This window comes from Anabaena sp. 90, from assembly GCF_000312705.1.
GTDB classification, from domain to species: domain Bacteria; phylum Cyanobacteriota; class Cyanobacteriia; order Cyanobacteriales; family Nostocaceae; genus Dolichospermum; species Dolichospermum lemmermannii.
Genome location: NC_019427.1, coordinates 2,643,943 through 2,759,285 on the forward strand (window position 1 = coordinate 2,643,943; position 115,343 = coordinate 2,759,285).

Sequence of the window (115,343 nt, forward strand, 5' to 3'; positions counted from 1 at the left end):
AACAAGCCAAAACTCAACATCCGCACCGAGTCCTTAAAATCAGATGACCCACAGGGAACACCACCAGCAATGGTATTATTACCCGAATTTCTCCGGCGGATGCGAGAAATGAGTGCTATGATGCAGCAACAAAACGCTGAATTTCCCGAAGAACATATTTTACTAGTAAATACTGCTCACCCGTTAATTCAAAACTTGGTTAATCTCAGTCAAGGCAGTATTATTCAAGGTGATGGTGAATCCCCATCCAGTCAATTAGTTAATATGATGTGTCAGCACGTTTATGATTTGGCACTTATATCTCAAAAAGGCTTTGATGCAGACGGGATGAAATCCTTTGTAGAACGTTCCAATGACGTACTGACCAAGCTAACAGAACAAGCCAGCAAATAAACAACTAGATAACCGACTTCTGCGAGAAGTCGGTTGTAACACTTGATTTTTTTTAGAGATTTTCTTGATGGTTAATATAAGAACGAAGCACAGTATTAATCATTGATTGATAGCCTTTTCCCTGGTGTTTAAACCATTCCAAAACATCACTATCTAAGCGAATGGAAATAGCTTTTTTAGTGATAGGTTTCACCATTTTAGCTGTTTTCCAAAAGTTATCGTCTAATTCGGGAATATCGGCGGTATCAATGGCAGAATCTGGGATATTTTGGATTTCTTCAAGACGTTTCGGCGAGATATTCATAGTATTGTCTCCTTTCTTTAGGGGTAGCTTTTCGGGCTGAAATCAGACGAATTTTGCCGTTTCTTTCGGTATGGGCGACAGTGACAACAACAATTCCTTGTATTGCACCAATAGTAATTTCTCTAATTTCTTCATCATAGTCAAATCGTTCATCAATTGACGTAAAAACGATTCCCTGAAAAATTTCTTGTGCTTCCTCAAATCTAAGTCCATGTTTTTTCTGATTTTGTTGATTTTTATGTTCGTCCCATTCAAATTCCATTAGACCTGTAGATACATTTTGTATATACACTATGGTAGCATTAGTGATAAATGGTAAAGATTAAGATTTTCTAAAAGGTTTGATAATACTTGCCATAATTCCCTAGATACTAGATGATTATTCTTTTTCCCGAACTTGTTGGGATATAATGGAAAGGTTGTCTTTAAATAACACTCTAGGAGATACTTATTATGTCCCGTCGTTGTCAACTAACTGGTAAAAAAGCCAATAACGCTTGTTCCGTTTCCCACTCCAACCGTCACACCAACCGTCTACAACACGTTAATCTGCAAAACAAGCGGGTTTGGTGGGCTGCTGGTAACCGTTGGGTGAAATTGAAACTTTCCACCAAAGCTATCAAAACCTTAGAATTCAAAGGTTTAGACGCAATGGCAAAAGAAGCAGGAATCAACCTCAACCATTACTAAATAGCAGGGAATAGGGAACAGGGAACAGGAAACAGGGGAAGGAAAAGTTTTTTGATTATACTTCTTTTCTTTCTTCTTTCTAACTCCTGACTCCTGACTCCTGACTCCTTTCATTAAACACTTTTTAACTTAATTACACCCCGATCAAAAACGCGATTATTAGTACCAATAGCACTCACTTCCATTCTATCTGCATACACATCATAGGCCGCAAAACTCAAATCACTGGTTGAATATTCTGTCCATTGAGAACGGCCAACCGGACGATTACCGGCACCAGCGCCACAGATTAAATAGGTAGTTCCATTAATAGCGCGAGTTCGTTCATAATTATGTTCATGACCATTGATATAAAGCTGAACATTGTATTTTTTAAACAAAGGAGTAAAGGTTTTAATAAAACTTTTATTATTCCCATAATGACCAGATGAATAAATAGGATGATGACCAAAAACAACTTTCCAAGGGGCTTTACTCAGACTTAATTCTTGATCTAACCAAATTAATTGATTTTTCCAATCAGCATTACCATTAGTGTCTAAAGCAAAAAACTGAACTTTATTTTGACTAAATGTGTAATAACGTCCCTGCATATTAAAACCAGGATATTTAACTTGGGGAACACCATTATCAGTGCGAATATCATGATTACCTAAACAAGCATGAAACTTGACACCATTTTTTAGTAAAGCTTGATAGGGACGTTCAAAAACTTCATTTATTTTCTCAATTTCCCCATTATTATAGATATTATCACCAGCTAAAATCACCAAATTATAAGGATTTTGCTGATGATAAAAATTCATAGCATTAGCTACAGCATATTGTCCTTTTGTGCCAGTTCCCGTATCAGCAACGGAGACAAAACGCAATAATAAATCTTTTTTGACTGGTTTAGCGGCTATTGCTGATTCTATGAGAGAATTTGTATTTAATAATTTCCCACCCAAAAATCCAGATCCTATGGTGCTGATTCCACTTAAAAACAAAAATTGACGGCGGTTAATATTCATAATTCATTAAATGTCACAATAATTGATTATAGTCAAAATATGTTTTCTCTGTTTTTGATTTACTAATTTGGGTAAAAGTTCCATGTCAGGAGAAAAACGTAGAAAATCAAGAAATGAACCCGCAGCTATACTTTATCAAAAAAATCAACCAATTTGGAAAACGACAATTATCCAAGTTTTGCGGGGAACAATTGGTGTTTTAGAAACTACAGTAGTGAAACTGGAGACAGAAACACCCGCTGATACTCAGAAAAAAACTAATTTTTTATCGCGTTGGGATGGATTTTTAAGGACATTCCGCTTATTTTTACCATCAAATATATCTAACAATGTATCAGATACGGTGCTGACAGGAATTTTTGCTGTAATTTTTGTGGTGACAATAGGGATAAGTACATTTACATTTATTCCTAAATCTGCTGAAGTTGCAACTGTTCCCCCAGTAGAGGAAGTTATCCCCCCAAAATCAGTTATAGAACCGGAAGTAATACCAACCCCAGTTGTCGAACCGGAAGTAATACCAACTCCAGTTGTCGAACCGGAAGCAATACCAACTCCAGTTATAGAACCGGAAGCAATACCAACTCCAGTTATAGAAACTGAACCAACTCCAATTCCAGTTGTTGAATTAACACCTGAACAAGCTTTACTAGCAGCAATTGAAAATCAGTTTTCAGAAATTAGCGTTTCTGTTAAGAATACCAAAGACAAAAATATTATTTCTCAACTCATAAAACCTCTTCAAGCTAATTTCCGTACTAGTGATTTAACTGTGAAAATTAGTGATATTTGGTATAACCTGGAAAAATCCCAACAGGATAAACTAGCTGCGGAAATATTACAACGTTCTCAAGAACTGAATTTTATCCATTTAGAAGTTGTTGATTTTCAAGAGAAAATAATTGCCCGGAGTCCAGTGGTGGGTAATGAAATGATAATTTTTAACCGCTGAAATTTGATAGATGTTTGTTTTATTAAGAAATGTTAATATCACAAAACATTTCATCTTGATTTCATACTGCCATGAAAAGCTATAATTACAGTTAAACACATAACTGGGTGAAAGTATTTGCAATAGTTAGGTTTGATGACTTTTACTATTAAATCTTCATATTCTCAAAGAAAAACAAGTTATGAAAAGCAAAAATTTAATTTATGGTTTGATTGGGTTAGTAAGTAGTAGTGCTGTGAGTGGATTATTACTCGTCAGTAACACACAAGCACAAAGTCCCAATTCTGAACACAGTTCTCATCATTCATCTAAACAAGCTAATCCCCCCAAAAAAGGGATGATGATGCAAACAGATCAGCATTTTATCGAAATGATGATTCCACACCATCAGCAAGCAGTAGAAATGGCTGATATCGCATTCACTCGCGCACAACATCCAGAAATTAAGAACCTCGCGGTTGCTATTAAAAAAGATCAAACCAGCGAAATTGAACAACTGCGAACCTGGTATAAGAAATGGTACGGTAAAGAAGTACCTGTAATGGCTATGACTGATCAAGGAATGATGGCAAATCATGGAAATATGGGACAACAGATGAACCCAGACATGATGAAAATGCCGATGAATTGCAAAATGCAGTGCATGAATATGGATTTAGAAACATTAAAAAATGCACCAGATTTTGACCAAGAATTTATCCGTCAAATGATTCCTCATCATCGGATGGCTGTACAAATGTCGCAGATGATTGCTAAAAAAACTACCAAACCACAAATCCGTAATTTAGCCAAGTCTATCATTAAAAGTCAAACAGCGGAAATTAGGCAGATGGAACAATGGTATCAAAATTGGTATAAGTCCCAGCCTCTGTAAAACATTGTGAAAACCGGACTCGAAAATTTTAGGGTGTTTTCGACTCGATAATTGAGGTAAATTTGATAAAGTTTCATATCTGATTCACCCTAATAATTAGTATTATTAAATATACCTTTTATATATGCGGTTATTATTAGTTGAAGATGAACATGATTTAGGAACTAGTATTCATCATGCTCTTACCCAGCGTGATTATATAGTAGATTGGGTTGAAGATGGACAAACGGCTTGGGATTATCTGAATACAGTACCACAAAGGTATGAAATTGCAATTTTAGATTGGATGTTACCCAAGTTATCAGGATTGGAATTATGTCAAAGATTAAGAGGGCAAAAAAATCAATTACCAATTATGCTATTAACAGCTAGAGATAGCATGAATGATCGGGTTACGGGTTTAGATGCGGGTGCTGATGATTATCTTGTTAAACCTTTTGGGATGGCAGAATTATTGGCACGGGTAAGGGCATTACAAAGAAGATTACCAAATTTCCAACCACCGCAATTACAAATAGGTTCATTAATGTTAGATTATAGTAATTTTTCAGTTGTGAATTTAGGATTAGAACCTTCTTTACCAATTATCCTTACAGCCAAAGAATTTCAACTACTAGAATATTTAATGCAGCATCCTCAACAAATCCTAACTCATGAACAAATTCGCGCTAGATTGTGGGATTTTGAAAGTGATACAGTGAGTAATGTTGTGGCTGCACAAGTGAGATTACTAAGACGCAAATTATTAGAATGTGGTTTTCCTAAAGCTATTGAAACTATGCGAGGTTTTGGTTATCGTTTTTGTGGATAATGGATGGTGTGTTACCAGGGTTGAGATCCCCGACTTCTGACATTAATTGATAATTTATTAACAAGATAAAAAAAGAAGTCGGGGATCTTATATTTACAAAATATCAAATTAGATGAATAATAATTCAATCTTTAATAATTCTCGGTTAAAATTAGCCTTTACCTATGCTGGTGTGATGGGTGCAACTTTATTAATATGTGGTTATGTTGCTCATATTGTGATGATTCAAGCTTTTACTCGCACTGTTGATCGAGAGTTAGAAGTTTTTGGCAAGGTATTTGAGGATAAATTAAAGACAGAGTTAAAAGTTCCTGGAGAATTATCTATTACAACTCAGAAATCTTTGCCAGGAATTTGTTTTAAACAAAAATCTTGTTTACCAATTAAATCAGAATCAGAGTTACTGGGTTTATTATCAGAAGGATATTATCTCCGGTTTTTAACACTATCAGGAGAAGTAATTGCAGCTATTGGTAATAATCCCGATGAGTTTCCTCCTAATCTACAAATTCATCATTCTTACGATATTCAAAATCGCAATGGTGAACTATATCATTTACATTTAATGCCCTTAAAAATCAAAGGGAATCAATTGTGGGGATACTTACAAGTAGGGCGATCTATACAACGATTAAATGACTATATGAATAGTCTACATTGGTTATTAGGATTGGGTGTTCCCTTTTCTATGATCTTAATTGGTGGTGCTGGTTGGTGGTTAGCAGGTTTAGCTATGCGACCAATTGAAAAATCCTATCAACAATTACAAAAATTTACGGCTGACGCAGCCCATGAATTAAGAACTCCGATTACATCTTTACAAACAATTGTCGAAACAAATTCAATTAATCAAGAAACTCAAAAAGCTTTGGAGAGACAAATCAAAAGATTAGTAACTTTAACCCAGGATTTGTTATTATTGTCTAGGGTAGAAAGTGGTTTACAAGAAGCAAAATGGCAGGAAATTTGTTTAAATGATTTAGTGGCAGATGTGGAAGAAGAATTAATGCCAGTAGCCATGAATGCCCAAGTTTTATTATCTAGTAATATTCCGATTGAATCTTATTTCTATATTCAAGGTAATGAAGGTCAAATTTATCGAATGTTGTTGAATTTAGTTAGTAATGCTATTAAATACACTCCTGAATCTGGGGAAGTAAAAATTAATCTGACAACTAATGATCATCAAGGTTTAATTACTATCAAAGATACAGGTATTGGTATTCCTACTTCAGATATTCCCCACATTTTTAATCGCTTTTATCGAGTTCATGCAGATCGTTCTCGTCATACAGGAGGATCTGGATTAGGTTTAGCGATCGCTTTAGCAATTGTCCAAAATCACAAAGGCAAATTAGAAGTACAAAGTGATGTAAATAATGGCAGTACATTTACTGTAATTTTGCCACTCTTTTCCAAAGTAAACAGCTAATTTCAACTAACATAGATGTAATCATGGCAATAGCAGCGGCCATTGCGCCATTCATACCTTTGTTAATAGCAAAAGTGGAAATTATTAATAAAGTTCCTGTTCCCAACCATGTAGATAGATTCACATGACCTGTCCGATTTTCACTGACTAAAAACCCCTGAATTGCATTCTGTAAGGCCACAAATAATGGCACAATTGCACAAATCAAAAGTACAGGTTTAATACTTTTAGCTAAGGTAAGATCATTGCCGATAAAACTTTGGACAATGCGATCGCCGATAGGTGTTACACTCATTAATAATAGTAGGCTGGAACAAGCAGCACCCACACTCATAGCAAAAGTCAGTAATTGCTTATCGCTCACTTGATGACGATATTTAATCACCATTTGCTGTACCATCCGGGTAGAATTGGCAATTACCAGAACTAATCCCCAAGCCGCAGACCAAGCAGCAATAGCAATTGTCGAATCTTCAGCGCGGGCAAGAATGCTAATTAATATCGCCCTTCCGCCCCAAACCACCATCATCGAATTAGCTAGGGGGAGATAGAATTTCCATACCTGTGCTAAATTGCGGGGTAAATTAGGTTGTTCTATTTGTGGTGGTAAAATTGCCCCACTGCGACGGGCAAAAATTGTCACAACGATAGCCTCGACTATCACCCCGCCCATAAGTCCCAAGCCAGCAATTACGCCCCCAGATAGTTGGTAGAAAAACCCGAATGTGAGGATTACGGCTAAAGTCAATAACCTGCAAATACTAGCTTTAGCCACAGCACCGGACTGACCATGATAAATTAATAGTCCTTGAAAATAACGCCGCCAAGCGATCGCAAATGGCCAACCTCCCATTAGTAATAATACTTGACTAACTGTAGCTAACATTGCCGAGGGAATACCCAACAGACTCACACCGACAAAATTAAATATGATCGGTAGTCCCAACAAACTTAATAAAAAAGTTAATCCTCCACCTACCAATAATGTAAATCGCCACAATGCCTTGCGTGAATCTTGAGAACCCGCTAAAGCATTAGCAGCGTGCAAAATCATAATAATTGGACTTTCAAAAAATATCGCCAAAGATTTAGCAATACCTACAGCCGCTAAGTTAATTTGAGCATCAGGAAGATGAGCCAATGTAGTAGTCATCATCGGATCACCACAGGCCATAGTTACATCACTGAGGGATAAAGGCAAAAATTCCCGCCATAAAGTCCCTAAACTAACTGATTGAGATTCTTGTAATTTCACTCTTGACTCCTACCAACAATATCCAATGGTACAGGTAGAAGATTAGTAATTGCTGCGGTGAGATGGGAATGTTGAAGGATGTTGATATTTTGTGCTGTTAACCAATCGGCATTGTAAACTGTTTCCAAATAGCGATCGCCCCGGTCAGGATTAAGTAGTAACATAGTTTGGGGTTTAGTAAATCTTCGGGCATCTGCTAAAGCAGCAGCCACAATTGCACCAGTGGAAGCACCTAAAAGCATACCTTCCTGTTTAGCCAAACCATGACAAACAGAAAACGCCAAACCATCATCCACGCTATAAGCCGCGTCTAACATTTGCGGGTCAAAATTGGGGGGAACGAAAGATAAACCCAGTCCAGTCATCTTATAGGGGTGTCTGGGAGTCCCAAAAATTGCCGATCCTGCCACATCTACACCGATAATTCTTGTTTGGGGATAATACCGTTTAAAATAGCGACTGATACCGCCTAACTGTCCGGCTGTACTGACTCCAATCACTATAGCATCCGGCGCACCGCCAAAAGCAGCTTCAATTTCCCGCGCTGTCCAAATTGCATGGGCATCAGTATTACTAGGATTTTTATGTTGACAGGGATACCAAGCACCAGCAATATTTGCAGCTAATTCCTGGGCTTTTGCCATTCTTGCTACCTGCATTGAACCCTGACTATCAGCCTCACTCAAAGGCACTTCTACCAATTCTGCACCATAAGCAGTAAGCATTCTTCGCATTGTTACAGGGGTTTTGGCATCAATCACAATCATCACCCTGTATCCCTTAGTTGCGCCTACAATTGCTAACCCAATCCCAAAGTTACCAGAACTAGATTCAACAATTGTCCCACCTGAGCGCAATAAACCTTGTTTTTCGGCTTCATTCACCAGATAAGCCGCATTTTTTTCCTTAATACTCCCACCAGGATTACAAGATTCTAGTTTGAGATATAAATGATGATCTTCACAACTTGGGTGAATTCGATTTAATCGGACAATGGGAACTTTACCTAATGCTTCTGTCACCGTGGCAAATAGCGGTGATGCTGGTAAGCTAGTTTTCAGGGTTAGTTCTGGGGAGCAAGTAACCATCATTAATAACCAAATACTGTTCATCTCTAAGGATGCCAACCTTAGATGAAATAGAGATGAAATCAGACACGCCAGGGAATAACGAACCACAGAGGCACAGAGGTCACGGAGAAATGAGGGTTATCTCGTTCCCAGTCTCTGGCTGGGAATGTGGGCTAGAAGGCTCTGCCTTCAATAAGATTAGAGACAGAGCCTCATCAACTGCATTCCTAGTCAGAGTCTAGGAACGAGATATGGTAAAGATTTGAGCTTAAATTGACACCAATGAACATTGCTAAACTCTTACAGATACAGCAGTTTCCGCTCTTATGAGGTACAAAGTTGAATCATGAAACTCTTGTAGTGCGGGCATCTTGCCCGCTAGATATGTACCTCATAACACCGGGAAGTGCTGTAAGTTTAATTTTCTAATGTAGAAATATAAGCTTTAACTAACAAATCAATTCCGGTAATTGCCCCACCCACAACCACAGCATTAGCCCCCAAATCTAAGGCTTTTCTCGCCATTTCTGGTGAAGAAACACCTCCTTCACAAATCACAAAAGTATCAAGATTTTCGATGATTTGGGTGAGTAATTCCCAACCAGGAGGAGAGAAATTTTTAGTTTGGGCAGTATAGCCAAATAGAGTAGTTCCCACAAGATCTGCACCTGCATTCACAGCTAATTGTGCAGCTTCATAGGTATCTACATCTGCCATAACTGGCTGATTTAATTGCTGATGAATCAAATTAATAATATCTGCTAACTTTTCATCACCAGGACGATTTCTAGTAGTAGCATCTATGGCAATAATATCAGCACCTGCTTCAGCTACGGCCACAGCATGATGAAACTGTGGTGTAATATAAACATCAGAACCTGTGATTATTTGTTTCCAAAGTCCGATAATGGGAACTTGGACTTTTTTCCGCACCGCTTCGATATGAATAGGTGTGTCAATTCTCACTGCTACAGCCCCATTATTCACTGCTGCTTGTGCCATTGCGGAAATTACATAAGGATCATGTAATGGGGAGTTTACAGGCGCTTGACAGGAAACGATTAATCCTTTTGGTAAATTAGTCATGTTTGATATTGTCTAAAAGTTGTAATAAAATACTGTCAGTAATGCTTTATTTCTTGAATAATGCTTAGTAATTCAGTTGGACTATAAATAGGCAAACTAGCAGTTTTAAAATCCTTAGGCTCACGCTCTAGCAAAATATCAAGAACAATATTGGTATCAAATACAATTTTCAAAGATACTTCTCCTCTAAATGTTTTTTATAGTCTGCTACATCAACATGATAACCTTTCAATATACCAACTAGCGATCGCGTAATTGGCAAAATTTCATCATTGCTAGTTTGGTGTAACAATTCTCTCTGTTCAACTAATAAATCATGGGTGGCTCGTCTGCTTTGCTCTTCTAATAATATTTTTTCCACAGCTTTCTGTATTAATAGCTGCATATCAGGCATTTCCAAAAGTTGTTTTCCCAATTCATCAGGTAACTCAATTTTAACTTGCATAAAATCCTCCATTAAAACGGCGGTTTAATTCCTAATTCTTCACAGAATAATGTAATTATAGCATCTGTGACCTGACTTTCTTGTTCAATGGCTTCTTTAGGTTCTGGGGGGTATTCTGTATAGTTAAAGTTTACCGATTGTTGATCTAGACTGTGCGATCGCATTCTTTTAATGGCGCGACTCAGAAAGAATTAGTCTTCACCAAAGTACAAATATGCTGGCATAGTGGTATGTCAATTGTATTGTCGTACATGAACATAAGCTCTAAACCTACTATTTAAATTTTATTTCATTGTAAATACCTATTTTGTGTATTATTTATATAATAATCTCATCCTCTCTTGTATATGCCAGTAGAAGCTAAAGTTTATCGAGTTATCATTGCTAGTCCCAGAGATGTTGAAAAAGAAGAAAAAATCATCAGAGAGCAAAGTTATAAATGGAATGCTGCCAATACTACGGGTATGAAAATAATTTTAATAGTTATTGGAGCTAATGATGTTTTTGATACTGAACTGGGAGAAATTATTAAATCCTCTAGCGTTCAAGGTCAATTTCTCAAACAAATTTACAAAGGTAAACAGGATGAGCTAGATGTAGATATTGAAACTGCTCTTCAAGAATACATTGGTAATCGCAACTTAGACCCTGATAAAAAACGTGGGAAAGCTTGGCGTTATCCCATTGGCACTACAATCACGCTTGGTTCTTATGAAAAACGCTATTTCCTAACTGCCTACGGATAGATGAGAAATAATTTAACAGTCAAGTCAAATTCTGATTATATTTCAACTTCGCTAGATAACCTCTGGCAAGAAGTTCGTCTGAAATCCCACGGGACAGATGTAGTAATACCAATTATAGGTTCTGATCTGGCTCGTAGTGGTTTTTCTCGAATGCAGCTATCTAAGCTGATAATAACTTCATTCGTAGTGGCATCAAAAAGAGAATTTATTACCAGAAAACTGACGTTAATGATTTATCCAAAAGATTTAGATTCTATAGATTTTTATGAACTTGAGGACTTTATTAAGTCAATTTGCTTTTGAGCTTTATATGTCCGAGATGCTTGTTCATTAAATTAATATCTATATAAATTATTCCCCCAACCAAAGGGGGAATACTAATGTGAAAGCAGAAGTTTAATTTCTTTGCATAAATTCCCGCAATTCATCAAGACTATTGACAGTTAAAATGCTCCTTTGGATGTTTTTTAACCGTTCTAAATCAGCAACCTGTGATATTTTGGGCATAAATTGTAAACCTTCTTGACTAAATTTTATCTCTAAACTTAGTTCAATAGATGACAGTATAGCTTGTCTTTCACCCCGTTTTTCACCTTCTCTGAAAATCTGTTGATACCAAGGAGACTCTTGTAATATTGCCATATCCCACCTCATAATTTGTTGAACTAAGGCGCTATCTAATACGAAGGTAGCAAAAAAAGCCATAACTGTTTCCAACTGGCTTAATTTTTCATCAGCACGAAGCATTTGCAATGCTTGTCTAACTGTTGATTCTTCTCCACCACCTTTGAGAATTGGTACAAAGGGAAGCAGCGAGGGAATAGGTTGACTCAAAGCTATTTTTACATCAACTTTCCAAAGATTTATCACATGATAGTCTTGTCGCGCTTGTAAGCCAGCAAACTCTGATTCATAGCGTTTGGGAATTTCTGTTTCACTTTCTTTGAGAATGTTAATTAATACAGGGTATGTGGGAAGATCATATTTTTCCTCTGCTAATGCCGCATAAGCCCGCATTCTTTTGGGCATTTCTGGCTTATACCGTAATTGTAACTCATTGAGAACAAGGAATTCGCCGTACTGGGGACTGGTGGCTTTGACTAATACATCACTTTCTCTGCTTATCCATTGAAATTCGGAATTAAGAATTTCTCCGGTGGTAATGTCGGGGATTTGTGTCACCCATTTTACCCAATTTTCGGGACTGAGGCTGATTAATTTTTTAGTGCTGATATCGGCTTTTTTGACCATCAGGGATTACTATAAATTACTGAGTATGGTTTTAAATTTATCAGATAAATTTGCAAGCTGTTATCAATGTTAAACTAATATTTACTGATGAATTTATTTATTGCCTTATTTAAAAATAACGTAAAAAAGCCCAAGTTTTAAACTCAAAATTTCCATTATTAATTACCAACTATGCACAGAATCAGCGCCACACCAGGCGGATTAAATCAGTCTGAAGGTTTATTTTTCCTCGAACAAACTCCCGCCCCTTTCGTGTTGATTACAGCAGCCGATACTGATATTCAAACCCTAGCGGCTGTAGTTCCCAAATTACCTAGTCAATTCCCTGAACTTCGAGTAGCCAACTTATTACAACTACAGCAACAAATAAGTATAGATGCTTATGGTGAGCAAGTTTTAGAATCTGCCCAAATAATTGTGCTTCGTCTCATAGGAGGAAGTTCCTACTGGGCTTATGGTTTAGAAGTAGTCCAGGAAATTGTCCAACGTAATGGCACAACTTTGATTGTGATGCCAGGGGATGACGGATTTGATCCTGATCTTATTTCCAAATCTACAGTTTCTCAAGAAATTGTTCAGAAAATTTGGCAATACTTTCAAGAAGGTGGCATAGAAAATTTCTTCAACGCGTTGCAATTTATCACTGATACAGTCCTATCAACAGCATTTAATCCACCAGCACCCCAATCTGTTCCCCGCGTGGGATTGTATGAGAAGAGTCAGGAGAAGAAAGAAGAAGAAAGAAAGAATCAGCCTAAAGTTGGGATTTTGTTTTATCGCGCTCATTATTTAGCAGGAAATACCAAAGTTATTGATGCTTTGTGTAATGCTTTAATAGAGAAAAATTTACAACCTGTACCTGTTTTTGTTTCTTCATTACGTGAACCTGGTGTCAGCGATAAGTTATGTGAATTGTTTGCAGAAGAAAATAATAATCATGTTAGTTTATTGATGAATACTACCAGCTTTTCCCTAGCAAGTTTAGAAACAGAAACACCACAAACTGAAATTTGGGAAAAATTAAATGTACCTGTTTTACAAGTAATTCTTTCCGCTAGTTCCGTTGAACAATGGGAATCACAATCACAAGGTTTAACACCCCGTGATATGGCGATAAATGTGGCATTACCAGAAGTAGACGGGAGAATTATTAGCCGGGCTGTGTCTTTCAAAACTTTGCAAACTCGGAATCATAAACTAGAAACCGATGTCGTAGTTTATGAACCTGTGAGCGATCGCATTGAATTTGTCGCCCAACTGGCTGCAAACTGGGTACGATTGCGGGTAAAACAGCCCCAAGAACGCCGCATAGCCCTAATTTTAGCAAATTACCCCAACACCAACGGCCGCCTCGCCAACGGCGTAGGATTGGACACTCCTGCCAGTTGTGTAGAAATTCTCAAAGCTTTAAAATTAGCTGGTTATGAACTGGGAAATACTTGTACTGAGCGAAGTCGAAGTATTCCCGAAACCGGAGACGAATTAATTCAAATTCTCACATCCAGCGTTACCAATGATCCAGAAGGAAAAGATTGGAAACCAATCAACCAAAGTTTATCAACAACAGAATATAAAAACTATTTTTCTACCCTACCTATAAACATTCAAAAACAAATTATCGAACGTTGGGGAGAAAATTTTTCCCAATCACCAATCACCAATCACCAATCACCATTTCCCATTTCTGGAATTCAATTTGGTAATGTTTTCGTCGGTATTCAACCATCAAGAGGTTATGATCTCGACCCTAGTTTAAATTATCATGCGCCAGATTTAGAACCAACTCATAATTATTTAGCCTTTTATTATTGGGTACGAGAATCTTTTCATGCTGATGCCATAGTTCATGTCGGCAAACATGGCAACTTAGAATGGCTACCGGGAAAAAGTGTCGCTTTATCTAATACTTGTTATCCAGAAATTGCCTTGGGACCAATGCCCCATTTATATCCATTTATTGTTAATGATCCAGGAGAAGGTTCACAGGCAAAAAGACGCGCCCAAGCCGTAATAATTGATCATTTAACCCCACCAATGACCCGCGCCCAATTATATGGACCATTGCAACAGGTAGAAAACCTAATTGATGAATATTACGAAGCCGAAAGTTTAGATCCTTCCCGTTTACCAACAATACGAGATCGTATTCAAGAATTAGTCATCAAAGAAAACCTATATAAAGACTTAGGAATTACCAACCCCAAAGACATCACCAACTTTGAAACCTTAATCTTAAACTCCCTAGACGGTTACTTGTGCGAACTCAAAGAAGCCCAAATCCGTGACGGCTTACACATATTCGGCCAATGTCCCCAAGGAACACAACTGCGAGACTTAATAGTAGCGATCGCCCGCATCCCCAACCGCCATTATATCGGCATTACCAGAGCGATCGCCAAACAATGGCAAATAGACATAGACCCCCTCACAGACAACCTCTCAACCCCCTTCACCCCACCGATAACCCACTTTGCTCCTTTGCGCCTTTGCGCGAAACTTAAATCCTGTCATATCATCGGCGATGTCATCGAACTCCTAGAAATAGAAGCAGCCCACTTAGTAGAACAAATAATCGAGGGAACAGAAACCCAAAATTGGATAAGCGACAAACTCCTCCCAGCCCTGCGAAAAACCAGCGAAGAAACCACCAACCTATTACGGGGACTTGATGGCAAATACGTCAAGAGCGGTGCTTCTGGCGCACCCACCCGCGGCCGCCCCGAAGTCCTGCCCACAGGTAAAAACTTTTACGCTGTTGATATTCGCGCCATACCCACAGAAACTGCCTGGGATATTGGCAGAAAAGCCGCTGAAACCCTGATTGAAACCTACACCCAAGAACATGGAGAATATCCCAAAACCCTGGGTTTATCCCTGTGGGGGACAGCTACCATGCGGACTGGTGGTGATGATATAGCCGAAGCTTTAGCTTTACTTGGTGTTCAACCCGTTTGGGATGGTGCAGCGCGACGAGTAGTAGATTTTGAAATTTTACCTTTATCCATTGTCGGTCGTCCCCGTGTGGATGTCACCCTGAGAATTTCTGGCTTTTTCCGGGATGCTTTTCCTAATTTAATCACCTTATTTGATCAAGCTGTGAAAGCGGTTTCGGCTTTAGATGAACCAGCAGATCAAAATCCTCTAGCAGATACAGTTCGCAAAGAAACTGAACAATGGACTCAAGAAGGTTTATCTTTAGAAGTAGCAGCCGAGCGATCGCAATATCGCGTTTTTGGTTCAAAACCAGGGGCTTATGGTGCAGGACTCCAAGGACTAATGGCCTCCCAAAACTGGGAAAATGATCAGGACTTAGCCCAAGCTTACACAAATTGGAGTGCTTACGCCTACTCCTCTAGTCAGGAAACAGGGAGCAATAATGTGGAAGCTTTTGAACAACGCTTGAAGCAAATGCAAATTGTCCTGCATAATCAAGACAATCGAGAACATGATTTACTCGATTCCGACGATTATTATCAATTTCAGGGTGGTTTAACCGCAGCGGTGCGTTCTCTTCAAGGTAAAAATCCTGAAACTTATTTTGGTGATAATTCCAACACATCCCAGCCCAAAGTCCGTCAACTTAGTTCAGAAATTGCCAGGGTTTATCGTTCTCGCGTGGTTAATCCTAAATGGATAGCTGGAGTTATGCGTCATGGTTATAAAGGTGCATTTGAAATGGCTGCAACCGTAGATTTTCTCTTCGCTTACGATGCTACCGCCCAATGTGTTGAAGATTATATGTATCAAGGTGTTGTTGAAGCATATTTAGAAGATGCTGCCGTTTGTGAATTTATCCAAGATAAAAATCCTTGGGCATTACGCGATATTGCAGAAAGACTACTAGAAGCAAATCAGCGCGGGTTATGGCAAGATGTAAGTATACAAACTTTAGAAAATCTCCGCAATTTAGTCCATCAGGCGGAAGCAACTATCGAAGAAAAATAATTTAATTTAGGAAACGAACATGGAAAACCTTGCGTATTTACATTTAGCCTTTGCCAATGAAGACATAGAAACCACTGAGTTAATATCTCTCAGTTCTTTATTCAAAAAAGCAGCAGCACCAAATTGGCAACTCTTTTCCAGCAATGCGTGGAAATACATGATTCCCCTGGTTCTGACTTTATCTATTCTTAATAGTGTTAGTAGTGTTTTCGCACTCGAAAGCGAAAATAACGGTGATGTTGTTAAAAATCTAGAACAAAATTCGACATCTCAGGTTGAAACCGAAAATAACGGTGATGTTGTGAAAAATCTAGCACAAAATTCGACATCTCAGGTTGAAAAAAGCAACAAACAATTTATCAGTACAGCCCCTACAACCCTCACTACGCCACATAATATCATTTCTGTAAGCAACAAACGCAAAAACCCCAATTTCTTTGTTAAAGGTGATGAAGGTGCCGATGTCAAAGTTTTACAAGAACGCTTGAAAATCGCTGGTTTCTATTATGGCAATTCCACAGGGATTTTTGGTCCAATTACTCAAGAATCTGTCAAACGATTCCAAAAAGCTTATAACCTCACAGTTGATGGCATTGTTGGTAAATCCACATTAGCGAAATTACCAGCGGTGACTGATGAAAATGACATAACTACTTCCCAAAAATCAGATAATCAAGATACACTTAGTTTAGGCGATCGCGGTGAAGCCGTCAGAATTCTCCAAGAACAATTAATCATAGCCGGATTCTTAAAAAATCAGCCCAATGGTTACTATGGTTCTAACACAGTTGATGCTGTAAATCGCTTTCAAAAACAGCACAAACTAGAAGCTAGTGGTATGGCTGGACAAACCACCCGTTCTAAGTTATATAGTTTAGTTAAAAATTCTGCCAAAAGTGATTTTACCACTTTAGAAATTCAAAGACGACTACATGAAAAAGGTTTCTATAAAGGTCAAATCAACGGCATGATGGCATCTGATACCAAAAAAGCAATTAGTCGCGCTCAAGAATTTTATGGTATCAGCCTTAAAGATGTTAAAAGCGGAAGTTTTTAATCCCGCTTTTTCAATGCAGTTAGATTCCCGCACTACTTGATTCATCTTCCAAAATTGCAGATGTCTATCCGTTCTATAAAACTTACCCAAAATTACCAAAGTCTAGACACATCTGGACAGCGATAACCTTAGTGTTTACTTCCTGCTTCATCACGGTCTTAGAATGGCTTATAAGAGGTTTTTCCGCTCCACAGGCAATCTCGGTAGAACTTACCGTTTCTGACCGTAGTTCCTAAAAGGAACCCTATAATACCAAGTTCCTAGTTATCTAAATAGGCATTAATGCCCTTTGGCACTTAGGACATACAGCATGAATTGTCATTTGACAATCTAATAAATGGAAACCTTCTTTTTGGGCTGTTTTTCCGCCAATCTTTAAAATTGAGTCATTTTTAAACTCAATAGTCGCATTACAGCGGACACAAATTAAGTGATGATGGTGATGGGGATAAGGCTGATTAATTTCATAATGTTTATGCCCTTCACCTAATTCCAACTCCCGCAAAATCCCCATTCTCGCCATCAACTTTAAAGTGCGATAAATAGTTGATAAACTAATTCCTTCACTGTCAGCTTCTAAGCGATGATATAGATCCTCTGCGCTTAAATGCTCACCTTGGGGGAGTTCTTGAAAAATATGCAGAATTGTTTCGCGTTGTGGAGTTAAACGCCAGCCACGGTCGTTTAATTCCGCCTTGAGTGAACCAGTTGTGTAGACAGTCATACTAAATTTTCTCAACAAAGCTCATTAATTGAGAATATAACAAATGTTGGGGTTGATTTGCAACAATCATTGCCTATTGAGAATATTTGCTGATTGTCAGTTGTCAGTAGAAAATATCTTTCTATTGCCTCCTGCCTCCTGCCCCCTGCCTTCTGCCTCCTAACTTAATGACTCTAGATAGTCGCGGACTAGGTTACGGCGCTTGGGTTGGCGGAGTTTTTGCAAAGCCTTGGATTCAATTTGTCTGACTCTTTCCCGTGATAAATCAAGGGCGCGGCCAATTTCTGCTAAAGAGTAAGCATGACCATCGGATAAGCCAAAGCGCATTAAAATCACATCACGTTCCCGACCAGTTAAATCATCTAGAAGACTATGCAAATCTTTATGTAAAGATTCCCGCATTAACATCTCCTCTGGAGTAATCGTATCAGTCTCTAACAATTCTCCTAATTCAGTATCTTTATCCTTCCCTACCTTGGTTTCTAAAGACACAGAACGAGGAACTCTCAATAATACTTCCCGGACTTGGGCAGGTGTCATATCTAACTCAATTCCCAGGTCTTCTAAAGTCGGGGTACGACCTTTTTCTTGGGCAATTTTCCGTTGCGCCTTTTTAATTTTGTTGAGCTTTTCGGTAATATGAACAGGCAGGCGAATAGTCCGGCTAGAAGTAGCGATCGCCCTGGTAATACCTTGACGAATCCACCAGTAAGCATAGGTACTAAAACGATAGCCCTTGGTGGGGTCAAATTTCTCCACGGCTCGTTCTAAACCTAAAGTCCCTTCTTGAACCAAATCCAACAATTCCAAACCCCGATTTTGATACTTTTTAGCGACAGATACCACTAAACGCAAATTCGCCTTAATCATGTGGGATTTGGCTTGCAGTCCTTGAGTTTGAACTTGTTCTAGTTCTTCTACTGTTAAATTAGCAATTTCGGCCCAGCGTCTTTTGCCATTGGCTAGGGTAGGTTTAAGATCAGGTAAACTTATGCCCGCAGTAGTCGCCCACCGTTCTAAAGAAGGGCGGTGTCCTAATTCCGCTTTCAACCGCTCCTGTACCTCCATTAACCGCGAATAGGGGATAATTACAGCATCTCCTTCAGCAGCAGCAGCACTAAGCATTAATCGCATTCGTAAGTATCGCTGTACTTTTTGGGCTTCAGCAACTTCTTCATCTCGTCCCAATAACCGGACTCGGCCAATTTCTTGCAGATAGAGACGCACTAAGTCGGTACTGCGTCTGGTACTTTGCGCGGCTAAAGCTAAATCAGATTCAATCGCAGCCATGTCTAAATCTGGCAAATCATCATCATTATTGATTTCAATCTCCAAAGGTGGACTAGGATTTTGCCCGTCGTGGGCGGCATTTTTATAAAAGGATGTTGCTGGCATGATGTCTCAAATTACTCCAGGTAACAATAGATTATGGTTAGCTAAAATTACGGTTATCTAATCAACTGTTGCTATTCCGTAACTCGTCATCAAATAACACGGTTTGGGTTTCGATGTACAATTCTTTGCAAAACTTTGTACTAGTCCAAGCGCGGAGGAGAGGAGAAAACTTAATTTATCAACTTTTGGACTGTTTTAACTGGATAGTTATTTTCGTCACAGTTTACTAGTTTGAAATAATACATTTTCAATGAGTCGTTTGTTGCTAGTATCCGTGTGATTAAACAAATAGCTATGGAAATCTTTAGCCAGATTTTCAATTATGATTTAACTGGTCAATAATACCATGCTTAGGAATATTAACGGTTATTTTTTTAACTGATTATAAACTCACTTCTAATTATGATGATGTTTATAAACTACATAGTCATATTTACATCACTCAAAAAGTAATTTCCTGACAATTTGACAAATTTTTTCTAGGGATTTTGCGGTAGTCATTTAATTTTAATTGGACACCTTATCCTGTCAGCATTTCTCCCTTATTTACCAGATTTGTTCTGTGGGAAAATTATCAAATTCAGGTTTGATATCTCGGATCATCAGTTTATCTAACGCTTGTCTGGGTGTAACTGCTCCTTCAAGTAGTTGATAAACTTGTTCAGTAATGGGAATAGCAATACCTCGTTGTTGGGCAATTTCCATTAATACCCGACAAGTGTTCACACCTTCGGCTGTACCTGGAAGATTTGCCAGAACTCCAGGCAGCGTTTGTCCATTGGCTAATTGATAACCAACTTGATAATTACGGCTTAAAGGGCTGTTGCAGGTTGCTAATAAGTCCCCTAGACCAGATAAACCATAAAATGTTTCCGTTTTCGCACCTAAAGTATTACCGATTCGTACCATTTCGGTTAACCCACGGGTGACTAGGGCAGCTTTGGCATTTGTGCCTAAGTGTAACCCATCACATACACCAGCGGCGATCGCTATCACATTTTTCAGTGTTCCTCCTAATTCTACGCCCACAGGGTCAGGGTTAGTATAGACACGAAAGCGACTGGAGGAAAATACCAATTGGACTGTTTGGGCAGCTTTGGTATTTTTACTCGCTACTACCGTTGCTGCTGGTAATTCCTGGGCAATTTCCTGGGATAAATTCGGACCCGATAAGACCACAACAGGAGAATTAGGAAAAGCTGCTTGCCAAATTTGCGAAGGTGTGTATGTAGTGTGTGGTTCTAGTCCCTTAGTTGCAGTCACAAAGATTGTCTGTGGAGACAGGGGGCAAGATTGCACCATAGAGGCCACATCTCTGACCCCTTTCATAGAAATAGCCGACAAGACTATTTGAGCATTTTTATTTTCTAATACTTTTTCTAGAGGTTGCGAGTCAGAACGTGACCATAAATGCACCTGATAATCATTAATAGCTGCTAATTTAGCCAAGGCTGCACCCCAAGCCCCCGCACCAAGAATAACGACAGATTTTGAATTTGGTAATTGGTGATTGGTCATTGGTGATTGGTAATTGGTGATTGGTGATTGGTGATTGGGGTAGAACAACTGACCACTGACCACTGACAACGAACAACTGACTATCTGGGATAACGTTTCATTAATTCTCTGACTTGTTCTGCATGATAGGAGCTTCTTGTCAAGGGTGAAGAAACAACTTGTAAAAATCCTAGTTCTTCCCCAAAAGTTTGCCAGGCGGCAAATTGCTCAGGTGTTACAAAATCAGATACTTGTAAGTGTTTTTGACTGGGTTGGAGATATTGCCCAATTGTCAAAATATCACAATCTACTCTTCGTAGGTCTTCCATGACTTGGCAAATTTCTGCATCTGTTTCACCCAAGCCGACCATAATACCAGATTTGGTGTAAGTGCTGGGAGAAATTTGGCGCGAGCGCTGTAATAATTCCATTGTCCGCTCATAATTTCCTTGGGGACGCACACGGCGATATAAGCGGGAGATGGTTTCTGTGTTGTGGTTAATTACTTCTGGTTTAGCTTGGAGAATGATTTCTAAAGCTTGCCAATTACCGCATAAGTCGGGAATTAATACTTCTATTGTTGTATGAGGCGAAACTTCATGAATAGCATTAATACAGTGGACAAATTGAGATGCACCACCATCAGGTAAATCATCTCGGTTAACGGAAGTAATCACGACGTGATTAAGCTGCATTCGCCGCACTGCTTCTGCTAGTCGTGTCGGTTCGGTGGGATCTAATGCTTGGGGTTTCTTTTCAAAATCAATATCACAGTAAGGACAAGCCCTGGTGCAAGCTGGACCCATAATCAAAAATGTGGCAGTACCCGCGTTGAAGCATTCCCCAATATTGGGACAGGAAGCCTCTTCGCAAACGGTATTCAGGGCTAAATCCCGCAAAATTTCTTTAACGTTACCAACACGCTCCCATTGAGGCGCTTTTACTCGCAACCAGTCTGGTTTTACAGTCACAGTCTACTTTTACCATTTTAGTTATACAAATCTTATGGTAGCAAGCAAAGACCTTTGTGGAAAAGAGAAAGTTTGTTATTTTCTGCTGATTGTGGTAATATCTTTTTATAATGCCATTTTTGTGGCGGGATGTGGCGCAGCTTGGTAGCGCACTTCGTTCGGGACGAAGGGGCCGCTGGTTCGAATCCAGTCATCCCGATTTTGAACTTTACAGCACTTACCGGTGTTATGAGGTACATATATAGCGGGCAAGATGCCCGCACTACAAGAGTTTTTAAAGGCAACTCGTTGATTATAAATTAACTATACAATAGTTTATGGCTGCATGAATTATGTTATGCCTACGGCACGCTGCGCGAACGCGCAGAGGTACAAAGGAGCAAAGGCGCAAAGGTTAAGATTTTTATTTTACCTCTTAGGTGTAGAATTTTAGTCAAGTTATTAATAATAGAAATTCTAGAATAAAGCTAAATGTTTGAACAAACTTTTAAAAATATTGATGATGTTCTCTGGAAAGAGGCAGGTTGTACTACAGAATTAGATTACACTGAGCAAACTTCATGGCTACTGTTTTTGAAGTATTTGGATGATTTGGAGCAGGACAGAGAAGACAAAGCCAAATTAGCGGGGGATTCCTATCAGTTTATCATTGATGAAACCCATCGTTGGTCTGTTTGGGCTGCACCTAAAGATCAAAATGGGAAATTAGATCAAAATCATGCGCTGACTGGTGATGATTTGATTGATTATGTCAACCGCAAGTTATTTCCATATTTACAGGGTTTTAAGGAACGAGCTACTAGTCCAGATACGATAGAATATAAGATTGGCGAGATTTTTAGCGAGATTAAAAATAGGTTTCAAAGTGGTTATAGTTTGCGGGATGCTTTGGAATATATTGATGAATTAAGATTTAGATCCCAACAGGAAAAACATGAGTTATCCCATCTCTATGAAGCGAAAATCAAGAATATGGGCAATGCGGGGCGTAATGGTGGGGAATATTATACACCACGTCCTTTAATTCGGGCAATTATTCAGGTTGTTAAGCCGAAAATTGGGGAAAAAATTTATGATGGTGCTTGTGGTTCTGCGGGTTTTTTATGTGAAAGTTACGACTATTTAAGACAGGGTTTCGGCTTCGCTCAACCCAAGGGTAATCTGACAACTAAACAACTGGAAATACTCCAGAAAAATACTTTTACGGGTAAGGAAAAGAAGAGTTTGGCTTATGTCATTGCGATCATGAATTTGATTTTACATGGCATTGATGCGCCGAATATTATTCATACTAATACTTTGACGGAAAATCTTAGTGATGTTCAAGATAAAGATCGTTTTGATGTGATTTTAGCAAATCCGCCATTTGGAGGGAAGGAACGGAAGGAAGTACAGAATAATTTTAATATTAAAACTGGAGAAACAGCGTTTTTATTTTTGCAGCATTTTATCAAAATGTTGAAGGTTGGCGGTAGGGCGGCGGTAGTTATTAAAAATACCTTTCTTTCTAATTCTGATAATGCTTCGCGGGCTTTGCGTCAAGAGCTTTTGAGTAGTTGTAATTTACATTCTATTTTAGATTGTCCTGGGGGGACTTTTATCGGGGCGGGGGTGAAAACTGTTGTTTTATTCTTTGAAAAGGGAGAACCTGTAGATGCTATTCAGACAACACCGATTTTTAATCAAGGGAAGTCTATAAATGAACAAATGGCGACTCGGAAAATTTGGTATTATCAATTAGATCCGGGGCGGAATATGGGGAAAACTAATTCCCTGAATGATGATGATTTACAGGAGTTTGTGGAGTTACAATCCACTTTTTCGGAATCGGAAAAGTCTTGGTTGGTGGATGTTACGGATATTGATCAGGAGAGTTTTGATCTGTCGGTGAAAAATCCGCATAAGGGGGAGGAAGCAGCTTTACGAGAACCCCAGGAAATTTTGGATGAAATTGCAGTTTTGGATGGGGAAAGTGCGGAGATTTTGGCAAGTATTTTACAGTTGACAGTTAACAGTTGATGGACTGTGTTAGGCTTATTTTTGGTGTCTTTTTTTTGTGATGAGGTACTATGAAAAATATCAAAATCATTGTCGAAAAACACGCTGATGGTTATGTTGCTTATCCTTTAGAGGTTGTTTGAAAAGTATTATATGAAACCCATAATCTCCAAAAACCTAACCCCCCTTCCCCCCTTCCCTACAAGGGAATGGGGGTTTTAAAGCCTCTCCCCTGGTAGGGGAGAGGTTTGGAGAGGGGTCTGTTTACACATTAAAAACTTTTAAAACATCCTTTAGGTATTCAGGGGGTTGTAGTGGGTGAGGGTGATACTTATGAAGAGGCTTTAAATGATGTGCGTTCGGCTATTTTATTTCATATTGAAACTTTTGGAGAATCGGTGCTTGAATCTGAATCTTCAATACTAGAGGCTTTTGTGGCAGAGGCAACGGTATAATGACAAAGTTTCCGGTTGATGCTCCTAAAGCAAAAATGATTAAGAGGATGTTTGAAAAGTTTTGAATGTATAGACTGACCCCTCTCCAAACCTCTCCCCTTGCAGGGGAGAGGCTTTAAAACCCCCATTCCCTTGCAGGGAAGGGGGGTAGGGGGGTTAGGTTTTTGGAGATTACGGGTTTGATATAATACTTTTCAAACAACCTCTAAGGTGCTTGAAAGTTTTGGATTTTCAATAGTACGAGAAAAAGAGCATATTTCTATGATTAGACAAAATTCTGATGGCACAAATACTCCTTTAACTTTACCAAATCATAAACTTATTAAAGGTTCTACTCTCAGAAGTATCTGTACTCAATCTGGTATTTCACGGGATGATTTTATTGCTGCTTATGAACAAGATTAGAAATATATTTGCTCTGATTGGGGGATGTTGTGAGTGAGATAAGTTCTCAGGATTATGCTAATTTCTGCTATGAGATTAAACAGCGAATCCGCGATCGCCAATTGGCAGCTTTACGCAGTGTAAATCGGGAATTAGTGCGGCTATATTGGGAAATTGGCGAGTTAATTCATCACAAGCAGGAAACCCTGGGCTGGGGTAAATCTGTGGTGGAAACTCTAGCGCGAGATTTACAAGGTGAGTTTCCAGGACGGAATGGGTTTTCGGCGGCAAATTTATGGTTTATGCGCCAGTTTTACGGTGAATATGTGGATAAGCCAAATCTCCAACCATTGGTTAGAGAAATTAGTTGGACGAAAAATCTGATTATTTTTAGTCGTTGTAAAGATGATTTGGAGCGGGAATTTTATCTCCGGGCTACGGCTCGTTATGGCTGGACAAAGGCGGTACTTCAGCATCAAGTAGATAATAAGAGTTATGAGAAATATTTACTGAATCAAACTAATTTTGATGCCACTGTAACCGATGATATCAAGGCACAGGCGGTACTGGCGGTTAAAGATAACTATACCTTTGATTTTCTGGATTTGGCGGATCAACATTCAGAACGGGATTTAGAGCAGTCTTTGGTGCAGAATTTACGGGGGTTTCTGTCTGAGTTGGGGGGTGCGTTTGCGTTTATTGGTAATCAATATCGGCTGGAGGTGGGTGGTCAGGAATACTTTATTGATCTACTATTATTTCATCGTCGGTTACGCTGTTTGGTGGCAATTGAGTTGAAAATAGGTGATTTTAAGCCGGAACATAAGGGCAAAATGGAATTTTATCTGGAGGCTTTGGATTGTCAAGAAAAGATGGAGGGTGAAAATCCGCCGATAGGAATGATTATTTGTCGTTATAAAAATAAAACGGTGGTGGAATATGCTTTGCGAACGGCTTCCCGTCCGATTGGGGTGGCGACTTATACGATTGTACCGCAGTTGCCTGATGCTTATCGTGAGCAGTTGCCTAGTCCTGAAGAGATTGCTAAACGGTTAAGATTATGGCAGGAGGGTAGTAATGATGAGTAGTGAAGAGATGGAATTGATGGTTGATAGTAGACGGTTGCCAGTGGGGTGGAATATAAAATATTTAGATGAACTTTGTGAAAACCTAGATAGTAAAAGAATACCTATAACAAAATCTTCAAGAAAATCTGGCAATATTCCTTATTATGGTGCTTCGGGTATTGTTGATTACGTTGCCGATTATATCTTTAATGAAGATTTACTTTTAGTGTCTGAAGATGGTGCAAATCTTTTGGCAAGAACCTATCCAATAGCATTCTCAATTACAGGGAAAACGTGGGTAAATAACCACGCTCATGTACTCCGATTTAAAGAAAAAATCACACAAAGTTTCATTGAATATTATTTAAACTCTATATCCCTTGAGTCGTATGTAAGCGGTATGGCTCAACCAAAACTTAATCAAAAATCGCTAAACTCAATAGCGATTCCTATTCCCCCACTTCCAGAACAAAAGAGGATTGTAGCGATCGCAGATGAAGCATTTGAGGGGATTGATAGAGCGATTCGTAACACGGAAAAAAACCTCTCTAATGCCCGCGAATTATTTGAAAGTTATCTAAATTCAAAACTACTGCCTATAGTCTCCAGTAATTTAACACAAACACTTTCATCTGTTACCGATCTAATTGTTGACTGTGAACACAAAACTGCTCCTACTCAAGAAACAGGAATTCCATCAATTCGTACTCCTAATATTGGTAAAGGTTATCTAATTTTTGACAATGTAAATCGTGTTTCAGAAGAAATTTATGAACTTTGGACAAGACGAGCCAAACCAGAACCAGGAGATTTAATTTTGGCAAGAGAAGCACCCGCAGGAAATGTTGGTGTTATTCCTGAAGGATACAAAGTTTGTTTAGGACAAAGAACTGTACTAATACGACCAAATAAAAAGAGTGTAGATTCTCAATATTTAGCTTTCTTATTACTGCATCCACTCATGCAGAAACGACTCTTGGCTAAATCTACAGGGGCAACAGTTCAGCACGTAAATATGAAAGATATTCGTGAACTTGCCATAAATGAATTACCACCAATTCAGACACAAAGAGACTGTATAGAAGATTTAAAACAGTTAGAGTCACAATCCAACCGCCTCGAAAGCATCTACCGCCAAAAAATCGCTGCATTAAAAGAACTGAAACAATCCATCCTACAAAAAGCATTTACAGGAGAACTCACAGCAGATAAAGGGGAAAAATAGAAAAGATGATAAAAATATTTTGTCTGAATCAGGATGCTCAGGATTTAAGGATGTACAGGATGTTTATTGATATAATCAAATAGTATTTATTTCTGACAGAAAACGAGGAAATCAATCCTGAAAATCCTCAAATCCTGGAAATCCTGATATGGCTAACGCCACGCTACGCTATCAGACAAAAAATGTCCTGGCTGTTTATTGATATTATAAAATAGTATTTATTTCTGACAGAAAACGAGGAAATCAATCCTGAAAATCCTCAAATCCTGGAAATCCTGATTCAGAGGGTGTTTGAAAAGTTTTAGGCTGTGATTTTAGGCACTTACAGATCCCCCCTAACCCCCCTTGCTAAGGGGGGAACTAGAGTCAAAGTCCCCCTTTTCAAGGGGGATTTAGGGGGATCTAAAAATATTTGATACACCATGAGGGACTTTTCAAACATCCTCTCAGACAAAAAATGTACAGGATGTTTATTGATATAATCAAATAGTATTTATTTCTGACAGAAAACAAGTAAATCAATCCTGAAAATCCTCAAATCCTGGAAATCCTGATATGGCTAACGCCACGCTACGCTATCAGACAAAAAATGTCCAGGCTGTTTATTGATATTATCAAATAGTATTTATTTCTGACAGAAAACGAGGAAATCAATCCTGAAAATCCTCAAATCCTGGAAATCCTGATTCAGAGGGTGTTTGAAAAGTTTTAGGCTGTGATTTTAGGCAATTACAGATCCCCCCTAACCCCCCTTGCTAAGGGGGGAACTAGAGTCAAAGTCCCCCTTTTCAAGGGGGATTTAGGGGGATCTAAAAATATTTGATACACCATGAGGGACTTTTCAAACATCCTCTCAGACAAAAAATGTACAGGATGTTTATTGATATAATCAAATAGTATTTATTACCGACAGAAAACAAGTAAATCAATCCTGAAAATCCTCAAATCCTGGAAATCCTGATATGGCTAACGCCACGCTACGCTATCAGACAAAAAATGTCCAGGCTGTTTATTGATATTATCAAATAGTATTTATTTCTGACAGAAAACGAGGAAATCAATCCTGAAAATCCTCAAATCCTGGAAATCCTGATTCAGAGGGTGTTTGAAAAGTTTTAGGCTGTGATTTTAGGCAATTACAGATCCCCCCTAACCCCCCTTGCTAAGGGGGGAACTAGAGTCAAAGTCCCCCTTTTCAAGGGGGATTTAGGGGGATCTAAAAATATTTGATACACCATGAGGGACTTTTCAAACATCCTCTCAGACAAAAAATGTACAGGATGTTTATTGATATAATCAAATAGTATTTATTACCGACAGAAAACAAGTAAATCAATCCTGAAAATCCTCAAATCCTGGAAATCCTGATATGGCTAACGCCACGCTACGCTATCAGACAAAAAATGTCCAGGCTGTTTATTGATATTATCAAATAGTATTTATTTCTGACAGAAAACGAGGAAATCAATCCTGAAAATCCTCAAATCCTGGAAATCCTGATTCAGAGGGTGTTTGAAAAGTTTTAGGCTGTGATTTTAGGCAATTACAGATCCCCCCTAACCCCCCTTGCTAAGGGGGGAACTAGAGTCAAAGTCCCCCTTTTCAAGGGGGATTTAGGGGGATCTAAAAATATTTGATACACCATGAGGGACTTTTCAAACATCCTCTCAGACAAAAAATGTACAGGATGTTTATTGATATAATCAAATAGTATTTATTACCGACAGAAAACAAGTAAATCAATCCTGAAAATCCTCAAATCCTGGAAATCCTGATATGGCTAACGCCACGCTACGCTATCAGACAAAAAATGTCCAGGCTGTTTATTGATATTATCAAATAGTATTTATTTCTGACAGAAAACGAGGAAATCAATCCTGAAAATCCTCAAATCCTGGAAATCCTGATTCAGAGGGTGTTTGAAAAGTTTTAGGCTGTGATTTTAGGCACTTACAGATCCCCCCTAACCCCCCTTGCTAAGGGGGGAACTAGAGTCAAAGTCCCCCTTTTCAAGGGGGATTTAGGGGGATCTAAAAATATTTGATACACCATGAGGGACTTTTCAAACATCCTCTCAGACAAAAAATGTACAGGATGTTTATTGATATAATCAAATAGTATTTATTTCTGACAGAAAACAAGTAAATCAATCCTGAAAATCCTCAAATCCTGGAAATCCTGATTCAGACAAAAAATAATGAACGAAGCAGAAACCCGCGCCGAATTAATAGATCCTGCCCTCACAGCCGCAGGTTGGGGAGTTATTGAAAATAGCCGTATTCGCCGCGAAGTCATCGCCCCTGGTCGTTTAATTGGCAACAGTAAACGGGCAAAAGCAGACATCGCCGATTATGTATTAGTTTATCGTGGGGAAAAACTCGCCGTTATTGAAGCCAAAAAACGCGACTTACCCGACACCGAAGGTTTAGGACAGGCGAAAAAATACGCCGAAAAATTACAAACTCGCTTTGCTTACTCTACCAATGATATTGGCATCTACCAAGTAGATATGCACACCGGGAAAGAAAGTTATATAAATCAATATCCCACCCCCCATGAGCTATGGGAAGCCACCTTTAATGAGTTCCCTGAGCGACTTGCCCTGAGCGAAGTCGAAGGGAGTCGAAGGGAAGCAAATACATGGCGCGATCTTTTTGCAGCTATCCCCTTTGAAGATAAAAGCGGTACGTGGGAGGCTCGATATTATCAACATAATGCTATCAAATATGTTTTAGAAGCGATCGCCCAAGGACAAACCCGCATCTTATTAACCATGGCCACAGGTACAGGTAAAACCTTTATCGCCTTCCAACTGGCATGGAAACTGTTTCAAAGTCGCTGGAATCTCAGTCAAAAACCCACACACCGCCCGCGAATCCTGTTTTTAGCAGATCGCAACATTTTAGCCAATCAAGCCTACAATTCCTTTTCCGCCTTTCCTGATGATGCCCTAGTCCGCATAGACCCTGAAGAGATTCGCAAGAAAAAACGAGTCCCCAAAAATGGCAGCGTCTTCTTTACCATTTTCCAAACCTTCATGACCGGAAAAGATCAAGAAGGTAATCCCACTCCCAAATTTAACGACTATCCTCCCAACTTCTTTGATTTTATCATTATTGACGAATGCCATCGAGGAGGAGCAAAAGACGAAAGCACCTGGCGAGGCATATTAGAATACTTCTCACCCGCTGTACAACTGGGACTCACAGCCACCCCCAAACGCGAACACAACGCCGATACCTACGCTTATTTTGGTGATCCAGTTTATATCTACGCCCTCAAAGACGGCATTAACGACGGGTTTTTAACTCCCTTCAAAGTCAGACAAATCGAAACTACCCTAGATGAATATACTTACAGCCTTGATGATGATGTCATCGAAGGTGCAATAGATGCAGAAAAAACCTACATTGAAAGCGACTTTAACCGCATTATTGAAATTCAGGAACGGGAACGCTACCGGGTGCAATTATTCATGACAGAAATCAACCAAAATCAAAAAACTTTGGTATTTTGTGCTAACCAAGATCACGCCCTAGCAGTGCGAGATCTAATCAACCAAATGAAGATTAGTAATAATCCTAATTACTGTGTACGGGTAACAGCCAATGATGGGAAATTAGGAGAACAACACCTGAAAACTTTTCAAGATAATGAAAAAAATATTCCCACTATTTTAACAACTTCTCAAAAACTTTCTACCGGGGTTGATGCTCGCAATGTGCGGAATATTGTCTTAATGCGTCCTATCAATTCCATGATTGAATTTAAACAAATTATCGGTCGGGGAACGCGTTTATATGATGGAAAAGACTATTTTACTATTTATGATTTTGTCAAAGCTTACGAGCATTTTAATGATCCTGAATGGGACGGAGAACCCCAAGAACCTGTGATAGTTACCCACAGAAAAGAACGGGAATTATCTCCATTTGATCAAGATAGAAAAACAGATCAAGATCCAAAAGAAAATATAGAAATCTCAACTCCTAAAACCATTAAAATTAAATTAGCTGATGGGAAAGAGCGGACTATTCAACATCAGATATCTACCAGCTTTTGGAGTCCAGACGGTAAACCCATGAGCGCGGAAGAATTTATAGAACGTCTTTTTGGGGAAATTCCCGAATTATTCAAAAATGAAGCCGAATTAAGAACTATTTGGAGTCGTCCAGATACTCGTAAAGCCCTATTAGCAGGTTTATCAGAAAAGGGTTATGATTCAGAACAATTAACAGAAATTAGTCGGTTAATTAATGCTGAAAAAAGTGATTTATATGATGTATTAGCTTATATTGCTTATGATTCCACACCTATTAGCCGCAAAGAACGAGTTTTAGCCCATAAATCCTTAATTTTCTCTCGATATATTGGTAAACAGCAGGAGTTTCTCGACTTTGTTCTAGATCAATATATTAAAGATGGAGTAGAGGAATTAGATCGGGCTAAATTACCACAACTGTTAGAGTTGAAATATCATACTGTTAGAGATGCTGTGACACAATTAGGAAGCGTTGCTAATATCAGCGAAGTATTTATCGAGTTTCAACAATATTTGTATTCCCAGAACAAAGCAGCTTAATACAGCACTTCCCGGTGTTATGAGGTACTTATCTAGCGGGCAAGATGCCCGCACTACAAGAGTTTCATGATTCAACTTTGTACCTCATAAGAGCGGAAACCGCTGTATTTTAGATCAGTGGTTCTCTTCATTCTATGTGAATTATTTGCTTTCCGATAATCCCAAGGATCAATAAATTTTCGATCACTCCAAATACCAATCCTTTGTTTTTGCGCTTGTGCTTCGGCTTGTTGAATAATATCCCTACTAGGACATTTGCTTAAATAGGGACGATATACTTTAGCTAATCCTTCTTTTAACAAGACTTCCTGTAAAAACGTACCATCTTTTGAACGAACTTCAGCAACTTTTCTCCCATAGCGATCGCTATCTGTAATATTTAACTTTACACGATTATCTGTTTGTTTAATCAGTTCCTCTATCCGTGTTTTCGCTTTCATACCCCAAACAAACTGATTGACATCTTGAGTAATTTTACTCTTCTTTTCTGTCTGAGAATGCGCTATTTCTGGAGCATCAATACAAGCAAACCGCACCGTGAACTTTTTACCATCAGCACTTTTCAATATTAATGTATCACCATCACTTACTCGTTCCACTAGCTCACCTTGAGGAGCAAACAAACTATCACACGCTATTAAGCTAACTGCAATCATAGCTGCACCTAGCCAAACTAATCCTTGTTTCACTAATTTATTCATTAGACATCTCCAAAGACAATTTAGCCTGTTATTGTGTAAAATTGCGCTAAGTGGGTCAACATAATAAAACCAAATTGTGTAAAGAAAAGTAAAATCTCCAAAAACCTCTTCACTCTTGCCTCTTGCCTCTGGTTACTGAGCGAAGTCGAAGTATTGCCTCTTGTCTTTCCACAACGATAATTTTTAACGCCGACCTACTTAGAATTTATTCAACTGTTACCGATTTCGCCAAATTCCTGGGTTGATCTACATCCAAACCCCGCCGCGCCGCAATATGATAAGCTAACAATTGCAACGGAATAACCGTGAGAATTGGAGACAGAATTTCCTCAACTTCAGAAACCGGAATTAAATCATTAAAAATCTCCGCCGCTTCCCCATCTTTAACAGAAGTTATCCCAATTAACCGGGAATCTCTGGCTTTTGCTTCTTGAGCGTTAGAAATTACCTTTTCATATACACTACCAGGAACAGCGATCGCTACTACCGGAACTTTCGCATCTAACAACGCAATTGGTCCATGTTTCATTTCCCCTGCTGGATATCCTTCCGCATGAATATAACTAATTTCCTTTAATTTCAAAGCCCCTTCTAACGCAATGGGAAAATTAATTCCCCTACCAATAAAGATAAAATCTTTGGTTTCTGAAAAATCATGTACTAAATGTTCAATATAACGTTCTTGCGTTTCTAAAATCGCTTCAATTTCCCCTGGTAACTGACGTAAACCTGTAAGAATTTCCTCAAATCTCGAATCACTAATTTCCTGACGACGATAAGCTAAATCTAAAGCCAAAGCATAAAACGCCATTAATTGTGCCACAAAAGTTTTCGTTGCCGCCACACCAATTTCAATTCCCCCATGAGTATTGATAATATTCGCCACCATATTACCTAAACTACTTTCTGGACGATTAGTAATCCCCAAAAGTCGTACTTGATACTTAGCTTCCTTCCCTTGTCGGCGGTCTTTTTCCATAGACAAAGCTGCCAAAGTATCAGCAGTTTCTCCAGATTGAGTTACGCCAATAGTCAAAGTATGAGGCGTTAGCGGTGATGGTGCATACCGAAATTCCGAAGCATATTGTACCTGAGTAGGAATTCCTGCCAATTGTTCTAATAAGTATTTACCTACTAATGCAGCGTGCCAACTTGTACCACAAGCGACAATTTGAATTTGTTCTAAATCTGCATAAAAATCTGCCGGTAAATCTAATTTTACTGGTGATTCCGAACTAGCAGGGAAATAAGCCTCCAAACAATCCCGCACTACTCCCGGTTGTTCATAGATTTCCTTGAGCATAAAATGTTTGAATCCCTGTTTTTCCACCATAATGGGATTCCAGTTCAAAGTGCGGGGATGCTTTTTTAAGCGATGTCCAGCGAAGTTATAGACCTCCACGCCTAAAGGAGTCAAACGAGCAATTTCGCCGTTTTCTAGGGACAATACAGCGCGGGTATAGGGGGCAATCGCCGGGGTATCGGAAGCACAGAAAAACTCACCTTGGCCAAAACCAATGACTAAAGGCGCTTGTTGGCGAACTACAATCAACTCATCGGGGTAGTCAGCAGAAATAGCCGCAATAGCATAAGCCCCCTCTAATTTACTGACAGCTTCCTGCACAGCGTCTAAAAATACTGAAGGGGAAAGAGGATTTTCAGGAGAATGCTTTAAACACTCAGCAATCAAATGGGGAATTACTTCTGTATCTGTTTCTGAACGGAATTCATGTCCTAATGCTTTTAATTGTTCCCGCAATTCTCGATAGTTCTCAATTATCCCATTTTGTACCACTGCTATCCGCAATGCCGTATCTAGATGAGGATGGGCATTGTACTCTTCTGGTTTACCATGAGTTGCCCAGCGCGTGTGACCAATCCCTATTTGGGCAGGATTTTCGATTTGTTCCAGTTTAGAACGCAGGTTGAGTAATTTGCCTTTAGCTCGGACACAATGCACGTCACCTGCTAAAATAGTGGCAATTCCGGCTGAATCGTAACCTCTATATTCTAATTTTTCTAGTCCAGCCAGTAAAATATCTGTCGCTGGCTGAGTGCCTATATATCCAACTATTCCACACATTGCTTAAACCACTCCGGTTTCAGGATGATTAAATTTTAAGTATAGTTGCTGGAATTGGTGATTGGTCATTGACAACTGACAACTGTACGGGCGAAGCATTTGGAAGATAAATTATTGGTAGTTGCGAGACATGCTTCTCCAAATGCTTCGCCCCTACCAACTGACAACTGTACGGGCGAAGCATTTGGAAGATAAATTATTGGTAGTTGCGAGACATGCTTCTCCAAATGCTTCGCCCCTACCAACTGACAACTGTACGGGCGAAGCATTTGGAAGATAAATTATTGGTAGTTGCGAGACATGCTTCTCCAAATGCTTCGCCCCTACCAACTGACAAAAAATGCTGAGGAATGAGGGAAGAATCTTGATGTTTCTCCCGTTTTCACTCCTCAGCACTAAAGTACCAAGAATTTAGAAATGAAATTCTTAGTAAGCCAAGCCCATGCTGCGAGTTGTTTCAGCGCCTAGATAAACGCGAATACTCAAGAAATCGGTGGGGCAAGCAGTTTCACAACGCTTACAACCTACACAGTCTTCGGTGCGGGGAGAAGCAGCCACTTGAGCAGCTTTACAGCCATCCCAAGGAACCATTTCTAGCACGTCCGTAGGGCAAGCGCGGACGCATTGTGTACAGCCAATGCAGGTGTCGTAGATTTTAACGGTATGAGACATTTAAAAAACTGCTCCTTGCGGGTGTTCTTCTGGAGTGAAAGAATCATAATCAAGGCATAGTTTACCCCAGGGCTTGATAGCTTGTAAGCAAAAGGCTACATAACTTTAAACAATGTAATAGACACTTTAGATAATTTATCTACTAAGATCGCTGTTATCTAGCTGTAATCAGGAACATCGCCATCAAGTGTTTACCCAACTCACTCTCTTCCCCAGATGGCGAATTGTAAAGATGTGTAAATTAATAGTCGTTTTTTAGAGGTTATCTATCATACCCATTATCTATAATCTATAGATTGATTAATCCTGGTCGAGTTATGATGAATCCCCAACAATATTAAAGGTTATAAAATAATTAATTATGAGTGAAGCTTTATTGAGTGTTGAAAATCTCCGTGTGGCTTATCCGCGACGGAGTGGAGAGGTAGAAAGCTGGGCGATTGATGGTGTATCTTTTATTCTCAAGCCTGGCGAAAGAATGGGATTGGTGGGAGAGTCCGGTTGTGGTAAATCCACTATTGGAAAAGCGATAATGCGTTTATTGCCTGCCTCTAGTCGCGTTGAAGGAATAGTAAATTTTCAAGGAAAACCTGTATTAGATTTAACACCAATTAAGATGCAAAAGTTTCGAGGTGAAGAGGTAGCTTTGATTTTTCAAGACCCCAGGACGCGCCTTGATCCATTGATGACAATTGGGAATCACTGTATTGAAACTCTACAAGCCCATTTACCGGAATTATCGAAACAGCAAGCGAAGGAAAAGGCTTTAGCGACTTTGGCAAAGGTGAAAATTCCCGCTAGTCGTTGGAGTCAGTACCCCCATGAGTTTAGCGGGGGAATGCGTCAACGGGTAGCTATTGCTTTAGCTTTACTTTTAAGTCCTAAGTTAATTGTGGCTGATGAACCAACGACTAGTTTAGATGTGACTGTTTCTGCTCAGATTCTCCAAGAACTAACGCGACTGTGTGCAGAGGAAAATATGGGATTATTATTAATTTCCCATGATTTAGCAATGGTGGGGGAATATTGCGATCGCATTGGGGTAATGTATCAGGGTAAAATGGTGGAAATGGGAAAAACGGAAACTGTATTTGCTCATCCACAACATGAATATACTCAATCTTTATTAAAAGCCGCTTTACATATTCAAAAGGAAGAGGGAACACTTCGACAAGCTCAGTGCATCGCAGGGAAAAGAGAACAGGGAACAGAAAAGGCAAATCCCATTTTAAAAATTACAGAACTCAAGCAACATTATACCATAGAACCGAATTTTATTGAACGGATATTTAAAGGAGAAGGACAAACGGTTAAAGCTGTAGATGGGGTTAATTTAGAATTGTATGCTGGGGAAATTTTAGGATTAGTTGGAGAGTCTGGTTGTGGGAAAAGTACACTTTCGAGAACTATCTTACAATTAATTAGTCCGACATCGGGAACAGTCGAATTTTTAGGACAGGAATTAACCAGTTTATCTCGGCAAGAAATCCGTTCTTCTCGGAGACAAATCCAAATGATATTTCAAGATCCTCATGCTTGTTTAAATCCAGCGATGACGGTAGGACAAAGTATAGCAGATCCTTTATTAATTCATAATATGGATATTGTTGTAAAAGCTAAAGAACAGGTTTTATGGATGTTGGAAAAAGTGGGTTTAACCCCAGCAGAACTCTATTATCACCGTTATCCCGCCGATTTATCTGGAGGACAACAACAACGGGTAGCTATAGCCAGGGCTTTAATTACTCGGCCAAAACTGGTAATATGTGATGAACCAGTGAGTATGTTAGATGCCAGTGTGCAAACACAAATTCTCGATTTGATGTTACAACTAAAAGATGAATTTAAATTAACCTATTTGTTCATTACCCATGATTTGTGGTTAGCGCGGTTTTTGTGCGATCGCATTGCCGTAATGAATGGTGGTAAAATAGTTGAATTAGGACAGACTAAGCAAATTTTTGCTCATCCTCAACATCCCTACACCCAAACCCTCTTAGCTGCTGCACCTTTATTAGCAAAAGCTTAATAACAACTAACAACTGTACGGGCGAAGCATTTGGAGAACTATTTTTGGCAATGACCGATAATTTATCTTCCAAATGTTTCGCCCCTACTAACAACTGACAACTGTACGGGCGAAGCATTTGGAGAACTATTTTTGGCAATGACTGATAATTTATCTTCCAAATGCTTCGCCCCTACTGACAACTGTACGGGCGAAGCATTTGGAGAACTATTTTTGGCAATGACTGATAATTTATCTTCCAAATGCTTCGCCCCTACTGACAACTGTACGGGCGAAGCATTTGGAGAACTATTTTTGGCAATGACCGATAATTTATCTTCCAAATGCTTCGCCCCTACTGACAACTGTACGGGCGAAGCATTTGGAGAACTATTTTTGGCAATGACCGATAATTTATCTTCCAAATGCTTCGCCCCTACTGACAACTGACAAAAATAATTAATGTCTAAAAATTTGCCTTCTAATTCTTATCAAAGAAATAGCTATTCCTCAGATAAATGGCAAGAGAGAATAGGACAAATAGCATATCGCTTTAATCATCAATATCAAAATCAGAAATTTGCAGTTCCCGACGAAGTAGAAGCAATGCCAATATTTCGAGAATGGATTAATGGCAGATTAAGTGAGAGAATAGTTTCACCATTTTGGGAAATTGCTCAACCTCAAAAAAACGAACATTGTTTAGATATTGGTTGCGGTGTCAGTTTTTTAATCTATCCTTGGAGAGATTGGCAAGCATTCTTTTATGGGCAAGAAATTAGTAATATAGCCAAAGACACCCTTAACTCCCGTGGTTCACAGTTAAACTCAAAATTATTCAAAGGTGTAGAATTAGGACCGGCTCACCATTTAAACTATGATCAAAGTCAATTTGATTTAGTCATTGCTACAGGATTTAGTTGCTATTTTCCTCTAGAATATTGGCAAGCTGTCTTGGTGGAAGTCAAACGAGTATTGAAACCAGGGGGACATTTTGTATTTGATATTCTTAATTCAGAACAGCCTTTAGCTGAAGATTGGGCTGTACTAGAAACCTATTTAGGTGCAGAGGTATTTCTAGAAACTGTCGCGGAGTGGGAAAAAACCATTAAAGTTGGAGGTGCTAAAATCGTTAAACGGCAATTAGGAGAATTATTCGAGTTGTACAAAGTTCGGTTTTAAGATAAAACTATCGAATAAATAGCCTCTTAACGCTGTATTATTTGGAAAGATTTTATCAAGAATTTTGCCCAAATAGCCGCAATGATGATCCGCCATGCCCTAGAATCTGATTTACCCGCCATTGTCGCCATTTACAACGCTGCTGTTCCTAGTCGCATGGCTACCGCTGACTTAGAACCTGTGTCTGTGGAAAGTCGTTTAGCTTGGTTTCAAGGACGAGTCCCCTCACAACGTCCCCTGTGGGTAGTGGACACGGATGGTGTAATTGCTGGATGGTTGAGTTTTCAATCATTCTACGGCAGACCAGCCTATTATTCTACCGCGGAAATTAGTATTTATATTTCCCCAGATTTTCAAGGACGTGGTTTGGGAAAACAACTTTTAGAAAAAGCCATCCAAGAAAGTCCCAATTTAGGTTTAAAGACGTTAGTTAGTTTTATTTTCGCTCATAATCAACCCAGTTTAAAATTATTTGCCTGGTTCGGTTTTCAAGCCTGGGGGAATTTACCGAAAATTGCTGATTTGGACGGAGTGGAACGAGATTTGATGATTTTAGGTTTGCGGGTAATGTAGTCAGGAAAGCCTTCAAACAAATATTCAGCCCCAGTGCTATAAATGACTGAAGGCTGAAACTATTGTATATGATATTGTTTTTAATGGCTCAGGTCAGATTTGAACTGACGACCCCAGGCTTATGAGTCCCGTACTCTAACCAACTGAGCTACTGAGCCACGTTGTTTTATCAACTTATATTAAGATAGCATAGAAATTTGCATCTGACAACTATCAATTTCCAAATTTTTGCCCCAAAAATAAAGAGAGGGAGTTTACCTCCCTCCATTAACCAGAGAATCACTTAATTCCAGATTATCTGCAATTAAATCCGATTTGGTAAGAAAGCGATAGGGTTAACAGCACCCTTGCCAGATGGATGAACTTCAAAATGAGTGTGAGGACCAGTGCTAAAACCAGTGCTACCCATAGCCGCAATTGTCTGACCTTGTTGCACTCGTTGACCAGGTTGCACCAAAATCCGGCTATTGTGTCCATAGCGAGTTAAACTACCATCCTCATGGCGGATATCCACAACGTTACCGTAACCACCGCTATTCCAGCCAGCCTTCTCGACTGTACCAGCAGATGCAGCATAAATGGGTGTGCCTGTTGAGTTAGCAATATCAATCCCTCTGTGCATTCTTCCCCAGCGCCAGCCATAGCCAGAGGTCAGAACTCCCTTAGCTGGCCAAATGTAGCCTGTAGCGGCAGAATTAGAGGGGAAACTGGGATTGTCTTCAGTGGTTTGAGGCAAGTGTATATCTACTGCTGCTATAGGTGGTAAAGCTGGAGAAACAGAAGTTCCTCGCAATTTTCCTAAAGAGTCAGACGCATTAGCACGAGCAGGAGGCACTGTCAACTTAATACCAGATGAATTGCGGGGAGAATTCCATCTCGCACCAGTTTTACCGGGCAGGAATTCTGGGTTAATCGGCTCATTGGTGGGAGCAGATGCTGTTACTAGAGTCTTGAGCGGTTGATGACTATAACTTGGCAATATTGCTTGAGGTACAGCAATCTGGATGGCATTGGCTTGAGACACTACCGAATTATTGGATGATTCAATAGCAACAGGTACAGACTGACTATTGTTTTCAGATCCTGTAACAGCCACACCAGCTTGTTGAGCGCGGTATTTATATCGCAATCTCTCAATTTCTGCTTGCAAGCTGCGGATACGTTCATTACCTTTGGCTTTAGATACCTTTTGCACGGGTTTTTGTGACCCATGCTTTTGGTAAGAAGCTCTTGGTAATGGAGCATCACCACCTAAGCCATAAGAGTCACTGGGTGTAGGTAAAGCCTGTGGAACAACAATAGAAATAGCAGTCTGTCCTTGGCTGTCTGTCTCTATTGGTGCAGGAACATTAATCCGGTTAGCGATACTAGGATAATTTTTCCGTTCTTGCTCACCTGTCACCACTGGGACTGGGATAGTCACACCAGGAGTTTCCGTCTGTTCTAGCGGCTCTATTACTCTTGGTGGAGGAACGGGAACGCTGGTATTGTTAGCAACAAATGATCTGGGGTTAAAACTAGGATTATTTAAAGAAGAATTATCTACCCGGCCAGAGGTTTCTAATATCTTGTTCGGAGGAATAATTAACCTTTGATTAATTTGCAGTTGATTAGGATCACTCAGATCATTAGCTCTAACTAGCTCAGAAACTGAAGTACCGTAATTGTTAGCAATTTCCGCTAAGGTGTCTCCAGGCTTAACTTGATATGTTGAGGGAGACAATTGTGCGACAACTTTTGTTGATGCTGATGCAGGTATGGGTATTTCCTGTATCGTCGGACTTGTTTGTTTATTCGGTTTCAACCGAGAAATAAGCTCGGATTGTTGAGAATCAGTCAAATTTTCCGATTGTTCTGGTACGGATTTATTAGCTACAGTGGTTGGTTGTGCTTCCTTAATCCCAGTTTTTAATAGATCTTGGGTTTGTTCAGACCGCAAATCTGCCAAACTATTTCTTAACCGAGTTGATTTTTCCTGTAAGCGATTCAGGGCAAACTCTTGCTGTGCTTTGAGTTGAGCATTAACATTACCGCTGGCTAACTCCCCTGCTGGCAAATTTTGGGTACTGCCAGTTACCGCTTCCACTTTAGACAACTGTGGCGCTGTCTCAGGCAGTTGGTTATTTATTGGTAATGTCGCTTGAACTGGACGATAGCTCACTTCCTGCCCTAGTTGAACAGAATTTCTATCAGCGGGATTGGCTGGGGAAATTACATTGGATGCAGTGCCTTCGACGGCTATGTTTTTGGTGGCAATTTGCCATTTAGCTTCAAGCCCAGGTACTTGTGAAACCACTGTTGGTTCCAATATAACGGGAGTTGCTACCGCGCCTGTTGGTGAGATGCTTGGGGACTCCAGTTTGGAGGTGGCAAATTTCATCTCAGTCTCGGAAACAACCGGCATTGTTGAAGCTGCTTTTTGACTGCCAACAGGAGCCGCTGCTTGGGCTTGATCGCTTTGTCGAGTCACCAAAAGGCTGGTTGCTCCCATTGATATTGCCAAGCCAACCATAGCTGCCCGATGAGTCCGCGCCCGGCGGGTCATTTTGGGATTGATCTCATAATTTGTTTGCTCTACCTGGGCATCATCGCCGCTGGGGGTATTGTTCAACACAGCCTTATCTCTTTTTTTCAATGCTCGTTTCAAAGACGACCTCCTAATGATCACTAGCGTTTAACTGATCTCGATTTTTAAGTTGGATATTAATTCATGATTGATCTCACATCAAACCATATATCAAGATCACATTCACCAGAGACACTTACGCAAGATTAACGTGCTTCTCTGATTTAAACAAGTTCTACACCTGACTAAACTTTCAAGTTTTTGGTGCTGTCTTGTCTAAGTCACTCCTCACAACCTAAAAATTCTCACTCTTGAGAGTTATCTCCACTCATTTTGCTACAAAACCACTGAACTAAACAAATATCATAACTTGGCTAGGTCTATTGTCTTTATTAGTTCATGAGCTTGGACAACTTCTGCAATAGCAATGATCCCGCTGTAGACGTTTTCAAGATTTTTTGACTAAATCCGTTTTATCAATAGGACACTTTACTTTTATTTTTCCCTAAAAAACAACCGTATACAACATCTGCAATTTTCGCATTATTTTGTTGTATTTCTGGATACAAAGTTATCCAAATCATTGAGAGTAATGGTTTTCGGTAATTTTCCTGTTTCGAGTCATCATCTAAAGAATTAACTAAATTCTATCCTTGGTGGTTAGATCACCCTGAAAATATCTATACAAATTTCTTATGTCATGTTAGCGGAGCTTATCAGTATTTATCACTATTCACCTTTTGCTTATGTATGTTATACAACATTATTATAGCAAGTTTTGGTGTGATTGATCTGATAGATATGTTTCTATCACACTTAATCCTAAATTTTTGTTGGTGAATATGAATTATTGTAAATAGCCTAACTGACGACGACATTCAAATAAACCTATGGCCACACTGACTGATAGATTCAGGCTACGAACACCAGGTTCATACATGGGAATATATAAGGTAGAGTCACAAGTTGAGAGAGTAGCTGCTGGTAAACCTGCTGTTTCACTGCCAAAAAGCAGCCAATCATCCGCTTGGAATTCAAAATTAATGTAGTTAAAATCACCACGAACACTAAAACCTAAGCATCTACCCCCACGTTGTTTTTGTACGCTTTGAAATACTTCTATGGAGTCATGATAATGGAATTTAACGTAAGGCCAATAATCTAACCCGGCTCGTTTCAGATAGCGATCGCTAATTTCAAATCCCAAAGGACCGACCAAATGTAATTCCGTGCCTGTAGCGGCACAAGTCCGGGCAATATTGCCAGTATTCGGAGGAATTTGTGGGTTCACTAAAACTATCTGGGGCATCTTTTGCAAATCTAAATTGTATATTAGGAAATTTCTTGCTGTCTAAAAATCTACCAAAATGTAGAGGCGATATATAGTTTTTTTTAATATGTTACGAAGTATTTTCCATTGATTATTTTTTTTAATCATTTCAGCGAGAGGAAATAAGAATCTGAGTGAGGAGAATATGTATCTTTGCCTATTCCCTCTTGCCTATTCCCTCTTGTCTGGTGTCTATTCCCGCACAGATGAACATAGTTTACTTTCTAGTTCGGTTTCCCGTTCTTGGGTAGAAATAATGGCTTGGGCAATTACACGCTGAATATCAACGCCTATTTTGTGTAGTTGTAACCATTGTTGAGCTTCATTACCTTCTCGGAGAATTTTTTGCAAGGGGGAGAGGAAACAACTAAAGCCCTGTTGTTTGGCAATACTCCAAACTTCATCATATATTTCTGCTATCCAATCTCTGGCAAGAATACTCCTACCATCTTGCCATCGCTGCAATCTTCCATCAAGACTGTCAGTAGCAGCGGCCATTTCGTTTTTCATGGTTAAGGTGATCAATTCTTCGGGAGAAAACGGACTTTGAGTTAAAGGATCAATAGCTGGGTTATTGATAATTTGGATTAACCGCGCTTCTAATAAAGCTGTCATTGCTAACAAAGCAATGGGATCTGTTACCAAGTCACAAATTCGCAGTTCTAAGCGATTTAAATCATAAGGACGGCGATCGCCATTTGGACGCACTGATACCCACAAATGTCGGACATTTTGCATTGTCCCAGATGCTAACTGTTCATTTACCCATTGAATATGATCCGCATGACTAGCAAATAAGGGGACATGATGGGGAGTTTGGGGAAATAGTCCCCAGCGGGTGGAATGATAACCAGTAGTTTTACTATTTAGGAAAGGAGATGAGGCACTCATAGCTAGGAATAGAGGTGCTTCCATTCTCATGATCCGACAGGCACGCATTAATACCTCTGGGTCACTGATACCAACATTGATATGGACGCTGGCAGTAACTACCTTTGTGCCATAGGTTTGTTCAATGTAATCATGATAGGGATTGGTGGGGTCAGAACGCAAAAAGAGATCGCTTCCTTGCAAAGATAATGTACTACCCGGTATCAAAGTATAATTATCCAAGCTTTGGAGATAGTTCCGCAACTCTTTTCTAGGACGTAGTAAAGCGCACAATAAATTGTCATAATTCATAGATGGTTGAGTTATATACTCCACATTCCGGCTATCCGGCTCACGCATAAATCCATCTAAATTTGTAGTAATTTGATCCGATAGTCCGACAATATCACCTTGATGCGTACCAGTGTACATCTCAATCTCAAAGCCTTTTAATAAGACCATATTATTCTCCAAAACTTCTTCTAATGTTCATAAATTGTATCTAATTAGACGATTTTTTGCATTTTTTATGTATATATAAATTTAAGTAAGGAAAAAGTCATCAGAATTACAAAAAAGGGAACAGGGAATAGGGAATAGGGAACAGATAAGAAACACTCATTTTCACCAGTTTAGAGCTTCAGTCAAAAAAAAGATGTTTTTAAAAGATGCGTAGCCCGAAAAAAACAGTGTCATTATTTCAATCTCATGCCATAATGCCATCTAGTAAAATCAGCAATATTAGAAATAACTAAAAAGTCAATAGTTTTAAATTGCTGATCAATAGCTGGTAAACTGCATACTTTAGCCCCAATATTTAGATATGCCTGAAAAATATTAGGAATTGATATATTAGACTTTTCTGGATAACTTTGCGGAATTTCTATCAAGTATTTTGCATGAGGACATACTAAAATATGAGGATGGATAAAATTATTTTGTTTTAAATAATTAAAAGTACAAGCTGCTTCTCGATGAGATTGTGTAAGTAAAGATGCACAGCCAAAAAAATATTGTTGTTTAGTCCAAAGTAAATAATTAGCTAATCCTTTCCACAGTAATAATAGAGTATGACTATTGCGGTACTTCTTAGCTATACAAGCACGTCCCACCTCAACAGAAGATTGAAGAACAGCATCAGGAATACCATGAAGATCAAATATATCAGCCGCATCAAATCCTAGATATTGAGCAGCCATTGTATAAGTTTGCATTCTATAAGTACCAATCGTTTCACCCGTATTTTTAGCAATGAGTAATAAATGATGACAAACTTGATCAAATTTATCTTGATCCATTTGGGCAATATTAGAATTAGATAATCCTAAACCGAGTTCTAAATTAAATACTTCAAATCGCAATTGGAAAATAGATTCTAGTTCTTGAGGATTTGCAGCTAGACGCAGGATATATTTATCAGTTTGCAAAATGGGAAAATCAGAAAGATGGAGTTGATAATTATTGTAGCGATCAGAAACTTTCATCTATTTTCCTACATAGATTTGTAAAATATTTGATAGAAGATACATCCCCGACTTGTTAAAGAAGTCGGGGATCTGGTTATTATCTTTTTTTCATTATGAGCTTAACTGCTCAAAAAATCTGGTAATAAGATACAAATTTAGTTATACAAGTAGATTAGCGTTAAAATTTGGCGTTAGAGACTTCCAAATAAAAAAATAGAGAAGAGGTTTTGGTCTTTTAGTAGTTAGTGTATCTCTTATAGGATCAGTAGGCTCTATTATATGCTCCTAGAACCTGTTAAATACTTTTTGAAATATTGACTTGTCGTTGTAGATGTGATATTTTAGACGGAAATACTGCAAATAATAATGTAATAATAGAAACTTTTTGAAATATTGACTTGTCGTTGTAGATGTGATATTTCAGACAGAAATGCTGCAAATCAAATAATAATGTAATAATAGAAACATAAGAAGGTGAAAATATGAGTAATTCAATTGAGTCTGTTGACGATTTAATTCTAGCTAGTCATGGTAACTGGAAATTTGATCAGCAAGTTAGTGAAAGTTTTGACAGTCATGTTATAAAGAGCGTGCCTTTTTATGAAGAGATTCAGAGAATGGTAGTTGAAATTAGCGAGTATTTTATCAAAGATAATAGTGTTATATATGATATAGGTTCTTCCACAGGCACAACTTTATCACTACTATCTCAACAACATATTTCAAAAAAGAATATTAACCTATTTGGGATATAAGAAAGCCCATCCATGATATAGAGCGCTAGATATAGATGTACTTCTCCAAATGTGAATTTTCTTCTTCAAGATGTAACCAGTAGTAATATATGTTTTGAAAATGCTAGTTTTGTAACTAGTATTTTGACAATGCAATTTGTACCCTTCAATTACAGGCTCAAGGTACTACAAAGGATCTATGATGGTATAATAGGAGGCGGTGCTAAAATAGGATTTTACTGCAAAATTCTGCTGTAGTCAAAAAATCGTCATCATGTAATTTCATATTTGTAGTTATTTATGAAATTTTCTGTAGGGCAAAACCTCTTCAAATCGGGCTTTTTATACGATGCTATTATTCCCCTTGTCAGGTAAATATCAATTTATCTCTCGCTTTTATCTAATTACCCTTACTAATATTTTATCTTGCACTATTATACCGTTAGCTGGTTTTACCAGTACAGTTTTTCTAGGTCATTTGACAGATATCCGCTATTTTGCAGGTGCTTCTCTGGGTGCAATTCTTTTTGATTATATATACTTTAGTGTAGGTTTTTTACGTTTAGTAACTACAGGCATGACAGCAATAGCTGTTGGTGAAGATGACCGAGAGGCTATGTTACTAGTAGGAATACGGAATAGCGCGATCGCTTTAGGTTTGGGGATACTCATTCTGGTTATACATGAACCCTTAGGGAATTTGGGGTTTGCACTGTTTACTACTTCTCCAGAGGTCAAGGATGCTGGTCTTGCCTACTTTAATGCCCGTATTTGGGGCGCACCAGCAGTTTTACTCAACTATGTACTAATTGGCTGGTTTATTGGACAGGAAAAAAGTAGTAGGGTATTGCTAATGACCATTGTTTACAATGTGGTTAATATACTGCAAGACTACCTATATATTAACCAGTGGCATTGGGCAAGTACCGGAGCCGGAATGTCTGCCGGAGTCAGCCAATATTTAATGTTGTTGACGGGGTTAATTTTCTTACTCCGTGATGTCCCTTTAAAAGAGGTAGCAGCATTAAAGGAGCAAATTTTGGAATCGTCAGGTTTCAAATCCATTGCTCGGTTGAATGGAAATCTATTTGTGAGGTCTTTAACTATTGCATTCACCTACGTCATTTTTTCCTGTTTGAGCGCAACAATGGATACAATGATATTTGCTGGCAATGCCTTACTTTTACAGGTGTTACTGCTGACTATAGATATTTTTAATGGTGTAGGAATTTCTACCGCTGCTTTAACTGGAACATTTAAAGGTGAACAGACAACTCATAAGTATTTGCCTTTATTGCAAATAGCAATAGGAACTAGTCTTTCAATAGGACTTACCTGCGCTGGTCTTTGTGTGCTTTCTCCACAAACCATATTTGGGTTGTTAACCAACCACAGCGAAATCATAGAGCTAATTAAAACCTATGTTCCTTGGTTATTAGTGGTTCTGGGATGTGCCTCAATTTGTTTAGTTCTGGAGGGATACTTTACGGGTCTAGCGGAAGGGGTTGTTCTCCGCAATACTTTCTTAATCAGTACCTTGGTGGGATTTATCCCTCTAGCTATATCAACATGGTTTTATCACAATAACCATATGTTGTGGTTGGCTATGTCTATGTTTATGGTGATTAGAATGGTGATTCTTGGAGTATATCTAGTGAAAAGCAAAGAGTTAAAAATCGAGACCATATTAAATTGAATCAATACACCTAATTACAAGAACTTACAAAAGAGAGTTATTAGGTGTTGATGAAACTTCGTTGACAACTACTTTTAACTTCTGAATTCTGATTCGGTAAATTCTGACTCCTGCTATAGTTCATACTTTCAATTGTGAGTAAGAATAGATATTAAAAACCCCCAAATATCTTAAAATTGGGGGCGAAGTTGAATTTACTATGACGGACTTAACGGGACAATATTTAGAAAAGATACATAAAAATCAATTGCGGTGATTATTGTTGTAGCGAACTCTCGTTCCAGCCCAAAGTAACTTCTCCCGCAGTGTTTGATAATATGAGTTATTTGCCCGTAATACAATAAACTTAGCGCGGCAATCAGCCATTCGGACATCAACACGATGTCCTGGCCAAATGGAAGTAGATAACACACCATCCATCCAGAGTTTGGTACTTAAATCATAATCGCCCAAAGGCCAAATACTGACCACAGAACCAGGAGGTAAGACAAGGGGACGACTTGAAAGACTCATGGGACAAATGGGAGTGATGGTAATTGCTTCCATCCCATCGTGCATAATTGGTCCACTGGCAGAAACAGTATAACCAGTAGAACCTGTGGGAGTAGAGATAATTAACCCATCTCCCACATACTGATCTACTATCTCACCATCAATTTCCATTTCCAAAATTGAGGTAATCATTCTGTCAGCAGAAGCCGGTTTGACACAAAACTCATTTAAAGCCAAGTAACTTTCTGTTACTGGTTCTAAATTTGAGCCAGTCCCTTCATATACCGCTGCTTGTAACATCATGCGCCGTTGAATAGCATAACGATCTTCTAACAGCCTGTCCCAAACTATTTCTGGATCTTGAAACTCATCTACTGACTCAGTTAAAAACCCCAAATGGCCGCCTACATTCACTCCGAGAATGGGGATACCAGCTGGGGCTAAATGTCTGGCACTTGTGAGGACAGTACCATCACCACCAAGTACCAAAGCAAGATCAATTGGTTGATTAGCAGAGGCCAAAAAAACCGGATAGGGGTTATCTTTTGGCCCACTAGGTCCCATCAATACTTGGCAATGACGATTTTCTAGTTGTTTAGCACAAAGTTCAGCCCAGCTTTTACTCTGGGGATCTCGTGCTTTATAAGCAATGATTACCTGCTTGAGTTGCACGCACTATTACCACTTCAGAAGATTAAACTGCTCCATATCAACGGTATCGCGGTTGCGATAAATCGTCAGCACAATCGCTAAACCCACTGCCGCTTCTGCGGCTGCGACTGTAATCACAAAAACTGTGAAAACTTGACCTTTAATTAAGGTTGAATCAAGGAAGTTGGAAAATGCCATTAAATTTAGATTAACGGCATTCAGCAATAACTCAATTGACATCAGTACCCGCACTGCGTTGCGACTGGTAATTAAACCATAAATCCCAATGCAAAACAAAGCTGCGGCTAGTAATAAAAAGTATTGGAGTTGCATGATTGTCGGTTGTCAGTTGTTAGTTGGTAGGGGCGAAGCATTTGGAGAAGCATTTTTCGCAACTACCGATAATTTATCTTCCAAATGCTTCGCCCGTACAGTTGTCAGTTGTCAGAACTTCTACCAGTGCCGATGAGTTCTTTGGGGCGTTCTGGTAGGGTTAAAATTGTTTGTTGTAGGTCAGAAGTTGGTACTTGGTCAGGTAAATATTCCCGACGTGCCAAAATAATTGCTCCTACCATTGCTATTAGCAACAGAACGGAAGCTAATTCAAAGGGTAGCAAAAAGTCGCTGAAGAAATGCTCACCAATGACAATGATGGAATTTTGACTAACTACGGGATTAGTTGTATAAGCCCAAGGCGTAGCTAATACCATTGTACTTAAAAGCGCAAATAGTCCAAAACTCACTAAAGCTGTAAATACTTTCCGTAATCCCGCACTAGGTAATGGTGAAAAATCCTGTCTTTTGTTTACCAACATAATGGCAAACAGAATTAAAACGTTAATTGCACCAACATAAATTAGGATTTGTGCTGATGCGACAAAATCACCATTTAGCAATAGGTATATTCCCGCCATGCTGATGAATACACCTCCCAGCAAAAAGGCGGAATAAACAATGTTAGAGAATAGCACCACACCTAGTGCTGTCCCAATCATCATTACGCCAAGAATGCCAAGTGATACAGACTGTACTCCTTCGGCTAGATTCACTGTTTTTGTCCTTAGTTAGTTGTTAGTTGTTAGTTGTCAGTTGTTAGTTGTCATTTGTCATTTGTTAGTTGTTAGTTGTCATTTGTCATTTGTCATTTCTTAGTTGTCAATTATTTTTCTACTAGGTCTTCTGGACGAGAACCTGCACGGGGGGCATCGGCGGGGACTCCGTGGGGGTCCATTACGCCTTTAGGTAGGTAAACAAGTTCTCGTAATGGTGTCACCATTGGATCGTTTGTAACTTTATAGGGCAAACGTCCCAGGGCTACGCTATCGTAATTAAGTTCATGGCGATCATAAGTAGCTAGTTCATATTCTTCTGTCATGGATAAACAGTTGGTGGGACAATATTCCACACAGTTACCGCAGAAGATACAAACTCCAAAATCAATACTGTAGTGTTTGAGCTTTTTCTTTTTAGTGCCTTTGTCCATTTCCCAGTCAACGACAGGAAGATTAATGGGACAAACACGCACACAGACTTCACAAGCAATACACTTGTCAAACTCATAGTGAATGCGACCGCGAAATCTTTCACCAGGAATTAATTTTTCGTAGGGGTATTGGACGGTAACAGGTCGCCGTCTCATGTGGTCAAAAGTAACAGATAATCCTTGACCAATATAACGACCTGCTTGGACTGCTTCTTTGGCGTAATCACCAACTTGTTTGAGGAATTTAAGCATTTTTGTGTCTCTCTCTTTACAATTTTGGATTTTGGATTTTGGATTTTAGATTTCAGATTCAATCCAAAATCTAAAATCTAAAATTGCCTTACCCACCGAAGGCGAAGGGAAAGGCTAGTTTGAAGGCTGCGGTTAATAGGAGATTTACCAAGCCTATTGGTAAGAGAAATTTCCATCCTAAGTCTAGCAATTGGTCAATCCGTACCCGTGGTACTGTCCAACGAATGAGGATGGCGAAAAATACTAGTAAGTAGGCTTTGATTACGGTCATGGTAATACCTATAACCGCTGTGACTACCTGAATTGCTGGGTCACTTTCGCTGACTCCTAACCAACCAGTGATCATCTCCAGGGGTATAGGACAATGCCAACCACCAAGGTACAAAATTGCTACTAGTAAGGCAGAAAGTACCAGGTTAATGTAGGAACTGAGGTAGAAGAGGGCGAATTTCATGCCTGAATATTCGGTTTGATACCCTGCAACTAGTTCTTCTTCTGCTTCTGGTAAGTCAAAGGGTAGGCGCTCGCATTCTGCTAGGGCGGCTATCCAAAAGATCACGAAACCTAATGGTTGTCGCCAAATATTCCAGCCGAGAATGCCAAAGTTAGATTGCTGATTAACGATGTCAACGGTACTAAGACTATTGGACATCATAGCGATCGCTAGTACACTCAATGCTAAGGGAATTTCATAACTGATGGACTGCGCTGCTGCCCGTAAACCTCCTAACAAGGCATATTTATTATTGGAGGCATAACCCGCCATTAATAAGCCAATGGGCTGAATACTCGATAATGCAATCCACAAGAATACGCCCATGCCGACGTTAGCAATGATAATATTCTGTCCAAATGGCACAATTAAATAGGACAGAAATACTGGTAAAACGACAATAATTGGACCAATGGTAAATAGCCAAGGATCTGCTTTGGCGGGGATGATATCTTCTTTAAATACCAGCTTCAGACCATCTGCTACAGGCACTAACAATCCAAAAGGACCCTGGTATTCAGGACCAATTCGTTGCTGTGCTGCCGCAGAAATTTTCCGTTCTAGCCATGTGGCAACTAGGACACCTACTGTAGCCCCAATCAGCATCAATACCATTGGTAATGGCATCCATAGGGCTTTGGCCGCTCCTGGGGGTACGCCTAAGTCCTTGACAGATTGAATAAAAGTTCCTTGGAGGTCAATTCCTGGATTCATGTTTGCTGCTCTTTAAGTCAACGTGCTGATGAACTGTGAAGGATGAAATCAGTTATTCTAATTTTCATAAGATCACGCGGTAAGCGGGAGACTCAGTCCCTTTAGGGCTGAGAGGGAAGCGACACGAGCGGTTTTAACCGCTGTGGATATTAAAATTAAAACCAGATTTTTGATTGGAACCTGGAAACCAACTCCCATTTCTGGGGTAATGTTAGCTAGATGCCTCCGGCACGCTGGCGCGAACGACCTGTTATAAGAGCTTGCTTGAGCTTGCAACACTGTTCCAGTGACCTTGGAACTGTTTAATCACAAGCGACAGAGCAGGGAACTAGCTTCGCATTCCGGGGTGTCATGACTCAAATAACGGCTACCCTTCGACTACGCTCAGGGTGGTCTGGTCAGCACGGCTTGCTTGATTACTCTTGCAAGCCCAGTCCCTTTAGGGCTGGGTTACTGACCTTTTGTCTTCAGCTTTAGTAATAATCTCTGCTGAGATGATGACCGATTGAAGTTCAATACATTTGCCAATTCATGAGTCTAGTATATCCTTGGATGGTTTTCACCATGAGACTCCACAAGACAACTTCTACTTATGGTTGGGATTGGGAATTGATGATTGGTGGGTGAGGAAATGGGCAAAAGTTTCCCCATTAAGTCGTTAAACAAGACAAATTAGCCGCTTCCGAGTTGGTAACGGTTGTCTATGGTCTACAAATTGTCTGATTTTCCCACACTGGCTGCTGCTGTCAAGTTGCCAATTTTAGCGGGTTTTGATTTTGGACGACAAGCCTCAATGGTAGATAGGACAGTTATCAATCTGCCCATTAGAGGACTTGAATTAAACATCCAAAATCTAGAGTTAATTTATTTGTTAGTTAACGTTGGTCAATGGGAGTGTAGGCGATTTCGTGACGACCGTTGTAAATTTGGGTAGGACGGAAAATCCGGTTTTCTACCAGTTGTTCTTTCCAGTGTGCTAACCAACCTGCTACACGAGCGATCGCAAATACTGGTGTAAACAAGTCTGTAGGAATTCCCATTTTCCTATACACTAAACCGGAATAAAAGTCAACATTAGGATAAATCCCTCTGTCACCCAGTTTTTCCGAAACTACCCGTTCCATTTCCACGGCAATTTCATAGTATTCATCATAGCCAAACTTCTCAAACAACTGCTCTGCCAAGCCTTGTAAGATTGTAGCCCGGGGGTCTTTGACTTTGTAAACTCGATGTCCAAAACCCATAATTTTAGCTTTGCGTTGCAGAAGATTATCCACATAAGGGACAACATTTTCTACAGAACCGATTTCTTCTAACATCTGAATTACTTCTTCATTCGCTCCACCATGCAATGGTCCACCTAAAGTACCTACGGCACTGGCAACTACTGCATAAGGATCAGTTAAGGTTGAAGCTGTTACCCTAGCACTAAAGGTAGAAGCATTCATTGTATGCTCAACATGAAGAATTAAGCAGATATCAAAGATTTTAGCGGCTAAAGGATCAGGCTCTTTCTCGTTGAGCATATACAGGAAGTTAGCCGCATAGCCTAAATCATCTCTGGGCTTAACTGGATCATTACCTTCCCGCATTAACTGGAACGCTGCTACCATCGTGGGAATAGTCGCTATTAAACGGACAGCGGCGGTACGAATGTAGACCGGATTATGTAAGTCCCTAAGAGAATAAAATAAACCTAAAGCAGCAGCAGAAGCTTGAAGAGCATCCATCGGATGACCACTTTCAGGAAAGCATTTCATCATATCCCGAATGCGGTATTTGATGCGTCTGTGGAAGAGAACTTCATGCTCAAATGCTTTTAGTTCTTCCTGATTTGGTAACTCACCCCAAATTAACAGATATGCAGTTTCTAGGAATGTACTTTTTTCGGCTAATTCCTCAATCCTGATACCACGATATTCTAGAATTCCTTTCTGCCCGTCTACATAACTAATACTCGACTGGGCTGCGGGAATACCTTCTAAACCAGGCTTGTATTCGCATACCGTCATGGCAACACCATTTACTTTGTAAAATATCTGCTCACGCTAACTCACCAGAGACTATTTTCACCACAAAAGTTGCAGATGTAACAACTATTACAGCAGGTACTTGGGTGGTGTCAACCAAAACATTTGACTACGACCCCAAGCTGAACCATCATCTGGTAGTTTTATTCCCATCATACCTGCTTTTTTGAGGATGAGGCTCTCTTTTGCTTCTCCCCACAGGAGAATTTCTGCCCAATGGCTTAAATTAGGCTCATGGCCTACTAATCCTAGTCGGGTTTTTTGGGGATAATTTCTAGGTTGAAGCCATTCTTGTAGCCAATTTTGAATATTACCATCAAAGCTAAGATGATCTGATGCTTCTAACTGGGAACTCAGTCCAGCAGCAATGAGTATTTCTGCTGTTTGGTAAGCACGGACTAGGGGACTGGTGAGAATTAGATCAAAGTGTAATTCTAGCTTTAGTAATTTTTGAGCTATTTTCTCGGTTTTTTGTCTTCCTTCTGGGGTGAGTTGTCGTTCTTCATCTTTTAGTGTAGGTTGATGTTCTTCGGCGATACCATGACGGATTAAGTATAGTTCCATGTTTTTAGTTGGGCGTTTTTATATTATTTTTGTTTCGCGCAAAGACGCAAAGAAGCAAAGGCGCAAAGAAGAATGCAGGAATCAGTAGTTTATACTCAACACGGCTTAATTATTTGATTGTGTGGGTAAGGGTTTAGCAGTTCTAAACCCCTACAAATATAGGTTTTTCGTGATAAAGAATCTAGATTTTTCATACTTTAGCCTTTTCTAATAATCCATATAACATTTGAATCCGTTTGTAATTAACTATATCAATAATAGTTACTTTTTTAGGTTGAACTTCAAAAATGATTCGATATATGCCTACCTTGGCAATAAAATCATTATCTGAGCTTGAATTCAGTTGAGAAACTTCAATTTCTGAACAATCAGGAAAGTTTTCTAGACAACTAATAGCATAACTAATCTTTTCTTTCTCTTGAGTTGGTAAAGCATCAAGTGCTATTTGTGCGTTATCATCTAAAATTATTTCATTTTTGTTTACCTGTTGATTTTTAGATTCAGTAGAAGTATCGTAATACTCATCAGATAAGTGTTGAAGTTCATTGAAAAAATTATTTCCTCCTTCTTCTTTTTCCACTGCGTGCTTAATCTTTGCCAATATTTCTTTTTCTCTTGGGTGATTATGTAACTCAGAAACTGCTATTTCTTGAATTTCTTGATTCGTTTGTGCTGTGTTTTCCTGATTATTTTTTGTCATACTGTCCATAATTTGCCTGGAAACCTGTAGAACTGCTATTTTCTCAGATATATTAGAAGTCCATTCTATCAATAAGTTAACAACCAACATTATAAACGTAGGTAAAACCTCCGAATCTAGCTTTTGAATATATCCATGAGCTAGACGATTGCGCTTTTCAAAATAAGCTTGAATAATATCAAATTCAGAAATTGATAACTCTCCCAAAGAGTACATTGTTTTTAGCAATCTTATGACTGGTAAACGTTCAACAGGAATTGATACATCAACTGCTCTTTTTCTTAATGCTCCCTCAAAAACACTCCAGAGAAAAAGAAAAGCAGGTTCAATATTATTATTTTCAATAAGCTTGCTAACTTGACTAAAATAGTTGATTAGTTCTTCCCAGGAAGGTAGTTCTTCCGATGTTCCAGGTAATGATTCGGCTTCTATATCTTCAAGTGTTACCAATAAAAAACGCCAGCCCGGATGTCTACTAATTTCTTCCGCTACAGATTGTAAACGCTCAACTGAAACTGGACTAATGCTGGTTTTTACTTCAATTATTAAACCAGATTCATTTTGATTCTTAGTAGCAAGAATATCGGGTTGATAGTTATCCAAATCAAAGGGTAATTGATCCGCCTTCGGGTTTTGTATAACTGTAAATCCTTCATCACGATACTTTTTGATCAAAGATTCAACTTTATCATCACGTAAACTTTTAGTATTGTCTATCATAAGTATTGTTCCAATGGTTGAGATTCACTTACTTTGACATAAACACACTCTTCGCCAATGATGGCACCTTCCCGCAATAATAAAGGTAAATTTGTTATATCAATCGGATCTGACATAAACCGACGATGACTATCTACATCTAATACTAAATTATCATCTTCATAAACTAAGCCTATAAGTGCATCCTGTATTGGTTTGATAATGTTATCAGTATCAGGTGGAGAATCATCACTACAAATGTAAACTAGCGTAAGCTGTAGATAAGATACTTTAATTGGACTGTCACCTTTCCAAAACTTTTCGGCTTCAGAACGAACAAAATTTTTCCATTCATTCAGTCCTTTTGGTTTTGCTTGTAATGAAACAGGCCGTCTGGAAATGAGAAATTCAAAAGGTATTATTGGCATTCCCAGTGCATCTCTTGATTATAACTTAACAAACTTATAAGCACCTTCAACAAATCTTGGATATATTTCTAAATTGTACCAAATTTATACCTGCTTCTTTGACAGCAAAAGCTAAATTCATTTGCATGGGTTCAGCACTGCTAAACCCTAAATCAATCAAGTCTTTTAATCCGGTTTAAGACTAAATTGGATTATCTCTAGGATTCACCAATCTCAATAATTTTTGTTTGATTTGTGCGTCGAAAACTTCCCATTTGATTTTGGCATAAGCCGAATTTTCATTACCACCAGATAAGAAACCCATGGGAATTTCAAAGCCTCCCGCACCCGTTCTTCCACCACCAAAAAATCGCCCAGTGCTATCCTGTCCAAAGGCTTCTTTAATAAATTCATCAGGATCTAAAGTAAGTTTTGTGGTTCTCAGAGATCCTATCACCACTTCTAGTTCGTCATCTTCATCATGAACGATTCCATAAACTACTGCGGTATGCACATTTTCTTCCGTCACCAGAAAATCAGCCGCTTGGGGAATTGCATCCCGGTCATCATAGCGCAAGTAACCAACACCAGCTATGGAAAAGTTATTTTGAACGATGCGGTTTTTAAGCGATCGCTCGATCACATCCATCACCCGCTTAGAACGATTTGCTTGCAAAATAGCATTTAGTAACTGAGCATCATAAAACCTACTCAAATACCCAGCAGCCATAAAATCTTCTTCTTGGGCTTGCATCAACCGATTTGTATCTGAGCGCAAACCGTGCATTAAAGCTGTAGCACATTTAACGTGCTGGCTAATGCTGTTATCTAAAGTTAATAATCCTGCTTGTAAGTATTGAGTAAAAATTGTGGCTGTAGCTCGTACATAAGGACGAACATCAACAAATTCTGACTTGAGTTCCCCTTGTAAACTATGATGATCCACCAGCACTATCAGGGGAATTCCTGCTTGTTGGATTGCTGGTAATAATTGAGATGTAGTTCCCTGGTTGTCAATTAACACAAACCCTTGATAGGACGACAAATCTTTATTTTTTAAAGTTTGCATCGTCCAGCGTTGAGCAGGTAAATTAGTTAGCTTAACTAAAGCAATATTTTCCTGATGGCTTAAAGTTCCCGCGTAAACAATATCACACTTAATATCATACTGTTGGGCAATTAGTTGGTAAGACCAAGCACAAGAAAGAGCATCAGGATCGGGAAAATCCTGTAAAATCACTAATTGACGTTCATGGCGATGTGCAAGCAGCGTTTTCTGTAACTCTTCTGATTTTTGAGATGCTAGAGAATTGCCACGCTGAACTAAATAGATACCTCCATCACCATTAGAGGATGATAAGGAAGTTCGGGTTAAAGTTGGAAGCTCAATTAGCTCTTTCTCCTTCTCTTTCTCTATTTCCTCTGGATGCGGATCTGTGGTCAATGATAAACTCTCAAATTGAGAAGCCGGATAATTCACGTACATAAGTAACTGTATTTTTAAGCGGGGAAAGGGGGGTGTCCATTCAGGCATAATCCAAGCAATAATGCGCTTGTAAAGCTACAGGAGACTTGGCAACAATCTAAAATTAATTGTCTTGGCACTTTGTCGGGCGGTTTATTTTTGTCAATAGCATGAGTCAAGGATCTATTACATCTACCTCAAGTGCTACAGAGATGCTGAAAATCAGGTACGCTTTACCTCTTGGGTTATATAAAACCTCATAATTTGTGGCTTTGTCTAAACAAATATGCAGATTTTTATGAAAAAAATTTGATAATTATCTTGAATATTTATTTGACTTGTGTTATCTTGGACATTCCGTGTGCAAATTGACATCTCAATTTCTAGCTGGCAAGTCATCCACTTATAATTGTAACAAATTATCAGTTAAGAACAAAATCTATCTATATATCGTTTTTTAAAGGACAAAACGCCAATTCTGGAAATTAAGGTTGTTTGATGCTGCGGACATGAAAATATCAGCTTAGTGGAAACTTGCCATAAGCTGTATTCAATACTCATCAAAAGCAAGTGAAACCCCTACTTGTAGTCACTATCATTGACTTTATTTAGTCAAACGGATATATCTACAGGTAAATTTTGACCTGAACTTTTGTAGTTAATTTTGGGTAATGTCAAAGACCTATGACATACTTTTGCCACTCCTGGTGAAGTCCACTTTTCAGATGCTTCGTTACCTCAAAGTAGAGACTACTGTAAGGTTGACGGGGTAAATTACGCAAAGGCATTCGGGCTTCTTGAGGTGTACGACAGCCTTTTTTGATATTGCAGCGTACACAAGCAGTAGTAATATTCTCCCAGGTATCTCCACCTCCTCGTGATCTCGGTATCACATGATCTAGAGTTAACCCGTCCCCTGTGTGACCACAGTATTGACAGGTATGGCTATCACGATGCAGGATATTTCGCCGAGTGAGAGGAATTTCCATATAAGGAACGCGGACATAATGGCGCAACCGGATCACGGTCGGCATGGGAAAATCCGAGTAAAGGAATTTACCGTTGTATTCTAAGCGTTCAGCTTTGCCTTTAATCAACAACACGGTGGCACGTCGCCAACTGGTGATGTTGAGCGGTTCGTAAGAGGCGTTCAGGACTAAAACCTTCCTCATGAATCTGCGCTCAAGGTATTAGTTTTACACATATTAACACAAATATACTCCGCTGGGGATATGAGAATAATTTATACTTTTGTCCTTGACTCAGATCCCGGACTTCTTAAAGAAGTCCGGGATCTTATTTACCTAAAATCGCCATAAAAGAGGATTTAGGGGTTGACATTTGATTTTAAATTTGTTATGATGAAACTGATAAGGAAGAACTATCTTCCAATAATTTTTGGAATTATTGAGTATTCAGACACACTAATAATATTGCTCGTGCTACTATCTTGTGTAAATTACCGGATCAAAGTTAAACTTCCTGATTAAAGTGATATAGCTTCTAGGGGATGTGAGAAGCTTTTCGGTGGTGTGATAGGAGTGAAGTGCAATGTTAAGTCGCAAGCAAACCCCGATTTTTGCTGACAATCAGGAATGTGATACTTATGCTTGGTTTTCTCAGCGGGCTTGGGTAGAAATTGATTTAGGGGCGTTGTCTGATAATGTCAAGCAGTTGGTCAAGTTTTTATCACCACGCACCCAATTAATGGCAGTTGTTAAAGCGGATGCCTATGGACATGGGGCGGTAGCAGTTGCTAAAACTGCCTTAGAAGCGGGTGCTGGTTGGTTAGGTGTGGCGACTGTTCCTGAAGGTATTCAATTGCGGGAAGATGGCATTAAAGCCCCGATTTTAATTTTAGGGGCAACCAACACGCCAGAGCAAATTCAGGCGATCGCTCATTGGCAACTTCAGCCCACACTGTGTAGTCCTAAGCAAGCTTTAGAATTTTCCAACACATTAGAAACTATTAACTATAATTCTTCTTTATCTGTACATATCAAATTAGATACGGGAATGTCTAGATTAGGCACTAATTGGCAACAGGCGGCGGAGTTTGTGCAGTTGGTACAAGGATTACCCCATTTAGATATTGCCAGTATTTATTCTCACTTAGCAACAGCAGATAGTCCCGACGCTACGGTGATGATGGAACAGCATAGCAGATTTGAAGAGGCGATCGCCCACATCAAAGCTAAAGGGATCACAATTCCCTGTTTACATTTAGCCAACTCAGCCGCTACCCTGGCAGATTCAAGATTACACTATGACATGGTGCGGGTAGGTTTAGCCATTTATGGGCTTTATCCTGCTAATCACTTACAAAATCACATCAAACTGCAACCCGTTTTACAACTCAAAGCTAGAGTTACCCAAGTTAAAACCATAGCCGCAGGAACTGGAGTTAGTTATGGTCATCATTTTATTGCTCCTCAAGAAATGCGTCTGGCTGTAGTTGGCATTGGTTATGCCGATGGAGTTCCTCGTCATCTTTCTAACCAAATGCAGGTGTTAATCCGTGGACAGCGTGTGCCACAAATTGGCGCAATTACCATGGATCAAATTATGTTAGATGTGAGTTCCATCCCCGATTTGCAAGAAGGGGAAATCGTCACTTTGCTAGGAGAACAGGGAAAAGAACAAATATCCGCTGATGATTGGGCAAATTGCCTCAATACCATTTCTTGGGAAATTCTTTGCGGCTTCAAGCACCGTCTACCTCGTGTAGCTGTGATGTAGAGCAATACCCCATACCCTGATTTTAAATTTTGTATTTTTACCTATTGCCATAAATATTTTATTGTGCTAAGGTAAGGTATTGATGCGGATATGGCGAAATTGGCAGACGCGCTAGATTTAGGTTCTAGTTCCGAAAGGAGTGAAGGTTCAAGTCCTTTTATCCGCACTTTTAAATAAATAGCCAAGTTAAAAGCACTCAGGAAAATTAAATCCTGATAGTGCTTTTTTCTGTATATTATACTCATTGATCAAAACATAGCAGAGTGATTTTAGACATATATTTTACAAAAAAAACAGCAAAGGTATTGCTATATAACCCCATAAATTAATGTTCATAATAGTCGCCCATGAAAAAATTACACATTGACTTTAATCATCAAGCAGCCGTATACAACAGCCGAGAAAATGGCTATCTTAAATTTCAACTTAATCAACAAACTGGTGCTGTTTTATCCATTGCTCATACTCAAGAAGCAGTTGTTGTGCCTGTGACATCGGTTACAGCTATTCCGAATATGCCCGCTTGTATATTAGGATTGATGAATTGGCGCAGTCATATAATTTGGGTAGTTGATTTACCTAAGATGTTTAATTTAGAATGTCTTGATCATCGGTTGCGTCAGTATAATATCATTGTTATTCAAATAGAATCAATGATCTTGGGTTTAGTTGTTCAAGAGATTAAAGGCACAACTAAATTTATTGCTGATGATATTCGTTCTCCCGTAGGACAAGTAGCATCTAGTTTAGTACCTTACTTGTGTGGTTGTGTGGTGCAACAGGAAGAAATTTTATTGGTATTAGATGCAGTGCATATTTTACGTTCAGATATTCTTGGTATTAACTAATAATTAATACTCGGAAAAAGGGGTAGTTTTTTTATTTTATAGATGTGGTATGAGGAATATATGTTGAATAAAACTGATATCAAACAAAGTGGCAATTCTCAAAATAACCCATCTTTAATTTCTTCAGCAAAAGTTGTTGATGTTAGAGGAGAAAATTCTAGTTATAATAGGGTGTGGCATCAGGGAATAGGATATTTACGACAATTTAAATTGAGTACAAAAGCTATAATTTTATCCATAGCTATTGGTACTTTACCAGTTTTGGGAATTGGGGCGATCGCTTATCTTTTTGGGAGCAAATTAATTACAAAGCAAATTATTACATCCCAAGAAACTAAAGCAATTAACTTGAGTGATAAAGTTAATAATTTTATTGGACAACGTTATGGAGATATTCAAGTATTATCTGGTATATCTTTTTTAAGTCCTCCTAATTCCGGAAACAAGGCCGGATCAGAAAAATCTAGCAAAACAAGTAAAGTTGATGTCAGCATCATTAATATAGAAACACAAGCATCCTGGGATCGCTTGATGAAAACTGTTAAGGTTTATGATAGTGTCGCTGTATTTGATCTTAATGGAAAAGTGATTATTCAATCAGCCGGAGAATCTTTAATTTCCGAAAAACAACGGATCTATTTTCAAGAAGTAATCAAACAAAATACTCCTATTATTAGTCAAGCAGAAATAGTTAAAAATATAGGCGCAGTAATTTATATAGCTGCACCAATTAAAGATCCAGTGCGGGGTAATACTATTGGTATAGTCAGAACCCGTATGCCTGTAAAGGCTTTAGAAACAGTAATAAAAGGTTATATAGATGAGACTAATCAATATTATTTTTTAGATGGAACAGGAAGAATTTTAATTAGTTCCGATCAAAATTTATTTGGTGAGAAGTTGATAGGTATATATCCTAGTTTAACTAATGTTTTGAATGCGAAAAATATTGATACATTTACAGCCAAGTCCAAAAATAATCAAAAGCAGCAACTAATTAGTTATGTACCATTGCCAATATTATCAGGTTTACCGGATATGAATTGGCAGTTACTTGTGGCGAAAGATGCAGCAATTGCCTTTAAGCCGCAGAGGGAATTTTTGATATTAATTGCTAGTACAACACCATTAATTGCATTATTGATGACGTTGTTTATAGCTTGGTTAAGTCAGTGGATTAATTCTAAAATTTCTAGTACATCTATAACATCCTCTAAGGAAATTCAAGAGCAAATACATTTAGATGTATTTAATAAAGAAGAGGAACAAGAAAAAGAAATTGAATGGCTAAAATTACTCCTAGAAATTACTAGAAAAATTCGTCTAAATCTTCAGTCTGAGGTTATTTATCAAACTGCCATTTCCGAAGTTAGTCAAGTTCTAAAAACAGACAGAGTCATCGTTTATAAACTGCATCGAAAAACCCAAGCTGTTAAGGTAATTGCTGAATCAGTAATTGATGATTACCAAAAAATGCTCGGTGTATATAACAATGATTCCCACTGGCGAGAACTTGGTAAAAATAGTCAATTTGAGGCAATATCAAATATTGAAAAAGAGTCAAGTTTAACGAGTAGTTATATCGAGTGGTTAAAGAAATTTTCTGTGCAAAGCAGTTTAACAGCACCAATTTTAAGTCATGGAGAAATTCAAGGATTTTTGATTGCTCATCATTGCCATAATTCTCATATTTGGCAATCTGAAGAAATTAATTTTTTGACCCAAATTGCCACACAAATTGGCTATGCTTTAGAACAATCCCATTTACTAGTAGAGATAAAAAGATTAAAAGCACATAGTCAGACAAACACTAATCAAGACACTTCAGAACTCCAGAATTTTCAGAATAGTATTCAGCAAATTGTCAATCAAATTCAACAAGCTATTGGTGAAGTAAATATTTATTTGGAAAAATTCACAACAGAAGCAATTATCGAACCTGAAAAAATACACCTAAGCTTAGAAACCATTGACAATATGACTATTGCTATTCAATCTATAGCTGATATAGCACAACAAGCTGTTACCATTGTTAATGATGTTAACCATAGGGCTACTAAAACTGAAGCAGCGATAGATTTAACATTGCAAAATATTTTCTCTGTCCAAGAAACAGTTGATGAAATAGCTAAAAAAGTCAGACGGTTAGGAGAATCTTCCCAACAAATTTCCCGTGTAGTTTCTGTAATTAATCAAATTGCTATGCAAACTAATCTATTAGCAATTAATGCCGGAATTGAAGCTGCAAGAGCCGGGGAAGAGGGTCAAGGGTTTGCGGTAGTAGCTGAAGAAGTAGGAGAATTAGCCGCCAGAAGTGTAGCCGCAACTCAAGAAATTGAGGAAATAATTGAGAAAATTCAACGAGAAACTGGTGAAGTATTAAAAACGATGATCATGGGAACTAATCAAGTTACCCAAAGTAGCCATATTATCGAAGATGCCAAACATAGTTTACAACAAATTGTTGATGGATCACAGCAAATAAATACCTTAGTTCAGTCAATTTTGATTTCTACTACATCTCAAGTCCAAACATCACAAATTGTTAGTCAAACTATTAAGGACATTACTATTATATCAGCCCGTAATAGTGATAATTCTCTTGAGGTTTCCCAATCTTTACAAAAAGTAGTAGATATTTCTCAGGAGTTAAAAGATACTATTGAGACTTTTCCACCTAATTAATATTCTCATTTGTTCTGAATTAATAACTAATGACTAAGGACTAATGACTAATGACGAAAGATAAAGAATTAGAAATCCAGATCCAATTTCTGGAAGAAGCAACTGATTATCTCAATACTTTAGAAGGAATATTACTGGAAATTGACACCAGTAAACGCATCGAACTAGAACATATTAATGCTGCTATGCGAGCCGCCCATTCTATTAAAGGTGGAGCAGCTATGATGGGATTTCGGGTATTAAGTGATTTAGCTCATAAATTGGAAGATGCTTTTAAAGTTTTAAAGACTCAGAAAGATTCCTTGGAACTTGATACTCATTTACAAAGTTTATTACTATCTAGTGTTGATTGGCTGCGACAGATTGTGGAATTACTGGCCAAGGGTAATGATTTAGATGATAGTTGGTTAGGAAAATTTTGTTACCCAATTTTTGACGAACTTTATGAGCGTTTAGGTGAACCTACCCCAGAAGATATCACAACTTTACTATCATCAGAAGATGATCCAGAAATTATTTCTTTATTATTTGAAACTGAAGTTGAAGAGTATTTACAACACCTAGAAGCTAGATTAAAAAATAGTAACAAATCGGGATTAAGAGCAGAGTTAGTAATGATGGCAACTGAGTTAGGTGGGTTAGGAGAAATGCTGCAATTAACGGCATTTACCCAACTATGTCAATCAGTTAGTCATTACTTAGAAACTGATCCTGATAGTGCTGTGGAAATTGCTGATTTAGCATTAAAAGCATGGCGACAATCTCAAACTTTAGTATTAAGCAATCTTCGAGGTAATTTACCAACAAAAATTGATTTTGGTGAAGTTATTAATCATAATCTTTCTGAGCCATTAAATAAACAGGATTATTTATTAAATAAATCAGCTATTTCTGATTTTCAATTATTAGAAAATGTCGAATTATCTCCAGAAAGTGCTGATTTTGTTAGTGCTGATAGCGGATTGGCTTCAGAGAATCTGCCAATAGATTACAAATATACCGAACGCAAAACTGATATTCATTTATTTCCCAAAGAAAGAGAAAATCAGGAAAATACAGTTAGAGTTCCTAGTAAACATTTAGAGAAAATTAATGATTTGTTTGGAGAAGTAATTATTCAACGTAATGGGTTAAATGTGCAAATGGAAAGATTACGTAAATTGGTGCGTAATCTTAGTCAAAGAGTCCAAATTCTTGATCAAGAAAATCAAGAACTGCGAACAGCTTATGCAAAAATGATAACCCATAATCATCTGGTAGAAGAATCAACTAATCATGGTAATCAAGGAACAGAAAACAATTTTATAGAACAAGATAGCTATCAAAAATTGAATCTTTTATCTCAAAATGTCATGGAAACTATTGTTCAAGTTGCAGAAGTTACCAGTGATATCCAATTAAGTGTGGATGATACAGACCAAATAGCGCGAAAACTGAATAAAACTTCTAAACAATTGCAAAGACAATTAACTCAGGTGAGAATGCGTCCTTTTTCTGATTTAGTGGAACGTTTTCCTAGAGCTATTAGAGATTTAAATGTTGAATATGGAAAAAATGTGCAGTTGAAAATTGAAGGTGGAAATACTTTAATTGAAAGAGGTATTTTAGAGGCTTTAAATGAGCCTTTAATGCACCTGTTACGCAATGCTTTTGATCATGGAATTGAAGATCCTACTACTCGTAGAACTCAAGGAAAACCCGAACAAGGGTTAATTGAAATGAAGGCAGTTTATCATAGTAATCGCACAATTATTACTATTCGTGATGATGGTCAAGGTATTTCTTTAGAAAAAATTCGTCACCGCGCTTTAAAAATGGGTTTGGATGATTCTTTATTGGCGAGCGCTAGTGATGAAGAACTACTATCATTGATTTTTGAACCAGGATTTAGCACCTCGGAACAGGTAACAGCTTTATCTGGTCGGGGAGTAGGCATGGATGTAGTCCGTAATAACCTGAAATTAGCGCGAGGAGATGTGAATGTTGACACCCAAGCCGGAGTGGGGACGAAATTTACTTTATCAGTCCCATTTACCTTGTCAGTCGCGCGGGTTTTATTGGTTGAGAGCGATCGCTTAGTGTTAGCATTTTTTACAGACGTAATCGAGGAAATTTTCCTCCTAGAACAGGAGCAAATCTTCTTCCTAGACGGCAAAGAATTTATTAACTGGCAAAACCATCAATTACCATTGCTGCGTCTAAATAGTTACTTTGAGTTTAACTGCTCCCGCTACAATAACCTGGAATTAGAAACTTTGCCGATCATTAATGCTATAAGTGTATTGATAGTCAAACATGATCATCAACAGGTCGCAGTTCAAGTAGAACGCTGCTGGGGTGAGCAAGAGGTAGCTATTCGTCAAGTAGAAGGTAATATTCCCCTTCCCAGTGGGTTTAATAACTGTACAATTCTTGGTGATGGTCGAGTAGTTCCCCTGATTAATACTAATGATTTAGTCTTATGGATTACAACAGGTGAACGTCCCCATATCAGTAATAAATTACCAACAACAAGATTACAAACTGCATTCCTCAAACCGCCAAAAGTAGCAACTGTCAAACAACCTAGTCGCCAAAAAGGGGTGATTTTAATTGTTGATGATTCCATTAATGTCCGCCGTTACCTCGCCCTAACTCTCGAAAAAGGTGGGTATCAAGTAGAACAAGCTAAAGATGGTCAAGAAGCTTTAGAAAAGCTGGAAAGTGGTTTACAAGTGCAAGCGGTAATTTGTGATATTGAAATGCCCCGTATTGATGGTTATAGCTTTTTAGAGCGGATTAATAACAATACAGAGTTAAGAAATATTCCTGTAGCCATGTTAACTTCCCGTAGTAGTAGTAAACATCGTCAGTTAGCTATGCAATTAGGGGCAAAAGCCTATTTTTCCAAACCATATAATGAGCAAGAATTATTAAGGACATTAGAAGAAATAATTTTCCAGATTGCAGAAACAACATGATTGAATTAAAAATATATAAAATACAATAAAGCAATTTTAAATTTGAAAATCTTGGCTGTTTTTAAACCAATGATTCAGTCCACACGGGGTTTATGGCACTTTGGACAAACGGTACTGGGTATTATATTCCGCCACCCCATTACTGGTACAAGTATTATCCCCATTTTACCTGATGGTCAGATTGTTCTCATTAGAAGAAAGGATGATGGTCGTTGGTCATTGCCTGGTGGTATGGTGGATTGGGGAGAAGATGTTCCTCATGCAGTCCGTCGGGAATTGATGGAGGAAACAGGGCTAGAAGTGGTCACAATTCGCCGTTTAGTGGGAGTTTACTCTTCACCAAATCGTGATCCTCGGATACATTCTATCTGTATTACTGTTGAAGTCGAAGTTCAGGGAAAAATGGCAATAACAGATTCCTTAGAAGTCATGGAAATTCAAGCTTTTCCTCCTAGTTCTTTACCAAAACCAGATATGTCTCATGATCATTTTCGTCAGTTGCAAGACTATTTAAATGGCTTAACAACACTTGCATAAAAGATGAAAGATTTTGGGTTTGAAAATTAAATCCAAAGTCTATAATTAAAAATTGCCCAACTTAGACAACTAAATTAGTAAATTAAAATGAATCTTTTATTTCGTAACTCCCGAATCAAACTTAGTCAAGGGGTACTGTTTTGGCGTGAAGTTGGTACAGGAATACCCATGATTTTTCTACATGGTGCATGGAATGATGGCAGCGAATGGGTATCGACAATGGAACTATTGGCTAAAAATATCCATTGCTTCTCACCAGATTTGCTAGGTTTTGGTGAATCAGCAAATCCTAATATTCACCATTCTATAGATTTGCAAGTCCAGTGTTTAGCTGATTTTTTAGAAGCTTTGAAATTAGAAAAAGTCTATTTAGTTGGTAATTCTCTTGGTGGTTGGATTGCGGCTAGTTATGCTTTAAAATATCCAGAGCAAATATCTGGTTTAATATTGTTAGCGCCGGAGGGTGTCGCAGCAAAAGGACAAAAAAAGGAATGGCAAAAAAGACGGCGGTTATTTAACTGTTCACCATTGATAATTAAATTTTTACGCTTCATTCTGCCGCTGATGAGATTGATTGGTTGGGAAGAAAGAATTGTTAAAGATTTAGAATTAAGAAGAGAATTATTACAATCCTCTACGGCTTGTCAATTACTTTTTAACCGCAAGAAACCAGAAATAGAAGCAGAATTATTAGAAAACCACTTACCAGAAATTAAAGTTCCCTGTTTGATTTTACAAGGTAGTCAAGATACAAAAACTGCTATATCAAAAAGTAATACTTATGCTCGATTAATTCCTCAAGTTCAGTTACATAATATTCCTCATGGGGAAAGTAATTTACCAGAAACTTGTGCTGGGGTTGTTGCTGAAGCTATTTGGGATTTTATTAATAAGTAGTCAGGAGTCACCGAGTCACCGAGTCAGGAGAAAGAAGAAGAAAGAAGAAGAAAGAATAGTCTTAAATCTAGGAAAGTGATCATTGAGATTAAGACTAGATTGACTCTAAATATCGGCGTAACTTACTACTAAACCAATCAATAACTGTGACTACTACTAATAGCACTAACATCATGGTTGTGGCTTTGGTATATTCAAAACCATCTATATAGCTTTTTAATTGAAACCCTATTCCCCCAGCACCAACTACTCCTAAAACCGAAGCAGCACGAATATTATATTCAAACATCCACAGGGTGTAACCTAATCCTAAAGGTAATATTTGGGGTAATATCCCATACTGGACAATTTGTATTTTCGATGCCCCAATTACCTGTAAAGATTCTAAGGAACGATGATCTACAGATTCTATTGCTTGTTGATAAAATTTAGCAAGATAACCAATAGTATATATTGACAATGCCAATGTTCCAGCAGGTGCGCCTAAGCCTGTAGCAGCAACAAAGATTAAACCTAAGATCATTGAAGGTACGGAACGAACAGCATTTTGCAGTAGGTTTGCTATCCATCTTAGCCATAAAGGGGCGATATTATTAGAACTGGCTATGGCAATTGGTAATGATAAAACTGCACCTAGGGATGTTCCCCAGACAGACATTTGCACGGTTTCAATTAATCCTTTAATAGCAATATCTAAAACTTGTAAGTTGGGAGGAAATAATCGTGAAATAAAATCTGTAATAAAAGGCCAACTATCTCTTAATAATTTAAGATCAACTTGTAATCCTTGTAATGCCCAAATGTAAACTCCTATCATCAATAGAAATACAAGTGAGGGAATAAGCCAAGGATAACGATGAAAAATTTGTGAATTAGAAATTTTTTTCATTGTTTTTAATAACTAAATATAAATTCAACTTTCTTAAATGATATGTGATGAAAATTGCGCTTGTAAATTTTCACATTTACCATCATAAACTACTTTTCCACTATCTAGAATTATCGCCCTTTGAGCGTATTCTGTAGCTAGTGCTAAATCATGTAAAACGGTAATAATAGTTAATCCTTGTTGATGCAATTCTGATAAAGTTGTCATGACTTGTTGTGAGGCTACCACATCTAAACCTGTGGTGGGTTCATCGGCTAAAAGTATTTGTGGAGATTGCATTAATGCTCTAGCAATTGCTACTTTTTGTTGTTGTCCACCACTCAATTGACTAGTTTTTTGATATATTTGTTCTCTTAAACCTAATTGTATTAATAATTCTAAGGCTAATGTGCGATCGCATTGCGGAAATCCCCATAAAGTTTGTCTCGTCTTTCTCACTCCCAATTTTCCAGATAAAACATTATCAATTGCTGATAATTGACGAATTAATCCCCCTCCTTGAAATAACATTCCCACATCTCGACGAATTTGCGGTAAGTTTTGATCACCCACAGAAACACCATTAATTGTAATTTCTCCCTTAACTAAGGGAACTAAACCCACAAGTGATTTCAATAATGTTGATTTACCTGCCCCATTCAATCCTAACAATACGACAAATTCACCTTGATTAATTTGGCAATTGATATTATTTAAAATGGGCCGGTGTAGAGATGCAATATAATCTGTTTCTAAATGACAACATTCAATAAAATTCACGTTACTTTTAGATAAATGATAATTTGTAATTACTTCAGAGAAAGGAGTCATGGTTAGTTTTGTGAAAATTTCATCAGAAAATGATAATTTTGTCAGAATTAAGAATTTTATTCCCAATATTCCTAATTCTGAATGCTGACCTTTAAAGATTATTCTATCCCCGCATTTTTCAGGGCTTCCCGCACTGGTTGAAGATGACGATTATGATCAACTCTTACCAATTCTGTGGAATTATATAAACTGCTTAGTAATTGATTGTTTTCGGATTTGTTTAACTTTAATAAAGCATTAATTAGCTTTTCTCTAATGATAACTGGGACATCATCATCAATCGCAATCCCATGAGCCGGAACACCAGAAATTTTATGTAATATCCTGACTTTATCTCTATTCTCAGCCGCCAAATAGGGAGGGAAAAGAGCATATTCTGAGACTACCGCTACATCTGCTTGACCTCTAACTACAGCATCTAAGGCTTTACTATAATTTCCACCATAACTAACTTTACCAAAGAAGCTATCCAAGCGATCGCGGTTAGGGACAAAACCCTGTTTAACTAACTCACTTACCGGAAAAATAAACCCAGAACCAGATGTTGGAGAAGTAAAAGCAATAGTTTTTCCTCTGAGTTGTTCTAAAGTTGCTTTCGGAGAATTTTTACTTTTTAATTGGCTATTATTGGGAACAACAAAAATAGAATTATAAGTATACCTACCAGAGTAATTTTTGCGAACTTCAGCCAAATATAACCGAGAATTTGCTAATTGTTCAGCCTTTAAAGCCGGACGGCTACTTAAAAACGCTACATCAGCCCGATTTGCTCTTAAAGCTTCTACTGCGGCTGTCTCATCACCTACTTGCGCTTTAACAGGTATCCCTAACTCCTGAGATAAAAAAGCAGCCACATTATTAGCTTTATTTTGCAAGTCTGTGGAATCAGCACGACTAGGAAAAACTATAGTTAAAGGGCTCATCTTCTGAGCAACTAAGCGTGGTGCTGGTTGATTTTTCAAGGGGTTAGCTATGGCTATTTGCATAGAACCCAAACCACTCAAAGCCATTCCCGTCAAAGCTAACAGCCCTCCACTAATCCCCCAAAATCCCTTTTTATTTATTGTCATTTTTTTAACTCCAATTAGAATATTTTTGCGAATTAGTTGCAATTATTGCCATAAAAAACCTTAGCCTTTTTAACAATAAAAGTCAATAAACAAAAAAAAGAATTATTCATAACAGTGTTAAAAATCTTTTTATCGGATTTTTATACCAATTCTATTAAAAATGCACTGAATATTAATACCTTCGCCATTGTTCGTAGGTTGGGTTAAGCGACAGCGCAACCCAACGCATTTTTTGGTTTTAAGTAGGTTAGCATTGAAAATCGTCGTTATGGCACTAGGCAAGAGGCAATACTTCGACTTTGCTCAGTAACCAGAGGCAAGAGGCAAGAGTGAAGAGGGTTTGGGCGATTTTACTTTTCGTTACATATTACTCTTCGAGAAGCCGCTCCGCGTCTACGGTTTTTTTCCGTTCACTTACACAGATTGGTTTTATTCTGTTCACCTACTTAGTGCCTGAAGTTGGGTTTGGTCTTTGTTCAACCCAACCTACGAATCAAGGCTTTTTCAAACCTTTAACCTTTAAAGCTCTTACCTTTGCGCCTTTGCGCCTTTGCGTGAGACTAAAATTCATAACCCTGGGGTTTTACTTACATCCTAAAGATGCACGAGTATCTACACCTGTTTTAGAATTTACACCACTGGCATTAATACAGATTTTTTTTATCTGTATCATATCTAGAATTGCATTGGTAAAATCAGCACCAGTAACATCAACCTGATCAAAAGTGGAACGCAACATCATGGCTTCTGTAAAAACTGCATCACTTAAATCAGAATTTTTGAATCTTGATAAATAAGCAATACCTTGACTAAAATCTACACCGTGAAAATTCACAGTATCCAGTAAAGTACCGTTAAATACAGCACCACGTAAATCAGCATTGTTAAAATTAGTATTCTCTAATTTCACACTTGTAAACTCAATCCCAATTAAACTTTGTCCAGAAAAGTCCTTCCCCCCGACTCCCTTGTTAGTAAGAGAATTAGTTACACTCGAAGAGCTTGCAGCTTGCGCTGATAAGGGAAACACAAACAACACTAAGGCTAAAATCAGACTAGCTAATATTGAGCGATACTTCATAATCTTTGCTTAATAAATCTCAACAATTCCACTATTAATCATTAAACCGCAGGAAGGATGCAGAAGTAATTCTCTGCTAAATTACCAGCAATCCCGTAGGATAGATAAATGTTGAGGTGCTATCCCAAGTAAATATAAATAACCACCTGTGGCTAATCAAGAAAATACTCCCCTGTCGGCAGTCGCTCATGGAGGAAACCCTCAAGACCGCGCTGCCTCCCAATCTCTGACGCGAACCCCTTTATATCAAATGGGTGTAGAACTCAAAGCCAGATTCACCAGCTTTGGGGGCTGGGAAATGCCCATACAATACAGCGGTATCACCCAAGAACACCACGCTGTCAGAAATACTGCGGGAATGTTCGATATTTCTCACATGGGCAAATTTACCCTCCAAGGTAAAAACCTGATTTCCCAACTTGAGTATTTAGTTCCTTCCGATTTAAGTCGTTTACAGCCTGGACAAGCGCAATATACCGTCTTACTTAACCCCCAGGGCGGAATCATTGACGACATCATTATTTATTACCAGGATACAGACAGTGCTGGTAAGCAAAATTTAGTCATCATTGTTAACGCCTCAACTACCGACAAAGACAAACAATGGCTATTGGCACATCTTGATCTTGATGTAGTTAAATTTCAAGACCTGTCACAGGATAAAATCTTAATTGCTGTTCAAGGCCCAACAGCTACTCATTCGCTGCAATCCTTAATTTCAGCAGACTTATCACCTATTAAGGCTTTTGGGCATTTAGAAACAACCATTTTTGGAAAACACGCATTCCTCGCCCGGACAGGGTACACTGGCGAAGATGGTTTTGAGGTGATGGTAGATTCATCAGTGGGGATAGACTTGTGGCAGAGTTTATATGATCTTGGTGTTGTGCCTTGCGGACTTGGTTGTAGAGATACATTGCGTTTAGAAGCGGCAATGGCACTTTATGGGCAAGATATTGATGATACCACCACACCGCTAGAAGCTGGTTTGGGTTGGTTAGTACATTTAGATACTAAAGGTGATTTCATTGGTCGGGAAGTTTTAATACAGCAGAAAGCCCAAGGAATGTCCCGTAAACTCGTAGGTTTGCAAACACAAGGACGAAATATTGCTCGCCACGGCTACCCTGTATTATCATCAGATCAGGTTGTAGGAGAAGTAACAAGTGGTACTCTCTCACCTACACTTGGTTATCCCATAGCCTTAGCTTATGTTCCCACCCAGTTAGCAACCCTCAAGCAGCAGCTAGATGTGGAAATTCGCGGCAAGGCTTATCCTGCGGTAGTTGTAAAACGCCCATTTTATCGCTCAAAGAATCGTGTTCCTAACTGATAATCTTTGCGGTTTTTGAGGAATAATGTTGTTTAGGTTACTGTTGTAACACTATTTTTTTAACAGAGAACGTGATATGTCTTTTGAATATCCCCAAGATTTGCGATACTTAGATTCCCATGAATATTTTCGTCTAGATGGCGACATTGCTACTATCGGTATTTCCGAATTTGCTGTTGATCAATTAGGTGATATTGTTTTTTTGGAACTGCCAGAAATTAATGATGTTATCACTCTAAATGACCAATTTGGTACAATTGAATCAGTAAAAGCCGTAGAACACCTGAATTCACCAATCAGCGGTACTGTCATAGAACGGAATCAAGCTGTAATTGACTCTCCTGAAGATATAGCAGAAGATCCCTATGGAGAAGGTTGGTTAATTAAAGTGCGTATTAATGATGCTGCTGAAATAGAAGACGCTATGACAGCAGATAAATATCGCGCTTTGGTAGAAGGTGAGTAAATAATTTAACATTCATATTACTCAAAATGTAGAGATGTTTCCCAGTAACCTCTCTACATATAGCAGGAGTCAGAATTCACTTGATAGCGCAGTGTGGTGGTAGCCATTTTTTGGTTTAGATTTTGGATTGTGAATTCTGGCAATTGCATTTAAATTTAGGTTTTTAGCTACAGTCTGCTTAGGCTTTTTTCGCAACTTGAAAAGCTGAGATATAGGTAATTTGGATATTTCCTCCATAATGATCTTCGATCTTTTTTCGTAATGCTGTAAATAAACAAGTTCTGGTTTCTATATCTAGTTTTAGGTATGGTGTATAGGTGCTTAAAAGCAGTAAAAAGTCATCCATATAATAATTAACTCTACAGACAACTTGTTCGGAAACTAAATTTTTGAATTTACCTGAATCAATGGCTTTTTGTCCTAAAGCTTGCACTATCTCTTTTTGAGTTTCTATATCTTCATATCTGTCTAAAAGTGGAGCATACTTTTGATAAACTTCCCGAAAATTTTGATATATTTCATATTCTGGTTGCGGTGTCATATTCCACAGCAAAATTAAATTACCATGATTCCGTAAAGCTTGAGAAATTTTGCTATTACCAAATTCAGGATTAATCCAATGGTAAGAAGTTGCTGCTAAAACAGCATCAAATTTTCCGGTTTCTAGTTCCCATTCTTCAAAGGTTGTTTGCTGAATTTCCACCTGTGGATAGATTACACAATTTTGTTTTGCCAAATTACAAGCTGCTAAACTTGGTTCTAAACAAATCATAGAAAAACCTAATTGAGCAAATGCTAAAGTTGCATTTCCCGGTCCACAACCTAATTCTAGAATATTGGCTTTGGTGGAAAGTTGAGCTACTTCTACAGCACCATTAATAATTTCTTGTGGATAGCGAGGTCTGAATTTATTATAGACTTCTGCTACATGAGAATACCAGTTTTTTCTAGTTTCTAAATCTTGAGAATATAAGTTTTTTAGTAGTTCCAGTTCTTTCATAAGTTATTCTTTAAGAAGATTGCTATTTCATCTGCTGTGGAAGTAACTTCAATCATTATAATAATATTATTTTGACCGTGTATCAGTTTTTTTTCGTAGCTTTTTCTCTATCTTTCTTAGCTTTATTTTTTTTATCAAGTTCTTCTTGAATTTTAATAAATCTATCTGTATCGAGCCAATTTAAAAAAATAAGATTTTGGCATTTTATTGATAAATATAAGCAATAATTTAATATATTTGTATTAATATCAAGGTTATACTTATTAAATATTTCAAGAACTTGATCCCCTGGCTTTTCATCATTAATATTTTTAATATCTTCCTTTATTGCATCTATTTTTTTATCTACTTTATCACTATTAATACTTTTTACACAATTATATTTTAAATTTTCAAAGAATGTGTTTATCTCATCTTGATTAGCAAAATCAAAAGAAATGTTGAAGGTTTCATATCTTAATAATAGCTTTTCTAGACAAGACTCAGAAACAAAATATTCCATTTTATCTTTTAAAATTTTTTCAGTTTCTTGAGTTAAAATATTTATAATATTATTATGATTTTTTTCTTCTAAGGAAGTAATATTCTGATGATCAACCCAACGGTCATCCATTAATAACTCTCTCCACTCTTCCACCATATCTTCCTTGGATTTTGTAAAACAACTTTTAAGATCAGAAGATATGCTATTTTGACATTCTTTGATTTTTTGCTTTTCCTTGGGAATTTCATCTAAATATCCTAGTATTTTTTTAGGAATCCAATGACCAAATTTTGTTCTAATACTGTATTTTCCCCAGTCGATATTATAAGTGTTATTATATTTTATAAAAATTGTCTCTATATCTTCGTTAATGCCTTGAAAATAATTTTTACTAGCTCCATTTCCTTCTAAAAAGCCTTTTTGCTTATACTTATCAGTTCTGGATTCTTCCTTTCCTTTTTTATTGAAGTTATATGTATGCTGTAGTACAGCATTAATAGTTATATCATTTGTTTCAACAAAACACCCCAATTGAATTAGAGCATATTTGAAATAGTAATCATCATCAGCTACAAATGTATTTATTTCTGAAACATCCATAAAGTCGTTTTCTAAGATTTTTAAATCATTACAAAAGTTTTCTATATCACTTTCATCTTGAGTATTATATAATATTTCTATATTTCCGTTATTGTCAGTTAAGCCCCTTCCTGTTAAATTAGCTGATCCTACAACCAAACTTCCTTTTTTAGAAGTATCCGAAAATAAACAATATGCCTTTGCATGAAATAAGCTAGAAGAGTTATTAACTTTAAAAGATATCTCAATATTATTGGAATGCTTATTTTTAATCCAATCATTGATCTTGTCAAGTCCTATACATATAGCTTCTCCTCTATCTATATATATTGATATTTTATATAAGCTTATTTTTTTTTGTAATACTTGAATGATTGTATTGGTAGATTCTAAATTAAAATAACAGCTTACTAAAATCAAATGGTATTTTTCATCTATTACATTACCATGCAATAAAAAATCAACTAATAATTGTTGTTTGTCTTTTTGAAAAAAAAAAGTTGTGTGTGGAAATCATTGATACTCCTGGTAGTTTCACAGATTTAAATTTTTGAATAATTATTCGAGGTTTTACGAAAACAACAACTTCATTAATCTGTTGCTATCTTACGAAAATTCTTGTAGTAAATTCCTTAATCAAGAATTACCTTACTTATCAACATCCATTGCTAAAGCTTCAAAATTAGTAATTGTTACTTCCACATCAGGGAAAATTGCCGTTATTTTTAACTCTCCTCCCATAGCTTCAATAACTTGTCTTAGATGACTAACATACATATCAGTACGATTCTCTAATCTAGAAATAGCAGGTTGTTTAATTTGCAACTTTTCAGCTAATTGAGCTTGAGATATTTTTAAAGCTTGACGTAATTCAGCTAATGCCATTTCTTCTTTTAATGTAGCTGTTTGATTCGCTATTTTGGTTTTTCTTTCTGAGGAGAAATCTTTGGTAAGATTGCTAAACTTTTTATGTCCTGTCATATTAAACCCTCACGACTAATTTCTTCAAGATATTCATCATAAAGACTATCTGCTATAGGAATATATTTTTCATAAAATCGGTTATCTCCTGTTTTATCTCCACCAATCAGTAAAATTGCCACTCGTCGCGGATCAAAAGCATAAAATATTCTGATTGGTTTACCACCGCTTTGAATACGTAACTCTCTTAAGTGGGAATTTTTTGAACCTTTAACATCGGATGAATAAGGAAAGGGTAATTGAGTTCCTTTTTCTTCTAGTAGTTGAACAATGCTGACAATATCATCTTGTTGTTCCTCTCTAAGAGTTTGCCACCAATGTTCAAACTCATTAGTATATTCTATTTCCCAACTCACTTTCTATTATATTACGTTGATGTAATAAATTATAGCTCTAATTTATCAATTTTCACAACTAATAAAAATTTTTACTTGTTCCCAAAGCTATCACGGCATTTTGTCCCCCAAAGCCAAAGCTAAAACATAGCACTTGCTGAATTTTACTTTCTTGTGCTGATGTGATGAAATTTAAATTAAATTCTGGTTGCTGAAGTCCTACACAGGGAGGTAAAATTTGGTTTTGCAATGCCATGAGTGAAAATGCTACACCTAAAGCTCCAGATGCTCCTAATGTATGACCTGTGCTACCTTTTGTGGAACTAATCGCTAATTTTGGTGAAAACAAGTGTTGAATAATTTTACTTTCAATGCGGTCATTTAACTGGGTAGCTGTACCATGAGTGTGAATGTAGTCTATGTCTGTGGGTGAAATGTGACTACGTTCTAAACATTGCTTAATTGCCATGATTGCACTTTTACCTGATGGTTCTGGTGAATTTCCATGATATGCGTCTGCTGTCAAGCCAAAACCTAATATTTCTCCATAAATCTTGGCTTGTCTTTGGGTGGCTAATTCCGCAGATTCGAGAATCAAAACAGCACCACCTTCACCTAGTACCAAGCCTTCTCGCTGCAAATCAAAGGGATAAGCTCCTGTTTTGGCTAAAGCCCCCATTTGCCTAAATCCGGCAATTGTCAGGGGGGTTATGGGTGCTTCTATTGCTCCTGTAATTGCTCGTTGGTATTGCCCAGTTTTGATCAACATTGTAGCTTGAGCGATCGCCCAAATTCCCGTTGCACAAGCCGCCATTGGGGCTAAAACTGCTGCTGTTGCCCCAATTTGTCGCGCTACAGCGATCGCATTCATCTGAGGTAAAGTATTTAACCAATTATCTAAGTTTAATTCTGCCTCTTCCTGATACATCTGTCGCGCCATGATCTCCCAAGATGCTTGATAACTCCGACTAGAACCAATTACCACCGCGCAATCAGGTAAAGGCGTTATTAATTGAGCATCTTGTAAAGCTGAGTTAACAACTATTTCCGTGAGTGTATTTAATAAAGAGGGTTTTTCAGCAATTAATCCCAGGGGAATTATTCCCAATTCTGGAAATAGTTGATGTAATTTAATTCCCGTTTTTCCTAATACTAAATCTCGCCAACTACCCTCCAAGCTTTTACCTAAAGCGGAAACTAAACCAATCCCAGTCACAACAACTCTAACCAATTTTAGATCTTATATAAAAATACATGAAGAAGGAGTCAGAAGTCAGAAGTCAGGAGTCAGGAGTCAGGAGTCAGGAGTAAGAATACTTGTAAAATTACGAAACAACTTTAGGCTAGTTATCAATTATTTTGACCACTGACAACTGACCACTGACCACTGACAACTGTACGGGCGAAGCATTTGGAGAACTATTTTTGGCAATGACCGATAATTTATCTTCCAAATGCTTCGCCCCTACTGACAACTGACAACTAAACTATGGAGCAGTTTTTAGATTTTCCGCGCCTTGAGTAACTTTTGCCGATACAATGCGATCGCCTTGCTCAATTTTGTTCACTACCTCAAAACCTTTGGTAACATTACCAAACACCGCATAGTTACCATCCAAGAACGATAAATCTGCTAAAGCAAAGTAAAATTGAGCAGAAGCAGAATCAGTTGGTTGTGATCTAGCCATAGCGATCGCCCCTTGCTTATGCTGTAATACAGGCTTCTCAGTAATTGTTTTACTGTAAATAGGCTCTTTTGCGCCTTTTGGTTTAATTTCTAACGGTATCCGGCGCTCATTCCCAGTTTTAGGATCAATAAAACCACCTGTTCCCAGTCTATTTTCGGGAAATTTCGGATCTTTACCTTGGGGATCTCCACCTTGAACCACAAAAGGTTGAGGTTCACGGACAACACGATGGAATGCTAAACCGTCATAAACGCCTTTTTGAACCAAATCCACAAAATTACCCGCAGTAATTGGTGCATTTGTGCCATCTATTTCAATTGTAATTGATTGGGGGTTAACTACTTCTCCACGCTTCACCGTCATCACCACCGTAGCTTTACCCTCAAGGCGTGGTAAACCTTTGGTTCCAGGAATACTCTCACTAACAGTTTCTGATACTGTTTGTGCGCTAGTAGTAGCACTGGTAGTAGTTGCCGTTGGGGATGAATTAGAAGATGTTGTACTACCAGTACATCCTCCCAAAGTCAAAGAGCCAATCATCAACAGAACTACAAAAAATTGTGGAAATTTTAACCGCATTGTTAGTGACTGCATTAAACAAAATATCTTCATCTTTTCTGGCCAATTATTCCTTATATCCCCAGATCCCCGACTTCTTAGAGAAGTCGGGGATCTTATGTTATGGATCTTATTGTTCACCAATCCAAAATCCCTAGAGTCCTTCTAAGGATACTCCTAAAAAACGGGCTAATTCTGCACCTTGGGTTTCCAAATCTGCCAAAGATAACGGTTGACCTACTCGTGTGAGGGGAATATCTCTTCTACCCTTAACCCTAAGATACAAAGCACGTTGAGGATTCAGACCTTCTTTAATCACAATCCTGACAGATTGTACATCTGCAATCCTGCCGTCAATTTGGATTTGACGGTTTTTCCCTGGAAACCCCCAACGAAAGATTTTTAATGTCCCCGTTTCCCGATTGAACTCATTATAACCGCCGCCTAAATCCCACAGCACCACGAGCCACAGATATGTAGCTAATAGCAAGCCAGCAGAACCATATAGTCCCATCACCAATCCTTGAGGGACAAATATTAGTTGTGTTGCATCAGTAACTATGAGTAAATTAACTTTGAGATAACTAGAGATCCCAGCTAAGAAAAAACCACTGGCTCCCATAGTTACAATGCTTGCCCACCAGTAGTTACTAAACCGACGTGAACCAAGAACCTTTTGAGAGAGGAGGTTCTCGCTTTTGTTAATTGTTGTTGATACGGTCATTAAACTGCCTTGGACTATCTTTCTCAAGTCTGCCACTGAAGCAGTCTGGATTGCAAGTTATCAAAGAATTGAGCAGAAATTTTATCCTGAACTTGAAGGATTTTAGGCCGCAGGGCCTGCGCCCCTAGGAAGATTTCTGAGAAAACCTATGTCCAATTGTTAAAATTCTGATATGGATAGAGAATATTTAACTTCCTGTTCCATATCCAGCCCAAACCCTGAGGAATGTGATAAGTTAATAATCATTACGCTACCACAATCTAAATTGCCGGTTAACGGTAGCTAATCATGGCCTAATTTATCAGGTAAATGCCGAAAACCACTGAAAAACAGCAACGCAGTTGAGTATGTTCGTGCTTTAGGGGATGAAGGCTAGAAACAGGATTTATCCTGCACTAAAAATGGTAAAATGCCGTTATCAGTACAAGATTTAAAAACCTACCCCCGGACTGTGGGAAAGTCTACGCCCGAAAAACCTTGAGGAGATATCAGCACGCCTAAAGGGCAAATGTGTTGAGCCTGGGAACCTTAGAAATAAGGATATTAAGAGCGTCATCTCTTAAGAATCCCCTCGGCTTTAGCCGAGGGGAGTGTCAAGAGAAATGATCACTTTGTCAAGTAGTCAGTTCTCACAATCTTAGCTTCTGCAAGGCTGCTGGGTTTGTAAAAAAAAACGTTGAATTCCTCACGGCAGATGATATAAATCAGTAAAACTGTGGAAACACTGCTTAAAAAAACGGGGCAATTTTAGTAAAAAACGAGGATTTTAGTTAAATGACCATCGCAGTTGGACGCGCCCCCAGTAGAGGGTGGTTTGACGTATTAGACGACTGGCTAAAGCGCGATCGCTTCGTATTCGTAGGTTGGTCAGGAATATTATTATTCCCCTGTGCCTTCCTCGCATTAGGCGGTTGGCTGACCGGTACAACATTCGTCACTTCCTGGTACACCCACGGACTAGCATCTTCTTACTTAGAAGGAGCTAACTTTCTAACAGTAGCAGTATCCACACCAGCCAACAGCATGGGGCATTCCCTGTTGTTCCTGTGGGGTCCTGAAGCTCAAGGTGACTTCACCCGTTGGATTCAACTCGGTGGTTTGTGGCCTTTCGTAGCCCTACATGGCGCATTCGGTTTGATTGGCTTCATGTTACGCCAATTTGAAGTCGCCCGTCTCGTCGGTCTGCGTCCTTATAACGCTCTTGCTTTCTCCGGTCCTATCGCCGTATTCGTCAGCGTGTTCCTGATGTATCCTTTGGGACAATCTAGCTGGTTCTTTGCACCTAGCTTTGGAGTAGCCGCAATTTTCCGTTTCCTCCTATTCCTACAAGGTTTCCACAACTGGACACTCAACCCCTTCCACATGATGGGTGTAGCGGGAATCTTAGGTGGAGCTTTACTTTGTGCCATTCATGGTGCGACAGTAGAAAACACCCTATTTGAAGATGGTGAAGGATCAAATACCTTCCGCGCCTTCAACCCCACCCAAGCTGAAGAAACCTACTCCATGGTGACAGCAAACCGTTTCTGGTCACAGATTTTCGGAGTTGCTTTCTCCAACAAACGTTGGTTACACTTCTTCATGTTGTTTGTCCCTGTGACAGGCTTGTGGATGAGTTCCATTGGTATCGTTGGTTTAGCATTAAACCTGCGGGCTTATGACTTCGTTTCCCAAGAATTACGGGCAGCAGAAGACCCAGAGTTTGAAACTTTCTATACCAAAAACATTTTACTAAACGAGGGTATCCGCGCTTGGATGGCTCCTCAAGATCAACCCCACGAACAGTTCGTATTCCCAGAGGAGGTACTCCCACGTGGTAACGCTCTCTAATAGAGTTATTAGTGGTGGACGCGACCAAGAATCCAGCGGCTTCGCTTGGTGGTCTGGCAACGCCCGTTTAATCAATTTATCTGGTAAACTACTTGGCGCTCACGTAGCCCATGCTGGTTTAATCGTCTTCTGGGCTGGAGCAATGACTTTGTTTGAAGTCTCTCACTTCGTCCCAGAGAAGCCTATGTATGAACAAGGCTTGATTCTGCTTCCTCACCTCGCCACACTGGGTTGGGGCGTTGGTCCAGGTGGTGAAGTTTTTGATACATTCCCCTACTTCGTTGTCGGTGTACTTCACCTGATTTCCTCCGCAGTTCTAGGCTTTGGCGGTATTTATCATGCCGTTCGTGGTCCTGAAACCCTAGAAGAATACTCTGCCTTCTTTGGTTATGACTGGAAAGACAAGAACAAAATGACCAACATCATCGGCTTCCACCTGATCATCTTAGGATGTGGTGCGTTGTTGTTGGTGCTGAAGGCTATGTTCTTCGGTGGAGTTTATGATACCTGGGCTCCAGGTGGTGGTGATGTGCGTGTGATTACTAATCCCACACTCAACCCCGCTGTTATCTTTGGCTATTTAATTAAAGCTCCCTTCGGTGGCGAAGGCTGGATTATTAGCGTTGATAACATGGAAGATATTATCGGCGGTCACATCTGGATTGCTTTCACTTGTATTGCCGGTGGTATTTGGCACATCTTCACCAAGCCTTTTGCTTGGTCACGTCGGGCCTCCATTTGGTCTGGTGAAGCTTACCTATCTTATAGTTTAGGTGCGCTTTCTTTGATGGGGTTCATTGCCTCTGTCATGGTGTGGTTTAATAACACCGCTTACCCTAGCGAATTCTATGGTCCTACGGCTGCGGAAGCTTCACAAGCTCAAGCCTTAACCTTCTTGATTCGTGACCAACGCTTGGGTGCTAACGTCGGTTCTGCCCAAGGGCCTACAGGTCTAGGTAAATACTTGATGCGCTCTCCTACTGGTGAAATCATCTTCGGTGGTGAAACCATGCGCTTCTGGGATTTTCGTGGTCCTTGGTTAGAGCCTCTTCGTGGACCTAACGGTCTTGATTTGGAAAAAATCAAGAATGATATTCAGCCTTGGCAAGCTCGTCGCGCTGCTGAATACATGACTCACGCGCCTTTGGGTTCTTTGAACTCTGTGGGTGGTGTGGCTACAGAAATTAACTCCTTTAACTATGTGTCTCCTCGCGCTTGGTTGGCGACTTCACACTTCGTTTTAGGATTCTTCTTCCTGATTGGTCACTTATGGCACGCAGGCCGCGCCCGGGCTGCTGCTGGTGGTTTTGAGAAGGGTATTAACCGTGAAACAGAACCAGTAATGTTTATGCCTGACCTCGACTAGGTTTTTCTGGGCTTAATTTCATTACTGACAATATAATGCTTTTGATAGCTCTTGCCTCACCGCAAGGGCTTTTTTTGTGGTTTTCTGTGTAAGTTCACACATTAAGCTTTATTAAGTAAGAGTAAAAATTTAAAATAAATTTTGCACAGGTACTTACAATAATTAAACATTGCTGCTAATATATAATGTAACAAATCAATCTTACTCAGGGTTAAGCAATGAATAAGCTAAAGTTCGGCACATCTGTATTAACAGTTGCTGCTGGTTTGGTAATGGGGACATCAATAAATCAAGTTGTTATAGCTGAGGAAGTTGTTGTAGAACCAATTACTCAGCCAGTAGTTACAAATGAAGTTATTGCCACATCAATCACTCCTGAAAAAACTGAAACTCATCCTCAACCAGGAACTTTCAGTTATAGTGCTGGTGATTTACTGGCAAAAAGACCACTGGATTTAGATATATTTTGCAAAAGTTATCCTTTAAATTCTCGCTGTACTGAGCGTTCTACTCCATCAAAACCACAGGGGGGAGAGTCAAAACCTACTCAAGAATCTAAACCTAGCGAAGAAATGAGCCAAACTTCTGTAAAAACTAGAGGTTGGGCAATTACACCTGAAATTAGTACATTAGGTGTTGGTGCAACAGTCACTAAGTCCATAACACCTAATGTCAATGCTAAATTAGGCATTAATGGCTTAGGTATAAGTAGAGATATTAGCTTGTCCGATGTTGATTATAAAGCTAACCTCAACCTATTTAATGTGTCTACCCTCGCTGACTACCATCCCTGGAAAAATGGCGGTTTCCGTTTGACTGGAGGCTTAGTATTTCAGGACAATAATATAGAAGGAACTGGAAAACCCAAGAATGGTGTGACTATTAATATCAATGGCAAAGACTATAATAGCAAAACTGTGCTTACATCATTGAACGCTAAAGTTTCCTTTGAAAATAGTGTAGCACCATATATTGGACTGGGTTGGGGTAATGCTGTGAAGCCTGGTAAACGTTGGGGATTTTCGGCAAATTTAGGGGCAATGTTTTCTGGCTCCCCAAAGGTATCATTAACACCTGGGTTTGGTCCAGATGCAACGGATGCTATAAAAGCGGAAATTAATAGTAACATCGAAGCAGAAAGGAAAAAACAAGAAAGTGATCTGAATTGGTTGAATATTTATCCTGTTTTTTCTCTTGGTATTTCTTACCAATTCTAGTTGACAATTTGGGGTGTGTCAGATGTTGGAAATATATTCATTATTACTGAGTTATCGAGTCTGACGCACCCTAAAAAAATATTTAGTATCACATTTGCGTAAATCCTAGTTTTAACTTTCCTCTCTACCAGTTACTATATTAAATTAACTTGTATTTTATTCTTAGATATACAAATGATCATCACCAAACATCGCGCTGATAGAGTTACAGCACTTCCCGGTGTTATGAGGTACATATCTAGCGGGCAAGATGCCCGCACTACAAGAGTTTCATGATTCAACTTTGTACCTCATAAGAGCGGAAACCGCTGTATAACATCAGTTGGCAACAATTTGAGAATCTGCTGCAAGATTTGGGAGAAAATCGGGCGGCTAGAGTGGCTTATGATGATGAAACTTTGGAAATTATGACACCTTTACCAGAACAGGAATATTATACAAAAATTCACACTATCATGTGAAACGTCTCCCAATATCTCTGCTAACCTACTGCACCCCCCAACTTTGGCTCTGACAGTAAAAATAAGGTGTATAGGTCTAGATTGCATTGCGCTGTGGATGGTTTCGTAATTTTTCTGATTGTCCGATACCTCGTAAGTAGACGACCTATATTTATCAATGCAAGATTTTGTTATTCTGTCAATGAGTAACTCCTAATATCTTGACATTTTTTGCTTTTACTCCAATATCAGAAGTGTTGAATCCTCCAATAAAACTTGACAATGTTTGGGTTTTAGCCAGGTAAAATCCCTTGTCTATTGAGAATAGAGTCATTAACTGCTCAAATTTGGTATCATCAATGTCAATGCACAACTTGGACAATATCATCAAAATCCTAACATTCAACACTTCTGGATTTAATCAAGATGTAGCTAAAAATCGAATCTTAAAAACAAACCCTGCCCATCTAGACAAGGTTCTGTTTTAGGTTTATGATTTTTGCAAAGCAACTGGAGGTAAAACCTGATTTAATTTACCACTACGATAACCTTCTAAATCCAAAGTTATATAAATAAATCCCCAGTTTTGAAATACAGATACTAGACTTGGTAAATCTGTCATGGTAACAAAATCTTTAATTTGATCTGGTGATAATTCAATTCTGGCTGTATCACCTTGGGAACGAACCCGTAAATTTTGCCAACCTAAATTTCGCAAATAAATTTCGGCTCTTCCTACTCGCTGTAATTTGGCTATGGTAATTTCTTCACCATAGGGAAAGCGCGAACTTAAACAGGGTTGCGCCGGTTTATCCCACCAAGGTAAACCTAATTGTTGGGAAATTTGCCGAACTTCGGCTTTTGTTACGCCAATTTCTGCTAAAGGCGATCGCGCACCTCTTTCTTTTGCAGCTTGAATTCCGGGACGATAATCATGTAAATCATCGGCATTTACACCATCCACCACATAAGGATAACCCAATTCTAAAGCCAAAGGTTTGAGGGTGTCGTGTAATTCGCTTTTACAAAAATAACAACGATTGACTGGATTAGATGTGTAATTGGGATTGTCCATTTCCTGTGTTTGGACAATTCTATGAGATATTCCGATAGTTGCGGCTTGAATTTTTGCGTCTTCTAATTCTTCTGGTAATAAAGAAGGAGAAACCGCAGTTACAGCCAAAGCGCGATCGCCTAACACATCATAAGCAATCTTAGCTACTAATGTACTGTCAACTCCGCCAGAATAGGCTATTAAAGCCTGCTCCATTTCTGTAAAGAACTCTTTTAACTGCTCTAGTTTTTCTGTCCAACTCATCTTCCTAAAACCCCATAATGCCTAACCACTCCTATTTTAGTCATTAGTTGTTATTAGATCACTAATGTTTTCGAGAATTTCTCGCCCCATACGTCAACTACGGATTATAATATTCTTCATAATCTATTCTTTACTTGCTACTGAGTGAATTACAAAGATGAGATGAAATGTTATAAACTTCGCTAATTTTTATTGAAAACTATGAGAGTTAAACGGCTACAAATGCAATCTTTTCGCGGAATTGGTGATTTAACAATAGATTTTGATAAAAAAGAACCAACCGTTTTTATTGGTATTAATGGTGTAGGTATTTTACTTTTCGTTACATATTACTCTTCGAGAAGCCGCTCCGCGTCTACGGTTTTTTTCCGTTCACCTACTTATGATTCCTGCTATTATTCCTAAGTGATCTAAGTTTTTACTCTCAAATTCTTCTTTTTGGTAATTCATATTTTTTGGTATTTTGATTTCATTCAGACTCATTTTCTCATTTTTTCTTCTGAATTTATTGTTAATACCTTATTAATTTCAATTTGTTGGCAATTTTTATATTACTGTCTATATTTATTGCCAATTTAGTTATGTGTTTATATTTAAGCTGTTTCTGTTACTTGTTACACTTGCATCTGTACTACAAAATGAAGTGCGGAATGTGGGGTATAAGCTTTTTATATGCAGATTTATAAAAAATTAGTATTAATTTTTGACAATGCAGTAGGATAGTATCATGGGATTAGCTGTAACTTAACGTACCTGTTCACAAACTGTCACAATAGTTGTTACCAGCAATACACAATATTTGGTATACTTACCCGTACTAATGTCATTTTTTAGTTAGGGAATAGGTAATAGGCAAATGGAAAGATCAGTCATGAGTAAGTATTCTTTCCACTTACCTCTTCCCCAATCACCAATTATCCACTACCTCTTTCCTTAACTACTACATGAATCTAAATCAAGTTAAATCCATCCCCAAATGGACACAATTACCATCTCCATCTATATTTTGTGCAGAAGTATCTATGCAATTGAGTATAGATACATCCGTTGCCCAATTACAACAGCAGGTAGAATATTTACAAATCCAATTGGAGTCAGAAAGACAGGAACATATTCAAGAAATCCAGCAAATTCAGAAATTTCAGACGTTACTTCAACATATTACTGAACACATCCGCGATAGTCTAGATGATCGAAAGATATTAACAATTATTACTCAAGAATTAGTTGATGTATTACAACTTAATCGCTGTCAAATTGAACTTTATAATCCCTGTTTAACTTCTGCCACAGTTACCTATGAATATAGTGCTACTTTACCCCATTTTCAAGACTTAACCACAGTAATTGCTGATTTTCCTCAAATTTATCAATCTCTATTGCAAAAACAAATTTGGCAATCTATAGAAATTGTCCCAGGACATTATTCTGGATTACAGATGATGAATCAATTAGCTTGTCCAATCTTTGATCATCGAGGCATTTTGGGTAATATTTGGCTAATTTGGCACACAGAGGCAAAATTTGGAGAACAAGAAATATCCTTTTTGCAGCAAATAGCTAATAAATGTGCGATCGCAATTCGTCAATCTCGACTACAGGCAAAAACCAAAGCGCAGATTCAGGAAATAGAAAAACAAGAACGGCAAAAAAATGAATTTCTCAAACAGCTTTCCCAAGAGTTACGCACACCGATTACTAATATTAATCTTGCTGTACAAACATTAGAAAGTCTGATGACACCAACGGGAATTTTAGATATAGAAATAGGATCTCAACTATTACAAATTCTCCATCATGAATGTGGACGAGAAAATAAATTACTTAACGATCTTCTCAGCTTTGCATATCTGAAAACCCATTCGGAATCTCCTACTTTAATTACTATTGATTTTCCAACTTGGTTATCTCCCATTATTGAATCTTTTCGAGATGTTACCAATTGTCAGCAACAACGGTTACACCTGGATATTTCCACAGAAATTCCCCCTTTCTCCACAGATATCACTGATTTAGAAAAAATTATTACCTTGCTACTCAACCAAGCTTGTCAATGCGCTCCCGCAGGTGAATCAATTACAGTTACCGCCGATTTGAATGCAGCCACGGTAGAATTAAAAATCAGTATTTCTGGTGTAGAGATTCCTCACCATGAACTATCACAAGTCTTTCAGCCATTTTACGGCATTCCCAAACATTCCTCATGGCAAGCACAGAACACTGGCTTAGAATTAATCTTGGTAGAGACAATGGTACAGCGTTTGCATGGATTAATTCATGTTGCAAGTGCAAATAATCGCATCACGTTTATCATGCAATTTCCCCTGCGACTAGTTTTTTAGCTGCCACTTCCAACTAAAAAAAATATCCCAATCCTGAGTATAAATGTAGGGGTTTAGCAGTGCTAAACCGTTACTCAGTGTATTTGCGGTATGTGGGATAAATATTGATTTATTTTGGTAATTGGTAATTTTATTGGTTACAAATCCGATAATTGTCTAGAAAAAAAATATTGATTTTTGTCTTATTTACATCAAAATAGTCAATATTATGTGAACTTTGTCCAAGTAAGAAATAAAATACTTATAATATCTTTTTAGTTAAGTAGGATACTGAATATGAACGCCCAAGCCAAGAATTTACAGACTTTATATGCTAAAACTCGCTTGCTGCTTGCGTTGTGGGACTTAGGAGGAAGTCAGCAGAAGGTAGCTAGGGGTAAATTGACGAAGCGGATAGACTCCAAGAGTCAGAATAAAGCGGATTATCAAGCTATTTTAGAGGATTTGGAAGCACAGGGGGCTGTTACTGTTACTAAAAAGGGATCTTCAACCAGTTATACTCTCACGTCACCGACGGGCTTAGATGTGTTAAAAGCGGGTTTGCGTAGTGATGAGTTTGAGTTTAATACTAATCTTGGTGCTTGGGTAGGAAATTCTTTGTTGCGATTGTTGCGTCAGATTGATGTTGTAGTAGCTGCGCCGGTTGCATCTGGTGGTGCGGTGATTGGTTCTTATGAGGAGTTTAAGTCTGTCGCGTTGGATATTTATGACAAGTTGAACAGGGACTACAGCCTAGATGATTTAGTACCTATCTATCGCATTAGAAGAGAAATAGGTGAACAAGTTAGTCGTGAAAAATTCAATCAATGGCTAGTGGAAATGCAAGCTGATGACATTTTGCAGCTAATTGCCGGAGAAATACCAGACTTTACCTCTGATAAACGGGAAGATTCAATTTCTATACCTGGTACACAACTACGTTCTTACGCTAAACGCTTGAGTTAATCAAATTATCCCCGCAGTTTCTAGTTCCTCGCACCATACGAAATCACCATGACAGATACCCCTATTTCTCCCATAGAAGCCGTTAATGCTGCAATTAATAGTCACAATCCATTTACTAACGCTGGGATTGTTAAAGAACAAGATGTTTGGGGAAAAGGAGTCCCCGACGTACCCACATTAAATGCCCATGCTTCTAATCAAGTTTTTAAAGCCATTGAATTTGTTCGCAAAAGTCAATCTAGTCAAGATAAAGTAACTTCAATTGCTATTACTGCACAGCAGGGAGTTGGTAAAACCCATCTTTTGAGTCGCATTCGTCATGAACTGGAAAAAGTAGGTGGTGCTTTATTCGTTTATGCAGGTGGTAATAACTATACAGACTTAAATTTAGTTAAGTATCAATTTCAGCAAACTTTAGCAGATAGTCTCAGTAAGACTGGTAGCCAAGAAGTCATGCAATGGCAAGAAGTAGCCGCAGCTATGGCCAACGAAGGTAGAGAAAATGCTACTACTCCAGCAGAGTTAGTCAAAAAATTTGACCAGGCATATAAAAGTAGTTTAGCTAAAAATAAAAATCTCATGAATGCTCTGCAAAAACAGATTATTAAAAATAAATCTGATGCAGATCCCTATATTATTCGAGCTATTCTATGGACACTTTCAGAAACCCAAGCCCCTTATGCAATTAAATGGCTATCTGGTGAAGAATTAGCTCAATTAAATGCTGATGAATTGGGATTACCCAATCCTAGTAAAACTAATCAAGATAGAGAAGCTGAGGCTCTTAAAAATATTCAACAAATTTTGAATTTAGTTGGTTATTACAACTCGATTATTATTTGTTTTGATGAAATAGATGTTAAAAATAACTCCACTGAGGATGGGTTCCCAACAGAAAGTGTAATTGCTAATTTCGTGAAAATTCTCCATGATACTTTGGAAAATTCAGACCTTAGCCAAGGTGTAGTTATTCTGACGGTAATGCTACCAGAAACATGGAGAGATAAAGTAAACTCCATTCAAGGTGGTACGCCTGATAGAATTTCCAAATTTACACAACGAAAACCAATAGATTTAAAACCTGTTAGTGCTGATTATATGGTACAGTTAGCAACGGTGTGGTTACGAGAATATTATAGTTCAAAAAACTTAATTCCTCCACATACACTTTACCCATTTAAAGAAAGTCATCTGAGAGAATACGGTAAAAATAAACCAACTGTTAGAGAAGCTTTGCGATGGTGTGCTGATAACTTTAAGGTTGAAGAAGAGAAACTCCCTGCTGATCCATTTGAAAGGTTTGAATTAGCATTTATAAGGGAAGGTGAAGTAAAATTTGAAAAATATATCGAGGATAGTTCTCTCATAGCTGAAGCCCTATATTTTGGCTTTAATACTTTAAAAGGACAGACTTTAGAAGAAGTCATGATTCAAGAAATTACCAAAGATATTCTACCTAAATCCAAGAACAACAACTTTATCAACTTCAAAATTATTGGTAATGAAAATGGTAAAGAGGTAAAAATTGGTGTAGCAGTTGTCCAAGATTCTCAATTTACATTAAATGCGTGTTTAAAACGGTTAAATGACTATCATACTTTTGATTTAACCCGTGGTTGTTTAGTGCGTTCTCATTCCAAAATAAAACAAATGAAAAAAACAGCGGCAACATATAGTTTGCTTAATGAGTTAATTTTACACAAAGGGGGAGAAAATGTAGATTTAATAGAAGATCAAATTCGTCCACTTATAGCAATATTCGCTATTTATCAAAAGCGAGAAAATTATCAATTAACAGAAGAACAAATTTTTGATTGTATTTCTAAGAATAATATTACCTTTGATAATCTGTTACTGAAAGAGATTTTAAGTGATCCATCTGGTAATATGCCTGATATTGATGATGAAGATATTATAGATAAATTTCTCACTCCTTCAAATATCAATGAAACAGAAGATACCGATGATTTAAGTGATTTATTTGGTTAATTAATTATGAATAAATCTGTTTCAATCTATAACGCCTTATGTTTATATCCTCCCGATGTTGAAGCTTTAATACAAGGGCGAATTATTGCTGCTATACCTAGTAAATTGCTTACTCATGGGCATAAATTTGCTCTTTATCCTGTTGATACTTCAGTAAATATGCTTTCAATTAAAGCATGGGCTAAATGTGAACTTTGCGAAATTCTAGATCAAACAACTCCTTTAGATATGTTATCTCAATTAACAATCTGGAAACCAGAAATATTTCAGGAAATATTACAAAACCGTCCGCATTTTTTTCTGGCTTATTTGCGGGTTTATCATTTACCTGAACCTTTGGAAATTCGAGCTATTCCCAACATTCAAGAAAAACTAGGAAAATTTGCACCTTTACCTAATAATATTTCTGTATCTGAATATAAACCCGTATTAAGTGATCAGGTATTTGTTCAACGTAAACAACAATTAGAAAAACGAGAACCTTCTCTAAATCCTGAACTGGAAGAGTTACAAAGTGCGTTATCACAAATAGCCAATAATAACCCAGCAGCACAACAATTAGACAATGAAATCAAAGTATTTTTAGGTTGGAGTAATGCAACAACTACAAATACAATAGATTCTGATTTAGATTGGATAAAAACAATTACAACATTAGGAGATAGAAGCATAGAAAAAGATGATACTATAAGCAACTATCAAGCAGGTACAAATTTTGAAATTGTTACACGCAAAAGCCTTAATTTTTTAGGATTTAAAGTAGAGGAAGATCATAAAGGTGGTGCTGGAGGTTTAGATTTATATTGTTCACAACCTTATTCTCTAGTTTGCGAATGTAAAGCAGGTAAAAGCATTCCTCATAACACAGTAGAAGAATTAGATAGAATTGGTAAAAGACATCTTCAAGAAAATTATCTTCAAGCTGTGCGGTTAATTATTGGACCTGGTGAACCTACTAAAAATTTGAAAGAATCGGCTCAAATCTCTAAAGTCAGTATTATCAAAGCTATGACATTACAAAAATTAGTTGAACTTAAAGCAAAATATCCCGGTGCGATCAACTTAATTGAATTAAAGCAATACTTAGAACCGGGACAAATTGATGATAAAATTAACGAATATATAGATAAAATAGAAAAAGAGATTAAATTGCGATCGCATATTATCCAACTCGTCAAAAAACATCTAGAAAAGACAGGTACTAAAGATGCTCAATTTAGTAATCTTTGCATAGCATATCTTTATAATAATCCACCACAAAAGCTAGAAGATAGAGAATTATATGACATTCTCATAGAACTATCATCACCATTAACAGGCTACTTGGGAAGAATTAAAGAAGATTTTTGGAAAAGAGATCGCTTTTACTATTTGCGCGACTTAGAGGTTGTTTGAAAAGTATTATATGAAACCCATAATCTCCAAAAACCTAACCCCCCTCCCCCCCCTTCCCTACAAGGGAATGGGGGTTTTAAAGCCTCTCCCCTGGTAGGGGAGAGGTTTGGAGAGGGGTCTGTTTACACATTAAAAACTTTTAAAACATCCTCTTACCAATAAATTAAAAATAACTCTTTTCTTCCTTCTTTTCTTCGTAGCATTGAAAATCGTCGTTATGGCACTAGGCAAGAGGCAAGAGTGAAGAGGGTTTGGGCGATTTTACGTTTCGTTACATATTACTCTTCGAGAAGCCGCTCCGCGTCTACGGTTTTTTTCCGTTCACCTACTTATCGGGAAAATCAACGACTTGAAAGCCTTGCTGTAATAATCTTAGAGTAGATGCTAATTGACCAGACTGCATGAGTAGAATAAGCTCAAAACTATTTGTATTTTTTAATTGTTCCCAGTCTTCATCCCGCAAATCCTTAAATCCTGGTCATCCTGATTCAGACATCCTCCCATACAACAGGCTTGATAAAAAAGTCAATTAGTCTTAATTTTAGTTACAGTTAGATAACAAATAAATCGTGAGGGGTGAGACTATGCGTGTTTTGCTAGTTTATCCAATATTTCCAAGCACCTTTTGGTCTTATGAGAAAATTCTGGCACTAGTTGACAGAAAGGTATTGTTACCACCATTGGGTTTAGTAACGGTAGCGGCAATTTTGCCCCAAGAATGGGAGTTTAAACTTGTAGATCGTAACATTCGCGCCGCCACAGAAGCAGAATGGGCATGGGCAGATATGGTGATTTTCTCCGCCATGATTGTCCAAAAACAAGACTTACTTGAGCAAATTCGGGCAGCGAAAAGACGCGGTAAGCTGGTGGCTTTGGGCGGTCCTTATCCTACCTCCACACCCCATGAAGTGGAAGCAGCAGGGGCAGATTACCTGATTCTTGATGAAGGGGAACTGACTTTACCCATGTTTGTGGAAGCTGTGCAACGGGGGGACAAATCGGGAGTTTTCCGGGCTGCTGAAAAACCTGATGTTACCAGTACACCTATTCCCCGCTTTGATTTATTAGAGTTTAATGCCTATGATATGATGTCGGTGCAGTTTTCCCGGGGTTGTCCTTTCCAGTGCGAATTTTGCGACATCATTGTTTTATATGGACGCAAACCCCGAACCAAAACTCCTGCACAACTTTTAGCCGAGTTAGATTATCTCTATGATTTAGGTTGGCGACGGGGTGTGTTTATGGTGGATGATAACTTTATTGGCAATAAGCGAAATGTGAAATTGTTGCTAAAAGAGTTAAAAGTTTGGATGGCAGATCATCAATATCCTTTCAATTTTGACACAGAAGCTTCCATTGATTTAGCACAAGATCAAGAAATGATGGAGTTGATGGTTGATTGTGGTTTTAAAGCGGTATTTTTGGGGATTGAAACCCCAGACGAAGATAGTTTACAACTAACTAAGAAATTTCAAAATACTCGCAGTTCCTTAACTGAATCTGTAGAAACCATTATCAGAACTGGACTGCGGCCAATGGCTGGGTTTATTATTGGTTTTGATGGTGAAAAAGCGGGTGCAGGCGATCGCATTGTCCGTTTTGCCGAACTTGCAGCTATTCCTTCTACTACCTTTGCCATGTTGCAAGCGTTACCCAATACCGCCTTGTGGCATCGGTTGACCAAAGAAGGCAGATTGCGGGAAAACCAAGATGGAAACATCAATCAAACTACATTGATGAATTTCATTCCTACCCGTCCTCTAGAAGAATTGGCTAGGGAATATGTGGAAGCTTTCTGTGCTTTGTATGACCCTGCTGCTTATTTAGATCGCACCTATCGCTGTTTTATGATGTTGGGTTCTCCCAAATGGACAGCACCAGCAAAAACACCAGAATGGGTAGTTGTTAGAGCTTTACTTATTGTAATTTGGCGACAAGGATTTAAACGACAAACTCGTTGGAAATTCTGGCATCACTTCTTTAGTATTCTCAAGCATAACCCCAAGGTAATTGAACAATACGTTTCTACCTGCGCTCACATTGAGCATTTTATGGAATATCGGCAAATTGTCCGTGATGAAATCGAAAGTCAATTAGCTGAATATTTAGCCCAAGGTGCAGAAACACCTTATGTACCTGTTAAGGAAAAAGCAGAAGCTGTAGTTTAATAATACCCAGATCCCCGACTTCTCAAAGAAGTCTGGGATCTATTTTGTGATCGGCAAAGTCACGGTAAATGTTGAACCTACTCCCACTTGACTATTAACTGTAATTTCTCCTCTGTGGGCTATAATGCACTGTTTGACGATTGTTAATCCTAAACCACTACCAGGAATGATTCCCACATTTTCTCCTCTGTGAAATGGTTGAAATAGTTGTTTTTGATCGGTTTCTGTCATCCCAATTCCCTGATCTTGAAATTTTAAAATTACGGTTTTTTCTTGTTTGATTAATTCAAATAGGACTGTACTATCGGGAGGTGAATATTTAATGGCATTATTGAGTAAATTACTGACAATATGCTTTAATAGGGTTTCATCTCCCAGGAATTCAAAACAGTTTTCGGAACTGGTAAAAATCAAATTCAACGGTTTTTCTTGGGATTTCAAAAGTTCCGCAGTTTTTTCTTCCACTTGAGTTTCTAATGTTTGATTAATTTGATTTAATTGTTCTAAAAATTGTTTACGTTCTATAGCATATCGTACAGAACGCACCAATGTATCTGGATTTACGTGTCTTTTGACTAGATAATCTTGCGCTCCTTGTCTGACTGCTTCAATGGCTAATTCTTCATCATTGGTGTTAGTCAAAACTATGATAGGGTTGCTAGGATTTTGCTTGAGTAACTGGGGTATGGAAGCTAATCCTTGACTGTCAGGAAGGGTTAGATCTAACAAAATTACATCGTATTTTTCGCTGTTTAATTGGTTGATTCCGTCTTGGAGTTTTTGGACGTGAACTAAACTAAAATTTTGAGATTTTGTGAGTTTAATAAACTCTTGTAATAACCTGGCTTCTGCTAAGTTATCTTCAATTAATAGGATTTTTAATGTGGAAGTTGCAGTAATCATTCCTTGATTTTACCTCTTGCGAGTTTTCAGCCCGTCTCAGAATGAATTCTGAGTCTAATAGCAAAAGTCGTCTAAAGACGACTAAAAGAAAGTTTGTAGTCCGTTTTAACGGACTTGAGTTATTAGCCCTGATAGCGAAGCGTCGCGTAAGCCATACTTTAGTTCTGGGTGGATTATGTTTAGAACGAAATAGCCCTGGACATTGAGTAGTTTTCTTGTTATTCTCATGGTAAGGTCGCGGTAGAAAACCAAAAGTCTTCAATACCTTTGATGATTTGGAATAGCTCACTTAGATTACGAGATTTGGTAATATAGCAGTTAGCGTGTAAGTCGTAACTATGGAAAATGTCATCTTGATTTTTTGAAGTTGTCAAAATGACGACGGGAATGCGTTTTAGTTGAGGATCAGATTTAATTTCTGCTAATACCTCTCTCCCATCTTTTCTGGGTAAATTCAAATCTAATAAAATTAAATCAGGTCGTTGTGCATTAGCATATTCTCCTTCTTGATGGAGGTAATTCATAGCTTCTACACCATCCCTAACTGTGACCACTTGATGAGGTAATGAACTGGTTTTTAAGGCTTCTTGAATGAGACGAACATCAGCTTTATTGTCCTCCACTAAAAAGATAATTTTGTGTGTTCCTGTCATTTCGATGCTCATGATCACAACCTCTGACGGGAATGGTAAAGTAGAAAGTTGTACCCTGACCGAGTTGGGACTCTACCCAGATTCGTCCCCGATGACATTCGATGATTTTTTTACAAATAGCCAAACCCATTCCTGTACCTGGATATTCATCTCTAGTGTGTAAACGTTGGAAGATAATAAAAATGCGATCGCTAAATTGTGGATCTAACCCAATTCCATTATCTTGAACTGAAAATAACCATTCATCTTCCAATCTTTTCGCACTAATATGAATCTTTGGTAGTTGACTGCTGCGGAATTTGATAGCGTTACCAATGAGGTTCAAAAATAGCTGAATTAATTGTGTTTCATCAGCCATAACTGTGGGTAAAGGATCATGGGTAATAATTGCGCCGGTTTCCCCAATGCGTTGACGTAAATTCTTCAAAGTCCGATTTAAAGCTGTTTCTACTTCGGTAACTTGAAAAGCAATTCCTAATGTATCTACTTTGGAATATGCGAGTACATCATCAATTAAGTTCTGCATCAAACTTACACCTTCGACAACATAACCAATAAACTCTTTTCCATCTGCGTCTAGTTCTGATTCATAGCGCATTTCTAAAAGTTGTACATAATTACCTACTTGATTGAGTGGTTCTTGCAAATCATGGGAAGCGACATAGGCAAATTTTTTCAATTCTGCATTAGAACGTTGTAGATCTTCAGCTAATTGGGCTAATTCATCAGCTTGACGTAAGACAATATTGATGATTGATTTTCGCAACTCCAATGCAGCTTTGATTTCTACATTTTGCCAGGGTAAAGATGTTAATTGAACTATTTCTTTCCATAATTCAAATGATTTACGGGGACACAAACGGACATTTCCTTCAGATTGATCAACTGAAAAAGCCTGATGGGGATTTCCACCCCAATTGACAGTTTGAATCATTTCTGGTCGAAACCATAATATATAATTTTTCCCAGAGATGGGGATAGCTAATAAACCACTAGCGACATTTTTAAAGCTGATCGCATCTGGATAAATACTAGGTAAGGAATTTGTGGAAAATACCTCATCTTTGACATTATTTCTCAGCCATTCTCCTAAAAAATTCAGTTCTTCCTCTTGAGGAGTATTCCCAATCAGAGTATACTTTCCAGCAAAATAGATTGCTGCACCTTCAGCATTAGTTAAATTGAGCAGATTTATTTGATTTTTGACTAAACCATCAATAAAGTTCTCTTTTTGAGACATATATTCAACCAATAGTGATTGAACTTGTTTTAAACTTATTTGATAGTCGTAGTCTTCTGTTTCTTCCTTTCCAGAAATTTCTGAAAATATGATTCTTCCTAAAAATTCACAGGCTTTCCGTAATTCATAGGAAACGTATTTAGGTGATTGATGATGACAAGCAATTAAACCCCAAAGTTTGTGATCTTTAATTAAGGAAATTGTCAAAGATGCAGCCACGCCCATATTATGTAAATATTCTAGATGACAGGGTGCAGGACTTCTGAGAATTGAATTAGTTAAATCAATTGGTTTACCGCTAACTGGGTTAATTTTAGGAAAAAGTTCGGCTGATAATTGAACGTTTGTATCGGGAATAACTCTAATAGAATTTTCTAGGAATAATTGTCGTGCTGGCTGAGGAATATCTGATTCTGGATAATGTAATCCTAAATAAGACTCTAAAGTAGCTATTTTTTCTTCAGCAATCACAGAACCATGTCCATCATCACTAAATTTATATAACATCACTCTGTCAAATCCGGTTATTTTGCGGATTTCTTGCACAATTATTTGACTGAAATCACGGAGACTTTTACTTTTTTCTAAGCGATTAATTGAGGATTTAGCTAAATGATAAAAACTCAAGAAAGGAATATTTTCTTGAGATGCTGTAGGTTCTAGTTCTAAGATTAAAAATCCTTCAGAGTTACGATAGAAAGTGGCATCAAATATTGTATATTCATCCCCTTGTTTCTTAATCCAAATTTTTGTAGGATTAATAAAATCCAGATTTTCTTCTGACAACCAAAATTTGATTTTCTGGATTTGGTAAGGATCTAGTAAATCTTCTAATTCCTGTTGCACGATATCTTCTGGCGATATGCCAAAAGTGCTGAAAGTATTTTGACTAACTTGTAATATTTGTAAATCTGGCTCTTGTAAGACTAATAAAATTCCATGAGGTTGAATTTCACTAGTTAGATGTATCGCTGCTTCTTTTAAGCTAGTGATATTAGTATGTTGCTGCTTGATATTGATATCCATAAAAGCCTTCCCCGATAATTTTGGAGAATAAAATATGTAGATTTCATCTCAATTCCTCACACCTCTAAAAATCACCATTGATTTAGTAGCCTTGATAATGGCAAAGTCTATATTTATAGTTGCTCTTACCTACTATTCTTACACATAAGAACTAACTGTTCCCAAATATATAGATAAGAAATGTAAAAAGTAATATGATTCAAACTACAGCATTTGTGTATATATATTAAGAATTAATAAATTTCAATTTTATGTGTGGCTGCACAAAATCATGAAATTAATTCGTCTTTGCATAATGAAGGTATGAATTGTGTTTCGCTCTAATTTCATACTTCAAGTCAGCAATGCCATTAATTCATTAATTTATCTGCGTTTATCTGCGTTTATCTGCGTTCAATCTTTCATAAAACTTCACGGGATGTGGGAAACTCAGTCACAAAGCGTGCTGAGAGGGAAACGGCACGAGCGGTTTTAACCGCAGTCAGTCTTTGCTTAACCATTACCGCCTTGGAGTTGTTCGATTCGGTGTGCTTTTGTATTGCACTTTCAATGGGACAATTACCATTTCAAATTTCACAACCCTGTACGCATAATGTTTTGCTCAATAGAGCCTCCCATTTCTGGGGTGATGTTAGCTTCGACCTGTTATAAGAGCTTGTTAGGCTGAAAGCACTGTTCCAGTGACTTTAGAACTGTTTAACTTACAGCGACAGAGCGGGGAACTAGCTATGCCTGACGGCACGCTGGCGCGAACGCATTCCGAGGTGTCGTGACTCAAATAACGGCTACCCTTCGACTACGCTCAGGGTGGTCTGGTCAGTACAGCTTGTTTGATTTCTCTTACAAGCTCAATCCCTTTAGGGTTGAGTTACTGACTATTCCTACTTTTAACTAAATCCAGGAACTAAACCACATCCGCATTCTATAACCATCAGGAGACATGGGTAAACCTAGATAAATAGGCATCCAGAAAATAAAGGCAGCGACAATGATAAAAGTTATAGTCACACCTACTGCCCGAATTTGCCGATAATAACTAAGTAGACATTGATCAACAAACCAAGCGATCGCTATAAATGTAAAAACAACCGCAGACATATAATGGTAGATGAAAGTACACCTTGTTACCTCCACCCAAGGGAGGAGATTAGCTCCATAATTTATGACTAAAAATAAGCCAATCCAAGTATCAATGGTGAGATTTTTCGGGATAAATAACCGCTTTTTTTCAATTATCGGCATCGTAATTGTGATGATTACCATACCAATTAAAAAGATCATTGCAGCTAAACCAAACCACCATAAAAAAGGATTCCCCATAGCATGAACATCATAAATTACTTTACCAGCACCATCAGGTAAGGGCGGTCCAAAGACAGGTAAGGAATTCTTGGTACTTTGAGCAGTTTGATAATAATAAGCCATTGGTCGAGTTAACAATGGCCATTTATACCATGCAGCGCAATAAGGATGAACGCTAGGACTATTTCCACCTAATTGGAGATGAAAGTGTAAAATTTGTTTATGAACTTCAATAAATCCATATCTTTTATCAAGTTGGAGATGAGGAATCCAAATCAGACTATAAATAACTGCCGGAATAATTCCTAAATAGGAAAACATCTGCCAAATATTTATTTTTGTCAGATTTTGCAAGGGTGATTTTATGGTATCAGTTGGGGAATTATTAGGGTGATTAAAAAAGTGTAAATAAGAAAATAATGGCACGCGAGATGTATGATCAAATGATTGCAACCAGCGAATTATCCAAGCTGCTATCCATACACCATAAGCACCAGTTAAAAACCATAAACCATTCCATTTTGTGCCAATACAAGCACCAAAACTGATTCCAGAGAGAATTAACCAAAACCACCGTTTTTGCTTTTCTAATGCTAATAATAATAACCATTGTCCGAGTAAACCAAAGATAACTATATAGACATTACTTAAAGCATAACGAGATTCTACTAAAAATAAGCCATCACAAGCTGTAAAAAATCCTGCCAATAAAGCAAACCGATGACGATAACTAAATTGATAAGTTAATAAAGTTATGACTACGGGAATTAATGAACCAGTTAGCGCATTTACCCACCGATAATTCCAAGGAGATAATAAAGAATCTGTGAGACTATTTACAGTATCTCGACCAAGGGGAATGTATTTACTAATCCAAATCCCCAACCCGATCAAATATTGGCTTAATGGTGGATGAGCATTAAAAAATGGTGTATGAGTAAGATAGTTGTTACCAAATTTGGCAAAATAAACTTCATCAAATACTAAAGTATTAAATCGGCTGATTCCCCAAAAACGTAAACTCAAGGAAAGTAGAAATATGCCTATTATGCCTAATCGAAACCAAGTTTTTTTCATGATGTTCTTGAGGTGTTTTTCGAGTTAGGTCCCCGACCTCTCTAAAAAGTCGGGGATCTTGTTGTCCACAAATATAGAATAATAGCTCTAATACAGTCAAAAAACTTAATCTACTATGTCACAATTAGAACGACTGCTAAAAATGGCAGAAGATGAACTTACGGAGTATAGCACTGATGCCCGCAAAATGGAAAAACTCCGCCGCAAGATTAGTTTATCAGTACCATTAGCGGAACAGAGGCAACTAAAAGCGACATTATTAGCTACAATGCCATCTGGTAAAATTGCAGAAGTTGTGGAGGAGCAAAGACAGACGGTGGCCTTGCCATTTTGGGGAATTGCTGGTTTGGGTTTATTATTGGGGATTTCCCTAAATCAACCCATGGGCTTATTAGCAGCTATCGGGGGGACTGTAGCGGCTTTTAGAATTCAAAAATGGGGTTGGCAATTACAGGCAAATCGTCTATTATTACGGACACTAGAAGATATTGAAACCCGGATTTCTCAACCTAGTAATTAAGTGCAAACAACAAATTAATTGAGGAGATAGAAGTTATGACAAAGTATGATTATATTTTCAAATCGAAAGAGCCGATCAAAGAATCATTGAATGAACAAGAAGCCGTAGCGGCAATTGCGGTGATTACCACCATAGTTGATTCTGGCAGTGAAGACATAGATGCAGAAAGTTTAGCTGATATTCTCTGGGAGTTTGAGATATTTGATGAATACTCAGAAGAAGAAATGCTAGAAACGGTGGACAGACTCATAGAAATTGCCGGAGAGGCTGGATTAGGTTCTTTATTTAATGCTGCCAATGCGGGGATTTCTGATGAGGCAGTTTTAGATGGTTTTGCGGCTGGAGTGATTATGCTTTTAGATGCGGAAAATTTAATTATTCCAGCAAATAAAAAAGTTTTTCTGAAACAACTACAAATAGCTTTAGAATTGGACGATGAAGAAGCAGAAGAAATTATCAAAGAGATAATTGACTCAGTAGAAGCTGGGGATGAGGAAGAATATCTCGAAGAAGAATATGAAGCAGTCATTTTTAATCAAGCTGGTGAACAATTTTATCAATCACCTTTGGGTAACTTTATAGTTCCTATTCCTTTAAATGTTGAACAGGGAGGAAAACTGCAAACAGAGGAAGGAATGGTAAGTTTTTCGGACGATACTGGTACTTTACTCAGAATTGATTATTATCCTCTCTCTCTAGAACAAATTGATGATCTAGAATCCCAAGAAAATGAAGTATATCTGCATGAAGTTTTGGTAGATAAATATGTGCCTCAAGCAATTATTTCTCATGTTCCTACGGCGGAAGTGAAACATAAAGAATATTGGCAAGATACTTTAGAAAGTTATTACTATGTATTAGTAAATATGCCTCAAGGTTCAACTATATCCAAGCATGAAACTAATGGCAATGGGATGAGATTAGATGCCTATAGAGGATTATTGTCCTTTGTCAATAATGAATGTTTGTATATAGTTAGTAGTCAACGCAGCTTTTTAAATGGTGAAGTACCTGGTTCTATGAAAGCAGAAGCGAAAAAAATGAAAAAAGCTATTTTAGATTTTGTGCGTACGATTGAGTTTGCCTAAATCTAAGGGATAACCCTATTTTGGGCGTAGTCCCTGCGCCTCTAGCCCCTACCTCCTGTGATATTAGCGATCGCATAGGACACAATTGCGAGAAACTAAGAACAGCTTTATTGAAAATTAGGAGAATCTCATGGCTTGGACTCAAGTTTTAGCTGCTAACGCCCTAGCTGCCGGTGCGCGTGAAGTAGTCAAAGTGGGCGATCGCAAAATCCTACTCTTAAACCACGAAAATCAGCTTTATGCTGTAGATGATACTTGCCCTCACTTAAAAATGTCTTTGAAAAAAGGAAAAATCGAAGATGGGGCGATAGTTTGTCCCTTCCACCGCAGTGCATTTGATTTGGGTAATGGTGAAGTCAAAACTTGGTGTCCCTTCCCACCCGTAGTTGGTAAATTACTGTCAATGGTTTCCTCAGAAAAAACCTTACCAACCTATCCTCTGAAAGTGGAAGCAGGCAACATTTTGATTGATGTATAAGTAGCTAGGGTAACAGATCCTGCGCCCAGGGACTAAGAGGATGTTTGAAAAGTGGTATTCCGTAATTTTCATCACATTGCTACCCCCCTTTCCCCTTGTAAAGGGGGGAAACAATAAAAATCCAGTTCCCTCCCCTTTACAAGGGGAGGGTTAGGGTGGGGTAAAAAATATTTGATACATCAACCATAACTTTTCAAACACCCTCTAAGATGCCATAACTCATCTATAGGGGTAAAGCACAATGCTAAACCCATAAAATTTTCTTGCTAAAAATTAACTAATTTCTGAATATTTAGTAATCATTGTTTTCACATTTAATAAATGTTCTTCAACAATTTCGGGAACTTCGGTATTGGTTTCAATAATTAACTCACCAATCGTATTAGTCGCAATTTCATTAATAGCATCAATCAAGAGATTGGGCATAGTAATATTAGCTTCAGCAATTTGTTTAATAGTATCTCTGGGGTTATCTTGCTCAAGGATAGCTTTCAAAACTTGAATTTCATAAGCGGGGAGATGGTTTAAAAAAGTATCCCATTCCGTTGGTAAATTTCCTGTGTGATCATGTTTGCCATTTATGGAATCTAATGGTTCTAATAATTCGTCAAAAGGAAATAAATCTAAATTATCTTCTTCATTATCGGTAAATGTTTGGGGATTAATAGTTTCCACTTGTTGCAGTAATTCCCAAACTTGATTTTGCAATAAATCCCGTTCGTCTTGTAAGACAGAAATTTGATTTTGCAGTTGATTAACTTCAGATTTTTGTTCTAATGTCTTATTTTGTAAAGAATTGAGAATAGTTTCAAGATGATATTTAGTTGTACTTGTCTGTACTATTAAATCATCTTGTTTGGCAATTTTCAGTTCTTGAGTTTGAACTTCTATTCTTAGTTCATAAAGCTTTTCTTCTAGTTGTGGCTTGAGTCTTTCCAGCAAAGTTACATCATTTTCTAGTTCTTGTTTTTCCTGTTTTAATATATCAATTTGAGGTTGAATTTGGTTAAGTTCGGCACGAGAACCATGACAATTTATTTCTAATCTCCGCTTTTCTGTGATCAGATTATTGCAGCTATTATTCAGTTCTATATTACTATTTTCTAAATGGACAAATTCATTTTTAAGATTATATACTTCGGCTTCAATTTGCTTTTTCTGAGCAGCAAATGTCCCTATGTCTCGATGTAAACTATCCCTTTGACTTCGACAATCTCCAATTTGGTTTTCTAGTTGCTGAGTTTCTGTATACAATAAATTTCTATATTCTTCTAATTGCTGTATTTCTCTAACAATGCGGGATTTCAATCCTTCTATATCCCGAATGCGTCTCTGAAGAGAACCAATCATCCTCAGTTCATCATTTCTGCGTCGTTTATCAACAAGAAATGCGGCTGCATAGGTAGCCAAAACTGTAATTATCCCAGTGAGAAAGGCTTTAGGGAAATCCCAACTGGGGACGAGGCTTAAACCAAAACTGATACTAAAAGCGGCTATGCCTAAGACAACTTGATAATTAAATATTGTTGATTGGACTTTACGAGGTTTTATTGTACTCAAGTTGTTAGTATTATTAGTAATTAACGTCATTATTCCTCACATTTTCATTGGTAAATATACAGTTATAATTAGGTTCATATTACATGATAAGTGACTTTTGTCATGAGTCTATAGGAAGATTTTTAGTTTCACCAAACACAGCTAAATCTGAGTTTAAAAAGTCAATAAACTGCCTTGCGGTTCTGCCAGAACGACCATTATGCCGAGTTGCCCATTGTAAAGCCTCAAATTCTAAATCTTCGGCAGAAATATTGATGTTTGCGGCTAAATGTTGGACAATTTGTAAATAGGTTTTTTGATCTGCGGCTGTAAAAGTTAATGTTAAACCAAAGCGATCGCTAAAAGATAACTTTTCTTGCATTGTATCCCAACCATGAACTTCATTGTTATCCTTGGGAGCAGGTCTATCAGTAAAATATTCCCGGATTAAATGGCGACGGTTAGAAGTAGCATATACAACTACGTTTTTTGGTCTAGCAGTTAAATTTCCTTCCAAAACTACTTTCATTGCTTTAAAACTATCATCATCTTCTTCAAAGGAAAGATCATCAACAAAAATAATAAATTTCTGGGGAACACCTCGCAACAATTCGACAATTTTCGGTAAATCTGGCAATTCTGACTTAGAAACTTCTATTAAGCGCAGGTTTCTATGACTATATTCATTTAATAAAGCTTTAACTAAAGAAGACTTACCCGAACCACGACTACCATAAAGTAATACGTGCAACGCAGTTTCTCCTGATAATAAAAACTCTGTGTTTTTCACTAAAGCATCTTTTTGCCACTCATAACCCACCAATGTAGACAGTTTCACCGAATCAGCATCAGCAATACCCACTAACTGCCCATTTTGCCAACGAAAAGCCGCATATTTAGCAAATAAACCAGTTCCATGTTGCCGATAATAAGCGGCTAAATCTGCCACAGCATCACCCCAATTCTCTAACTCAGGAATAGATGCGATTAAACCCATTTCTGTCCCCACTGCTTCCGGTTCTCGATACCAAACCACAGGGGAAATAGGTAAATGAGTTGCCATTTGTACCCACTCGCTTAAAACTGCACTGTTACATTCATATAAACTTTGTAGTATTTGCAAGTCATGTTGTCCAGCGACTACTAAAGCTGAGGGTAATTGCCTAAATTCCTGCTGTTGTGCCAATTTACTCAAAGGATTATCCGCAGTGAGAATTTGCTGAATCAGATATTCTTCCCAGGTTTGATGACTACTGGCTAAAGCTTGGAAATAACTACCGTAAGCCAGGAGGCAATCCCGCCCATCTCCATCAGTGTAACGGATGGTTTGTAATAAATTCAGAAACGCTCTGCCTACGTCGCTTTCTAGGACAGATTGGTACAGTAAAAGGGACGCGGCCTGGCGTTGTAGAAATTGAACTGCCGAATAAGATGTAGTATTTGCCGTAAGCATTGCTAGATGATCCATCAATCAACTGAGTAAATTATCTCTCACTATGAGTTTAAGTATAATAGTGACTTTTGACTATGGCATTTTTATCTTAGCTGATTTGATGAAGGAAGAGTAAATTATAACACCCGTGAAAAGTTACATAAAACTTATACCTACAGGAATACAAGTGTAGCCATTTATATATTAAAGTAGAGAGGATTGGGGATGAAAGTAAATCAATACTGATTATAATCAGGATAAATTACTAACATATATACAGAGAATATGGATCACTGACGACTGTAAGTAACCGTTGTTGTCGCTGGATATCTACTACCAATTAATTTGGAAGCAGTAATGTTTTATTCAAGGTGCAAGGCTATACTACAGATATTGTCAAGATCTTATAGTTTCTTCCGTAGATTTGAAAGTAAAAAAATAGCTAATATTGCCATTTTGGCAGGTCTTTCTGACACAAATGGGATATTAGTAGATAGTAGCAATGTTTCGTAAATTTTTTACCATTAACTAAGAACTGCTACAGCCACCTCAATATTGACTGCGGTAATTCTTTAGCCATTAAAATCATTAGGAAATAATTCATGTTATCATCACTATCTTCTCAAAATGTTATCCAGTATCTGCTCAATGCAGGACTGTGTAGCGCGGAAGATGGCGCTGCATATAGATCTGTATTGCCAGAAAATACCAAGAAGAATCGAAATTTACTGGTCATACTAGCAGATAATCGCCAACTGCTAATTAAACAGGAACGGAACATTAATAATGATCAAAGTTCTCATGAACTTTTTAATGAGTCGCTATTTCACCAGTTATTACAGCAATTTCCAGTAATTGGTAATATTGGCGCGATATCATCATCATTGCTCCACTTTGATGCGGAAAATTCTATCCTAGTGCGGAGCTACTTAAGCGAATATGTGGAGTTAGGAAAATTTTATCAACACAGCAGTATTTTTCCCACAGAAATTGCCAGCGCGATTGGTACTACGTTAGCAGGATTACACCGAGCCACGTTTAATAAACGTGAGTATCGTGATTTTATGTCCACTGCGCCCGCAGGACAGTTTCGCTATAATTTTTACAATCCCGCCCAAGGCATACCATCAATAAATCCAGACACATTTGGGATAATTCCCACTGAAGCACTACAATTTCATCTGCTTTATCAGCGTTACGAAAGTTTAGAATCCGCTATTGCTGATTTAGCTTATGAGTGGAAACCATCTTGTTTAACTCACAACGATTTACATCTAAGTAATATTTTAGTTCATTCCCGATGGGAACAGCTAGATAATTGCCTGATAAAATTGATTGACTGGGAAGCTTGCAGTTGGGGAGATCCAGCTTTTGATTTAGGAACGCTATTAGCAAGTTATTTAAGAATTTGGCTGTCTAGTTTAATAGTAGATCCAACATTAGAGTTAGCAGAATCTTTAAGTTTAGCCATGATTCCTCTAGAGGAAATACAACCTTCAATTCTGGCTTTAATCCGGGCTTATCTTGATGCTTTCCCCATGATTTTAGAATATCATCAAGACTTCATTGTGCGGGTAATTAAGTTTGCAGGTTTAGCATTAATTCAACAGATTCAAAATAGAATTGAATGCCAAAAATCCTTTGATAATAGTAACTTATGTATGCTCGAAGTTGCTAAAAGCCTTTTGACTATGCCCGAACAATCAGTATTGACAATTTTTGGGATCTCCGCAGCAGAAATTTTCCAATCTGTCCCCACATTGCAAAAACTTCCTCAACCCCAAAAGGAACAACAATTAGTCCGTCTTTATTACGAAAAAACTCGTCTGCGCGGTTGTTAGTCATGTTATTCCTGATAATTAGAAATATATTTTCCTGAAATTTGAGGTGCAAAACAAGTTAATGTTTGATGATTCTCCCAATCAAATTTTCCAGTCATTATGCGATATTGCCAGTAATATCCAGATTAAACCTAATTTTTGTATTTACCATCCCCATTATCAACCTTTTGCTTTACCCGCGAATATAGCAAATAGGTTTCAACAAAATCCACCTTCTTTAAAACAGAAGTATTTGAACATACTGCTGAGAAATTTTCTCTATGGAATTTATTATAATGGTTCACTGCAAACAGTCTTAGCTGCAAATAATAATAATTGCCAATCTCAGGTAAATTTCCTAGAAAATAATAGTTTAGGTGTAGATGAAAATTTCTATGAACAGCTACATCATAGCAATCATGGTACAGGCCATTATGAACCCAATTGGCAGATTTTGCGAATTGAACCTGATGGTAGTATGGCTGTGAGTAAGGACGGATTAACCTTATATATTGAGCCAGAATGTCATCTACAACCCCGGAAAAAGTTGCCCAAAGCGGGGGAATTAATAGCAATATGGATGCCTAAAAATCGCTTGCAAAATGGCTGTTATGTGGCAGTTAGCAATATAGGAATAGAAAACCAAGATGCAGAAAATGCTGATTTAGGAGGAGGACGAATTTATTTTAATTTTACGTCAACAGGGGCAATTGCTATTATGGAGAGCCTAACCCAAGCCTTAAATAATGCGGCTATTGCCTTTAGTTTTCAGGTTCTTTATAATCCCGCAGCTTATGGGCGTTATGATGCCGGAGTGCTGCATTTTGAATGCCAAGATTACCCGACAATTCGGACTATTCTTCAAGATATTTATCAAGAACATCAAGCCTATTTTCAGCCAGAAATTCCCTTATTTACTAAATTTTTAGCACCGGGGTTAGGGTTAGCAGAAGAACCAAATCAAAAATTTGCTCCTCAAGAAAGTTTTGGGATGAATCGTTGTCAAATTGTGGCCAATGCGTTGTTAGAATCTTGGCAAAAGGGTAAAAATGCCCTGGAGGAACGGATAGAAGTTATTAATCAACACTTTGCCCAAAATTTAGTTGATATGCAGCATCCTTATCTTAATCCTAGTTCTGAGGATATTTATCAGCCTATGAACTACCCCATCTTACTTCGTTGAAGATGGGGTTTCTAGGTCCCCTTAAACTCAGTGGCGATACCTCAACTACTGAAAGGATAATTTCCCAATTGCGCGGGAAACATCCAGGACACACAGACAGATGGTATATCGAAAAAGCAATTTTTGACTGGGAACGCGATAAAGGACGTTAAGTAGGTGAACACAATAAAAATAAATAATAGCAAGTCTGGTGACTATATAGGTATGGAACGGGTCATTAAAAGTGGGATTGGTTGGCGCATAGGTTGGAATCCAGTTGCACCACAATTTACAGGATTAGTCGGTACAGAAGATTGGGCGGTAGAATTAACGGAAGCAGAATTAAACGAATTTTGTCGCCTTTTTAATCAGCTTGCAGATACCATGAAGCATCTAAGTACGGAGTTAATGGACGATGAAAAAATTGCCTGTGAAGCCGAAAGCGATTTATTATGGATGGAGGTGGAAGGTTATCCTTGTGCCTACAATCTCCGCTTCATCCTCAATACAGGAAGGGGGACAGAAGGTAAATGGGTTGCTTCAGCCGTGTCAGAATTGTTGCAAGCAATCAGAATGCTCAAGCCATCAGCCTGAGTGCAAATCTATCGGCACGAGTTGGTAATTTCATAATAGCGTATTTGCGAAGTTAGGAGTAAGTTGTGCGTTTTGAGGAGATTTTCTCTACTTTTAGGAATTATTAATTGCTCATTAATCCAGTTCTATCCGTAAACAACGTTCAACGGCCAATTCCTAATTACCAATTACTAATCCCTGTGTTAGATTGGGCATACTTGATATATATTTTTTCCTTTGACACAGCCGCCATTATGGTAATTACAAAAAGTAAACTGGTTTTGAGTGCTACGGTGGTAACGCTTTCTACAATCGCCGTTACTGGTCTGGGTATTCACTCAATTGGTAAGGCTTCATTTAAAGATAGTCACAAGGATTTGGTAGATGAAGTTTGGCAAAATATTTACTACCGATATGTAGATGGCACTTTTAATCAGGTAGATTGGCAAGCTGTTCGCAAGGAATATTTAAGCAAGTCCTATACTGATGATAAAGCGGCCTATAAGTCCATTCGGGAAATGCTGAAAAAGCTGGAAGATCCTTACACCCGGTTTATGGACCCAGAGGAATTCAAGAATATGCAAGTTGATACCTCTGGTGAACTTACGGGTATTGGTATCACTATCAGTCAGGATGAAAAAACTAAACAACTGGTTGTGATTGCTCCCATTGAAGATACACCAGCATTTAAAGCCGGTATTTTAGCTAAAGATATTATTCTCGAAATTGATGGTAAAAACGCCAAAGGTATGGATACTAATGATGCAGTATCCCTAATTCGTGGACAATCAGGCAGCAAGGTGAGGTTGACAATTCTGCGGAATGGTCAGAAAAAAGAATTTAATATTCAACGAGCGCGCATTGAAATTCATCCTGTCCGCTTTTCGGAAAAGAAAACTCCAGCGGGGAATCTTGGCTATATTCGCTTGAATCAATTCAGTGCTAATGCCAGCAAGGAAATGAAAAATGCTATTCAAAGTTTAGAAGCTAAAAAGGTTTCTGGATATGTTTTAGATTTACGTGGTAATCCTGGAGGGCTGTTATACGCGAGTATAGAAATTGCTCAAATGTGGATGAATAAAGGCACGATTGTCTTTACTATTGACCGCCAAGGTACACAAGATAAACAAGTTGCCAATGGCAAGGCTTTAACTGATAAACCTTTGATGATATTAGTAGATAAAGGGTCAGCTAGTGCTAGTGAAATTCTTTCTGGGGCATTGCAAGATAATAAACGAGCGACTTTAGTTGGAAATCAAACTTTTGGTAAAGGTTTAGTCCAGTCTGTACAACCTTTAAAATCTGGCGCTGGTTTGGCTGTAACTATTGCTAAATATCATACTCCTAGCGGTAAAGATATTAATAAACACGGTATTGATCCAGATGTGAAGGTAGAATTAACTGATGCCCAACGTCAAAAGTTATGGTTGGGAGGAAGGGATAAATTAGCGACTCTTGAAGATCCTCAATTTGCTAAGGCTGTGGAATTGTTAGGTAAAAAATCGGCTCAAAACACCAATACAATTCAGCAGAATTAAATGATTTCTTCAGCCATTACCAAGAAACCTGGCTTTTAATTCTTCTAATTCTTTATCTATGGGATTATTGCTAGGAGATTGTGGTTGAGAATTAGGGTTTTGTGGTTGGGGTTTACCACCTGTAAATTGAGTTTTTAGTTCTTGTAATTCTTTCTCGATTTGGGTGGAAGTTTTAACCACAGCGGGAGGTTGAGACGTGGGTGGAGTTATTTGTTTGGGTGGTAAAGATGATGGTTGAAAATTCAAATCTTTGATCACTTCATCAACTGTTTGGTAGCGGTGACTGGGGACGGTTTCTACCATTTTGTCAATGATTCGGCTCAATTCTTGACTCACAGGAGTTTTTAGATATTGTCCCCATATCCAAGCTGCGTTATGGGTATCGTAGGAGTCGAAAGGCGATCGCTCTGTTAACAGATTAATACAAGTTACCCCTAAACTATAGATATCACTGGCGAAAAGTGCCTTCCCGCGCATTTGTTCCGGGGCGACATATTCGAGACTACCTATACTGGTTCCCGTGCGGTTTAGGGCTGTTTCTGTGGCGGATTTCGCTGCCCCAAAATCAACTATAACTAATTTGCGATCGCTATTGCGACGAATGATATTTTCTGGTTTAATGTCTCGATGTATGACTCGTTTACCATGACAAAATTGCAGCACTGACAATAAATCATGCAGTAATTGTCGAATCTGCGTTTCATTGAAAGCCCCATTTTGTTCTAATTCTTGGTGTAAATTTAGTCCATTAATAAATTCTTGAACTAAATACTGTCTGTCATCTTGGTTACAATATGCCAAAAGTGCAGGAATTTGGGAATGTTGTCCCAATTCATCCAACTGAACAGCCTCTTGATTAAATAATTCTACTGCCTTTTGTACCGTATTTGTCCCTTGGGATTGGGGGAAAAATTGCTTAATTACACAGGGTGGCTTTGAGGGTTTATCCTCATCTACAGCGAGAAAGGTTCTACCAAAACCACCTTGTCCGATAGGTTTAATAGCGCGGTAACGTTCTTTTAGGAATAATTTCGTCCCACAGGTTTGACAAAACTTAACATCATCAGTGTTTTCTGGGTGAGAACAATGGGGATTAAGACAATAACTCATAAATAAATAAATGATACTTGTCTTTATTGTGCCTTATGCTTGTAAAAACGTGGTTATTAACTTTTATTTTGAGTATCTAAGTCCTCATCTTAGAGGATGTTTTAAAAGTTTTTAATGTGTAAACAGACCCCTCTCCAAACCTCTCCCCTACCAGGGGAGAGGCTTTAAAACCCCCATTCCCTTGTAGGGAAGGGGGGAAGGGGGGTTAGGTTTTTGGAGATTATGGGTTTCATATAATACTTTTCAAACAACCTCTTAACATTTTTCCATCAAAACTAGGTATAAACATCTAAAAACCCGATCAAGGTTGACCGGGTTCTAGTGAATTTGCAGGTTTCAAATGATTAAAGTAAGTAAGTGATTGTAAGTTACTAAGGGTGGACTTTCTAAAACGCAAACACAGCATCTCTACGTCTTTCCGCTCTGGGATTTGGCTTCGCCATCTTATCTAAAGTTTGGCTAGTTGCCACTTTATGATCAATAATGCTGTACTTGTGGGGCTAATGACGGGGGACACTAGATCAATTGCCCTTTCTCTTAGTTGGTTTCTTCTTAACTTGGTGTCCTATGGATTTAATATATCATTTCATTTTGGATGTGGAATATGTTCTTTACATTTATTAACAAATAGGTGGAAAGGAAGAAGAGTAAAATAAAATCGATATTTACCGTTATTCAAAATTACAAACTGTTGTAAAATGTCGTCAGAATTCCCAATTGGTAGTAAAGTCCGTGTGGTATCATTGCCACCTTATGTCAAAACCGCTGACCCAATGCCTATGTTACGTCCTGCTGATGTAATTTATGTTGGTGAGGAAGGTATAGTTCTTGACCGTCGCCCTGGTGGTTATTGGGGTATACGCTTGACTAGAGGCGCTTTTCTTATAGATAGCCAATACATTGAGAGTATCGAAAAACCACTAGAAAACCAGTCAGATTCAGAATAGCGGCTAACAAGAATGTAAACTTATATTAAGTTATATTTCTGGTGAAGACTATGATTTCGCGCCGCACTTTTATTAGCATTCTATTTGCCACTTGCTTGGCTGTTATCAGTTGGTTGAATTTTACTCCTCCTACTCAAGCTTTAGGTGGTATATTACCGGCAATTGATCAACCTGCACCTGAATTTACCTTACCAACTAATACGGGGAATGGTGAGGTTTCCCTGGCTGATTTCCGGGGTAAGTGGGTGGTTCTCTATTTCTACCCGAAAGATTTTACCTCCGGTTGTACTATTGAAGCAAGACGGTTTCAGCAAGATCTACCTAAGTACATTGAGAAAAATACTGAAATTATTGGTATCAGTGCTGATGATATTGATTCCCATGCAGAATTTTGTGATTCAGAAGGGTTAAAATTTCCTTTGTTAGCTGATACTAAGGGTGAAGTTAGTAAAGCTTATGGTTCTTGGATAGGTGTTGTCTCTATGCGCCATAGTTTTATTATTGATCCTCAAGGGATATTAAGAGCAACTTTTGTGGGAGTTAATCCGAGTATTCACAGTATGGAAGTTTTAGCAAAGTTAACAAAATTGCAATCTGCTGTTTTTTAAAATAAGTTTTCACTCTGTCTCTCTGCGGTGAAAAGGTTTTTTATCTAACCACAGAGGCACAGAGAACACAGAGAGAAGGAGGTTATACTAAATTAAGATGAAGCTCCATAGAATAAGATTTCAAAAATAATTAAACGCAGATAAACGCAGATAAACGCAGATGAATTTATGAATTTATGAATTTTATAGGAGTGCTAATTTTTTTATGAATCATGATCCTTATATTGTTAAACCAGGTGATCAAATTTCTTTGATAAAGGACTATAACCCAGGTTATAAATGTGAGTTTCACCAAAAAGGTGATGCGGTGAAAAAATTAAAGGTAGGTATTTTACAATTAGCGAAATATCAAGATATTCTTTATGCTCAAAATACCTATTCTTTATTGATTATTTTTCAAGCAATGGATGCTGCTGGTAAAGATAGTACCATTAAACACGTGATGTCTGGCGTGAATCCTCAAGGATGTCAGGTATTTAGTTTTAAATCACCGAGTGAAGAAGAGTTAGATCATGATTATTTATGGCGTTCGATGAAGTCTTTGCCAGAAAGGGGAAGAATTGGCATTTTTAATCGTTCATATTATGAAGAATTACTCATAGTCCGTGTCCATCCAGAAATTCTTAAAAAACAACAATTACCCAATTTTCCTCAAGATAATCATATATGGAAACAGCGATTTGAGGAAATTAATAATTTTGAAAAATACTTGTTCAATAATGGGGTAATTGTCCTCAAGTTTTTTCTAAATGTTTCAAAATCGATGCAAAAAAGACGGTTTTTAGAACGGATTGAATCACCGGAGAAAAATTGGAAACTTTCTGTTAGTGATGTTCGGGAAAGGGCTTTTTGGGATGATTATATGGATGCCTATGAGCAGGTTTTTAACCATACAAGTACAGAATTTGCACCTTGGTATATTGTTCCTGCTGATCGTAAATGGTTTACACGCTTAGTGGTAGCAGATATTATTTGCCAAAAATTGCAGGAATTAAATTTGCAATATCCGCAAATGAGTGAAGAACATAAACAGCAATTATTAGCAGCCAAAAAAACTTTAGAAGCAGAAAATTAGTGAATTAAAAGATCCTCTGTAGAGACGTTCCATGGGTAGGGATTCTCGGCTCTACATTTTTGTCCCCAAATGCTTATTTGGAAAGTTCTATACGTCTGTGGATACAGGGAATGAATTGAAAATTT

General features: G+C 38.1%; 106 protein-coding genes, 3 tRNA genes and 3 pseudogenes (1 of these 112 running past the window's edge). 53 read left to right on the top strand and 59 right to left on the bottom strand.

Annotated elements, in window-relative coordinates:
- On the top strand, positions 1-393 hold the 3' portion of the coding sequence (htpG, locus tag ANA_RS11535; protein WP_015080240.1) for a molecular chaperone HtpG. It extends 1,575 nt beyond the left edge of the window; only the last 393 of its 1,968 coding nucleotides appear in the window; its start codon lies off the left edge, out of view; it ends in the stop codon at positions 391-393.
- A 52-nt stretch (positions 394-445) separates the two neighbouring features.
- Here htpG and ANA_RS11540 read toward each other — a convergent pair whose 3' ends face one another.
- Both ANA_RS11540 and ANA_RS11545 read right to left on the bottom strand, forming a co-directional pair.
- Entirely contained in the window at positions 446-697 is a 252-nt protein-coding gene (locus ANA_RS11540) for a BrnA antitoxin family protein (RefSeq protein ID WP_015080241.1), read from the bottom strand.
- Positions 672-959, bottom strand: a complete 288-nt coding sequence (locus ANA_RS11545; protein WP_015080242.1) for a BrnT family toxin — start codon at positions 957-959, stop codon at positions 672-674. Before ANA_RS11545 ends, ANA_RS11540 begins: the two co-directional genes overlap by 26 nt.
- Positions 960-1,150: 191 nt before the next feature.
- Between ANA_RS11545 and rpmB the strand changes: the two genes are divergently transcribed.
- Entirely contained in the window at positions 1,151-1,387 is a 237-nt protein-coding gene (gene rpmB, locus ANA_RS11550) for a 50S ribosomal protein L28 (protein ID WP_015080243.1), read from the top strand.
- A 113-nt stretch (positions 1,388-1,500) separates the two neighbouring features.
- Here rpmB and ANA_RS11555 read toward each other — a convergent pair whose 3' ends face one another.
- Positions 1,501-2,400 carry a metallophosphoesterase gene (locus ANA_RS11555; RefSeq protein ID WP_015080244.1) on the bottom strand — a complete coding sequence of 300 codons (900 nt, stop codon included), beginning with the start codon at positions 2,398-2,400 and terminating at the stop codon, positions 1,501-1,503.
- Positions 2,401-2,482: 82 nt separating this feature from the next.
- Here ANA_RS11555 and ANA_RS11560 point away from each other — a divergent pair, with 82 nt between their 5' ends.
- The 4 genes from ANA_RS11560 (at position 2,483) to rppB (ending at position 6,469) form a co-directional block, all read left to right on the top strand.
- Complete coding sequence (locus tag ANA_RS11560; RefSeq protein WP_015080245.1) at positions 2,483-3,352, top strand: hypothetical protein; 870 nt, start codon at positions 2,483-2,485, stop codon at positions 3,350-3,352.
- A gap of 181 nt (positions 3,353-3,533) precedes the next feature.
- A complete protein-coding gene (locus ANA_RS11565) occupies positions 3,534-4,226 on the top strand; it encodes a DUF305 domain-containing protein (protein WP_015080246.1) in 693 nt (230 codons plus the stop codon).
- A gap of 124 nt (positions 4,227-4,350) precedes the next feature.
- A complete protein-coding gene (gene rppA, locus ANA_RS11570) occupies positions 4,351-5,037 on the top strand; it encodes a two-component system response regulator RppA (RefSeq protein ID WP_015080247.1) in 687 nt (228 codons plus the stop codon).
- A 112-nt stretch (positions 5,038-5,149) separates the two neighbouring features.
- The gene (rppB, locus tag ANA_RS11575; RefSeq protein WP_015080248.1) at positions 5,150-6,469 is read left to right on the top strand and encodes a two-component system sensor histidine kinase RppB; all 1,320 of its coding nucleotides are present in this window, start codon (positions 5,150-5,152) and stop codon (positions 6,467-6,469) included.
- On the opposite strand, the gene ANA_RS11580 is transcribed toward rppB, so the two are convergent.
- From ANA_RS11580 to ANA_RS27675, 6 genes are all read right to left on the bottom strand, one after another.
- The gene (locus ANA_RS11580; RefSeq protein ID WP_015080249.1) at positions 6,429-7,724 is read right to left on the bottom strand and encodes a hypothetical protein; all 1,296 of its coding nucleotides are present in this window, start codon (positions 7,722-7,724) and stop codon (positions 6,429-6,431) included. The genes rppB and ANA_RS11580 overlap by 41 nt on opposite strands.
- Complete coding sequence (locus ANA_RS11585; RefSeq protein ID WP_015080250.1) at positions 7,721-8,836, bottom strand: cysteine synthase family protein; 1,116 nt, start codon at positions 8,834-8,836, stop codon at positions 7,721-7,723. Before ANA_RS11585 ends, ANA_RS11580 begins: the two co-directional genes overlap by 4 nt.
- Positions 8,837-9,211: 375 nt before the next feature.
- Entirely contained in the window at positions 9,212-9,880 is a 669-nt protein-coding gene (locus ANA_RS11590) for an N-acetylmannosamine-6-phosphate 2-epimerase (protein WP_015080251.1), read from the bottom strand.
- 35 nt (positions 9,881-9,915) lie between these two features.
- Positions 9,916-10,053, bottom strand: coding sequence for a hypothetical protein (locus tag ANA_RS26560; protein ID WP_158310525.1), 138 nt, complete (start codon positions 10,051-10,053; stop codon positions 9,916-9,918).
- Positions 10,050-10,325: a hypothetical protein gene (locus tag ANA_RS11595; protein WP_015080252.1), complete on the bottom strand. Its 276-nt coding sequence runs from the start codon at positions 10,323-10,325 to the stop codon at positions 10,050-10,052. The genes ANA_RS26560 and ANA_RS11595 overlap by 4 nt, the downstream gene beginning before the upstream one ends.
- Before the next feature lie 11 nt (positions 10,326-10,336).
- Positions 10,337-10,489 (bottom strand): hypothetical protein, encoded by a 153-nt coding sequence (locus ANA_RS27675; RefSeq protein ID WP_235081816.1) that lies wholly within the window; start codon positions 10,487-10,489, stop codon positions 10,337-10,339.
- Between the two features lie 300 nt (positions 10,490-10,789).
- Here ANA_RS27675 and ANA_RS27680 point away from each other — a divergent pair.
- Positions 10,790-11,374 (top strand): annotated as a pseudogene (locus ANA_RS27680) (macro domain-containing protein).
- 93 nt (positions 11,375-11,467) lie between these two features.
- Here the strand turns inward: ANA_RS27680 and ANA_RS11610 are convergent.
- On the bottom strand, positions 11,468-12,322 hold the full coding sequence (locus ANA_RS11610) for a transposase (protein ID WP_015080253.1): 855 nt from the start codon (positions 12,320-12,322) through the stop codon (positions 11,468-11,470).
- Between the two features lie 171 nt (positions 12,323-12,493).
- Between ANA_RS11610 and cobN the strand changes: the two genes are divergently transcribed.
- Together cobN and ANA_RS11620 are read left to right on the top strand one after the other, a co-directional pair.
- Positions 12,494-16,267 carry a cobaltochelatase subunit CobN gene (gene cobN / locus ANA_RS11615; protein WP_015080254.1) on the top strand — a complete coding sequence of 1,258 codons (3,774 nt, stop codon included), beginning with the start codon at positions 12,494-12,496 and terminating at the stop codon, positions 16,265-16,267.
- A gap of 19 nt (positions 16,268-16,286) precedes the next feature.
- The gene (locus ANA_RS11620; RefSeq protein ID WP_015080255.1) at positions 16,287-17,324 is read left to right on the top strand and encodes a peptidoglycan-binding domain-containing protein; all 1,038 of its coding nucleotides are present in this window, start codon (positions 16,287-16,289) and stop codon (positions 17,322-17,324) included.
- Positions 17,325-17,592: 268 nt separating this feature from the next.
- On the opposite strand, the gene ANA_RS11625 is transcribed toward ANA_RS11620, so the two are convergent.
- The 4 genes from ANA_RS11625 to lipA form a co-directional block, all read right to left on the bottom strand.
- Entirely contained in the window at positions 17,593-18,048 is a 456-nt protein-coding gene (locus tag ANA_RS11625) for a Fur family transcriptional regulator (protein WP_015080256.1), read from the bottom strand.
- 159 nt (positions 18,049-18,207) lie between these two features.
- Positions 18,208-19,443, bottom strand: coding sequence for an RNA polymerase sigma factor SigC (gene sigC / locus ANA_RS11630; protein ID WP_015080257.1), 1,236 nt, complete (start codon positions 19,441-19,443; stop codon positions 18,208-18,210).
- A gap of 546 nt (positions 19,444-19,989) precedes the next feature.
- Positions 19,990-20,961: an NAD(P)H-dependent glycerol-3-phosphate dehydrogenase gene (locus ANA_RS11635; protein WP_015080258.1), complete on the bottom strand. Its 972-nt coding sequence runs from the start codon at positions 20,959-20,961 to the stop codon at positions 19,990-19,992.
- Positions 20,962-21,041: 80 nt separating this feature from the next.
- Complete coding sequence (lipA, locus tag ANA_RS11640) at positions 21,042-21,911, bottom strand: lipoyl synthase (protein ID WP_015080259.1); 870 nt, start codon at positions 21,909-21,911, stop codon at positions 21,042-21,044.
- 125 nt (positions 21,912-22,036) lie between these two features.
- Between lipA and ANA_RS11645 the strand changes: the two genes are divergently transcribed.
- From ANA_RS11645 to hsdR, 7 genes are all read left to right on the top strand, one after another.
- A tRNA-Pro gene (locus ANA_RS11645) sits at positions 22,037-22,110 on the top strand.
- 272 nt (positions 22,111-22,382) lie between these two features.
- The gene (locus ANA_RS11650; RefSeq protein ID WP_015080260.1) at positions 22,383-23,930 is read left to right on the top strand and encodes a class I SAM-dependent DNA methyltransferase; all 1,548 of its coding nucleotides are present in this window, start codon (positions 22,383-22,385) and stop codon (positions 23,928-23,930) included.
- Between the two features lie 293 nt (positions 23,931-24,223).
- Positions 24,224-24,364 carry a hypothetical protein gene (locus tag ANA_RS26565; RefSeq protein WP_158310526.1) on the top strand — a complete coding sequence of 47 codons (141 nt, stop codon included), beginning with the start codon at positions 24,224-24,226 and terminating at the stop codon, positions 24,362-24,364.
- A gap of 210 nt (positions 24,365-24,574) precedes the next feature.
- A complete protein-coding gene (locus tag ANA_RS23575) occupies positions 24,575-24,769 on the top strand; it encodes a type II toxin-antitoxin system HicA family toxin (RefSeq protein WP_015080262.1) in 195 nt (64 codons plus the stop codon).
- Between the two features lie 29 nt (positions 24,770-24,798).
- Entirely contained in the window at positions 24,799-25,836 is a 1,038-nt protein-coding gene (locus ANA_RS11655) for a PDDEXK nuclease domain-containing protein (protein WP_041458391.1), read from the top strand.
- Complete coding sequence (locus ANA_RS26570) at positions 25,826-27,040, top strand: restriction endonuclease subunit S (protein WP_158310527.1); 1,215 nt, start codon at positions 25,826-25,828, stop codon at positions 27,038-27,040. The genes ANA_RS11655 and ANA_RS26570 overlap by 11 nt, the downstream gene beginning before the upstream one ends.
- A 2,197-nt stretch (positions 27,041-29,237) precedes the next feature.
- Positions 29,238-31,622, top strand: coding sequence for an EcoAI/FtnUII family type I restriction enzme subunit R (hsdR, locus tag ANA_RS11665; RefSeq protein ID WP_015080266.1), 2,385 nt, complete (start codon positions 29,238-29,240; stop codon positions 31,620-31,622).
- A 71-nt stretch (positions 31,623-31,693) separates the two neighbouring features.
- Here hsdR and ANA_RS11670 read toward each other — a convergent pair whose 3' ends face one another.
- From ANA_RS11670 to psaC, 4 genes are all read right to left on the bottom strand, one after another.
- A complete protein-coding gene (locus ANA_RS11670) occupies positions 31,694-32,323 on the bottom strand; it encodes a thermonuclease family protein (RefSeq protein WP_015080267.1) in 630 nt (209 codons plus the stop codon).
- A 205-nt stretch (positions 32,324-32,528) separates the two neighbouring features.
- On the bottom strand, positions 32,529-34,406 hold the full coding sequence (glmS, locus tag ANA_RS11675; RefSeq protein WP_015080268.1) for a glutamine--fructose-6-phosphate transaminase (isomerizing): 1,878 nt from the start codon (positions 34,404-34,406) through the stop codon (positions 32,529-32,531).
- Positions 34,407-34,434: 28 nt separating this feature from the next.
- The gene (locus ANA_RS27685; RefSeq protein ID WP_168651943.1) at positions 34,435-34,590 is read right to left on the bottom strand and encodes a hypothetical protein; all 156 of its coding nucleotides are present in this window, start codon (positions 34,588-34,590) and stop codon (positions 34,435-34,437) included.
- 242 nt (positions 34,591-34,832) lie between these two features.
- Positions 34,833-35,078: a photosystem I iron-sulfur center protein PsaC gene (gene psaC / locus ANA_RS11680; protein ID WP_015080270.1), complete on the bottom strand. Its 246-nt coding sequence runs from the start codon at positions 35,076-35,078 to the stop codon at positions 34,833-34,835.
- Between the two features lie 361 nt (positions 35,079-35,439).
- Here psaC and ANA_RS11685 point away from each other — a divergent pair, with 361 nt between their 5' ends.
- A complete protein-coding gene (locus ANA_RS11685; RefSeq protein WP_015080271.1) occupies positions 35,440-37,107 on the top strand; it encodes a dipeptide ABC transporter ATP-binding protein in 1,668 nt (555 codons plus the stop codon).
- Here the strand turns inward: ANA_RS11685 and ANA_RS27690 are convergent.
- Positions 37,028-37,225 (bottom strand): hypothetical protein, encoded by a 198-nt coding sequence (locus ANA_RS27690; RefSeq protein ID WP_235081818.1) that lies wholly within the window; start codon positions 37,223-37,225, stop codon positions 37,028-37,030. The genes ANA_RS11685 and ANA_RS27690 overlap by 80 nt on opposite strands.
- The gene (locus ANA_RS25950; protein WP_041458017.1) at positions 37,170-37,532 is read right to left on the bottom strand and encodes a hypothetical protein; all 363 of its coding nucleotides are present in this window, start codon (positions 37,530-37,532) and stop codon (positions 37,170-37,172) included. Before ANA_RS25950 ends, ANA_RS27690 begins: the two co-directional genes overlap by 56 nt.
- Positions 37,533-37,548: 16 nt before the next feature.
- On the opposite strand from ANA_RS25950, the gene ANA_RS11695 reads away from it, so the two are divergent.
- Complete coding sequence (locus tag ANA_RS11695) at positions 37,549-38,268, top strand: class I SAM-dependent methyltransferase (protein ID WP_015080272.1); 720 nt, start codon at positions 37,549-37,551, stop codon at positions 38,266-38,268.
- Positions 38,269-38,349: 81 nt separating this feature from the next.
- Entirely contained in the window at positions 38,350-38,841 is a 492-nt protein-coding gene (locus ANA_RS11700) for a GNAT family N-acetyltransferase (RefSeq protein WP_015080273.1), read from the top strand.
- Positions 38,842-38,925: 84 nt separating this feature from the next.
- On the opposite strand, the gene ANA_RS11705 is transcribed toward ANA_RS11700, so the two are convergent.
- The 5 genes from ANA_RS11705 to ANA_RS11725 all read right to left on the bottom strand — a co-directional run bounded on the left by ANA_RS11705 (position 38,926) and on the right by ANA_RS11725 (position 45,091).
- Positions 38,926-38,999, bottom strand: a tRNA-Met gene (locus ANA_RS11705).
- A gap of 146 nt (positions 39,000-39,145) precedes the next feature.
- A complete protein-coding gene (locus ANA_RS11710) occupies positions 39,146-41,488 on the bottom strand; it encodes a peptidoglycan DD-metalloendopeptidase family protein (RefSeq protein ID WP_015080274.1) in 2,343 nt (780 codons plus the stop codon).
- Between the two features lie 766 nt (positions 41,489-42,254).
- Positions 42,255-42,716, bottom strand: coding sequence for a tRNA (cytidine(34)-2'-O)-methyltransferase (locus tag ANA_RS11715; RefSeq protein ID WP_015080275.1), 462 nt, complete (start codon positions 42,714-42,716; stop codon positions 42,255-42,257).
- A gap of 213 nt (positions 42,717-42,929) precedes the next feature.
- On the bottom strand, positions 42,930-44,069 hold the full coding sequence (gene gshA / locus ANA_RS11720) for a glutamate--cysteine ligase (RefSeq protein ID WP_015080276.1): 1,140 nt from the start codon (positions 44,067-44,069) through the stop codon (positions 42,930-42,932).
- A 233-nt stretch (positions 44,070-44,302) separates the two neighbouring features.
- Positions 44,303-45,091: a GNAT family N-acetyltransferase gene (locus ANA_RS11725; protein ID WP_015080277.1), complete on the bottom strand. Its 789-nt coding sequence runs from the start codon at positions 45,089-45,091 to the stop codon at positions 44,303-44,305.
- Positions 45,092-45,555: 464 nt separating this feature from the next.
- On the opposite strand from ANA_RS11725, the gene ANA_RS23580 reads away from it, so the two are divergent.
- Both ANA_RS23580 and gntT read left to right on the top strand, forming a co-directional pair.
- Positions 45,556-45,828, top strand: coding sequence for a hypothetical protein (locus ANA_RS23580; protein WP_051155179.1), 273 nt, complete (start codon positions 45,556-45,558; stop codon positions 45,826-45,828).
- A gap of 328 nt (positions 45,829-46,156) precedes the next feature.
- Positions 46,157-47,503: a guanitoxin biosynthesis MATE family efflux transporter GntT gene (gene gntT / locus ANA_RS11735; RefSeq protein WP_015080278.1), complete on the top strand. Its 1,347-nt coding sequence runs from the start codon at positions 46,157-46,159 to the stop codon at positions 47,501-47,503.
- Between the two features lie 243 nt (positions 47,504-47,746).
- On the opposite strand, the gene ANA_RS11740 is transcribed toward gntT, so the two are convergent.
- Entirely contained in the window at positions 47,747-48,667 is a 921-nt protein-coding gene (locus ANA_RS11740) for an NAD(+) kinase (RefSeq protein WP_015080279.1), read from the bottom strand.
- Between the two features lie 6 nt (positions 48,668-48,673).
- Positions 48,674-48,979, bottom strand: coding sequence for an NADH-quinone oxidoreductase subunit NuoK (gene nuoK, locus ANA_RS11745; protein WP_015080280.1), 306 nt, complete (start codon positions 48,977-48,979; stop codon positions 48,674-48,676).
- A gap of 23 nt (positions 48,980-49,002) precedes the next feature.
- On the opposite strand from nuoK, the gene ANA_RS28210 reads away from it, so the two are divergent.
- On the top strand, positions 49,003-49,137 hold the full coding sequence (locus ANA_RS28210) for a hypothetical protein (protein ID WP_256370229.1): 135 nt from the start codon (positions 49,003-49,005) through the stop codon (positions 49,135-49,137).
- Here the strand turns inward: ANA_RS28210 and ANA_RS11750 are convergent.
- The 10 genes from ANA_RS11750 to ANA_RS11795 form a co-directional block, all read right to left on the bottom strand.
- Entirely contained in the window at positions 49,084-49,695 is a 612-nt protein-coding gene (locus ANA_RS11750) for an NADH-quinone oxidoreductase subunit J (RefSeq protein ID WP_015080281.1), read from the bottom strand. The two genes, ANA_RS28210 and ANA_RS11750, sit on opposite strands and share 54 nt — an antisense overlap.
- A gap of 110 nt (positions 49,696-49,805) precedes the next feature.
- Complete coding sequence (gene ndhI, locus ANA_RS11755; RefSeq protein ID WP_015080282.1) at positions 49,806-50,381, bottom strand: NAD(P)H-quinone oxidoreductase subunit I; 576 nt, start codon at positions 50,379-50,381, stop codon at positions 49,806-49,808.
- An 88-nt stretch (positions 50,382-50,469) separates the two neighbouring features.
- Entirely contained in the window at positions 50,470-51,588 is a 1,119-nt protein-coding gene (nuoH, locus tag ANA_RS11760) for an NADH-quinone oxidoreductase subunit NuoH (RefSeq protein ID WP_015080283.1), read from the bottom strand.
- A 708-nt stretch (positions 51,589-52,296) separates the two neighbouring features.
- Entirely contained in the window at positions 52,297-52,434 is a 138-nt protein-coding gene (locus ANA_RS26575; RefSeq protein ID WP_158310528.1) for a hypothetical protein, read from the bottom strand.
- 29 nt (positions 52,435-52,463) lie between these two features.
- Complete coding sequence (locus ANA_RS11765; protein WP_015080284.1) at positions 52,464-53,600, bottom strand: citrate synthase; 1,137 nt, start codon at positions 53,598-53,600, stop codon at positions 52,464-52,466.
- 87 nt (positions 53,601-53,687) lie between these two features.
- Positions 53,688-54,182 (bottom strand): phosphohistidine phosphatase SixA, encoded by a 495-nt coding sequence (gene sixA / locus ANA_RS11770; RefSeq protein WP_015080285.1) that lies wholly within the window; start codon positions 54,180-54,182, stop codon positions 53,688-53,690.
- Positions 54,183-54,372: 190 nt separating this feature from the next.
- A complete protein-coding gene (locus tag ANA_RS26580) occupies positions 54,373-55,602 on the bottom strand; it encodes a hypothetical protein (protein ID WP_015080286.1) in 1,230 nt (409 codons plus the stop codon).
- Positions 55,599-56,009 carry a RusA family crossover junction endodeoxyribonuclease gene (locus ANA_RS11785; protein WP_015080287.1) on the bottom strand — a complete coding sequence of 137 codons (411 nt, stop codon included), beginning with the start codon at positions 56,007-56,009 and terminating at the stop codon, positions 55,599-55,601. Before ANA_RS11785 ends, ANA_RS26580 begins: the two co-directional genes overlap by 4 nt.
- A gap of 181 nt (positions 56,010-56,190) precedes the next feature.
- On the bottom strand, positions 56,191-57,474 hold the full coding sequence (locus ANA_RS11790; protein WP_015080288.1) for a DHH family phosphoesterase: 1,284 nt from the start codon (positions 57,472-57,474) through the stop codon (positions 56,191-56,193).
- Between the two features lie 653 nt (positions 57,475-58,127).
- Positions 58,128-58,625, bottom strand: a complete 498-nt coding sequence (locus ANA_RS11795; protein ID WP_015080289.1) for an HNH endonuclease — start codon at positions 58,623-58,625, stop codon at positions 58,128-58,130.
- 379 nt (positions 58,626-59,004) lie between these two features.
- On the opposite strand from ANA_RS11795, the gene alr reads away from it, so the two are divergent.
- The 7 genes from alr (at position 59,005) to ANA_RS11830 (ending at position 68,119) form a co-directional block, all read left to right on the top strand.
- Positions 59,005-60,192 carry an alanine racemase gene (gene alr / locus ANA_RS11800; protein ID WP_015080290.1) on the top strand — a complete coding sequence of 396 codons (1,188 nt, stop codon included), beginning with the start codon at positions 59,005-59,007 and terminating at the stop codon, positions 60,190-60,192.
- Positions 60,193-60,276: 84 nt separating this feature from the next.
- A tRNA-Leu gene (locus ANA_RS11805) sits at positions 60,277-60,358 on the top strand.
- Between the two features lie 181 nt (positions 60,359-60,539).
- Positions 60,540-61,040 (top strand): chemotaxis protein CheW, encoded by a 501-nt coding sequence (locus ANA_RS11810; RefSeq protein ID WP_015080291.1) that lies wholly within the window; start codon positions 60,540-60,542, stop codon positions 61,038-61,040.
- A gap of 60 nt (positions 61,041-61,100) precedes the next feature.
- A complete protein-coding gene (locus ANA_RS11815) occupies positions 61,101-63,725 on the top strand; it encodes a methyl-accepting chemotaxis protein (RefSeq protein ID WP_015080292.1) in 2,625 nt (874 codons plus the stop codon).
- A 50-nt stretch (positions 63,726-63,775) separates the two neighbouring features.
- Complete coding sequence (locus ANA_RS11820) at positions 63,776-66,685, top strand: hybrid sensor histidine kinase/response regulator (RefSeq protein WP_015080293.1); 2,910 nt, start codon at positions 63,776-63,778, stop codon at positions 66,683-66,685.
- Between the two features lie 69 nt (positions 66,686-66,754).
- Positions 66,755-67,222, top strand: a complete 468-nt coding sequence (locus ANA_RS11825) for an NUDIX hydrolase (RefSeq protein ID WP_174782899.1) — start codon at positions 66,755-66,757, stop codon at positions 67,220-67,222.
- Between the two features lie 87 nt (positions 67,223-67,309).
- Positions 67,310-68,119: an alpha/beta fold hydrolase gene (locus tag ANA_RS11830; RefSeq protein ID WP_015080295.1), complete on the top strand. Its 810-nt coding sequence runs from the start codon at positions 67,310-67,312 to the stop codon at positions 68,117-68,119.
- Positions 68,120-68,213: 94 nt separating this feature from the next.
- Here ANA_RS11830 and phnE read toward each other — a convergent pair whose 3' ends face one another.
- From phnE to ANA_RS11850, 4 genes are all read right to left on the bottom strand, one after another.
- Complete coding sequence (gene phnE, locus ANA_RS11835) at positions 68,214-69,008, bottom strand: phosphonate ABC transporter, permease protein PhnE (protein WP_015080296.1); 795 nt, start codon at positions 69,006-69,008, stop codon at positions 68,214-68,216.
- A gap of 33 nt (positions 69,009-69,041) precedes the next feature.
- A complete protein-coding gene (locus tag ANA_RS11840; RefSeq protein ID WP_015080297.1) occupies positions 69,042-69,818 on the bottom strand; it encodes a phosphonate ABC transporter ATP-binding protein in 777 nt (258 codons plus the stop codon).
- Between the two features lie 98 nt (positions 69,819-69,916).
- Positions 69,917-70,888: a phosphate/phosphite/phosphonate ABC transporter substrate-binding protein gene (locus ANA_RS11845; RefSeq protein WP_015080298.1), complete on the bottom strand. Its 972-nt coding sequence runs from the start codon at positions 70,886-70,888 to the stop codon at positions 69,917-69,919.
- 583 nt (positions 70,889-71,471) lie between these two features.
- Positions 71,472-71,969, bottom strand: a complete 498-nt coding sequence (locus tag ANA_RS11850; RefSeq protein ID WP_015080299.1) for a pentapeptide repeat-containing protein — start codon at positions 71,967-71,969, stop codon at positions 71,472-71,474.
- A 148-nt stretch (positions 71,970-72,117) separates the two neighbouring features.
- Between ANA_RS11850 and gcvT the strand changes: the two genes are divergently transcribed.
- Entirely contained in the window at positions 72,118-73,302 is a 1,185-nt protein-coding gene (gene gcvT / locus ANA_RS11855; protein WP_015080300.1) for a glycine cleavage system aminomethyltransferase GcvT, read from the top strand.
- A gap of 76 nt (positions 73,303-73,378) precedes the next feature.
- Positions 73,379-73,768: a glycine cleavage system protein GcvH gene (gene gcvH / locus ANA_RS11860; protein WP_015080301.1), complete on the top strand. Its 390-nt coding sequence runs from the start codon at positions 73,379-73,381 to the stop codon at positions 73,766-73,768.
- A gap of 178 nt (positions 73,769-73,946) precedes the next feature.
- Here the strand turns inward: gcvH and ANA_RS11865 are convergent, their stop codons facing one another.
- From ANA_RS11865 to ANA_RS11895, 8 genes are all read right to left on the bottom strand, one after another.
- Positions 73,947-74,768 (bottom strand): class I SAM-dependent methyltransferase, encoded by an 822-nt coding sequence (locus ANA_RS11865; protein WP_015080302.1) that lies wholly within the window; start codon positions 74,766-74,768, stop codon positions 73,947-73,949.
- 82 nt (positions 74,769-74,850) lie between these two features.
- Positions 74,851-76,284, bottom strand: coding sequence for a restriction endonuclease PLD domain-containing protein (locus ANA_RS11870; protein ID WP_015080303.1), 1,434 nt, complete (start codon positions 76,282-76,284; stop codon positions 74,851-74,853).
- A gap of 195 nt (positions 76,285-76,479) precedes the next feature.
- Positions 76,480-76,812: an XRE family transcriptional regulator gene (locus tag ANA_RS11875; protein ID WP_015080304.1), complete on the bottom strand. Its 333-nt coding sequence runs from the start codon at positions 76,810-76,812 to the stop codon at positions 76,480-76,482.
- A complete protein-coding gene (locus ANA_RS11880; RefSeq protein WP_015080305.1) occupies positions 76,809-77,168 on the bottom strand; it encodes a type II toxin-antitoxin system RelE/ParE family toxin in 360 nt (119 codons plus the stop codon). Before ANA_RS11880 ends, ANA_RS11875 begins: the two co-directional genes overlap by 4 nt.
- A 58-nt stretch (positions 77,169-77,226) precedes the next feature.
- Positions 77,227-78,378, bottom strand: a complete 1,152-nt coding sequence (locus ANA_RS11885; RefSeq protein WP_015080306.1) for a beta-ketoacyl-ACP synthase — start codon at positions 78,376-78,378, stop codon at positions 77,227-77,229.
- Positions 78,379-78,490: 112 nt separating this feature from the next.
- Complete coding sequence (locus ANA_RS28215) at positions 78,491-78,622, bottom strand: hypothetical protein (RefSeq protein ID WP_256370230.1); 132 nt, start codon at positions 78,620-78,622, stop codon at positions 78,491-78,493.
- 12 nt (positions 78,623-78,634) lie between these two features.
- Positions 78,635-79,414 (bottom strand): peptidylprolyl isomerase, encoded by a 780-nt coding sequence (locus ANA_RS11890; RefSeq protein ID WP_015080307.1) that lies wholly within the window; start codon positions 79,412-79,414, stop codon positions 78,635-78,637.
- A gap of 133 nt (positions 79,415-79,547) precedes the next feature.
- Complete coding sequence (locus tag ANA_RS11895; protein ID WP_015080308.1) at positions 79,548-80,117, bottom strand: photosystem I assembly protein Ycf4; 570 nt, start codon at positions 80,115-80,117, stop codon at positions 79,548-79,550.
- On the opposite strand from ANA_RS11895, the gene ANA_RS28220 reads away from it, so the two are divergent.
- The 5 genes and pseudogenes from ANA_RS28220 to ANA_RS25375 all read left to right on the top strand — a co-directional run.
- A complete protein-coding gene (locus tag ANA_RS28220) occupies positions 80,092-80,223 on the top strand; it encodes a hypothetical protein (RefSeq protein ID WP_256380211.1) in 132 nt (43 codons plus the stop codon). The two genes, ANA_RS11895 and ANA_RS28220, sit on opposite strands and share 26 nt — an antisense overlap.
- Positions 80,224-80,891: 668 nt before the next feature.
- A complete protein-coding gene (psbD, locus tag ANA_RS11900) occupies positions 80,892-81,947 on the top strand; it encodes a photosystem II D2 protein (photosystem q(a) protein) (RefSeq protein WP_015080309.1) in 1,056 nt (351 codons plus the stop codon).
- Positions 81,931-83,313, top strand: a complete 1,383-nt coding sequence (gene psbC, locus ANA_RS11905; protein WP_015080310.1) for a photosystem II reaction center protein CP43 — start codon at positions 81,931-81,933, stop codon at positions 83,311-83,313. Before psbD ends, psbC begins: the two co-directional genes overlap by 17 nt.
- Before the next feature lie 218 nt (positions 83,314-83,531).
- Positions 83,532-84,530, top strand: coding sequence for a hypothetical protein (locus tag ANA_RS11910; protein ID WP_015080311.1), 999 nt, complete (start codon positions 83,532-83,534; stop codon positions 84,528-84,530).
- 308 nt (positions 84,531-84,838) lie between these two features.
- A pseudogene (locus tag ANA_RS25375) lies at positions 84,839-84,976 on the top strand (Uma2 family endonuclease); the annotation flags it as partial.
- On the opposite strand, the pseudogene ANA_RS27695 reads toward ANA_RS25375, so the two are convergent.
- Together ANA_RS27695 and larE are read right to left on the bottom strand one after the other, a co-directional pair.
- Positions 84,974-85,101 (bottom strand): annotated as a pseudogene (locus tag ANA_RS27695) (IS701 family transposase); the annotation flags it as partial. The pseudogenes ANA_RS25375 and ANA_RS27695 sit on opposite strands and share 3 nt — an antisense overlap.
- Positions 85,102-85,460: 359 nt before the next feature.
- Positions 85,461-86,288: an ATP-dependent sacrificial sulfur transferase LarE gene (gene larE, locus ANA_RS11920; protein ID WP_015080313.1), complete on the bottom strand. Its 828-nt coding sequence runs from the start codon at positions 86,286-86,288 to the stop codon at positions 85,461-85,463.
- A gap of 201 nt (positions 86,289-86,489) precedes the next feature.
- Between larE and ANA_RS24590 the strand changes: the two genes are divergently transcribed.
- The 5 genes from ANA_RS24590 to ANA_RS11940 all read left to right on the top strand — a co-directional run bounded on the left by ANA_RS24590 (position 86,490) and on the right by ANA_RS11940 (position 92,959).
- Positions 86,490-86,693: a hypothetical protein gene (locus tag ANA_RS24590; protein ID WP_083881457.1), complete on the top strand. Its 204-nt coding sequence runs from the start codon at positions 86,490-86,492 to the stop codon at positions 86,691-86,693.
- A gap of 539 nt (positions 86,694-87,232) precedes the next feature.
- A complete protein-coding gene (locus tag ANA_RS11925; RefSeq protein WP_015080314.1) occupies positions 87,233-88,630 on the top strand; it encodes a sensor histidine kinase in 1,398 nt (465 codons plus the stop codon).
- 276 nt (positions 88,631-88,906) lie between these two features.
- Positions 88,907-89,575, top strand: a complete 669-nt coding sequence (locus ANA_RS11930) for a hypothetical protein (RefSeq protein WP_015080315.1) — start codon at positions 88,907-88,909, stop codon at positions 89,573-89,575.
- Positions 89,576-89,623: 48 nt separating this feature from the next.
- The gene (locus ANA_RS11935; protein ID WP_015080316.1) at positions 89,624-91,564 is read left to right on the top strand and encodes a P-loop NTPase fold protein; all 1,941 of its coding nucleotides are present in this window, start codon (positions 89,624-89,626) and stop codon (positions 91,562-91,564) included.
- 6 nt (positions 91,565-91,570) lie between these two features.
- A complete protein-coding gene (locus tag ANA_RS11940; RefSeq protein ID WP_015080317.1) occupies positions 91,571-92,959 on the top strand; it encodes a DUF1802 family protein in 1,389 nt (462 codons plus the stop codon).
- Between the two features lie 325 nt (positions 92,960-93,284).
- Here the strand turns inward: ANA_RS11940 and ANA_RS26585 are convergent, their stop codons facing one another.
- Positions 93,285-93,422 carry a hypothetical protein gene (locus tag ANA_RS26585; RefSeq protein WP_158310529.1) on the bottom strand — a complete coding sequence of 46 codons (138 nt, stop codon included), beginning with the start codon at positions 93,420-93,422 and terminating at the stop codon, positions 93,285-93,287.
- Positions 93,423-93,543: 121 nt separating this feature from the next.
- On the opposite strand from ANA_RS26585, the gene ANA_RS11945 reads away from it, so the two are divergent.
- Positions 93,544-95,127 (top strand): B12-binding domain-containing radical SAM protein, encoded by a 1,584-nt coding sequence (locus ANA_RS11945; RefSeq protein WP_015080318.1) that lies wholly within the window; start codon positions 93,544-93,546, stop codon positions 95,125-95,127.
- Positions 95,128-95,166: 39 nt separating this feature from the next.
- Here the strand turns inward: ANA_RS11945 and ANA_RS11950 are convergent, their stop codons facing one another.
- Positions 95,167-96,030 carry a hybrid sensor histidine kinase/response regulator gene (locus ANA_RS11950; protein WP_015080319.1) on the bottom strand — a complete coding sequence of 288 codons (864 nt, stop codon included), beginning with the start codon at positions 96,028-96,030 and terminating at the stop codon, positions 95,167-95,169.
- Between the two features lie 41 nt (positions 96,031-96,071).
- Between ANA_RS11950 and ANA_RS26590 the strand changes: the two genes are divergently transcribed.
- Positions 96,072-96,236, top strand: coding sequence for a hypothetical protein (locus ANA_RS26590; protein ID WP_158310530.1), 165 nt, complete (start codon positions 96,072-96,074; stop codon positions 96,234-96,236).
- A gap of 18 nt (positions 96,237-96,254) precedes the next feature.
- On the opposite strand, the gene ANA_RS11955 is transcribed toward ANA_RS26590, so the two are convergent.
- The 3 genes from ANA_RS11955 to ANA_RS11965 all read right to left on the bottom strand — a co-directional run bounded on the left by ANA_RS11955 (position 96,255) and on the right by ANA_RS11965 (position 101,328).
- The gene (locus ANA_RS11955) at positions 96,255-96,695 is read right to left on the bottom strand and encodes a response regulator (RefSeq protein ID WP_015080320.1); all 441 of its coding nucleotides are present in this window, start codon (positions 96,693-96,695) and stop codon (positions 96,255-96,257) included.
- A complete protein-coding gene (locus ANA_RS11960; RefSeq protein ID WP_015080321.1) occupies positions 96,640-98,949 on the bottom strand; it encodes a sensor histidine kinase in 2,310 nt (769 codons plus the stop codon). The genes ANA_RS11955 and ANA_RS11960 overlap by 56 nt, the downstream gene beginning before the upstream one ends.
- An 891-nt stretch (positions 98,950-99,840) precedes the next feature.
- Entirely contained in the window at positions 99,841-101,328 is a 1,488-nt protein-coding gene (locus ANA_RS11965) for a dolichyl-phosphate-mannose--protein mannosyltransferase (RefSeq protein WP_015080322.1), read from the bottom strand.
- A 115-nt stretch (positions 101,329-101,443) separates the two neighbouring features.
- On the opposite strand from ANA_RS11965, the gene ANA_RS11970 reads away from it, so the two are divergent.
- The 3 genes from ANA_RS11970 to ANA_RS11980 all read left to right on the top strand — a co-directional run bounded on the left by ANA_RS11970 (position 101,444) and on the right by ANA_RS11980 (position 103,414).
- A complete protein-coding gene (locus ANA_RS11970; RefSeq protein ID WP_015080323.1) occupies positions 101,444-101,848 on the top strand; it encodes a hypothetical protein in 405 nt (134 codons plus the stop codon).
- A gap of 35 nt (positions 101,849-101,883) precedes the next feature.
- Positions 101,884-102,936, top strand: a complete 1,053-nt coding sequence (locus ANA_RS11975; protein ID WP_015080324.1) for a tellurite resistance TerB family protein — start codon at positions 101,884-101,886, stop codon at positions 102,934-102,936.
- 130 nt (positions 102,937-103,066) lie between these two features.
- A complete protein-coding gene (locus ANA_RS11980; RefSeq protein ID WP_015080325.1) occupies positions 103,067-103,414 on the top strand; it encodes a Rieske (2Fe-2S) protein in 348 nt (115 codons plus the stop codon).
- Positions 103,415-103,687: 273 nt separating this feature from the next.
- On the opposite strand, the gene ANA_RS11985 is transcribed toward ANA_RS11980, so the two are convergent.
- Positions 103,688-105,004 (bottom strand): tellurite resistance TerB C-terminal domain-containing protein, encoded by a 1,317-nt coding sequence (locus tag ANA_RS11985; protein ID WP_015080327.1) that lies wholly within the window; start codon positions 105,002-105,004, stop codon positions 103,688-103,690.
- Positions 105,005-105,074: 70 nt separating this feature from the next.
- On the bottom strand, positions 105,075-106,421 hold the full coding sequence (locus tag ANA_RS11990; RefSeq protein ID WP_015080328.1) for an ATP-binding protein: 1,347 nt from the start codon (positions 106,419-106,421) through the stop codon (positions 105,075-105,077).
- A 566-nt stretch (positions 106,422-106,987) separates the two neighbouring features.
- On the opposite strand from ANA_RS11990, the gene ANA_RS11995 reads away from it, so the two are divergent.
- From ANA_RS11995 to ctpC, 4 genes are all read left to right on the top strand, one after another.
- Entirely contained in the window at positions 106,988-108,226 is a 1,239-nt protein-coding gene (locus ANA_RS11995) for an aminoglycoside phosphotransferase family protein (protein ID WP_015080329.1), read from the top strand.
- 61 nt (positions 108,227-108,287) lie between these two features.
- Positions 108,288-109,388 (top strand): T3SS effector HopA1 family protein, encoded by a 1,101-nt coding sequence (locus ANA_RS12000; protein WP_015080330.1) that lies wholly within the window; start codon positions 108,288-108,290, stop codon positions 109,386-109,388.
- A 204-nt stretch (positions 109,389-109,592) separates the two neighbouring features.
- Positions 109,593-109,961 carry a DUF1818 family protein gene (locus ANA_RS12005; protein WP_015080331.1) on the top strand — a complete coding sequence of 123 codons (369 nt, stop codon included), beginning with the start codon at positions 109,593-109,595 and terminating at the stop codon, positions 109,959-109,961.
- Between the two features lie 233 nt (positions 109,962-110,194).
- Positions 110,195-111,478 (top strand): carboxyl-terminal processing protease CtpC, encoded by a 1,284-nt coding sequence (gene ctpC / locus ANA_RS12010; RefSeq protein ID WP_015080332.1) that lies wholly within the window; start codon positions 110,195-110,197, stop codon positions 111,476-111,478.
- A gap of 9 nt (positions 111,479-111,487) precedes the next feature.
- Here ctpC and ANA_RS12015 read toward each other — a convergent pair whose 3' ends face one another.
- Positions 111,488-112,588, bottom strand: coding sequence for a serine/threonine-protein kinase (locus ANA_RS12015; protein WP_015080333.1), 1,101 nt, complete (start codon positions 112,586-112,588; stop codon positions 111,488-111,490).
- Between the two features lie 698 nt (positions 112,589-113,286).
- On the opposite strand from ANA_RS12015, the gene sipA reads away from it, so the two are divergent.
- From sipA to ANA_RS12030, 3 genes are all read left to right on the top strand, one after another.
- Positions 113,287-113,535 (top strand): regulatory protein SipA, encoded by a 249-nt coding sequence (gene sipA, locus ANA_RS12020; RefSeq protein ID WP_015080334.1) that lies wholly within the window; start codon positions 113,287-113,289, stop codon positions 113,533-113,535.
- A 50-nt stretch (positions 113,536-113,585) separates the two neighbouring features.
- Positions 113,586-114,143, top strand: a complete 558-nt coding sequence (locus ANA_RS12025; RefSeq protein WP_015080335.1) for a peroxiredoxin — start codon at positions 113,586-113,588, stop codon at positions 114,141-114,143.
- A gap of 205 nt (positions 114,144-114,348) precedes the next feature.
- A complete protein-coding gene (locus ANA_RS12030; RefSeq protein WP_015080336.1) occupies positions 114,349-115,218 on the top strand; it encodes a polyphosphate kinase 2 family protein in 870 nt (289 codons plus the stop codon).
- Positions 115,219-115,343 lie beyond the last annotated feature (125 nt).

Coding starts and splice junctions, on each gene's coding strand:
- ANA_RS11540 (WP_015080241.1), bottom strand. CDS start 697: ATGAATATCTCGCCGAAACGTCTTGAAGAAATCCAAAATATCCCAGAT.
- ANA_RS11545 (WP_015080242.1), bottom strand. CDS start 959: ATGGAATTTGAATGGGACGAACATAAAAATCAACAAAATCAGAAAAAA.
- rpmB (WP_015080243.1), top strand. CDS start 1,151: ATGTCCCGTCGTTGTCAACTAACTGGTAAAAAAGCCAATAACGCTTGT.
- ANA_RS11555 (WP_015080244.1), bottom strand. CDS start 2,400: ATGAATATTAACCGCCGTCAATTTTTGTTTTTAAGTGGAATCAGCACC.
- ANA_RS11560 (WP_015080245.1), top strand. CDS start 2,483: ATGTCAGGAGAAAAACGTAGAAAATCAAGAAATGAACCCGCAGCTATA.
- ANA_RS11565 (WP_015080246.1), top strand. CDS start 3,534: ATGAAAAGCAAAAATTTAATTTATGGTTTGATTGGGTTAGTAAGTAGT.
- rppA (WP_015080247.1), top strand. CDS start 4,351: ATGCGGTTATTATTAGTTGAAGATGAACATGATTTAGGAACTAGTATT.
- rppB (WP_015080248.1), top strand. CDS start 5,150: ATGAATAATAATTCAATCTTTAATAATTCTCGGTTAAAATTAGCCTTT.
- ANA_RS11585 (WP_015080250.1), bottom strand. CDS start 8,836: ATGAACAGTATTTGGTTATTAATGATGGTTACTTGCTCCCCAGAACTA.
- ANA_RS11590 (WP_015080251.1), bottom strand. CDS start 9,880: ATGACTAATTTACCAAAAGGATTAATCGTTTCCTGTCAAGCGCCTGTA.
- ANA_RS11595 (WP_015080252.1), bottom strand. CDS start 10,325: ATGCAAGTTAAAATTGAGTTACCTGATGAATTGGGAAAACAACTTTTG.
- ANA_RS27675 (WP_235081816.1), bottom strand. CDS start 10,489: ATGCGATCGCACAGTCTAGATCAACAATCGGTAAACTTTAACTATACA.
- ANA_RS11610 (WP_015080253.1), bottom strand. CDS start 12,322: ATGGTCAAAAAAGCCGATATCAGCACTAAAAAATTAATCAGCCTCAGT.
- cobN (WP_015080254.1), top strand. CDS start 12,494: ATGCACAGAATCAGCGCCACACCAGGCGGATTAAATCAGTCTGAAGGT.
- ANA_RS11620 (WP_015080255.1), top strand. CDS start 16,287: ATGGAAAACCTTGCGTATTTACATTTAGCCTTTGCCAATGAAGACATA.
- ANA_RS11625 (WP_015080256.1), bottom strand. CDS start 18,048: ATGACTGTCTACACAACTGGTTCACTCAAGGCGGAATTAAACGACCGT.
- sigC (WP_015080257.1), bottom strand. CDS start 19,443: ATGCCAGCAACATCCTTTTATAAAAATGCCGCCCACGACGGGCAAAAT.
- ANA_RS11635 (WP_015080258.1), bottom strand. CDS start 20,961: ATGACCAATCACCAATTACCAAATTCAAAATCTGTCGTTATTCTTGGT.
- ANA_RS11650 (WP_015080260.1), top strand. CDS start 22,383: ATGTTTGAACAAACTTTTAAAAATATTGATGATGTTCTCTGGAAAGAG.
- ANA_RS26570 (WP_158310527.1), top strand. CDS start 25,826: ATGATGAGTAGTGAAGAGATGGAATTGATGGTTGATAGTAGACGGTTG.
- hsdR (WP_015080266.1), top strand. CDS start 29,238: ATGAACGAAGCAGAAACCCGCGCCGAATTAATAGATCCTGCCCTCACA.
- ANA_RS11670 (WP_015080267.1), bottom strand. CDS start 32,323: ATGAATAAATTAGTGAAACAAGGATTAGTTTGGCTAGGTGCAGCTATG.
- glmS (WP_015080268.1), bottom strand. CDS start 34,406: ATGTGTGGAATAGTTGGATATATAGGCACTCAGCCAGCGACAGATATT.
- ANA_RS27685 (WP_168651943.1), bottom strand. CDS start 34,590: ATGCTTCGCCCGTACAGTTGTCAGTTGGTAGGGGCGAAGCATTTGGAG.
- psaC (WP_015080270.1), bottom strand. CDS start 35,078: ATGTCTCATACCGTTAAAATCTACGACACCTGCATTGGCTGTACACAA.
- ANA_RS11685 (WP_015080271.1), top strand. CDS start 35,440: ATGAGTGAAGCTTTATTGAGTGTTGAAAATCTCCGTGTGGCTTATCCG.
- ANA_RS27690 (WP_235081818.1), bottom strand. CDS start 37,225: ATGCTTCGCCCGTACAGTTGTCAGTTGTTAGTAGGGGCGAAACATTTG.
- ANA_RS11695 (WP_015080272.1), top strand. CDS start 37,549: ATGTCTAAAAATTTGCCTTCTAATTCTTATCAAAGAAATAGCTATTCC.
- ANA_RS11700 (WP_015080273.1), top strand. CDS start 38,350: ATGATGATCCGCCATGCCCTAGAATCTGATTTACCCGCCATTGTCGCC.
- ANA_RS11715 (WP_015080275.1), bottom strand. CDS start 42,716: ATGCCCCAGATAGTTTTAGTGAACCCACAAATTCCTCCGAATACTGGC.
- gshA (WP_015080276.1), bottom strand. CDS start 44,069: ATGGTCTTATTAAAAGGCTTTGAGATTGAGATGTACACTGGTACGCAT.
- ANA_RS11725 (WP_015080277.1), bottom strand. CDS start 45,091: ATGAAAGTTTCTGATCGCTACAATAATTATCAACTCCATCTTTCTGAT.
- ANA_RS23580 (WP_051155179.1), top strand. CDS start 45,556: ATGAGTAATTCAATTGAGTCTGTTGACGATTTAATTCTAGCTAGTCAT.
- gntT (WP_015080278.1), top strand. CDS start 46,157: ATGCTATTATTCCCCTTGTCAGGTAAATATCAATTTATCTCTCGCTTT.
- nuoK (WP_015080280.1), bottom strand. CDS start 48,979: ATGCAACTCCAATACTTTTTATTACTAGCCGCAGCTTTGTTTTGCATT.
- ndhI (WP_015080282.1), bottom strand. CDS start 50,381: ATGCTTAAATTCCTCAAACAAGTTGGTGATTACGCCAAAGAAGCAGTC.
- nuoH (WP_015080283.1), bottom strand. CDS start 51,588: ATGAATCCAGGAATTGACCTCCAAGGAACTTTTATTCAATCTGTCAAG.
- ANA_RS26575 (WP_158310528.1), bottom strand. CDS start 52,434: ATGTTTAATTCAAGTCCTCTAATGGGCAGATTGATAACTGTCCTATCT.
- ANA_RS11765 (WP_015080284.1), bottom strand. CDS start 53,600: ATGACGGTATGCGAATACAAGCCTGGTTTAGAAGGTATTCCCGCAGCC.
- sixA (WP_015080285.1), bottom strand. CDS start 54,182: ATGGAACTATACTTAATCCGTCATGGTATCGCCGAAGAACATCAACCT.
- ANA_RS26580 (WP_015080286.1), bottom strand. CDS start 55,602: ATGATAGACAATACTAAAAGTTTACGTGATGATAAAGTTGAATCTTTG.
- ANA_RS11785 (WP_015080287.1), bottom strand. CDS start 56,009: ATGCCAATAATACCTTTTGAATTTCTCATTTCCAGACGGCCTGTTTCA.
- ANA_RS11790 (WP_015080288.1), bottom strand. CDS start 57,474: ATGTACGTGAATTATCCGGCTTCTCAATTTGAGAGTTTATCATTGACC.
- ANA_RS11795 (WP_015080289.1), bottom strand. CDS start 58,625: ATGAGGAAGGTTTTAGTCCTGAACGCCTCTTACGAACCGCTCAACATC.
- alr (WP_015080290.1), top strand. CDS start 59,005: ATGTTAAGTCGCAAGCAAACCCCGATTTTTGCTGACAATCAGGAATGT.
- ANA_RS11810 (WP_015080291.1), top strand. CDS start 60,540: ATGAAAAAATTACACATTGACTTTAATCATCAAGCAGCCGTATACAAC.
- ANA_RS11815 (WP_015080292.1), top strand. CDS start 61,101: ATGTTGAATAAAACTGATATCAAACAAAGTGGCAATTCTCAAAATAAC.
- ANA_RS11820 (WP_015080293.1), top strand. CDS start 63,776: ATGACGAAAGATAAAGAATTAGAAATCCAGATCCAATTTCTGGAAGAA.
- ANA_RS11825 (WP_174782899.1), top strand. CDS start 66,755: ATGATTCAGTCCACACGGGGTTTATGGCACTTTGGACAAACGGTACTG.
- ANA_RS11830 (WP_015080295.1), top strand. CDS start 67,310: ATGAATCTTTTATTTCGTAACTCCCGAATCAAACTTAGTCAAGGGGTA.
- phnE (WP_015080296.1), bottom strand. CDS start 69,008: ATGAAAAAAATTTCTAATTCACAAATTTTTCATCGTTATCCTTGGCTT.
- ANA_RS11840 (WP_015080297.1), bottom strand. CDS start 69,818: ATGACTCCTTTCTCTGAAGTAATTACAAATTATCATTTATCTAAAAGT.
- ANA_RS11845 (WP_015080298.1), bottom strand. CDS start 70,888: ATGACAATAAATAAAAAGGGATTTTGGGGGATTAGTGGAGGGCTGTTA.
- ANA_RS11850 (WP_015080299.1), bottom strand. CDS start 71,969: ATGAAGTATCGCTCAATATTAGCTAGTCTGATTTTAGCCTTAGTGTTG.
- gcvH (WP_015080301.1), top strand. CDS start 73,379: ATGTCTTTTGAATATCCCCAAGATTTGCGATACTTAGATTCCCATGAA.
- ANA_RS11865 (WP_015080302.1), bottom strand. CDS start 74,768: ATGAAAGAACTGGAACTACTAAAAAACTTATATTCTCAAGATTTAGAA.
- ANA_RS11875 (WP_015080304.1), bottom strand. CDS start 76,812: ATGACAGGACATAAAAAGTTTAGCAATCTTACCAAAGATTTCTCCTCA.
- ANA_RS11890 (WP_015080307.1), bottom strand. CDS start 79,414: ATGCGGTTAAAATTTCCACAATTTTTTGTAGTTCTGTTGATGATTGGC.
- ANA_RS11895 (WP_015080308.1), bottom strand. CDS start 80,117: ATGACCGTATCAACAACAATTAACAAAAGCGAGAACCTCCTCTCTCAA.
- psbD (WP_015080309.1), top strand. CDS start 80,892: ATGACCATCGCAGTTGGACGCGCCCCCAGTAGAGGGTGGTTTGACGTA.
- ANA_RS11910 (WP_015080311.1), top strand. CDS start 83,532: ATGAATAAGCTAAAGTTCGGCACATCTGTATTAACAGTTGCTGCTGGT.
- larE (WP_015080313.1), bottom strand. CDS start 86,288: ATGAGTTGGACAGAAAAACTAGAGCAGTTAAAAGAGTTCTTTACAGAA.
- ANA_RS24590 (WP_083881457.1), top strand. CDS start 86,490: ATGAGAGTTAAACGGCTACAAATGCAATCTTTTCGCGGAATTGGTGAT.
- ANA_RS11925 (WP_015080314.1), top strand. CDS start 87,233: ATGAATCTAAATCAAGTTAAATCCATCCCCAAATGGACACAATTACCA.
- ANA_RS11930 (WP_015080315.1), top strand. CDS start 88,907: ATGAACGCCCAAGCCAAGAATTTACAGACTTTATATGCTAAAACTCGC.
- ANA_RS11935 (WP_015080316.1), top strand. CDS start 89,624: ATGACAGATACCCCTATTTCTCCCATAGAAGCCGTTAATGCTGCAATT.
- ANA_RS11940 (WP_015080317.1), top strand. CDS start 91,571: ATGAATAAATCTGTTTCAATCTATAACGCCTTATGTTTATATCCTCCC.
- ANA_RS11945 (WP_015080318.1), top strand. CDS start 93,544: ATGCGTGTTTTGCTAGTTTATCCAATATTTCCAAGCACCTTTTGGTCT.
- ANA_RS11950 (WP_015080319.1), bottom strand. CDS start 96,030: ATGATTACTGCAACTTCCACATTAAAAATCCTATTAATTGAAGATAAC.
- ANA_RS26590 (WP_158310530.1), top strand. CDS start 96,072: ATGAATTCTGAGTCTAATAGCAAAAGTCGTCTAAAGACGACTAAAAGA.
- ANA_RS11955 (WP_015080320.1), bottom strand. CDS start 96,695: ATGAGCATCGAAATGACAGGAACACACAAAATTATCTTTTTAGTGGAG.
- ANA_RS11960 (WP_015080321.1), bottom strand. CDS start 98,949: ATGGATATCAATATCAAGCAGCAACATACTAATATCACTAGCTTAAAA.
- ANA_RS11965 (WP_015080322.1), bottom strand. CDS start 101,328: ATGAAAAAAACTTGGTTTCGATTAGGCATAATAGGCATATTTCTACTT.
- ANA_RS11970 (WP_015080323.1), top strand. CDS start 101,444: ATGTCACAATTAGAACGACTGCTAAAAATGGCAGAAGATGAACTTACG.
- ANA_RS11975 (WP_015080324.1), top strand. CDS start 101,884: ATGACAAAGTATGATTATATTTTCAAATCGAAAGAGCCGATCAAAGAA.
- ANA_RS11980 (WP_015080325.1), top strand. CDS start 103,067: ATGGCTTGGACTCAAGTTTTAGCTGCTAACGCCCTAGCTGCCGGTGCG.
- ANA_RS11985 (WP_015080327.1), bottom strand. CDS start 105,004: ATGACGTTAATTACTAATAATACTAACAACTTGAGTACAATAAAACCT.
- ANA_RS11990 (WP_015080328.1), bottom strand. CDS start 106,421: ATGGATCATCTAGCAATGCTTACGGCAAATACTACATCTTATTCGGCA.
- ANA_RS11995 (WP_015080329.1), top strand. CDS start 106,988: ATGTTATCATCACTATCTTCTCAAAATGTTATCCAGTATCTGCTCAAT.
- ANA_RS12000 (WP_015080330.1), top strand. CDS start 108,288: ATGTTTGATGATTCTCCCAATCAAATTTTCCAGTCATTATGCGATATT.
- ANA_RS12005 (WP_015080331.1), top strand. CDS start 109,593: ATGGAACGGGTCATTAAAAGTGGGATTGGTTGGCGCATAGGTTGGAAT.
- ctpC (WP_015080332.1), top strand. CDS start 110,195: ATGGTAATTACAAAAAGTAAACTGGTTTTGAGTGCTACGGTGGTAACG.
- ANA_RS12015 (WP_015080333.1), bottom strand. CDS start 112,588: ATGAGTTATTGTCTTAATCCCCATTGTTCTCACCCAGAAAACACTGAT.
- sipA (WP_015080334.1), top strand. CDS start 113,287: ATGTCGTCAGAATTCCCAATTGGTAGTAAAGTCCGTGTGGTATCATTG.
- ANA_RS12025 (WP_015080335.1), top strand. CDS start 113,586: ATGATTTCGCGCCGCACTTTTATTAGCATTCTATTTGCCACTTGCTTG.
- ANA_RS12030 (WP_015080336.1), top strand. CDS start 114,349: ATGAATCATGATCCTTATATTGTTAAACCAGGTGATCAAATTTCTTTG.